Annotated in this window: 116 protein-coding genes and 17 pseudogenes; 65 read left to right on the top strand and 68 right to left on the bottom strand. The window is 69.6% G+C overall.

Annotated features, from left to right (window positions below; genetic code table 11):
• Positions 1-85: 85 nt before the first annotated feature.
• On the top strand, positions 86-301 hold the full coding sequence (locus ABZZ17_RS20605; protein ID WP_356877728.1) for a hypothetical protein: 216 nt from the start codon (positions 86-88) through the stop codon (positions 299-301).
• A gap of 340 nt (positions 302-641) precedes the next feature.
• On the opposite strand, the gene ABZZ17_RS20600 is transcribed toward ABZZ17_RS20605, so the two are convergent.
• The 4 genes from ABZZ17_RS20600 to ABZZ17_RS20585 all read right to left on the bottom strand — a co-directional run bounded on the left by ABZZ17_RS20600 (position 642) and on the right by ABZZ17_RS20585 (position 3,698).
• Entirely contained in the window at positions 642-821 is a 180-nt protein-coding gene (locus tag ABZZ17_RS20600) for a hypothetical protein (RefSeq protein WP_356877727.1), read from the bottom strand.
• Positions 822-952: 131 nt separating this feature from the next.
• Positions 953-1,603 (bottom strand): fasciclin domain-containing protein, encoded by a 651-nt coding sequence (locus ABZZ17_RS20595; RefSeq protein WP_356877726.1) that lies wholly within the window; start codon positions 1,601-1,603, stop codon positions 953-955.
• Between the two features lie 91 nt (positions 1,604-1,694).
• Entirely contained in the window at positions 1,695-3,278 is a 1,584-nt protein-coding gene (locus ABZZ17_RS20590) for a molybdopterin-dependent oxidoreductase (RefSeq protein ID WP_356877725.1), read from the bottom strand.
• Between the two features lie 147 nt (positions 3,279-3,425).
• On the bottom strand, positions 3,426-3,698 hold the full coding sequence (locus ABZZ17_RS20585) for an MMPL family transporter (protein WP_356877732.1): 273 nt from the start codon (positions 3,696-3,698) through the stop codon (positions 3,426-3,428).
• An 84-nt stretch (positions 3,699-3,782) separates the two neighbouring features.
• Here ABZZ17_RS20585 and ABZZ17_RS20580 point away from each other — a divergent pair, with 84 nt between their 5' ends.
• Positions 3,783-4,244 carry a hypothetical protein gene (locus ABZZ17_RS20580; protein ID WP_356877724.1) on the top strand — a complete coding sequence of 154 codons (462 nt, stop codon included), beginning with the start codon at positions 3,783-3,785 and terminating at the stop codon, positions 4,242-4,244.
• A gap of 36 nt (positions 4,245-4,280) precedes the next feature.
• Here ABZZ17_RS20580 and ABZZ17_RS20575 read toward each other — a convergent pair.
• A pseudogene (locus ABZZ17_RS20575) lies at positions 4,281-4,418 on the bottom strand (IS630 family transposase); the annotation flags it as partial.
• Between the two features lie 92 nt (positions 4,419-4,510).
• On the opposite strand from ABZZ17_RS20575, the gene ABZZ17_RS20570 reads away from it, so the two are divergent.
• The gene (locus ABZZ17_RS20570; protein WP_356877723.1) at positions 4,511-5,008 is read left to right on the top strand and encodes a MarR family transcriptional regulator; all 498 of its coding nucleotides are present in this window, start codon (positions 4,511-4,513) and stop codon (positions 5,006-5,008) included.
• A 150-nt stretch (positions 5,009-5,158) separates the two neighbouring features.
• Positions 5,159-7,288, top strand: a complete 2,130-nt coding sequence (locus ABZZ17_RS20565; RefSeq protein ID WP_356877722.1) for an MMPL family transporter — start codon at positions 5,159-5,161, stop codon at positions 7,286-7,288.
• A 345-nt stretch (positions 7,289-7,633) separates the two neighbouring features.
• On the opposite strand, the gene ABZZ17_RS20560 is transcribed toward ABZZ17_RS20565, so the two are convergent.
• Positions 7,634-7,873 (bottom strand): chaplin, encoded by a 240-nt coding sequence (locus ABZZ17_RS20560; protein WP_356877721.1) that lies wholly within the window; start codon positions 7,871-7,873, stop codon positions 7,634-7,636.
• 452 nt (positions 7,874-8,325) lie between these two features.
• Between ABZZ17_RS20560 and sigK the strand changes: the two are divergent.
• The 3 genes and pseudogenes from sigK to ABZZ17_RS20545 all read left to right on the top strand — a co-directional run.
• A pseudogene (gene sigK, locus ABZZ17_RS20555) lies at positions 8,326-8,850 on the top strand (ECF RNA polymerase sigma factor SigK).
• Positions 8,829-9,593, top strand: a complete 765-nt coding sequence (locus tag ABZZ17_RS20550; protein ID WP_356877731.1) for an anti-sigma factor — start codon at positions 8,829-8,831, stop codon at positions 9,591-9,593. Before sigK ends, ABZZ17_RS20550 begins: the two are co-directional and overlap by 22 nt.
• Positions 9,594-9,618: 25 nt before the next feature.
• Positions 9,619-9,900 (top strand): annotated as a pseudogene (locus tag ABZZ17_RS20545) (redoxin domain-containing protein); the annotation flags it as partial.
• A gap of 129 nt (positions 9,901-10,029) precedes the next feature.
• Here ABZZ17_RS20545 and ABZZ17_RS20540 read toward each other — a convergent pair.
• From ABZZ17_RS20540 to ABZZ17_RS20530, 3 genes and pseudogenes are all read right to left on the bottom strand, one after another.
• The gene (locus ABZZ17_RS20540) at positions 10,030-10,479 is read right to left on the bottom strand and encodes an SRPBCC family protein (protein WP_356877720.1); all 450 of its coding nucleotides are present in this window, start codon (positions 10,477-10,479) and stop codon (positions 10,030-10,032) included.
• Between the two features lie 356 nt (positions 10,480-10,835).
• A complete protein-coding gene (locus tag ABZZ17_RS20535; RefSeq protein WP_356877719.1) occupies positions 10,836-11,366 on the bottom strand; it encodes an RICIN domain-containing protein in 531 nt (176 codons plus the stop codon).
• Positions 11,367-11,624: 258 nt separating this feature from the next.
• A pseudogene (locus ABZZ17_RS20530) lies at positions 11,625-11,960 on the bottom strand (XRE family transcriptional regulator); the annotation flags it as partial.
• 59 nt (positions 11,961-12,019) lie between these two features.
• On the opposite strand from ABZZ17_RS20530, the gene ABZZ17_RS20525 reads away from it, so the two are divergent.
• The gene (locus ABZZ17_RS20525) at positions 12,020-12,283 is read left to right on the top strand and encodes a type II toxin-antitoxin system Phd/YefM family antitoxin (protein ID WP_266975791.1); all 264 of its coding nucleotides are present in this window, start codon (positions 12,020-12,022) and stop codon (positions 12,281-12,283) included.
• Positions 12,280-12,525, top strand: a complete 246-nt coding sequence (locus ABZZ17_RS20520; RefSeq protein WP_267829242.1) for a type II toxin-antitoxin system RelE/ParE family toxin — start codon at positions 12,280-12,282, stop codon at positions 12,523-12,525. Before ABZZ17_RS20525 ends, ABZZ17_RS20520 begins: the two co-directional genes overlap by 4 nt.
• A gap of 24 nt (positions 12,526-12,549) precedes the next feature.
• Here ABZZ17_RS20520 and ABZZ17_RS20515 read toward each other — a convergent pair whose 3' ends face one another.
• From ABZZ17_RS20515 to ABZZ17_RS20495, 5 genes are all read right to left on the bottom strand, one after another.
• Positions 12,550-13,041 carry a hypothetical protein gene (locus ABZZ17_RS20515; protein WP_356877718.1) on the bottom strand — a complete coding sequence of 164 codons (492 nt, stop codon included), beginning with the start codon at positions 13,039-13,041 and terminating at the stop codon, positions 12,550-12,552.
• Positions 13,042-13,132: 91 nt separating this feature from the next.
• A complete protein-coding gene (locus ABZZ17_RS20510; RefSeq protein ID WP_356877717.1) occupies positions 13,133-13,726 on the bottom strand; it encodes a hypothetical protein in 594 nt (197 codons plus the stop codon).
• Between the two features lie 17 nt (positions 13,727-13,743).
• Positions 13,744-14,187 (bottom strand): hypothetical protein, encoded by a 444-nt coding sequence (locus ABZZ17_RS20505; protein WP_356877716.1) that lies wholly within the window; start codon positions 14,185-14,187, stop codon positions 13,744-13,746.
• Positions 14,188-14,229: 42 nt separating this feature from the next.
• The gene (locus ABZZ17_RS20500) at positions 14,230-14,880 is read right to left on the bottom strand and encodes a hypothetical protein (RefSeq protein ID WP_356877715.1); all 651 of its coding nucleotides are present in this window, start codon (positions 14,878-14,880) and stop codon (positions 14,230-14,232) included.
• Positions 14,881-15,002: 122 nt separating this feature from the next.
• Positions 15,003-15,356 (bottom strand): PRC-barrel domain-containing protein, encoded by a 354-nt coding sequence (locus ABZZ17_RS20495; protein ID WP_356877714.1) that lies wholly within the window; start codon positions 15,354-15,356, stop codon positions 15,003-15,005.
• A 432-nt stretch (positions 15,357-15,788) separates the two neighbouring features.
• Here ABZZ17_RS20495 and ABZZ17_RS20490 point away from each other — a divergent pair, with 432 nt between their 5' ends.
• The 4 genes from ABZZ17_RS20490 (at position 15,789) to ABZZ17_RS20475 (ending at position 18,964) form a co-directional block, all read left to right on the top strand.
• The gene (locus ABZZ17_RS20490) at positions 15,789-16,205 is read left to right on the top strand and encodes a DUF4190 domain-containing protein (RefSeq protein WP_356877713.1); all 417 of its coding nucleotides are present in this window, start codon (positions 15,789-15,791) and stop codon (positions 16,203-16,205) included.
• 776 nt (positions 16,206-16,981) lie between these two features.
• Positions 16,982-17,587 carry a hypothetical protein gene (locus ABZZ17_RS20485; protein ID WP_356877712.1) on the top strand — a complete coding sequence of 202 codons (606 nt, stop codon included), beginning with the start codon at positions 16,982-16,984 and terminating at the stop codon, positions 17,585-17,587.
• Positions 17,588-17,999: 412 nt separating this feature from the next.
• Positions 18,000-18,569: an SMI1/KNR4 family protein gene (locus tag ABZZ17_RS20480; RefSeq protein WP_356877711.1), complete on the top strand. Its 570-nt coding sequence runs from the start codon at positions 18,000-18,002 to the stop codon at positions 18,567-18,569.
• Between the two features lie 269 nt (positions 18,570-18,838).
• On the top strand, positions 18,839-18,964 hold the full coding sequence (locus ABZZ17_RS20475; protein WP_356877710.1) for a hypothetical protein: 126 nt from the start codon (positions 18,839-18,841) through the stop codon (positions 18,962-18,964).
• A 104-nt stretch (positions 18,965-19,068) separates the two neighbouring features.
• Here the strand turns inward: ABZZ17_RS20475 and ABZZ17_RS20470 are convergent, their stop codons facing one another.
• The gene (locus ABZZ17_RS20470; RefSeq protein ID WP_356877709.1) at positions 19,069-20,349 is read right to left on the bottom strand and encodes a hypothetical protein; all 1,281 of its coding nucleotides are present in this window, start codon (positions 20,347-20,349) and stop codon (positions 19,069-19,071) included.
• A gap of 509 nt (positions 20,350-20,858) precedes the next feature.
• Entirely contained in the window at positions 20,859-21,284 is a 426-nt protein-coding gene (locus ABZZ17_RS20465; protein ID WP_356877708.1) for a hypothetical protein, read from the bottom strand.
• Positions 21,285-21,363: 79 nt separating this feature from the next.
• Here ABZZ17_RS20465 and ABZZ17_RS20460 point away from each other — a divergent pair, with 79 nt between their 5' ends.
• On the top strand, positions 21,364-21,759 hold the full coding sequence (locus ABZZ17_RS20460; RefSeq protein ID WP_356877707.1) for a transposase: 396 nt from the start codon (positions 21,364-21,366) through the stop codon (positions 21,757-21,759).
• A gap of 230 nt (positions 21,760-21,989) precedes the next feature.
• Here the strand turns inward: ABZZ17_RS20460 and ABZZ17_RS20455 are convergent, their stop codons facing one another.
• The 3 genes from ABZZ17_RS20455 to ABZZ17_RS20445 all read right to left on the bottom strand — a co-directional run bounded on the left by ABZZ17_RS20455 (position 21,990) and on the right by ABZZ17_RS20445 (position 23,568).
• Positions 21,990-22,607: an SHOCT domain-containing protein gene (locus tag ABZZ17_RS20455; RefSeq protein WP_356877706.1), complete on the bottom strand. Its 618-nt coding sequence runs from the start codon at positions 22,605-22,607 to the stop codon at positions 21,990-21,992.
• Positions 22,608-22,681: 74 nt separating this feature from the next.
• A complete protein-coding gene (locus tag ABZZ17_RS20450; RefSeq protein ID WP_356877705.1) occupies positions 22,682-22,831 on the bottom strand; it encodes a hypothetical protein in 150 nt (49 codons plus the stop codon).
• A 491-nt stretch (positions 22,832-23,322) separates the two neighbouring features.
• Entirely contained in the window at positions 23,323-23,568 is a 246-nt protein-coding gene (locus tag ABZZ17_RS20445; RefSeq protein WP_356877704.1) for a hypothetical protein, read from the bottom strand.
• Between the two features lie 423 nt (positions 23,569-23,991).
• Here ABZZ17_RS20445 and ABZZ17_RS20440 point away from each other — a divergent pair, with 423 nt between their 5' ends.
• Complete coding sequence (locus ABZZ17_RS20440) at positions 23,992-24,642, top strand: hypothetical protein (RefSeq protein ID WP_356877703.1); 651 nt, start codon at positions 23,992-23,994, stop codon at positions 24,640-24,642.
• 240 nt (positions 24,643-24,882) lie between these two features.
• Complete coding sequence (locus ABZZ17_RS20435; RefSeq protein WP_356877702.1) at positions 24,883-25,116, top strand: hypothetical protein; 234 nt, start codon at positions 24,883-24,885, stop codon at positions 25,114-25,116.
• Positions 25,117-25,125: 9 nt separating this feature from the next.
• On the opposite strand, the gene ABZZ17_RS20430 is transcribed toward ABZZ17_RS20435, so the two are convergent.
• From ABZZ17_RS20430 to ABZZ17_RS20420, 3 genes and pseudogenes are all read right to left on the bottom strand, one after another.
• Entirely contained in the window at positions 25,126-25,515 is a 390-nt protein-coding gene (locus ABZZ17_RS20430; protein ID WP_356877701.1) for a barstar family protein, read from the bottom strand.
• A 100-nt stretch (positions 25,516-25,615) separates the two neighbouring features.
• Positions 25,616-26,262: pseudogene (gene istB, locus ABZZ17_RS20425) on the bottom strand (IS21-like element helper ATPase IstB); the annotation flags it as partial.
• Positions 26,207-27,427 (bottom strand): hypothetical protein, encoded by a 1,221-nt coding sequence (locus ABZZ17_RS20420; protein ID WP_356877700.1) that lies wholly within the window; start codon positions 27,425-27,427, stop codon positions 26,207-26,209. The pseudogene istB and the gene ABZZ17_RS20420, both read right to left, overlap by 56 nt.
• Before the next feature lie 62 nt (positions 27,428-27,489).
• On the opposite strand from ABZZ17_RS20420, the gene ABZZ17_RS20415 reads away from it, so the two are divergent.
• Both ABZZ17_RS20415 and ABZZ17_RS20410 read left to right on the top strand, forming a co-directional pair.
• Complete coding sequence (locus tag ABZZ17_RS20415; RefSeq protein WP_356877699.1) at positions 27,490-27,786, top strand: hypothetical protein; 297 nt, start codon at positions 27,490-27,492, stop codon at positions 27,784-27,786.
• 247 nt (positions 27,787-28,033) lie between these two features.
• Positions 28,034-28,699, top strand: coding sequence for a hypothetical protein (locus ABZZ17_RS20410; protein ID WP_356877698.1), 666 nt, complete (start codon positions 28,034-28,036; stop codon positions 28,697-28,699).
• 67 nt (positions 28,700-28,766) lie between these two features.
• Here ABZZ17_RS20410 and ABZZ17_RS20405 read toward each other — a convergent pair whose 3' ends face one another.
• Positions 28,767-30,809 carry a hypothetical protein gene (locus ABZZ17_RS20405; protein WP_356877697.1) on the bottom strand — a complete coding sequence of 681 codons (2,043 nt, stop codon included), beginning with the start codon at positions 30,807-30,809 and terminating at the stop codon, positions 28,767-28,769.
• 548 nt (positions 30,810-31,357) lie between these two features.
• Between ABZZ17_RS20405 and ABZZ17_RS20400 the strand changes: the two genes are divergently transcribed.
• Positions 31,358-31,597 carry a hypothetical protein gene (locus tag ABZZ17_RS20400; RefSeq protein WP_356877696.1) on the top strand — a complete coding sequence of 80 codons (240 nt, stop codon included), beginning with the start codon at positions 31,358-31,360 and terminating at the stop codon, positions 31,595-31,597.
• Between the two features lie 223 nt (positions 31,598-31,820).
• Here the strand turns inward: ABZZ17_RS20400 and ABZZ17_RS20395 are convergent.
• Together ABZZ17_RS20395 and ABZZ17_RS20390 are read right to left on the bottom strand one after the other, a co-directional pair.
• Positions 31,821-32,128: pseudogene (locus ABZZ17_RS20395) on the bottom strand (hypothetical protein).
• Between the two features lie 302 nt (positions 32,129-32,430).
• Complete coding sequence (locus ABZZ17_RS20390) at positions 32,431-33,099, bottom strand: TetR/AcrR family transcriptional regulator (RefSeq protein WP_356877695.1); 669 nt, start codon at positions 33,097-33,099, stop codon at positions 32,431-32,433.
• Positions 33,100-33,214: 115 nt separating this feature from the next.
• On the opposite strand from ABZZ17_RS20390, the gene ABZZ17_RS20385 reads away from it, so the two are divergent.
• The 3 genes from ABZZ17_RS20385 (at position 33,215) to ABZZ17_RS20375 (ending at position 36,699) form a co-directional block, all read left to right on the top strand.
• Positions 33,215-34,894, top strand: a complete 1,680-nt coding sequence (locus tag ABZZ17_RS20385; RefSeq protein ID WP_356877694.1) for an ABC-F family ATP-binding cassette domain-containing protein — start codon at positions 33,215-33,217, stop codon at positions 34,892-34,894.
• A gap of 44 nt (positions 34,895-34,938) precedes the next feature.
• Entirely contained in the window at positions 34,939-35,880 is a 942-nt protein-coding gene (locus ABZZ17_RS20380; protein ID WP_356877693.1) for a virginiamycin B lyase, read from the top strand.
• A 339-nt stretch (positions 35,881-36,219) separates the two neighbouring features.
• Entirely contained in the window at positions 36,220-36,699 is a 480-nt protein-coding gene (locus ABZZ17_RS20375; RefSeq protein WP_356877692.1) for a hypothetical protein, read from the top strand.
• Positions 36,700-37,945: 1,246 nt separating this feature from the next.
• Here the strand turns inward: ABZZ17_RS20375 and ABZZ17_RS20370 are convergent.
• A pseudogene (locus ABZZ17_RS20370) lies at positions 37,946-38,126 on the bottom strand (hypothetical protein); the annotation flags it as partial.
• Between the two features lie 537 nt (positions 38,127-38,663).
• Here ABZZ17_RS20370 and ABZZ17_RS20365 point away from each other — a divergent pair.
• The 3 genes from ABZZ17_RS20365 to ABZZ17_RS20355 all read left to right on the top strand — a co-directional run bounded on the left by ABZZ17_RS20365 (position 38,664) and on the right by ABZZ17_RS20355 (position 40,595).
• The gene (locus tag ABZZ17_RS20365; protein ID WP_356877691.1) at positions 38,664-38,852 is read left to right on the top strand and encodes a hypothetical protein; all 189 of its coding nucleotides are present in this window, start codon (positions 38,664-38,666) and stop codon (positions 38,850-38,852) included.
• Positions 38,853-39,110: 258 nt separating this feature from the next.
• A complete protein-coding gene (locus tag ABZZ17_RS20360) occupies positions 39,111-39,509 on the top strand; it encodes a hypothetical protein (RefSeq protein ID WP_356877690.1) in 399 nt (132 codons plus the stop codon).
• A 420-nt stretch (positions 39,510-39,929) separates the two neighbouring features.
• Positions 39,930-40,595 (top strand): response regulator transcription factor, encoded by a 666-nt coding sequence (locus tag ABZZ17_RS20355; protein WP_356877689.1) that lies wholly within the window; start codon positions 39,930-39,932, stop codon positions 40,593-40,595.
• Positions 40,596-40,606: 11 nt separating this feature from the next.
• Here ABZZ17_RS20355 and ABZZ17_RS20350 read toward each other — a convergent pair whose 3' ends face one another.
• From ABZZ17_RS20350 to ABZZ17_RS20335, 4 genes are all read right to left on the bottom strand, one after another.
• A complete protein-coding gene (locus ABZZ17_RS20350; protein WP_356877688.1) occupies positions 40,607-41,908 on the bottom strand; it encodes a sensor domain-containing protein in 1,302 nt (433 codons plus the stop codon).
• Positions 41,901-43,271, bottom strand: coding sequence for an FtsX-like permease family protein (locus ABZZ17_RS20345; protein WP_356877687.1), 1,371 nt, complete (start codon positions 43,269-43,271; stop codon positions 41,901-41,903). The genes ABZZ17_RS20350 and ABZZ17_RS20345 overlap by 8 nt, the downstream gene beginning before the upstream one ends.
• Complete coding sequence (locus ABZZ17_RS20340; RefSeq protein ID WP_356877686.1) at positions 43,268-44,029, bottom strand: ABC transporter ATP-binding protein; 762 nt, start codon at positions 44,027-44,029, stop codon at positions 43,268-43,270. Before ABZZ17_RS20340 ends, ABZZ17_RS20345 begins: the two co-directional genes overlap by 4 nt.
• 108 nt (positions 44,030-44,137) lie before the next feature.
• Positions 44,138-44,296 (bottom strand): hypothetical protein, encoded by a 159-nt coding sequence (locus ABZZ17_RS20335; protein ID WP_356877685.1) that lies wholly within the window; start codon positions 44,294-44,296, stop codon positions 44,138-44,140.
• 406 nt (positions 44,297-44,702) lie between these two features.
• Here ABZZ17_RS20335 and ABZZ17_RS20330 point away from each other — a divergent pair, with 406 nt between their 5' ends.
• Positions 44,703-45,920 (top strand): acyltransferase, encoded by a 1,218-nt coding sequence (locus ABZZ17_RS20330; RefSeq protein WP_356877684.1) that lies wholly within the window; start codon positions 44,703-44,705, stop codon positions 45,918-45,920.
• Positions 45,921-46,015: 95 nt separating this feature from the next.
• Here ABZZ17_RS20330 and ABZZ17_RS20325 read toward each other — a convergent pair whose 3' ends face one another.
• Positions 46,016-46,174 carry a hypothetical protein gene (locus tag ABZZ17_RS20325; RefSeq protein WP_356877683.1) on the bottom strand — a complete coding sequence of 53 codons (159 nt, stop codon included), beginning with the start codon at positions 46,172-46,174 and terminating at the stop codon, positions 46,016-46,018.
• A gap of 282 nt (positions 46,175-46,456) precedes the next feature.
• On the opposite strand from ABZZ17_RS20325, the gene ABZZ17_RS20320 reads away from it, so the two are divergent.
• A complete protein-coding gene (locus ABZZ17_RS20320) occupies positions 46,457-46,633 on the top strand; it encodes a cold shock domain-containing protein (protein WP_356877682.1) in 177 nt (58 codons plus the stop codon).
• Here the strand turns inward: ABZZ17_RS20320 and ABZZ17_RS20315 are convergent.
• From ABZZ17_RS20315 to ABZZ17_RS20305, 3 genes are all read right to left on the bottom strand, one after another.
• Positions 46,599-47,120, bottom strand: a complete 522-nt coding sequence (locus ABZZ17_RS20315; RefSeq protein ID WP_356877681.1) for a hypothetical protein — start codon at positions 47,118-47,120, stop codon at positions 46,599-46,601. The genes ABZZ17_RS20320 and ABZZ17_RS20315 overlap by 35 nt on opposite strands.
• A 49-nt stretch (positions 47,121-47,169) precedes the next feature.
• Positions 47,170-47,700, bottom strand: a complete 531-nt coding sequence (locus ABZZ17_RS20310) for a hypothetical protein (protein WP_356877680.1) — start codon at positions 47,698-47,700, stop codon at positions 47,170-47,172.
• Positions 47,701-48,005: 305 nt separating this feature from the next.
• Positions 48,006-48,212, bottom strand: coding sequence for a cold-shock protein (locus ABZZ17_RS20305; protein WP_356877679.1), 207 nt, complete (start codon positions 48,210-48,212; stop codon positions 48,006-48,008).
• Between the two features lie 500 nt (positions 48,213-48,712).
• Here ABZZ17_RS20305 and ABZZ17_RS20300 point away from each other — a divergent pair, with 500 nt between their 5' ends.
• Entirely contained in the window at positions 48,713-48,970 is a 258-nt protein-coding gene (locus ABZZ17_RS20300) for a hypothetical protein (protein ID WP_356877678.1), read from the top strand.
• Positions 48,963-49,217 (top strand): hypothetical protein, encoded by a 255-nt coding sequence (locus ABZZ17_RS20295; protein ID WP_356877677.1) that lies wholly within the window; start codon positions 48,963-48,965, stop codon positions 49,215-49,217. The genes ABZZ17_RS20300 and ABZZ17_RS20295 overlap by 8 nt, the downstream gene beginning before the upstream one ends.
• Before the next feature lie 519 nt (positions 49,218-49,736).
• Here the strand turns inward: ABZZ17_RS20295 and ABZZ17_RS20290 are convergent.
• The 4 genes from ABZZ17_RS20290 to ABZZ17_RS20275 form a co-directional block, all read right to left on the bottom strand.
• A complete protein-coding gene (locus ABZZ17_RS20290) occupies positions 49,737-50,060 on the bottom strand; it encodes a hypothetical protein (protein ID WP_356877676.1) in 324 nt (107 codons plus the stop codon).
• Positions 50,057-50,425, bottom strand: coding sequence for a DUF6247 family protein (locus tag ABZZ17_RS20285; RefSeq protein ID WP_356877675.1), 369 nt, complete (start codon positions 50,423-50,425; stop codon positions 50,057-50,059). The genes ABZZ17_RS20290 and ABZZ17_RS20285 overlap by 4 nt, the downstream gene beginning before the upstream one ends.
• Positions 50,426-50,468: 43 nt before the next feature.
• On the bottom strand, positions 50,469-50,663 hold the full coding sequence (locus tag ABZZ17_RS20280) for a type II toxin-antitoxin system Phd/YefM family antitoxin (RefSeq protein WP_356877674.1): 195 nt from the start codon (positions 50,661-50,663) through the stop codon (positions 50,469-50,471).
• A 623-nt stretch (positions 50,664-51,286) separates the two neighbouring features.
• Positions 51,287-51,484 carry a hypothetical protein gene (locus ABZZ17_RS20275; RefSeq protein WP_356877673.1) on the bottom strand — a complete coding sequence of 66 codons (198 nt, stop codon included), beginning with the start codon at positions 51,482-51,484 and terminating at the stop codon, positions 51,287-51,289.
• Between the two features lie 462 nt (positions 51,485-51,946).
• Between ABZZ17_RS20275 and ABZZ17_RS20270 the strand changes: the two genes are divergently transcribed.
• Positions 51,947-52,579, top strand: coding sequence for an ABC transporter substrate-binding protein (locus ABZZ17_RS20270; protein ID WP_356877672.1), 633 nt, complete (start codon positions 51,947-51,949; stop codon positions 52,577-52,579).
• A 44-nt stretch (positions 52,580-52,623) separates the two neighbouring features.
• Here ABZZ17_RS20270 and ABZZ17_RS20265 read toward each other — a convergent pair.
• The 4 genes and pseudogenes from ABZZ17_RS20265 to ABZZ17_RS20250 form a co-directional block, all read right to left on the bottom strand.
• Positions 52,624-52,761, bottom strand: a pseudogene (locus ABZZ17_RS20265) (IS110 family transposase); the annotation flags it as partial.
• Between the two features lie 800 nt (positions 52,762-53,561).
• A pseudogene (locus ABZZ17_RS20260) lies at positions 53,562-53,736 on the bottom strand (transposase); the annotation flags it as partial.
• A gap of 308 nt (positions 53,737-54,044) precedes the next feature.
• Complete coding sequence (locus ABZZ17_RS20255) at positions 54,045-54,659, bottom strand: GNAT family protein (protein ID WP_356877671.1); 615 nt, start codon at positions 54,657-54,659, stop codon at positions 54,045-54,047.
• The gene (locus ABZZ17_RS20250; RefSeq protein WP_356877670.1) at positions 54,656-55,822 is read right to left on the bottom strand and encodes a ThiF family adenylyltransferase; all 1,167 of its coding nucleotides are present in this window, start codon (positions 55,820-55,822) and stop codon (positions 54,656-54,658) included. The genes ABZZ17_RS20255 and ABZZ17_RS20250 overlap by 4 nt, the downstream gene beginning before the upstream one ends.
• 133 nt (positions 55,823-55,955) lie before the next feature.
• On the opposite strand from ABZZ17_RS20250, the gene ABZZ17_RS20245 reads away from it, so the two are divergent.
• Together ABZZ17_RS20245 and ABZZ17_RS20240 are read left to right on the top strand one after the other, a co-directional pair.
• Entirely contained in the window at positions 55,956-56,135 is a 180-nt protein-coding gene (locus ABZZ17_RS20245; protein WP_356877669.1) for a hypothetical protein, read from the top strand.
• Between the two features lie 310 nt (positions 56,136-56,445).
• Positions 56,446-56,685, top strand: a complete 240-nt coding sequence (locus tag ABZZ17_RS20240; protein ID WP_356877735.1) for a hypothetical protein — start codon at positions 56,446-56,448, stop codon at positions 56,683-56,685.
• 10 nt (positions 56,686-56,695) lie between these two features.
• Here ABZZ17_RS20240 and ABZZ17_RS20235 read toward each other — a convergent pair.
• The 6 genes and pseudogenes from ABZZ17_RS20235 to ABZZ17_RS20210 all read right to left on the bottom strand — a co-directional run.
• A pseudogene (locus ABZZ17_RS20235) lies at positions 56,696-56,893 on the bottom strand (IS630 family transposase); the annotation flags it as partial.
• A 78-nt stretch (positions 56,894-56,971) separates the two neighbouring features.
• Positions 56,972-57,682, bottom strand: coding sequence for a hypothetical protein (locus ABZZ17_RS20230; protein ID WP_356877668.1), 711 nt, complete (start codon positions 57,680-57,682; stop codon positions 56,972-56,974).
• 12 nt (positions 57,683-57,694) lie between these two features.
• Positions 57,695-58,147, bottom strand: a complete 453-nt coding sequence (locus ABZZ17_RS20225) for a hypothetical protein (protein ID WP_356877667.1) — start codon at positions 58,145-58,147, stop codon at positions 57,695-57,697.
• A 398-nt stretch (positions 58,148-58,545) separates the two neighbouring features.
• Positions 58,546-58,708: pseudogene (locus tag ABZZ17_RS20220) on the bottom strand (amino acid permease); the annotation flags it as partial.
• Positions 58,654-58,845: a hypothetical protein gene (locus ABZZ17_RS20215; protein WP_356877734.1), complete on the bottom strand. Its 192-nt coding sequence runs from the start codon at positions 58,843-58,845 to the stop codon at positions 58,654-58,656. The pseudogene ABZZ17_RS20220 and the gene ABZZ17_RS20215, both read right to left, overlap by 55 nt.
• Before the next feature lie 45 nt (positions 58,846-58,890).
• Positions 58,891-60,102 carry a glutamate--cysteine ligase gene (locus tag ABZZ17_RS20210; RefSeq protein WP_356877666.1) on the bottom strand — a complete coding sequence of 404 codons (1,212 nt, stop codon included), beginning with the start codon at positions 60,100-60,102 and terminating at the stop codon, positions 58,891-58,893.
• Between ABZZ17_RS20210 and ABZZ17_RS20205 the strand changes: the two are divergent.
• The 5 genes and pseudogenes from ABZZ17_RS20205 to ABZZ17_RS20185 form a co-directional block, all read left to right on the top strand.
• A pseudogene (locus ABZZ17_RS20205) lies at positions 60,101-60,274 on the top strand (FAD-dependent monooxygenase); the annotation flags it as partial. The gene ABZZ17_RS20210 and the pseudogene ABZZ17_RS20205 sit on opposite strands and share 2 nt — an antisense overlap.
• Positions 60,275-60,339: 65 nt before the next feature.
• A complete protein-coding gene (locus tag ABZZ17_RS20200; RefSeq protein WP_356877665.1) occupies positions 60,340-61,566 on the top strand; it encodes a tryptophan 7-halogenase in 1,227 nt (408 codons plus the stop codon).
• A 228-nt stretch (positions 61,567-61,794) separates the two neighbouring features.
• Entirely contained in the window at positions 61,795-62,739 is a 945-nt protein-coding gene (locus ABZZ17_RS20195) for an AraC family transcriptional regulator (RefSeq protein WP_356877664.1), read from the top strand.
• A gap of 162 nt (positions 62,740-62,901) precedes the next feature.
• Complete coding sequence (locus ABZZ17_RS20190) at positions 62,902-63,744, top strand: carbohydrate-binding protein (protein WP_356877730.1); 843 nt, start codon at positions 62,902-62,904, stop codon at positions 63,742-63,744.
• Positions 63,745-64,029: 285 nt separating this feature from the next.
• A pseudogene (locus tag ABZZ17_RS20185) lies at positions 64,030-64,233 on the top strand (IS256 family transposase); the annotation flags it as partial.
• Positions 64,234-64,262: 29 nt separating this feature from the next.
• Here the strand turns inward: ABZZ17_RS20185 and ABZZ17_RS20180 are convergent.
• Together ABZZ17_RS20180 and ABZZ17_RS20175 are read right to left on the bottom strand one after the other, a co-directional pair.
• Positions 64,263-64,577 carry a hypothetical protein gene (locus tag ABZZ17_RS20180; protein WP_356877663.1) on the bottom strand — a complete coding sequence of 105 codons (315 nt, stop codon included), beginning with the start codon at positions 64,575-64,577 and terminating at the stop codon, positions 64,263-64,265.
• A gap of 580 nt (positions 64,578-65,157) precedes the next feature.
• The gene (locus ABZZ17_RS20175) at positions 65,158-65,547 is read right to left on the bottom strand and encodes a hypothetical protein (RefSeq protein ID WP_356877662.1); all 390 of its coding nucleotides are present in this window, start codon (positions 65,545-65,547) and stop codon (positions 65,158-65,160) included.
• A 1,011-nt stretch (positions 65,548-66,558) separates the two neighbouring features.
• Between ABZZ17_RS20175 and ABZZ17_RS20170 the strand changes: the two genes are divergently transcribed.
• The 7 genes from ABZZ17_RS20170 (at position 66,559) to ABZZ17_RS20140 (ending at position 72,154) form a co-directional block, all read left to right on the top strand.
• On the top strand, positions 66,559-67,317 hold the full coding sequence (locus tag ABZZ17_RS20170; protein WP_356877661.1) for a DUF6368 family protein: 759 nt from the start codon (positions 66,559-66,561) through the stop codon (positions 67,315-67,317).
• A 9-nt stretch (positions 67,318-67,326) separates the two neighbouring features.
• Entirely contained in the window at positions 67,327-67,929 is a 603-nt protein-coding gene (locus ABZZ17_RS20165; protein ID WP_356877660.1) for a TetR/AcrR family transcriptional regulator, read from the top strand.
• A gap of 73 nt (positions 67,930-68,002) precedes the next feature.
• Positions 68,003-69,181 (top strand): MFS transporter, encoded by a 1,179-nt coding sequence (locus ABZZ17_RS20160; RefSeq protein WP_356877659.1) that lies wholly within the window; start codon positions 68,003-68,005, stop codon positions 69,179-69,181.
• A gap of 312 nt (positions 69,182-69,493) precedes the next feature.
• Entirely contained in the window at positions 69,494-69,952 is a 459-nt protein-coding gene (locus tag ABZZ17_RS20155) for a hypothetical protein (RefSeq protein ID WP_356877658.1), read from the top strand.
• Between the two features lie 120 nt (positions 69,953-70,072).
• On the top strand, positions 70,073-71,011 hold the full coding sequence (locus ABZZ17_RS20150; protein ID WP_356877657.1) for an NADP-dependent oxidoreductase: 939 nt from the start codon (positions 70,073-70,075) through the stop codon (positions 71,009-71,011).
• A 160-nt stretch (positions 71,012-71,171) separates the two neighbouring features.
• Positions 71,172-72,005: a DUF3592 domain-containing protein gene (locus ABZZ17_RS20145; RefSeq protein WP_356877656.1), complete on the top strand. Its 834-nt coding sequence runs from the start codon at positions 71,172-71,174 to the stop codon at positions 72,003-72,005.
• A gap of 14 nt (positions 72,006-72,019) precedes the next feature.
• A complete protein-coding gene (locus tag ABZZ17_RS20140; RefSeq protein WP_356877733.1) occupies positions 72,020-72,154 on the top strand; it encodes a hypothetical protein in 135 nt (44 codons plus the stop codon).
• Between the two features lie 129 nt (positions 72,155-72,283).
• Here ABZZ17_RS20140 and ABZZ17_RS20135 read toward each other — a convergent pair.
• Positions 72,284-72,664, bottom strand: a pseudogene (locus ABZZ17_RS20135) (DUF6879 family protein); the annotation flags it as partial.
• Between the two features lie 748 nt (positions 72,665-73,412).
• Between ABZZ17_RS20135 and ABZZ17_RS20130 the strand changes: the two are divergent.
• Positions 73,413-73,805: a hypothetical protein gene (locus ABZZ17_RS20130; RefSeq protein WP_356877655.1), complete on the top strand. Its 393-nt coding sequence runs from the start codon at positions 73,413-73,415 to the stop codon at positions 73,803-73,805.
• A 312-nt stretch (positions 73,806-74,117) separates the two neighbouring features.
• Here the strand turns inward: ABZZ17_RS20130 and ABZZ17_RS20125 are convergent, their stop codons facing one another.
• Complete coding sequence (locus tag ABZZ17_RS20125) at positions 74,118-74,765, bottom strand: hypothetical protein (RefSeq protein WP_356877654.1); 648 nt, start codon at positions 74,763-74,765, stop codon at positions 74,118-74,120.
• A 1,086-nt stretch (positions 74,766-75,851) separates the two neighbouring features.
• Between ABZZ17_RS20125 and ABZZ17_RS20120 the strand changes: the two genes are divergently transcribed.
• On the top strand, positions 75,852-76,364 hold the full coding sequence (locus ABZZ17_RS20120) for an EF-hand domain-containing protein (protein ID WP_356877653.1): 513 nt from the start codon (positions 75,852-75,854) through the stop codon (positions 76,362-76,364).
• A 619-nt stretch (positions 76,365-76,983) separates the two neighbouring features.
• Positions 76,984-78,191: pseudogene (locus ABZZ17_RS20115) on the top strand (IS701 family transposase).
• 117 nt (positions 78,192-78,308) lie between these two features.
• Here ABZZ17_RS20115 and ABZZ17_RS20110 read toward each other — a convergent pair.
• On the bottom strand, positions 78,309-78,734 hold the full coding sequence (locus ABZZ17_RS20110; protein ID WP_356877652.1) for a helix-turn-helix domain-containing protein: 426 nt from the start codon (positions 78,732-78,734) through the stop codon (positions 78,309-78,311).
• A gap of 32 nt (positions 78,735-78,766) precedes the next feature.
• Here ABZZ17_RS20110 and ABZZ17_RS20105 point away from each other — a divergent pair, with 32 nt between their 5' ends.
• On the top strand, positions 78,767-79,501 hold the full coding sequence (locus ABZZ17_RS20105; protein ID WP_356877651.1) for an NAD(P)-binding domain-containing protein: 735 nt from the start codon (positions 78,767-78,769) through the stop codon (positions 79,499-79,501).
• Between the two features lie 722 nt (positions 79,502-80,223).
• Here ABZZ17_RS20105 and ABZZ17_RS20100 read toward each other — a convergent pair.
• Positions 80,224-80,460, bottom strand: a complete 237-nt coding sequence (locus tag ABZZ17_RS20100; protein ID WP_356877650.1) for a hypothetical protein — start codon at positions 80,458-80,460, stop codon at positions 80,224-80,226.
• Positions 80,461-80,667: 207 nt separating this feature from the next.
• Here ABZZ17_RS20100 and ABZZ17_RS20095 point away from each other — a divergent pair, with 207 nt between their 5' ends.
• The 3 genes from ABZZ17_RS20095 to ABZZ17_RS20085 are packed head-to-tail and all read left to right on the top strand — an operon-like array spanning position 80,668 to position 82,273.
• Positions 80,668-80,916 carry a hypothetical protein gene (locus ABZZ17_RS20095; RefSeq protein WP_356877729.1) on the top strand — a complete coding sequence of 83 codons (249 nt, stop codon included), beginning with the start codon at positions 80,668-80,670 and terminating at the stop codon, positions 80,914-80,916.
• Positions 80,891-81,409: a DUF6879 family protein gene (locus tag ABZZ17_RS20090; RefSeq protein WP_356877649.1), complete on the top strand. Its 519-nt coding sequence runs from the start codon at positions 80,891-80,893 to the stop codon at positions 81,407-81,409. Before ABZZ17_RS20095 ends, ABZZ17_RS20090 begins: the two co-directional genes overlap by 26 nt.
• A 15-nt stretch (positions 81,410-81,424) precedes the next feature.
• Entirely contained in the window at positions 81,425-82,273 is an 849-nt protein-coding gene (locus tag ABZZ17_RS20085) for a helix-turn-helix transcriptional regulator (protein ID WP_356877648.1), read from the top strand.
• Here ABZZ17_RS20085 and ABZZ17_RS20080 read toward each other — a convergent pair.
• Both ABZZ17_RS20080 and ABZZ17_RS20075 read right to left on the bottom strand, forming a co-directional pair.
• A complete protein-coding gene (locus ABZZ17_RS20080; RefSeq protein ID WP_356877647.1) occupies positions 82,219-82,926 on the bottom strand; it encodes a recombinase family protein in 708 nt (235 codons plus the stop codon). The genes ABZZ17_RS20085 and ABZZ17_RS20080 overlap by 55 nt on opposite strands.
• 824 nt (positions 82,927-83,750) lie before the next feature.
• Positions 83,751-84,193 (bottom strand): annotated as a pseudogene (locus ABZZ17_RS20075) (transposase); the annotation flags it as partial.
• Between the two features lie 536 nt (positions 84,194-84,729).
• On the opposite strand from ABZZ17_RS20075, the gene ABZZ17_RS20070 reads away from it, so the two are divergent.
• Positions 84,730-85,059: a hypothetical protein gene (locus tag ABZZ17_RS20070; protein WP_356877646.1), complete on the top strand. Its 330-nt coding sequence runs from the start codon at positions 84,730-84,732 to the stop codon at positions 85,057-85,059.
• A 512-nt stretch (positions 85,060-85,571) separates the two neighbouring features.
• Here the strand turns inward: ABZZ17_RS20070 and ABZZ17_RS20065 are convergent.
• The 4 genes from ABZZ17_RS20065 to ABZZ17_RS20050 form a co-directional block, all read right to left on the bottom strand.
• On the bottom strand, positions 85,572-85,850 hold the full coding sequence (locus ABZZ17_RS20065) for a hypothetical protein (protein WP_356877645.1): 279 nt from the start codon (positions 85,848-85,850) through the stop codon (positions 85,572-85,574).
• Between the two features lie 533 nt (positions 85,851-86,383).
• On the bottom strand, positions 86,384-86,938 hold the full coding sequence (locus ABZZ17_RS20060) for a hypothetical protein (protein WP_356877644.1): 555 nt from the start codon (positions 86,936-86,938) through the stop codon (positions 86,384-86,386).
• Between the two features lie 507 nt (positions 86,939-87,445).
• On the bottom strand, positions 87,446-89,089 hold the full coding sequence (locus tag ABZZ17_RS20055) for an ABC-F family ATP-binding cassette domain-containing protein (RefSeq protein WP_356877643.1): 1,644 nt from the start codon (positions 89,087-89,089) through the stop codon (positions 87,446-87,448).
• Positions 89,090-89,645: 556 nt separating this feature from the next.
• Positions 89,646-91,040, bottom strand: a complete 1,395-nt coding sequence (locus ABZZ17_RS20050; protein ID WP_356877642.1) for a sporulation protein — start codon at positions 91,038-91,040, stop codon at positions 89,646-89,648.
• 332 nt (positions 91,041-91,372) lie between these two features.
• Between ABZZ17_RS20050 and ABZZ17_RS20045 the strand changes: the two genes are divergently transcribed.
• The 6 genes from ABZZ17_RS20045 to ABZZ17_RS20020 all read left to right on the top strand — a co-directional run bounded on the left by ABZZ17_RS20045 (position 91,373) and on the right by ABZZ17_RS20020 (position 98,866).
• Positions 91,373-93,139, top strand: a complete 1,767-nt coding sequence (locus tag ABZZ17_RS20045) for an asparagine synthetase B (protein WP_356877641.1) — start codon at positions 91,373-91,375, stop codon at positions 93,137-93,139.
• Between the two features lie 28 nt (positions 93,140-93,167).
• Entirely contained in the window at positions 93,168-93,605 is a 438-nt protein-coding gene (locus ABZZ17_RS20040) for an NUDIX domain-containing protein (RefSeq protein WP_356877640.1), read from the top strand.
• A gap of 72 nt (positions 93,606-93,677) precedes the next feature.
• Positions 93,678-94,997: a UDP-glucose/GDP-mannose dehydrogenase family protein gene (locus tag ABZZ17_RS20035; protein ID WP_356877639.1), complete on the top strand. Its 1,320-nt coding sequence runs from the start codon at positions 93,678-93,680 to the stop codon at positions 94,995-94,997.
• Between the two features lie 1,320 nt (positions 94,998-96,317).
• Positions 96,318-97,022: a tRNA-dependent cyclodipeptide synthase gene (locus ABZZ17_RS20030; protein ID WP_356877638.1), complete on the top strand. Its 705-nt coding sequence runs from the start codon at positions 96,318-96,320 to the stop codon at positions 97,020-97,022.
• Positions 97,019-98,239, top strand: a complete 1,221-nt coding sequence (locus ABZZ17_RS20025; protein ID WP_356877637.1) for a cytochrome P450 — start codon at positions 97,019-97,021, stop codon at positions 98,237-98,239. The genes ABZZ17_RS20030 and ABZZ17_RS20025 overlap by 4 nt, the downstream gene beginning before the upstream one ends.
• Before the next feature lie 195 nt (positions 98,240-98,434).
• Positions 98,435-98,866 carry a hypothetical protein gene (locus ABZZ17_RS20020; RefSeq protein WP_356877636.1) on the top strand — a complete coding sequence of 144 codons (432 nt, stop codon included), beginning with the start codon at positions 98,435-98,437 and terminating at the stop codon, positions 98,864-98,866.
• A gap of 389 nt (positions 98,867-99,255) precedes the next feature.
• Here the strand turns inward: ABZZ17_RS20020 and ABZZ17_RS20015 are convergent.
• From ABZZ17_RS20015 to ABZZ17_RS20005, 3 genes and pseudogenes are all read right to left on the bottom strand, one after another.
• Positions 99,256-99,623 (bottom strand): annotated as a pseudogene (locus tag ABZZ17_RS20015) (transposase family protein); the annotation flags it as partial.
• Between the two features lie 46 nt (positions 99,624-99,669).
• Positions 99,670-100,095, bottom strand: a complete 426-nt coding sequence (locus tag ABZZ17_RS20010) for an SMI1/KNR4 family protein (protein ID WP_356877635.1) — start codon at positions 100,093-100,095, stop codon at positions 99,670-99,672.
• 164 nt (positions 100,096-100,259) lie between these two features.
• Entirely contained in the window at positions 100,260-100,610 is a 351-nt protein-coding gene (locus tag ABZZ17_RS20005; protein ID WP_356877634.1) for a hypothetical protein, read from the bottom strand.
• A 1,140-nt stretch (positions 100,611-101,750) separates the two neighbouring features.
• On the opposite strand from ABZZ17_RS20005, the gene ABZZ17_RS20000 reads away from it, so the two are divergent.
• Positions 101,751-102,227: a hypothetical protein gene (locus ABZZ17_RS20000; RefSeq protein ID WP_356877633.1), complete on the top strand. Its 477-nt coding sequence runs from the start codon at positions 101,751-101,753 to the stop codon at positions 102,225-102,227.
• A 79-nt stretch (positions 102,228-102,306) separates the two neighbouring features.
• Here ABZZ17_RS20000 and ABZZ17_RS19995 read toward each other — a convergent pair whose 3' ends face one another.
• On the bottom strand, positions 102,307-102,810 hold the full coding sequence (locus ABZZ17_RS19995; RefSeq protein ID WP_356877632.1) for a hypothetical protein: 504 nt from the start codon (positions 102,808-102,810) through the stop codon (positions 102,307-102,309).
• Positions 102,811-103,610: 800 nt separating this feature from the next.
• On the opposite strand from ABZZ17_RS19995, the gene ABZZ17_RS19990 reads away from it, so the two are divergent.
• Positions 103,611-103,784, top strand: a complete 174-nt coding sequence (locus tag ABZZ17_RS19990) for a CsbD family protein (RefSeq protein ID WP_356877631.1) — start codon at positions 103,611-103,613, stop codon at positions 103,782-103,784.
• A gap of 91 nt (positions 103,785-103,875) precedes the next feature.
• On the opposite strand, the gene ABZZ17_RS19985 is transcribed toward ABZZ17_RS19990, so the two are convergent.
• Positions 103,876-104,022, bottom strand: coding sequence for a hypothetical protein (locus tag ABZZ17_RS19985; protein WP_356877630.1), 147 nt, complete (start codon positions 104,020-104,022; stop codon positions 103,876-103,878).
• Positions 104,023-104,232, bottom strand: a complete 210-nt coding sequence (locus tag ABZZ17_RS19980) for a cold-shock protein (protein WP_356877629.1) — start codon at positions 104,230-104,232, stop codon at positions 104,023-104,025. It abuts the gene before it with no gap.
• A 169-nt stretch (positions 104,233-104,401) separates the two neighbouring features.
• Between ABZZ17_RS19980 and ABZZ17_RS19975 the strand changes: the two genes are divergently transcribed.
• Entirely contained in the window at positions 104,402-104,965 is a 564-nt protein-coding gene (locus ABZZ17_RS19975) for a DUF6886 family protein (protein ID WP_356877628.1), read from the top strand.
• Between the two features lie 47 nt (positions 104,966-105,012).
• On the opposite strand, the gene ABZZ17_RS19970 is transcribed toward ABZZ17_RS19975, so the two are convergent.
• A complete protein-coding gene (locus ABZZ17_RS19970; RefSeq protein ID WP_356877627.1) occupies positions 105,013-106,143 on the bottom strand; it encodes a GDSL-type esterase/lipase family protein in 1,131 nt (376 codons plus the stop codon).
• A 160-nt stretch (positions 106,144-106,303) separates the two neighbouring features.
• On the opposite strand from ABZZ17_RS19970, the gene ABZZ17_RS19965 reads away from it, so the two are divergent.
• The 4 genes from ABZZ17_RS19965 (at position 106,304) to ABZZ17_RS19950 (ending at position 108,827) form a co-directional block, all read left to right on the top strand.
• Positions 106,304-106,795, top strand: a complete 492-nt coding sequence (locus ABZZ17_RS19965) for a MarR family transcriptional regulator (protein WP_356877626.1) — start codon at positions 106,304-106,306, stop codon at positions 106,793-106,795.
• Between the two features lie 110 nt (positions 106,796-106,905).
• Positions 106,906-107,145, top strand: coding sequence for a hypothetical protein (locus tag ABZZ17_RS19960; RefSeq protein WP_356877625.1), 240 nt, complete (start codon positions 106,906-106,908; stop codon positions 107,143-107,145).
• Positions 107,146-107,444: 299 nt separating this feature from the next.
• Positions 107,445-107,894, top strand: coding sequence for an SRPBCC family protein (locus tag ABZZ17_RS19955; RefSeq protein ID WP_356877624.1), 450 nt, complete (start codon positions 107,445-107,447; stop codon positions 107,892-107,894).
• Positions 107,895-108,311: 417 nt separating this feature from the next.
• Positions 108,312-108,827 carry a hypothetical protein gene (locus ABZZ17_RS19950; protein ID WP_356877623.1) on the top strand — a complete coding sequence of 172 codons (516 nt, stop codon included), beginning with the start codon at positions 108,312-108,314 and terminating at the stop codon, positions 108,825-108,827.
• Positions 108,828-108,959: 132 nt separating this feature from the next.
• On the opposite strand, the gene ABZZ17_RS19945 is transcribed toward ABZZ17_RS19950, so the two are convergent.
• Entirely contained in the window at positions 108,960-109,328 is a 369-nt protein-coding gene (locus ABZZ17_RS19945) for a PRC-barrel domain-containing protein (protein WP_356877622.1), read from the bottom strand.
• Positions 109,329-109,735: the final 407 nt, after the last annotated feature.

The raw sequence follows: 109,735 nt of genomic DNA, 5'->3' as shown, positions 1-109,735 counted from the left end.
CGTAGGGACATGGCCGGTCGCAGGGCGCGCCAGCTATCGGTCAGGTCGCCGACCAACGGTCAGGGTCGCAACCAGGACAGGAGGAGTGGAGAGCGGTGCGGATCCCGGCCAGTTCGGTGCGCGCGGCGTAGTTCTCCTCGTGGCGGTGGAGCCGGCCGTACGGTCGCAGAAGGTCAGTGGGCTGCCGGCCGGGCAGCACTCCCTCCCCGTCGGCGCGCACGCGCAGACCGTCACCTTCGCGGCCGGGCTCGAAGCCGGCCTCGGCCAGAAGCCGCATGATCTCGCCGAGAAGATCATCTAGTTCGCTCCCGCGCGTCGCTGCTGGGGGTGCGTGCGACTCGGGGACTGCGGGCTCGGCTTCCCCGAGACCGGATCTTCCCTTGAAGGAAGGGCACTGGCTCGGGTTGTGCCTCCGGCATCTGCCTCCTCCCATCCGGGCCCCGCACAGCCGGGCGTCACCCGGGACAGTGAGATCGAGTTATGCGAGTAATTCCGGGGCGCGGACGGAGTTCTGGGGCACCGCCGTCCGGGTCGTTCTCTGGGCAAGGACCGTCGATGAGAGTCCGTCCCAGGGCCCCGGCGTCAAGCGGCCGGGGGCCCTGGGACGGACTCCGATCTACGGAAGTGGCTGTGCGGGCTGGCTACTTCTGCGTGCCGGCAGTGAGCCGGCCGCGGGTGAGAAGGGTGAAGCCGGTCAGGGCTCCAGCGGCCGCGAGGGCCTGGATCAGGGCCATCGGGGCGGCGCTGTCGGTGAGGCCGGCGAGGGGTGAGACGAGGGCGCCGATGAGGAAGCTGGTGGAGCCGAACCGGTCCCGCGTCACAGAGCTCCCTGTGGGTCGGGGCCGGGGCGTGCTTCTGGCATGGCCCGGCTGCTGGCCAAGCCGGTGGCCCTGCACGCCCCGGCAACAGGGGTGCAGGGCCACCTGGCATTCCTGGGCCGAGGCAGGGGGTGTTACTTCGGCATCAGGACGCTGTCGATGATGTAGACGTTGGCGTTGGCGGTCTTGACGTTGCCGCAGACCACGTTCGCGGTGTCATTTGCCTTGTAGGCCTCTCCGGAGCCGGTGGTGGTGACCATGCCCTTCTGGAGGGTCTCGAAGCTTCCCTTCTCCAGCTGCTTGGGAGTGAGCTTCTGGCCGACGACGTGGTAGGTAAGGATCTTGGTGAGCTGCTCCTTGTCGGCCAGGACCTTGTCGAGGTCGGCCTTCGGGATCTTCGCGAAGGCGTCGTTGGTGGGCGCGAAGACGGTGATGTCCTTGGCGTTGTTGAGGGTGTCGACCAGACCGGCCTGCTTGACGGCGGCGACCAGGGTCGACAGGGCCGGGTTGTTGGACGCGGCGGTGGCGACCGGGTCCTTGGCCATGCCGTCGAAGGAGCCCGCGCCGTCCTTCGGCACGCCGGCGCAGGCCGGGCCGAAGGGCTTGTCGCCAGTCATCCCCTCGCCTGCCGGGGTGCTGGCGTCGGTCTTGGCCTCATCTCCGGCGGCCGCGGTCGGGGCGGCCTTGGTGTCGCTGCCGGAGTCGGAGCAGGCGGCAAGGGAGAAGGGCAGCAGGGCGGCTGCGGCGACGGCGATCGCGGTACGGCGGATCTTCATGCTGTTCATTACGGTTTGCTCCTTGGGAAATCGTCTTCAGGGGTTTCGATGGATGCTGGTTGTGCTGCCGGATCCGGTCCTGAGCGGGCGTTCCGGTGGGTTAGGGGATGGTGACGAAGACGCTGTGCCAGCCGCTGGCTCCGTCGGGGATGGTCCGGGTGCGGTCTTCGGTCTGCACCGCTCCGGTGCCGTCGGTGGCGCGGACGGTGATGGTGTGTCCGCCCGGGGTGGGGTTCCAGCGGTAGGACCACTGGCGCCAGGTGTCGATGGTGTCCTGGGCAGCGAGGTCTGCGTCCTGCCACGGCTCGTCGTCGATCCGGACCTCGACGCGGGTGATGCCGCGGCGCTGGGCCCAGGCGACACCGGCGACCGTGACGGGGCCGGCGGCGGGACGTCCGAACGGCTTGGGGGTGTCGATGCGGGCCTGCGTCTTGATGGGCGCCTTGCGGGCCCACTTGCGCTTGACCCAGTAGGGGTCGTAGGCGTCGAACGTGGTCAGTTCGATGTCTTCGATCCACTTGCAGGCGGACACGTAGCCGTAGAGGCCAGGAACGAGCATGCGGACGGGGAAGCCGTGGTCGAAGGGCAGCGGTTCGCCATTCATGCCGATCGCGAGGATGGCGTCGCGGCCGTCCATGAGGTCCTCGACCGGGGAGCCGAGGGTCATGCCGTCCACGGAGCGGGCCACCAGCTGATCGGCTCTCCCGCCCTTCGAGGGAGGCCGGACGCCGGCCTCTTGCAGGAGGTCGGCTAGGGGGACTCCGAGCCAGCGGGCGTTGCCGATGTAGGGTCCGCCGACCTCGTTGGACACACACGTGAGGGTGATGTCGCGTTCGATGAGCCGGCGGGCCAGGAGCTGGTCGATGGTGTAGGTGCGGGGCCGGGTGACGCCTTTGCCGTGGATCCGCAGCCGCCAGGTACCCGCGTCGATCTTGGGAACGACGAGTGCGGTGTCGACACGGTAAAAGTCCCGGTTCGGTGTCGTGAAGGGGCTGATGTCAGGCACCTTCAACTGGGCGCCCGCCGGGACGGCAGGGGCCGGTGAGGCCGGCTGGGGAAGGGCGAGGGCATTGCGGGAAGCCACGACGCCCTCACCCCGCCGGCCGGCGAGGAACCGGCCAAGTGCACCGGCGGAGGCGGCAGCGCCGGCGGTCACGGCGGCAGCTGTCAAGAACCCCCTCCTGCTCCATCCCGAGCCGTCGCTTTCGCCGCCTGCCGGTGCGGGGGCTGATGCCTTGCCCGCCAGGAGATAGAGGATGCCGGCGCCGGCTACTGCTCCGGCGATCGAGGGAAGGGCGTCACCGATTCCGGCAGAGTCTGGCCGGCTCCAGGCCGCGGCCGCGCCGGCGATACCGAACAGCAGCACGCCGGCTGCGCCGCTCCGCCGGTGACGCAGGCTCAGCGTGCCCAGGCCGATGGCGAACAGCGCGAGGAGGGCAAGGATCCCGAGCTGCAGGACGGTCTTGTCGTTCTCTCCGAACGTGCGGATCGCGAAGTCCTTGACCGGTGCCGGCGTCCGGTCGATGACCGCGCCGCCCACCACGGTCACCGGTCCCGCAGCGGGCCGCACCAGAGCAGCGGACAGCTCAGCCACGGCCAGAGCCGTGAACGCGGCCAGGAGACCGGCCAGCGCGCCGAGCGCGGCGCGGAAGAGGGTGCTGCGGAAGCTGCTCACACCCGTCATTCGGCAGCACCCGCCCGGCAGATTGGTGCAACACCCAAAGGAGTGAACCGATCGCCTGTGTTGCCTTCGCAGCCGGTCGTCGCCGCCTTCGTGCGTCCCTGGTCACGGACGCGCGAGGGGGCGGCTGGGTCACGTCCAGGGGTGCGGTCAGCTCAGGCGGACGGGCCACCAGGTGCGGTGTCCGAGGCCGAGGATGAGCGCGGGGCCGAGGAACAGGCGTACCAGGAGGGTGCCGATGAGGACACCGTGGGCGACGATGCCCCAGATCTGTGCCAGGGAGAGCGGGGGCATGACTGCCAGCGCGGCGAAGGTGGCGGCCAGGATGAGTCCGGCGGCGCTGATGACGCCGCCGTGATCACCACCAGCGGCATCAGCAGGCTGCGGTACACCAGCAGCGCAATCACCAGCACGCCGCCGCAGCGACGGCTAGTGCTGTGACCGGATAGGTTCGCCGGGTCTGACGACGAGACGAGGAGCGGACGGTGGCGGGCGTGGGGGCGGGCGATGAGTGACAACTACCTGACGGTGATTCCGACCGATCCGTACTGGCAGCCCAGTAAGGATGCGGCGGACCGTGCTGCGGTTGTGTTGTCCGGGATGCTTTCTGACGACGACGCCCGACGTGGTCTGGAAGCCAGGTGGCACGACAGCGTCGAGGTGGTCCACTGCTTCGCCAACCTGGAGAGGATCTCCTGCCCGCAGTGCGGCACGGAGCTCGCACCCGGCTGGTGGGGTGATGCTGTCTCGCAGTGCTACGACGAGGGCTTTTCGACGCTCATGGTGACGGTTCCCTGCTGCGACGTTGAGACGTCGCTTAACGAGCTGGTGTACGACTGGCCGATGGGGTTCGCGCGGTTCAGGATCGAGGTTTTGTATCCCAACCGGGCTTGGCTGACCGACGGGGAGTTGGCCTCTCTCGCGGGTGCGCTCGGACATCCCCTGCGACAGATTCTCATCCATATCTAGGGCTGTGACCAGGCAGGTTCGGCGGCGTGGCCAGGCTGCGGTTTTGAGGGGGCGTCCGCCCCAGCGGATGCCCTTTTCGCTGCGGATGCGGGCGCGCTCGCGGCATTGGGCGGCCAGGACGTCGGGGTGGCGGGCGTTGGCATTGCGCCAGCGCAGGTGCCGGTGCAGTTCACGGGGAAGGACCGGATGACCGCACGGCTGCTTCCTGACGGCAAGCGCCGGCCCTCGGGCATGGGAAGCCGTGAATGCTTCTATACGCTGGGAAGATGGCGGCATCGGGAATGCGGGAAACCAGCGGAGGCATCCCTGACGGGGGCAGTGGAGCGAGCCTCCAGGAGTTCGCCGTGCAGTTGCGACGCCTGAACGGCGAGATCAATCGCCTCGTTCACGGATTCGCCCACGGTCAGGGGCTGCACCCCACGGACGTGCAGGCGCTGTCCGTCATCCTCGACAGCGCCGAGCCGCTTACACCCGGCCGCCTTCGCGAGCACCTCGGACTCACCTCGGGCGCTGTCACCGCCTGCCTGGACAGGCTGGAGCGCGCAGGTCACATCGCGCGCTCCAGAGAGAGCGAAGACCGCCGCGTGGTGCACATCCGTTACGCGGAAGGGGGCAGGGCCGCGGCCCGCTCGTCCTTCAGGCCGCTCGCCGCGGCCACCGACAGCGCCCGGCAGCGGTTCAGTGAGCAGGAGCTCGCCGTCGCCCTCAGATTCCTCGCGGCCGTCAACGAGGAGCTCGGCGACCTCCGCACGCCCGGGCGCTGAACCCTCGCCCGGGTGCATCCCGATCGGCCCCTCCTGGGGAAGACCGGGTGTGCGCCTGGGGCGACGGGGAGGCGTGGTCTCCACGTGATCTAATCTATTTCAATCATTGAGATTCTTCATCAGTGAGTTAGATCTGTTTCCGGGAGCGTCATGTCCGCAGGTTCATCACGGTTCGCCCGATGGCTGGTCCCTGTCTTCCTGGTCATCGTCTGGCTGCTCGTCGGCGGCGGGCTGGGCCCGTACGCCGGAAAACTCGGCGAGGTCGCCACCAACGACCAGGCCGCGTTCCTGCCGCGCAGTGCGGAGTCGACCCGGGTCGTCGAGGCGCAGAAGGCCTTCCGGCAGGACGAGAGCCTGCCCGCGGTCGTCGTGTGGACCACGAAGAAGGCGCCGGCCGAACTCTCGGTCCAGCAGCAGGAGGAAGCCACCAGGGCCCTGGAGGGCCTCACCGGCACCGACATGGTGGCCGCACCCTCCTCTCCCACGGTGCTCTCCACCGACGGCCAGGCCCTCCAGGGCGTCGTCCAGCTGAAACCCGACCTCGGCGAAGAACTGCCCGCCGCCCTGCAGGCCATCGCGGACGCCGCAGCTCAGGTGCCCGGTACGGTCGCGCAGGTAGCAGGCCCCGCCGCCAGCCAGGCTGATCTCGCGGACGCCTTCGCCGGCATCGACGGACTGCTGCTCGCCGTGGCGCTGACCACGGTCCTGCTGATCCTCCTCCTGGTCTACCGCAGCGTGCTGCTGCCCGTGGTGATCATCGTCGGCGCCGTGTTCTCCCTGGGGCTCGCCTGCGCCCTCGTCTACGCCCTCGCGGACCACGGCGTCGTACGCGTCGACGGACAGGTACAGGGGATCCTGTCGATCCTCGTGATCGGCGCCGCCACCGACTACGCCCTGCTGCTCACCGCACGCTTCCGCGAGGAACTCTCGCAGCGCGACGACCGCTACGCCGCCGTCCGGGCTGCCCTGCGCCGGTCGGCCGGCCCCATCACCGCGAGTGCCGCCACCGTCGCCCTCGGCCTGCTGGCCCTGCTCCTGAGCGACCTCACCAACAACCGCGCCCTCGGCCCCGTAGGAGCCATCGGGATCCTGTGCGCGGTCCTGAGCACCCTGACCTTCCTGCCGGCGGTCCTGCTCCTTCTCGGCCGCGCCGCCTACTGGCCCGCCAGGATCCGCCCCGCAGGCGAGAGGGGCACGGGCCACGGCATCTGGGAAAGCATCGCGGACCTCGTCGGCCGGGCCCCGCGCAAGGTCTGGGCCATCAGCCTCGCCGCACTCCTGGCGTGCGCGGCGTTCGCACCGACCCTCCATGCCAAGGGAGTGCCCCTGGACGAGATCTTCGTGAACGACGCACCCTCCGTAGCCGCTCAGCAGACCCTGAGCCGGCACTTCCCCGGAGGCTCCGGAAACCCCGCGGTCATCATCGCCGACAAGGCCCGCATCGCCCAGGTCACCGAAGCCGCCGAGAACACCGAGGGCGTCGCCACGGTCATCCCTGCCACCGCCGCCGGGCCCGCCGGCGGAGCTCCGCTCGTCGCGGACGGACGCGTCCGCCTCAACGCCACCCTGGACGCCCCCGCGGACAGCAGCGCCGCCCAGCAGACCGTCGCCCGGCTGCGCCAGGCCGTCCACGCCGTGCCGGACGCCAACGCCCTCGTGGGCGGCTACACCGCCCAGCAGTACGACACCCAGCGCACCGCGGAGCACGACCGCACCCTCATCATCCCGGTCGTCCTCGTGATCATCCTGGCCATCCTCATCGGCCTGCTCCGCTCCCTGGCGATGCCCCTGCTCCTGGTCGCCACCGTCGCCCTCAGCTTCGTCGCGACCCTGGGCGTCTCCGCCCTGGTGTTCCAGCAGCTCCTGGGATTCAGTGGAACCGACTCCTCCGTACCGCTGTACGGTTTTGTATTCCTCGTCGCGCTGGGCGTCGACTACAACATCTTCCTGATGTCCCGGGTGCGCGAGGAATCACTCCTGCACGGCACCCGCCGGGGAGTGCTGCGCGGGCTGATCGCAACCGGTGGTGTGATCACCTCCGCGGGCGTCGTCCTGGCCGCCACCTTCGCGGCGCTCGGCGTCATCCCCCTGGCGTTCATGCTCCAGATCGCCTTCATCGTCGCCTTCGGCGTCCTCCTCGACACCCTTGTCGTCCGCTCACTCCTGGTCCCCGCCCTCGTCCGGGACATCGGCCCGGCCGCATGGTGGCCCGGCAGACTCAGCCACATCGAAAACCAGGACCCGCAGGCCATGGCGGACGACTCCGCTGATTCGCCGTGAACCAGTGCGCACCGATGATTTACTCCGGAGCCGGTCGCCCGCGCCGCCGGTGTGGCGGTCGCCGCTGACCTCGCCAGAGCTGTGGTCGTGGCGCGACCGAAGGTGGGTGCCTCCGGTGCGGGATGAGCCATGCGAGCGAAAGTGCGGACGGGGGCTGGGACGTGTGACAGAGCCGACGGGCTGCGGGGGTGCTGTGGGTGGCTGTGCCGACAACCACCCACAGCTGACCTGCCAGTCGAGGCCTGGTCACGCCACAGCCGCGCCCCCCTCTGTGCGACCGGCAGGCCACCGGTCCGGGCCACCCCGTCTTCTCGGCCTCGGACCGGGGTCTTGAAGCGGTGCGGGTCAGGCGTTGATGCAGGTGTTGCCGAAGGAGGGGTTCAGCAGACCGATGACGCTGACGGTGTTGCCGCACGCGTTGACGGGAATGTGGATCGGCACCTGGATGAGGTTGCCCGATCCCACCCCCGGCGAATAGGCGGCAATTCCCCGCGCGCCCGCGTCTGCGGATGCAACCGACCCGCCTGCCACCACCACCGCGCTGGCCGCCAGGGCCACGGCCAGACCTCGTCGCACACGAACCATTTCTCTGTACCTCCGGTGAGAACACGCGGCCGCGCGGAGGTCCCGCGCGGCCGATGGAGAAGCCTCGAAAACCCTTCTCGGCTCCCGCACACGCCGTCTTCGCGGCCGCTTGCCCGCTGGCTTGGCGTAGTGCGCCGGCTCCCCTCCAAAGGGTTAGCCCCGGGCGGCGTGGCTGACGAACAGGCTCCCGTCCGCCGTGCGGTCCGCTACGACGAACCACTGACACACGCACAGGTTTCCAAAAGCCGGACCGTCCCGCGGGGGGGGGGGCGGTCCGGCCCGCACAGACGAGACTCAAGGACCGGCATGCGATGGACGCCCCGCCCCAGGAAGGCCGACCCAGGCCGCCTCTTCGCCTGCTCACCACGGCTGGAGCGCCGCAGGTGAATCAACCGATCCCCTTCAACAGCGGCCGCTCCGACGACCCCGCCCGCAGCGACCTGAGCGACGTCATGCAGAAGGTGGCCCACGGTGACAAACAGGCGTTCTCCGTCCTCTACAACGCCCTCGCATCTCTGGTCTTCGGGATCGTGGTCAAAGTGGTCCGCGACCGGGCTCAGTCCGAGGAGGTCGCCCAGGAGGTGATGATCGACCTGTGGCGGCAGGCGGCCCGCTACCGCAGCGACGCCGGCTCCGTTGCCACCTGGGCGGCGACGATCGCCCACCGGCGGGCCGTGGACCGGGTCCGCTCCGCCCAGGCATCCGCCGACCGCGAGCAGGCCCAGGCCGCCCGCGAGCACACCACCGCCTTCGACGAGGTCGCCGAACAGGTCGAGACCCGCCTGGAGTCCGAGCAGGTCCGCCGCTGCATGCGCGGCCTGACCGAAATCCAGCGCCAGGCCGTGACTATGGCCTACTACCAGGGCCTGACCTAGCGTGAAGTCGCCGAAGCCCTGCGCACACCGGTTCCCACGATCAAGACACGCATGCGCGACGGGCTGATCCGGCTCCGCGACTGCATGGGGGTGACCGCATAAAACACCACGCCACCGACGCCCTTACCCTCGTCGCCGCCTATGCCCTCGGTGCACTCGAGGACGGCGAACGCAAGGACTTCCACGCTCACCTGCAGGCCTGCGAGGCCTGCCGGCAGGAAGCCGCCGAGTTCGAGGCGACCGCAGCCCGACTGGCGGCAGCCGTCTCCCAGCCGCCGCCCGCCGCGGCCAAAGCGCAGGTCATGGCCGCTATCGACGGCGTACGCCAGCTCCCGCCGCGCATCCCGCCGCCCGCCGCGAAACCCGCCTCCGGCATGCTGCGCCGCAGGGCCGTGCCCCTGGCGCTGGCCGCCAGCGTGGCAGCCGCCGCCCTGGGCGGCATCGCGGCATGGCAGACGCAGAACGGACAGAACCTCAAGCAGCAGGCCCGCCAGGCCCAGCAGCAACTCGATGCGGTCAGCACCGTCCTGGCGGCCCCGGATGCGCGCACCGTCCACGGCCGGGCAGCCAACGGCGCCCTGACCACCGTCGTCGCCTCCGACCGGCAGAACAAGGCCGTCTTCACCGCCGCCAACCTGCCCGCACCCGCAGCAGGCAAGACCTACCAGCTGTGGCTGGACCACGACGGCACCATGCGCCCGGCCGGACTCATCGACGACGACGGCACCGTCGTCCTGACCGGCAACCCCGCCGACGCGGGCGCCGTCGGGCTCACACTGGAACCCGCCGGAGGCTCTCCCCAGCCCACCACCGAGCCTCTGCTTTTGATGACCCATCCCGCCTGACCGGGCGCCCACCGCTCTACCCGAGATGCCTGCACCCATCCCCAATCGAGGTTCTCTCGTGGCAAACACCCCGAAGATCGGGGACATCGTCGGTGACTCCCGCCTGCCCGGCGGGCGCCTGGACGGCGACACCTTCCACCGCACCGAATACACCCTGTGCAAGCAACGCGGTCAGCCCCTCGTCCTGGCCTTCTACCCCGGCGACGACACACCGGTGTGCACCGCACATCAGTACTCGTACTCTGACGGCCTGGCCCAGCTCCAGGCCGCCGGAGGCCTCGTGTGGGGCATCAGTCCGCAAGGGATCGACAGCCACCCCGCCGTCGAACCGTCCGGCAGTCGGGGCATCGGCCGTCATGGCGGCGACCCGATCGGCGACGGGCCCGAGGGTCCCCCGGCGGCGGGACTCCCCCGCCGGGGACCCGCGATACAGGCGTCAGACCTCGCCGCGCCAGGAGCCAGTCTCGCGGCCGCGCTCCTCGATGTATTCCTTGAACCGCTTCAGGTCACCGGTGATCTGCCGCTTGACGAAGCCGAGCTTGTCGCCGACGTTCTCCGCGAAGCCCTCCGGGTCGTAATCGAGCTGCAGCATCACCTTTGTCGTGTTCTCGTCCAGGCGGTGGAAGGTGACCACACCGGCCTGCTGCACGTCACCGCCCAGCGTCGTCCACGCGACCCGCTCGTCGGGGATCTGCTCGGTGATCTCCGCCTCGAACTCCTTGGTCACCCCGCCGACCTTCGTGACCCAGTGCGTCATGGTGTCGGTACGCTGCTCGATGCGCTCCACACCCTCCATGAAGTGCGGGAACGACTCGAACTGCGTCCATTGGTTGTACGCGGTACGCACGGGGACGTCGACCTCGACAGACTCTTCGACCTGCGACACAGGAGCATCCTTCCGCTCTGGCGGCCGGGCAGTGCCCGGCCGTACCCGGGGAGCCCTTCCCCTGCCCGCTCCTGTGCCCCCGTTCCCCACTCCCATGACCCCCGAACAGACGCACGGCACGATGGCGGTGCGATCAGGACAGCGCGGACGGCTTGCGGGGCGGGGGGATCTGGCGCAGCAGCTCCCAGAGGGGCGGGAGCCGGCGGCCCACTCGGCGAGGAGGTGGCGGTCCACCAGGTGCAGGCGACGTGCCCGACGTCCAGCAGGCGGCGAGACCGCCCACGGATACGCGATCGAGCCCCGGACAGCGTTGGTCCGGGGCTCGCGGGTAGTTCGGGCCGTCTACGGTTGCGGCTTTACAGCGACGGGAAGTTCCAGCGCTGGTTGTTTCCTCCGTGGCAGCGCCACTGTCCCGCGAGGTTTCCGCTCCCAGTTCCCCAGGAAAGAATTTCCAGGCACATGCCTGAGTTTTCGTTCCGGACCATGGGATTTATTTTCAGTTCTATTTCCCATTGCTGCGTGAGAGACCCGTTGCACGTCCACTGTCCTGCTACGGCACCCTCCATCGTGGAGTCTCCACGAATCTCTAGGCACTTCCCGGAATTCCTATTGCGGAAAAAGTACGACCACTGCTTTCCAGGCACCGCCTCGAGGGTCCACTGCTGCGTTGCGGAACCATTGCAGGACCACTGGTTCGCATACGCTCCGTTCGCGGTGGAGTCCCCCCGAATCTCCAAACACATATTCGAGTGCACGTTCTTGATGTTTCCCCAGACGGCCTGACTGTGGCGCTCATCGGCGACAGCGTCTCCGGGGGCGACAAGAGCAACTGTCGCGACAGCCGACGCCAGGAGGCAAACCAGACTTTTGGAAGTTCGGTTGGTCATTGGGAGCTCCGTTTTGTCTTCCGGAATGAGCGGTGGACTGAACCGAATTGCGGAGAAGTGACCCTATTGCTTGCAATCTCTCAGTGTGGGGGCGAGGCATAAAAAACCGAAAGCCTCGAACCGGCCAACGTGAGAATCTCAGCTGCAGTACCGGCGCTAGTTCGCACCGTGCTGCCGCCGACAACCGATCAAAGTCCCACGAGCCCCGGACCACATCATCGGTGTGGGGCTCGCTCGCTCGCAGGTGGGGTACGGCCTCTACAGCTGGAATCCCAGGTCGAGCACGTCGTTGATCTCGACTTCCCGGAGGGAGCCGGCGCGGCGGCCGCTGTCCTGGAAGTAGACCTCCTTGAGTGCTTCGGCGGTGAGTTCGCGCAGCCGGTCTTCGGTGGCGCCCTGCTCCTGGGCGTTGAAGAGGCGGGCCGCGTACTGGGGAGGCAGGGCGACGGTGATGTGCCGTTGGCGGTCCTCGTCGGTGGTGTCCATCGACGCTCCGGCGTAGCCGAGGCGGGCGTGGACGTCGATGACGATGCCGCCGGTCGCCGCCGCCTCCTCCTTCGCCTTGGCGCGGATCTGCGGCTGCCACCGGGCCTCATCGCGTACGTTGCTGGATCCGCCTGCGCGGAAGTGCACACTTCTGTAAGCTGGTGTGCATGACGACGGAGAGCAGTACCTATTCGATCGTGGAAGCACGCGCCCGGCTGGGCGCCATCGCGCGTGAGGTCAGCGCAACCCGGGAGCCGGTGGCCATCACCGACCACGGCCACACCATCGCGATGCTGGTCAGCCCCGCCGACGCCCTGGAGCTCCAGGAGCTGCGGGCGCTGGCCGCCTACCGCGCGCGCCAAGAGCGCGGCGAGAGCGCCGGCATTCCGCACGACGAGGCGTACCGCCGTCTGTTCGGCGCTGAGGCATGAGCTACGAAGTCATCTGGGAACCCGAAGCCCTCGCTCAGGCGGAGAAGTTCGCCAAGGACGACCCCACTGGAGTGCGGCAGGTGTTCACCGCGATCGACCACCTCGCCGACGACCCCCGGCCCGAAGGCGCCTTCGGCACCGCCGACGTGCTGCGCATTCACGTGGGGGCGTACCGGGTGATGTACGAGATCAGCGACCAGCAGGTCCGCGTGAGCGTGATCCACCTCGGTCGTCTGCGCTGAACGCCGACGGGCGGGCAGAACCCGCTATCCCGCGGTGTTCTTCGTGAAGTGCAGCCAGGCGCTCAGGGCGGCCTGCAGTTCGGTGACGGCTTGCCGGTCGAGGGTCTCCCCCGCCGCGCCGACGCGGAGGCGCACGTTCTCGCCGGTGACCGTCCAGCCCACTGGCAGGCGGTCCGGCGAAGCGATGGGCAAGCCGTGGGCGAGCGTCCGCAGCATCGCCTCGACTCGTGGTGGGAGTGCGCGGTCGCGGGGTGCCCAGGGGACGTTCACGGGGCGGGTGGGCAAGCCGAGGGCGGTCCGGAACTCTTTGATCGCCGAGTCGAGCGGCTGAGGTGTGTTCGGGGCCGCGCCAATGAATGCCTCGATCAGCTCCCGGTGCCAGGACTCGGTTCGCAGCGTGTGCTCTTCCAGGTCCAGGCCTACGGCGGCAGGCGGGATCAGGGCGCGGGTGAAGCCCTTCTTCGTGTAAGCGGCGTGGTGTGCCCGCAGGTTGGCTAGCGACCGCAGCCCCTCCACCGAGGCGAAATCTGCGGCTTTCCTCCGGAGACGGCAGACCGCCTGGCAATCGGCGCCACCTCCCGAGCGGATTCCGCGGCCGGCATCCGCCTCAGCGCGCGGACAACGGCGGGGTGGTCAGCCAGGACTTGATGACTTCGGCTGGCACCCGCACCGGTACGTACCGGATGAGGGTCTGGGCGATGGCCGCGGCGAGCTCGTCGATGTCGCGGACGATGTAGCTCGGCGGGGTGATCCAGATGCGGGGCTCGGCGTCGGGGTCGTCTTGGTTCGCGTAGAGCTGGGCGTACAGGTGACCCAGTCCTTCCTCGTAGCCCCAGATGCTCTGCTGGTCCCAGCCCGGCATCCAGAACGGGTGCGGCCCGCCCCGGGTCAGGTCCGGCTTCGCCGGCTTCGGCTTGGCGGGTCGGGTGTACGACGGGCCGTAGACGATCTCCCACAGGCCGTCGGAGTGCTCGCGGACGTCCATCCGCACGTGCTGCTTGAGGGAACGCAGCTGGCGGCGGAACTCATCTGCGGTGAGGCCGGCCCGTGGGGCGAGCGCCGGGATGTCGGCGTCCCACAGGTTCAGGCCGAGGATGTCGCCCTCCCCCTTGCTCCGCTCGGCGACGGCCAGGAACACCCGCCGGGCCGTCTCGTCGGTGATGTTCTGGCTGTGTACGTACGCGATGGCGTGCTGGCTCACGTGCGCTTCCCTCCTTGTCAGTGTTCGACGATGCGGCCGGCGGTGTCCCGGCTGCGCCCGTGCAAGGTGTCGAGAAGGTCCCCGAGTACCGACATGCTCTTGGGCTCGGCCCGAGCGATCTGGTCGGTTACTGCCAGCGCCTGGAGCGTTGGGGCCAGCTGGGTGAGCAGCTCCAGTGCATCGGGCAATGTCCGGGCGTAGAACTGCTGGGAGGCCACACTTCCCTCGAGGTCGAACAGGAAGCAAGGTTCCTGGGGCCGCACGGAGACGGCGAGGATCAGCGGCACGTTGTATATCCCTCCTGCCCCGGTCCAACGCTCGTAGTGAGCGGCCTGGACGGCGCCGTCGAAGCTCCCTCCCTCTACGTGCGTCAGCGGATCCGCGATGGTGCTCCAGTTCCCCGCGTGGAAGACCCAGCTGGACGGGGACTCCTCGGTGCTGTACGACGTGCCGTCTGTCATGGTCCTGCCTCTCTGGTGCCCTGTTCTGGTGTGCGGACTGTGTTACGCCTGCCGGGCAGCGACCAGAGCCCGCCGGGCGGTGCGTACGGGATCCTCGCCGTCGATCCACTGGGTGGTCGAAGTGCTGGGGCGCGGAAGGCCGGCCATGTAGGGGGCGATGTCGGTGAAGTACGCGAAGTCGCCGCTCGCGGTGAGCTGGTGCAGGCGGTCGATGGTGGCGGCCACGTGCTGCTCTTCGTCGCGGATCGCGTGGTGGAAGGCGCAGGCGAGTTCGATGAACCGGAGGAGGAAGGGCAGCCTGGCACCCTCGACCTCGTTGCGCAGGTTCTCGGCGCGGCCGATGACGCCGTCGGCTCCCGCGTCCTTGATCAGGCCGACGACGTCTGCGAGGAGCCGGTTGGAGCGCTGGTCGAGTCCTTCGAGGAGCTGGTGGGCGTAGGCGAGTTCGTCGTCGGCGCGGTCGGGGTCGGCGAACGACACCGCGAGGGCGAGGCGGACCTGCGTCATGGCCCGCTCGCCGGCGGCTCCGTGCTGTCCTGCTTCGGCGCGGCTGGCCTCGAACGCGGCGATGGCCTGGTCGGTGTTGGCGTGGGACCAGTGGATGTCGCCCAGGACGCGGTGGTGGCGGCCCTTCCAGCCCAGGGAGGGGACAGCCGCGAGGGCGGTGGGGAAGTCTCCGGACAGCCTCGACAAGTTGGCCAGGCCCCGGCGGGCCTTCGGAGCCAGACGCCCGCCCCCGTCTGCGACCTGCTGCTTCCCGGCGCGGGCGGCCTGGCCTCGCGCGTGGCGCGGGCCGCAGCGGTGGCACCGGTGGATCAGATGCCGATGTTGCGGCCGTAGTAGTTTCCGACCTCGCCGCGGTAGGCGGCGTCGCCCCGGTGCTTGTCCTTGTCGTACTCCGGGAAGTCCTTGATCTGGTCCTTGGTCAGGTTGACCTGGATCTTTTCCTCCTTCACATCGACACGGACGATGGTGCCGGCGGGCAGCAGGACTTCCTTGCCGAAGATCCACGGGCCGGTGTCGACGACGATGTAGGAGGAGCCGACCTCCTCGGTGGCCTCGTCGACCGTGCCGATGTGCCCGTCACTGGCCTCGACCTTGAAACCGACCAGGCTGGTACCGGGCGTGTGGTGCGACTCCGGGTTGTAGCTCCACATGTTCTCGGACACGAGAGAGTGCTCCTTCTCAGACAGGGATCGTCGTCAAAGCGCCGATCGCCGGCGCATGACCGGTCCATCCCTGCCCGCAGCGACAGCACCACCTACCGCGGCTTCGCCCATTCGCCGCGGCAGCAACCCGGACGGACCCCTCACCCGACAACAGGCCATGCCCGGTTCCAGCCGACGCACGGGACAGCGAGGCGAGGGCGTCCCTGAGGCCTCCGGGGCCATGGCGCGGGCGTACCGCGCCGAGGTTCGGATCATGACCCGGCCCGTGCCACGTGGTTCCCGTCCCGAGCCGGCGGGCCGTCGGTCTTCGCGTCGCACGGGGCCCGTGTCCCGGGAGGTTTGGGGGCTGGCCTCCGTGGCAGACGGCAGGAACCGCCGCGCTCCACAACGACGTTGGAGGAACGCGGGCCCGACCACCTCGGAGAGGACACCATGTCCGACACCTACAGAGTCCCGGACCACAGCGAGCCGGGCCACCAGGCACAGCACCCCCACACGCCCGCAGGCGGCGGCAAGGGCCCGGCTGTCGCCGCCCTCGTCACCGGCATCCTCTCGTTGTTGCTGCTCTGGCTGTGGTTCGTCGGCATTCCGCTGGCACTGGTCGCCATCGGCCTGGGCATAGCTGCCGTGCGCAAGGCACGACGCGGCGCGGATGGCCGAGGCATGGCCATCACGGGCATCGTCCTGGGATCCGTCAGCGTCCTCATCGCAGTGGCCCTGGTCGCCATCGGGGTGTCCATCCTCAACTCCGACGAGGGCAAGGACCTCACGTCGTGCCTCGACAAGGCCCAGACGCAAGCACAGAAGCAGGACTGCACGAACCGCTTCAGCAACGACATGAACAAGTAACCGCGCCGATCCCCCGGTACGACACGACCCCGGCACACCATCAACGTGCCGGGGTCGTGTCGTACGGTCGCACTGCTCCAGAACGCCTGGGCACCGGTCACGATCCGCCCACCCGTGCCGGCGCGGACTGGAGCCGGCCCCGCCCACGCCCACCGCCGGGGTGGGGGCGGCTGCACGGGGGCGTGCGGGCGGGATCCTCCGCAGCTCCGCCATGTCGACGGCTTCGCTGTCGTCGAAGCCGGAAGCGGCGAACGCGTCGACGGCCGGGGCGTGCGTGCCGCCGCCGGCCCGCTGCCACCTGGTGGCCCGGCCAGACCGCTGACCGTTCAGCGGTTGGTCAACACGACCGGTCGGGTAATGGGGGCCCGTCACCCGGATCAAGGCATGGCCGAGCCGTCAGTCACGCGAGCCGCGTCAAGAGAGTCCTGAGGACAGACCGTCAAGCAAGTCCTGAGCCCTCACACATCAGCGCCCGAGCAGTAGCGGTGGAGGGTGGACGCGCTGACGCTCAACCGCCGGCCCAGCGCCTCGTCACTCCTTCCTTCCGTTCCGCGCCTTCAACGCGCGCACGAGCCCCGCGAACTCCTCGACGGCGGCGTCCTTCGGCATTCCACCCCCCTCGACCCTGCGTCCCAACCTTCACGTCCTTGCACGTCAGCAGGGGTGGAATGATTCCGGGACGGCTGGTGGGCGCGTGATCGTTGCAGTCGGCGGGCGCCGGCCCCACGCTGGTTGAGCACTGACCGAACAAACGACCCGACGGGGGACCCACCACCATGAACAAGCTTCGCACCGCACTCGCCACCGCAGCCGCTGCCGCACTGGGCCTCGCGGCCCTCGCCACAGCCCCGGCGCAGGCCGCTGCCCAGCCCGCCTTCCTCGCCGCCTCCCAGATGCCGCCCTCGTCGACGCCGTGGACCGCCACCCAGGTCTTCACCGGCGTCCCGGAGAACGGCGGCGTCCTCTGCACCCCCTACAAGATCCCGGCGCAGAACACCCGCTACCGCGAGTTCAGCACCGAGCTCGACACCAACGGCGTCCAGGTCACCACCGTCGCCCGTACCGAGGCCGACGCCGTGAAGCTGGTCGACACCCTCCGCGGGGCCCTCGCCGGCTGCGGCCCCCTGCTGCAGCAGCAGAACCCGGGCCTGCAGGCCGTCAGCGCCTCCCACGGCAAGCTCGCCGTCGAGGAGGGCGCCTGGGTCTACAGCCTGGACACCGCCGACCCGCAGATCGGTATCTCCGACATCCACCTGTTCTCCGTCGGCCGCGACGGCCGCACCGTCACCCTCGTCCGCTGGGGCCAGATGGGCGACCTCGAGGACGCCCCGCTGACCGCCTTCCGCACCACGACCAAGACCGCCGTCAACAAGCTCCACTGACCCGGGGGCTCCCCCCGAGGGCTGACCACAGCTCGACAGCGGCGCGGCCGGAACCCGGGCGCGCCGCTGTCGCGCCCACCCGCTCCGCCGGCGGCCCGGGTGGGATTCCGCACCCGCCCCAGCGAGGCCGGAATCATTCCCGCGCCCGCACGAGCTGGGCCTCGACTGTCCTCTCGGTCACGCAGACTCGGCGCCGTCCGCCGGGTGCGACGGCCCCGGATCAGACCCCTCCACCATCCAGCCCAGCACCACACGTCACTCCTGGCAACCCACGGCAGTTTCTGACGTCGGCCCGCGGAGCCCCTGCGGGCTCAGTAGGCGCGATCCGCCCAGGCGTTGCCGACACCCCATCGTTGGTCGAGCCTGGGAGGTCTGTGAAGGCCCGTGATCCGTGCTCTGGCACGCTGTCCCGGTGGACGCTCTCATCGGCACTCAAGTACCCCGTCAGCGCCTGACTGATCCAGCCTCGGCGGTCGCGGCTCTGGAGCGGGCCGTCCCCGGCCTCGCCCTCCTTCGACGTACGGCTCCAGCCAGCATCGACTGGGCAACGGTCGAGGAGTGCTTGACCACGGAGCTGCCTTCAGACTTCAAGCTGCTTGCCGACAGCTACCCTTCCTTGGCTTTTGGGGACTTCCTTTGCGTCGGCTTCCCGAACCCCGAACAGGAAAAGGCCTGGTCAGAGAACTCCGAAGATCTTGAGATCCTCGCTGAGTGGTGTGCGGACGCAGAGATGTCCATTCCTCTGCACCCCTTTCCTGCCCCTGGAGGTTTGCTGCCCTGGGCCACCTCGAACCAGGGCGACTACTTCCTCTGGAACACCACAGGGCCTGGTCCCGACGACTGGACCGTCACAGTGGCCTCACGCAACGGCGGCTGGTGGCACTACACCGGAGGCGTGGTCCAGTTCCTCGCCGACCTGATCAGTGGAGCCTTGGAACTGTGGGAGCTGCCGTCGGTACGGCCTCAGGTCGAGGCCTTCTGAGCGAACGACGGCTCCACACGACTCGCTCGTGTTCACCGTGTCGTCGCACGCAAAGGCAGTCCCGCAGGAAGAACCAGCCGCCACCACGCCAAGCCCAGCGGGACAGACTGCCCAGGTCCCGGACTCCACAAAGGTTGACTCAGGCCCACTCTCCCACGGCTCCGGACGACCCGTCAGCCCATTCGTCCGCCCTGCGGGAGTCACCTGGCCGATGATGTCGTCGTCCGGGAACGGGGGTGAGCGGGCCGGGCCCGGGGGAGGGAGTGCGCATGGAGATGATCAGCGGCCATGACCTGCGCGGCAGGCAGCCGATGCCCGACCTCCGCCCCGTCATGGTCCTGCCCGCCGACCCTGGCCGCCTCCTGGTCATCGAAGAGGCTGGGCTGCGCCGGTAGTCCTCCCTCATCCGCTCGGGCCCGGTATCGGGGCCAGAGCCCGGGCCGGCGGCGATACCGGGGGCGGTCACAGCGGCGGTGTGGGTGGGTCGTTGCCCGGCTGCTCAGCGTGTGGGGTAGACGCTCAGCACGACGTGGTGGCTCAGGTCGGCCGCCGGGTCCTTCTCGTTCTGCGGCGCGCTGGTGTAGAGGGCGACGTCGCCAAAGACGTGGTCGGGGAGCCTGGCTCCGCCCAGATCGGTGGCCGTCCCCGTGGCGAGGTCGACTGAGACCGGCGTCCTGGCAGCCGGGCCGGACGTGCCGTACGCAACACCATTGTTGGCGACCCCCATGAAGTTCACCCCGCTGCGGTTGTCGGTCGCGCCGAAACAGTAGCCCTTCTTGGCCTGGAGGTCGAAGGCCACCGTGACGGCGACGAGGTAACGTCCGTTGTCGCTCAGCACAGTCGAGCCTCCCTGGCCGAGAATTCCCGTGCTCAGTCCCTCGCAGGCGAGGGTGAAGACAGGTTGCCCGCCGCGCTCGTCGTGCAGGGCCCAGACGTAGTTCATCGGCACGCCCAGTGCGGAGTAGGCCTGCTTCTTCGCCTGCCACGAGGCGACCACGTAGCCGCCCTTCACCGCCATGACCTGGCCCCCGCTGCCGGGCATCGCGTCGTCACGCGGGTCGGCCCCGTCTGGAATGGTCGCCTGCCCCGGCCACAGCTCCACCATCTTGCCGCCTCCCGCGGCCAGCTGGTACTCGCGGCTCCCCTGGGCCAGCGGGGCCTTGAGGTCGCCGGTGGTGACATCGGCGACGGTGAACGCCGAATCAGTCTTCAAGAGCAGCGTGCCGTCCCCCTGGTGCGCGCCGACGAGCTCTGCACCGGGAATCTTGACTGTGCGGGCCGGGGCCACTCCGGTGCCGGAGGAGGAGGCGGGAAACACTGCGGCGTTGACGACGCGCGTGCCGTGGTTGACCACGTCCGCGCCTTCGTTGACCGCTGCGGTGAGGACTGCGTGGTCCTTCCCATCCTTGCTCGTCACCACGAGCTTGACACCGCCGGCGTCGAACTCCTTGGGATTCTCGCTGGGCCTCCACGGCGCGCTCACCCAGCGGACGGCGCCGGTGGCGGCCTCGCGCGCTTCGACGCCGAACGCCTTCCCGTCCTCGAAGGTCTTGAGGAGCAGCACCAGTCGCGAGTTCGGGGCGACGGTCGGCTGCGTCAGGTGCTCCGACTGCATCACCGCCCAGCCCTTGCCGCCGTCGAAGGCCGGGGGGACCTGTGCCCGCGCGGCGGCCGGCGCGCTCGGCGCCGCAGACGAGGCCGAACCACCGGACGCCGCAGGCGCGTTGTTCTGCGGCTTGCTGCCTCCTCCCGACCCAGTGCATGCCGCCAGCAGCACCATCGCGGCACCCGCCAGTAATCCGTACCGTGACTTCCTCAACGTTCCTCCCCGTCGTCGGTCAAGACACCTCGCCCTGACGCTACCCGCCAACCACCGCGCCGTAGGCCGATCCGGCAGACCTTGTGAGATCTCTGTCCTGAACGGTGACATGAGCTGGGCACCGAGCCGTGCGGACCAGTGGCCTGCCGGTTCGGTGCGCACTGCTAGCGGCTTCGGTCAGGAGGGGGCCGCGGCGTCTCCGGGGTCGGTCACGAGTCCAGCGCGCCAATTCCTCGGCCCGCGCTCGGGTACGGCGAACTTGTCGTGAGCCAGGAGTCGGGCAGCCACCACGGATTGAAACTCGGGTGGTCATCGGTCCCGGCGGCCGGGCCGGGGAAGTCGGCGGTGGGCGCGCCGTGCCGCACGGCCGCCCATGACGGGGGGGCCTGCGATCCGGCCGCCTGCCGCTTCCGGATGATCCTCGCGGCCTGAATCAGCACCGAGGATCGCCGACGGGTCCGAGGCGTTGGTCAGCCGGGGCACTTCAGGCCGGTCCGGGCGGATTTCGCCGCGCTGTCCAGCATTTGCGCCTGCGGCTTCAGTCGGGTGGCCGCCGCTGCGCCGGTGGTGTCGTCCGGCAGGTCGTCCCAGGTCTTCTTCAACCCGTCCGCTGCGGACTTCACGGCTTCCTTCTGCGCCGCGTCCCATGTCGCCTTCGACTCCGCGACATCGTCCCAGCCGTCCCTGACGTCGTCGTACGCAACTTGGAGCCTGTTCAGGTCCGTGCACACCTGGGCGGCCGCCTCGTGGGAGGCGATGGCGACGCTGTTTCCTCGCGTTCGGTCAGGACCGCGCCGGGCCGTCAGCCCAAGGCGCTCCAGAAGGCTGCGCTGGTCATGGACACGCACACCGCACCCGGTCAGACCCGCACGACGCGATCGCTTGTGGTCCGCCAATCCGGCAGCTCTTCCAGGACGTCATCGCCGATCGCCTGCCGGACCGAACCGGTGTGATGATTCGGCCGTTCGTGAGTGTGTGAGCACTCGGCCGTGGATCGTGGACGACTTGTGGGTACTGATCGAGCCGCTGCTGCCGCCCTGGCCGACGAGGTCGCCAGGGCCACGGCCGGTGGCAGACCGGTTGTGTCTACAGGGCATCCTGTACGTCCTGCACAACGACATCGCCTGGCAACTCCTGCCACCTGAGCTGGAGTTCAGCTCCGGGCAGACCTGTGGGCGCCTGGAGCGGTGGCAGCAGGCCGGAGTCTGCGACCAGCTGCACCGGATCCTGCTCGCCGAGCTGAACGCGGCCGGCCGGCTGGACTGGTCCCGGGCCTGCGTGGACGGCTCCCACATCCGCGCGAAAAGGGCCTGCGCTTCACCATCCGCGAAGGCGACACGGTGGGCGTCGGCCGCGTGGACACGATCCTGAAGTAGCCGACCGCCCTCCCCGGCGGGCGACGGGAAGCACCCCGACCGGGCGCCCGCCGGGATCAGCCTCACAACTGCCCCCGCCGCCCGCACTTGGCCACCATGACAAGACCAGCGTCCACCTCGTAACGGAGGTCGGCGGAACCTGGAGCCGATACGCCCGGGTGACCACTGCGAGGGGTCGGGGCGCCGTGAACCAGGCGGCGCACCCGAGCCGGCTGCAGGCTGCTGCTAAAGCCGGTCCAGTAGCTGCTGCTTCTTCCAAGCGAACTCCGCGTCCGTGAGAACACCCTCCTTGTGGAGTTCTCCCAGCCTGGCGATCTGCCCCAGTACATCCTGCGTATCGACCGGCGCCGCCGTGGACACGGCCACATTCACCGTGACCGGATCGGGATCCGCCAAAGCACCCCGGACCTGACGCAATGCCAGCTCTATACGGGCCAGATCCTCCCAGTCACGGACAAGAAACTCTTCCGCTCCCTCATCGCTTTCCACAACCAGCCAATTGCGGAGGATTCCCTGCTTGATGTAGCTGGTCCGAACCTCATCCAGCGCCACTGCAAGGGCCGTCATCCCGCTCCAGCCCTGTCTGATCAGCATCAGACGCTGACTCGTCAGGACGACTGCGCCGTCTTCCTTGTTCAGGGACCCCGCTCCCAGTGCAAGCACCCGCTCACGGCCCAGCAGCACAACCGACAGATTCTTCAGGTGAGGACCGCACCGATCACTGGTGGCCGACTCCCGGCCCGCATCCAGAAGCCCCTCACAACCGGCAGCCGAACCGATGGCTCGGACGAACACATCGTGGCGCTGCTGCGCAGCCGCCCGCTCCGCCTCACTGGTCATCATCGTCCCCCGTCGATCAAGCGAACCCACAGTCTACGCGCAGCGTTGTGGAGGTGATCGGAGTTCAAAGACTGCGCCTACGCTGCTGATGAGGGCGCCCTGTGGCCGTCCTGGTCGATGTCGCGGGGGTCCAGGACGATGTCGCACCCGAGGCAGGCGAAGAGCCGGTCCGGGCGGACGAGGAACGGGTTCGTACCGTCACAGCGCGCGCAAACAATCATGGACATGGGAGTACCGATGCCTTTCAGAGGGGACTTTGGGGGCGTGTGTCCCAGGAGGCCGCACCGCGACCCGCCCGCTGGGTGGCACGGTGCGCGCCGAAGGCGCAGGCAAGGGCGGTCCGCACAGCGGACCGCATCGGTGGACCAGCCGGACAACGAGTCCTCGCCCTCGGCGTCATCGGCCAGGCTCAGCCACGGGTCATCAAGCCGGAACCGGTGCGTTGCACCCTTGGCGCCGGCCAGCACCAGCGAGGGGACCGTCGGCCCCGTGGGTACCCCGATCTTGTCGTGGGCGAGGAGCCAGGTCTTCCGCCACCCCCTGCGCTTCAAATGACTACGCCTGGACATCAGCGCGCAGGAGATCCCGAGGTTCGGAGCCGGGCCCTCCGAGGCCGCTGGATGACGCCGGCCGGATGACACCAGCTATGGCGCCCCACCCGGGGCCGGGGCCCGCAACTACTCGCTCCCGGACAACCGCAGTCCCGTTGATCCCTGCCTCATGTGATGGTGATGGGGTTGCAGAGAGAGGTGGTTTTGCCGACCGTGAATGTCACGGCGGTGTTCGCGGGCTGGGCATCGGGGGCGGCACTCACCCACGTCATCAGCCCCATTGCCTGACCGGGAAAATGGATCCGCAGGCCGATTTCTCCGAAGATCAGGTGCGCCGGGTTCTCGGCCCTCCCATAGTACTTCTCACTGCCGATCTCGAGGCAGGGGCCAGGATCATTGGGTGGGTCACCCACTGCAAGCCCAGGTTCGCAGGCAGCCTCACGGACACCCACTGCCGCCCTGCTCCGCATTGGCCCGGACTACCACCGACACACGTCCCTCCTTGCCGCCCGGAGTCAGTTTCGTCTCCGGCGGCATTCAGTGATCACCGGCGCTCTGGATGTTCATGGGAAATGACGGCAGCGTCGCCCTTCTCGGTGGACTCCTCGCTGACCTGCTTCGGGGAACGGTGCCGCGGAACGCCAGCGCCTTGCGGTCGATACCGAGGGCGGAGCAGCCGTCGCGATCGTCTCCGAGGCTGGGCACCGTTTGATCATCGTCGGGGTCAGCTGCCAGGATCATCTGACGATGCGACAGCCTGATGGGTTGGTCCGATGAGCCAGGGGGAACGGGGAATGCAGTTGAGGTCCGGCATTGGTTCGAGGGTGGCGGTTCTGATGGCGCTGGCGGCCTTCGCCACCGCCTGTGGTGGCGGCGGCTCCGATCCGATTGGGGAGAAGCCGCCGGCTAACGACAAGTCGGCATCAGGCGCGAATGCAGGCACGGGTGCGGGTTCGGGCAAGCCGAAGGGCGGCAAGGCGGACTTCGACACGGTGTTCAACACCGAGGACCGGTTCCGGCAGGCGCTCCCCGACCCGGGGGCGATGAAGGGTTGGAAGCCGAAGACCGGCCGCGCGAACATCGAGGATCAGCCCAAGTCCGCGGCGGAGTGCGGTCCGGACACGCATTGGGACTGCACCCGCATCGCGAACGGCTCGGTGAAGTTCGAGGCGGCCGGCGAGAACGCCTACTTCGACATCCAGGCCTACGCCGACAAAAAGGCCGCCGAGGCTGCGTGCAGCAAAGAGAAGGACTGGTCGGCCAAATACGCCAAGGCGAAGGTGGCGCCGGTCCCCGGCGTCGAGGGGCACGCGTACTACCGCAACGCCGGTAGTTTGGACGGCCTCGACCTCATCATGTGCCTGGGCACGGTCATCGCCGAGGTAAGGCTGGAGGATGGGGGAGGCAGCTCCCTGGACCCGGCCACCGTCCACTCCTTGGCCCAGCTCTTCGTCCCCCGTATCCAGAAGGCTGCCGCAGCCTCCTGAAACAGGCTGGGAGTGCACGAGAGGATCGGTGTCCGCCGCCACGTGCTGGCGGCGGACACGAACAAGCGGACCTCCTGGAGCGATGTCTGAGTCGGCCCCGAGTACGGGGTGGCCGATTGGTGTGGGGGGAGTCAGCTGACTGCAGCGTGCCCAGCACGTGCTCGAATGGATCCGGTCAGCTGGTCGGTGCTTCAACGATGCCTGGCCTACCCCGCGGACCAGCGCACCGACAACCCTCACGTGATCGTCACCAAGATCACCAAATCCGGCCGGGCAGCAGCCTCGACCGCCTATGTCAGCCATGTTCTCGACCCCTCCGGGGTTCCGGCTCGGACTCCGCGTTGCACCCGCCTTGCAGACCTGGTGAACACCCTCGATCCAAACCCCGTCGCTGCGGCCCTCGGCATGGACCCCGAAGGCGTCATGATCTACCTCGCCGACCATGTCGACGCAGGACGCCTTCCAGAGGTCTGACCACGTGAGCTAGCACAGCTGCAACACGCCGGGGGCACGGCTCTCGAAGATCTCGACCAGTTGGTCGAAGACGGTCGGTCCGCGCTGGTCACGGGCCTCATCCAGTCTCGCCGCGAAGGCGGCTCGGTTCGACGGGTGGCACCGAGCCTGACGAACTTCCAGCTGGCGCACCGTCTCCGGGTATCCGAGCTGATCACGCGACACATCGTGGTCACGCCATTCAACGACGTACTCGTCGACGTCAGGATGTCCGGGGCCGCCACTGAGGCAGTCAGTAAAGGCATCGAAGTTCCTGCCGAAGTACTGGCGCCCTGGACTGTCGAAGGCGTCCATGATGGCCTGCCAGAAGTCGTCCAACGTTCGAATTCGTGTTCCGTCCAGCACGTATACCGCAGCCATGATCCGCAGGATACGCCCACCTCTGTGGCTCGCTCATCCCCTTTGAACCTGTGCTGTTCAGGCGGTGCCTTGCACAGGTTCGTCGGAACATGTGCGCTTTGCCGAAGGACTCGTTCGAGGCGATGGCCACGCTGTTCTTCTCCTCGCGTTCGGTCAGGACCTGGAAGAGGAGTTCGACGCCGCGGCGGTCGAGTTCCATGTAGCCGAGTTCGTCAATGCAGAGCAGGTCGACGCGGCCGTAGCGGGCGATCGTCTTGGTCAGCTGCTTCTCGTCGGCGGCCTCGACGAGCTCGTTGACCAGCTTCGTCGCCAGCACGTACTTGACCCGGTAGCCGGCCATCGCGGCCTCGTTCCCAAGGCAATCAGCATGTGGGACTTGCCGGTTCCGGAGTCGCCGATCAGGCAGAGCGGCTGGCTCTTCCTGATCCATTCGCAGCTGGCGAGGGTGTGGATGGCGGCCGCGTCGATGTTCGGGTTCGCGTCGAAGTCGAAGGTCCGCAACGACTTGTCCCGGGGGAACCCGGCCGTCTTGATCCGCCGTTCCGACCGTCGCCGGGCCCGGTCGTCGCACTCGGCCATCAGCAGCTCGGCGAGGAAGCCGCGGTAGGTCATCTGGTCCTTCATCGCCCGGTCGGCGATGTCGGCGAACTCGTTCCTGATCGACGGAAGACGCAGTAGGCGGCAGGCGGTATCAATGGCCGTGGTGGCGGCCTGCTCGGTCAGTCCTCGCTGGCGGGGCAGGGTCACTGTGCTTCTCCCTCGCGGTGTTCACCGCCGCTGGCGCGACGGCGTCGGAGCAGTTGGTCGTAGTGGGCACCGAGGGCAGCGGCCTGGTGTCCGGGGGAAGATGCGCGAGTCGCCACTCGTGCAGAAACGTCACCGTCGCCTCACCCGCGGCGCCGGTCCGCGAAGGGTGTCCGGCCGGCTCGTCCTCGGCCTGGGCGACCTTGCGGGCCTCGAGCGCGACCGCGTCCGCGGTCAGGGCCCCAGCCCGCAGCGCGGTCGCCAGACCGGCTACCAGGTGCTCGTGAGAGACGCGGCGGGCCAGCAGCAGCACCTCGATCAGGGCCCTGGTGCCGACGGTGTCTCCGTGGGCCTTGACCGCCGCTGCCCACCAGGCGTCATGGACCGGGGTGAACTTGCCCGCGGAGCGGGCCTGCTCGAGCGCGGTGGCGCCGGGAAAGGCGCCCGGCTTGCGGATCAGGGCCTCGAGGTAGTGGTCCAGATCCAGGCGGCAGCCGCCTTTCGCGATCAGCCGCTCGTGCCGTGCCACCTCCACGTTCCTGTCGTAAACCACCAGGTGAGAGGCATGCAGCACCACCCGGACCCGCTTGCCGATCAGCCGGACCGGCACCGAGTAGCGGTTCGTGCGGACCGCGATCTGGCTGTAGCGGTCGACCCTCGGAGTGAACAGCCGGCCCGTCTCGAACGACTCCTCCGGCAACGGCATCAGCAGCGGGCGCTCGACCTGGAAGTACTCGTCGATGGTCCGCGGCTGCGAACCGATCCTGCGCCGCCCGTCGTGCAGATCCCACTGATCGACCAGCTCGTTCAGCTCGGCCAACGAGTCGACCTCGGGCACCGGCGTGAAGTGGTTGTGGCGGAAGTAGCCGATCTGCCCCTCCACTCCGCCCTTCTCATGGGCGCCCTCGATGCCGGGCCGGCAGTAGAAGCTCTCGATCCCAAAGTGCGACCTGAACGCGATCCACCGGTCGGCCTCCACCCTGGCCCGGCTCAGCCCCAGCACCCGGGCGACGGCGGCCTTCAGGTCGTCGTAGCGGACCTTGCTCCGCGGGACCCCGCCCAGCATCCGCAGCGCGTGAACGTGCCCTTCGAAGAAGGCCTCCTGCCCGCAGGACGCGAAGACACGATGGACGGCCTTGCCCGAGTAGGACAGGCGGAAGGAGAACAAATAGCACCAGCGACGGCCCGGACGGCGACGACGTCGTCTTCGAGCGGTCCGCCGAGCGGCCGATGGCGCAGTGGGCCGAGGCCGGGGAGTACCTCCTGCGGATCGTGCCACTGCTCGGCCCGGACACCCCGCCCGGTGACGAAGTAGATGACTGCCTGCCGTGCCCCGGCTGCTACCGGCCCGTCTACGACAGCTCCTCCTCGCACACCCTCATCGGCGCCATCCCGTTTCCTCTGGCCGCGTTGTGCCGGCTGTGCGCCGACGGGACCACACTGCGCTCGCTGCGCCGAGCCGACGGCGTCCCCGTCGACCCGGAGCAGCTCGTCGTTCTGGAGACCGTGGCCGCCGCGATGGCGTAATCGGCCCCTGGGCAAGCCACGGTCAGGAATGGCTTGCCCAGGTTCCCCTTGGGCTTGACCAGACTCCCTGGCTAGCTCTCGGAGGGTTTCGCGGAGGGCGGCAGGGCCATGTCGAGGAGAGCGTCGATGGTCTCCTCGTCCAGCTTGCTGTCGAGATGGAGGGATCGGCGGATGATCTTCCCGACTATCCGCCGGCACTCTGCTCCCCGCCCTGCCCCTGTCAGACCGGCCCGATAGTGTGGCCGCCATGAGCGACGGCATCGCGTGGATAGGCGCACAGCAGACCACCCCCACCCCGCCCGGTACCCGTGGCATGTACGCCGGGATCTCCCTCACCCTCGCCCGAGGTGTCGATCAGGACGAGTTCCTCATCAACCTCGGCGCTGACCTCGACGAGCTGAGCGAGCGCGTTCCCCTGTCCGAGCTGCGCACCCGGCCCCTCCCCGACTCGCCGCCCACCGCACAGTTCAGCTACGCCATGTACGGCACGTGCGGGGATTGGACGTACGTGCTGGAGAACGGGCACATGGCCACCTGGGCAGGCGGCTACCAAGGCAAGGTCAAGTCCATGACCCCCTGCCCGGATGAAGAGATCCTGTGCCTGACCGTCAACCGGTACAGCCCGCCCGCCGCGCTCATCCACGCCCCCGGTGACGGGCGCGCCTACCGGGCCGAGTTCGGCACCGCCACCGGCCGGGGCGGCTTCCTCGACCTGGCGCTGACCGCCGAGGGCGCCGTGTTCCCCTCGATCCCCGACGCCAGTGAGGCCGAGGTGGTGGCCTACCACGAGGAGCACGGGCCGCGCCTGCCGGAGCTGGTGTTCACCGCCGCCGGCAAGTACACCGACGTCGTCATTGACCAGACCGCCGTGATGGCCGGTGACCTCCCCGCCGTCCACCTCCTGATGTCCTGACCCCGCGCACACAGAAGCGGCCCCCACCCAGAACCCGGGTGGGGGCCGCTCGCTGTTGTGCCGGGTGTTAGTGCGCAGCGAGCTGGCAGATCACCGGCTGACCGCCGCCGACACCGTACGTGCAGGTAGCGCCGTCATCGATCCGGGTATCCAGCCAGTACGCATCCTTGTCCTTGATGCGCATCTGCTTCATGAAGTTCGCGAAGTGGCCGCCCATGGATTCCTGGTTGTGCATGCCCGAGATCGCCGCCCGGCCACACACCTCGTTGAAGGTGGGGTCAGCCCCGTTCTGCGAGAACAGGTGGATCATGCTGCCGTGCTGCTTCGCGTACATCGAAATGCACGCATCCCCGCTGGGGGTGGTCTTCCCCGGCGGGATCGCCGGGTTGATGCCGCCCTCGGTGGACGACATGCCGCCGCTGTTGTACGACGAGGCAAACGCGAACTCGTCACAGTTCAGGGTGTCGCCCGCGTCGACCAGGGCGGAGGCGTCACCGTTGCTCGCGGCCCACCCGGTGGGGCAGATCCGCCCACGGGAACGGTTGTTCTGCGCCCCGTCGCCCATGTAGTAGAGGGGCTTTTGATCCGTCATCGAACCCGGGTGCTTCGGCGTGGCCTTCTGGACCAGCCACGCGTGCGCGGCGGCCTGCGGGAACGCCTTCGCGTTGAACGTGTACGTCGGAGCGACATTCACGAACACGCAGCCCGGAACGGACCCGGCCGGAGCGTCCGCGGCAGGGGTGTCGCAGCGGATACGGTCGAGATCCTCGGTGCCGCCGTCGTAGTCAAGCGACCACTGGTAGCCGGTCTTGAACGGGCGGATCTTCCCATCGGCGGGGAGAATGTTCGCGTCGATCTGAATGTCCGGCTTGAACCGGTAGTCCGTACCGGCCAGCGACGTATCCCACGTGTACGGCGTCGTCAGCGTCGCCGAGTGCATCTCACCCGGCACCCACCACGGCTTACCCTTCCACGCCGTCGCCGGCTGCTCCTGCGGAGTACAGAAGTTCTCACACAGGTGGTTCCAGCCCACAAAGTTGATCTCACGGAACGCGGGCGGGATCTGCTGCGCGGGCTCGATCGTCAGGTGCTCGGTGAACGTGTTCTGTCCGTCAAGCTCGATCATCCGCAGGAACATGAACTTCGCCACAGCCTGCGGCACACCGTCCATGCTGATGATCACCGGCACCGACCGCACATCGCACTCAATGAACCGCGTCGCGAGGATCGATTCAAAGTCGGTGTTGCACCACTCCACCCCGGCCGTCGCCGCAGCCACACCCGCCTTCGCGGACGCGTGGGGCGCCTTGCCCTTGGGCTCTGGGGTCGACTTCCCGAAGCACACCTGACGGCCGGTCTCATCCGGCTCACTGCACTGCTCCACCGCATCCTTCGCCGCGTCCGTGGGCCGCGCCGACAGCGGCGTACCCGGCTGGCCGAGAGGCTTCGTCTGGTAGTAGTGAGGCTGCTGCGCGTCGAAATGGTTCGGGTTCGGGCTCGCATAGTTCGGTGCCGGCAGGGTGAGATCCACGGGCAGCTCCACACGGAACTTTGCCCACGGAGACCACACCGTCTCGTACAGCGAGCCGTCGTAGGCGTTGGTGCGGAACACGTAGTTCGTGTTCAGCGCCAGCCTGCCCGCCGGAATATCAACCTTCGCCGTGCCCCCCGATGCCACATACGGGGAGACGATGACCCCATACGTGGAGTCGTCCAGCTTGACCTTGGTGACCGGCTTCCCGGCGGCATCCGCCGTCCACACCTCGAACGTGAGGTTGACCTGATCCCCGTCGGGGTCGGTCACCGTGTTCGTGAGCTGCACCTTTTGCGAGGTCACCCGTTGGAAACCGCCAGGCGCCGCGTTCCGCGACAGCGGCGCAGCCTTGGGAGTCTTGCCCGAGGCAGGACGCGCGCCCGCCGTGGCGGCCCGCGTCGCCTTCTCCGGCCCGTGCACCTTGGGCGGTGCCGCATTGGGGTCGGGCTTCGCCGCCGCGGCCGGGGCCTCGGCTGCCTCGGCCACCCCGCCGGCACTGAACAGCAGCATCGCCGCCGTGCCTATGGCCACCCGGGAAAGAACGTTTTTCCTTCTGGATTTGGACGTGCCAAACAAGACATGTCCCTTCTGGCCCCACCCCCGCACCCCGGAGGCAGGACATTGCTGGTGTGTCGCGCCGCCCCTTTCCTACGCGGGTAGACGACCCATCAGCAATGCGCCCAACCTGGGCGGTTCGTCTTTATCTGCCGCTAACGGACGTGATCCACACCACGGTTGTACGCCCACGTGTAAGGGCCCTGCGGGGGAGTTGTGGAAAGCTGCGACCGTGGGCCCCTTCGTCACCGACCCCGACCACCCCGCGTGCGGCAACTGGCCCTCACGCCGCCTCGCCGTGAGGGGCTGGATGCCGCCGCCGGCACCCGCCTCATCTGGGCAGACATGGACGAGGACCTCGGCAACCCCGAAATGCTGGAGCCACTGGTCCACTGCGCACACAACCTGGACGGCTGAGAGGAGAGCTGGGGAGTCTCCTTCGAGGAACTCAGCAGGGAAGCAGCCGAAGTAGCGAAGCAGTTCTTGAACAAGCGCTCGGCAGCACAAGCAGGGAGCTGAGCGTCCGGTTCTTCCCCGCTGAGGATCGTCGGCCCTCTACGATCCGGTGCATGCTGGATCCCGAACTGCTGGAACGGATCACCGCGCGGCGTGCGGAACTGGACGAACTCGAAGACCAGCTGGCCAAACAGCTGGCGGAAGTGCGGACCGAACGGGACGAACCCGCCGTCGCCGAACGGGTCCTTGAACGGATGACCGAGCAGCTCGCCGAGGAACGTTGCTCAGCCCGTCCGGCGCCCGGGCAAGTGGGAGGCCGGGCGGTAGTGCTGATCCCGCAGACCACCCCTTGACCGTGCAGTGCGCTGTGCGCTGCGTCTGGGTCTTAGAGCAACGAGCGGCCCCGAGTGTGACATCCCCGCGAAAGATTTGCTCGACGGCGACCCACGGCTCTCATCCAATGCTCCACGTTCTCACTACGGGTGCCATCTTGGGCCTCAGCCACAGAAGGTGCGCCCACGCGTTGCGAGCTGCCGGACTCCGGGCGGTCCACTCGGTGGACGATGGCCAGCGTTGTCACCACAGCCAGGCGTTCGCGTGCCGCATCCGGGACAGGGCGCGGGCGTCGCGGCGGGCGGCGGCGCTGCCGATGCGGTTCTGCCGGGGCTGGGGCCGGCGCGCCTGGGCGCCGTAGAACCGTTGGACACCGGCCGCCTTGAGGCGCTTGCGCTGCTTGGCCAGCCCTCCTTCTTCGCCTTGATGGACTTCGGCTTCCGAGGACGCTTCCAGATCGGCTGCCAGTCCGTCGGCGGCGCATACGCCTCGGCGCGCTTCTGGGCGGCCTCCTTCCGAACTGATCTCCGCGGCCAGCGTCGTCTTGCCATGTCCGTCGGCACCGAGCATGCAGAGCCTCGCTGGGGTCTCAGCCTGCTGGGACAGCGGCCCGCCTCACCGCACACCCCGACCGGAGCCACTACCAAGCCCTGCTCGCCCGGGCCGCCACCATCGCTGCGGCGGCGGACCGGCTCCACCCCATTGAGGAACACTGACGACCATCCAGCTCCGTCCGCCGCCGCGCCGCGCCAATCGAAAACGTGAACTCCACCAGCGACTGGCAACCACCGCCCACCCCTTGGCACTTGTCGGCCACGACTGAGGCCGGCGTGCACCAACGGGTGGGCGGCGGTCACCGGTCGGGGCTGGGGTTCGCGCCTTCGAAGGCGCCGGCCCGGGCCGCCGCCGCGGAGGCCGCGGCGGCGCGGCGCGGCAGCGTCGGGTCCGGGGCGGTGCGGAGCAGCAGCAGTTCGTGGTAGAGCGGGGCGGTCGCGGCGACCAGCAGCGCCCGGCTGTCGGCCGGGCCGGGCAGCTCTCCCCGGTCGGCCGCGCGGGTGACGACCACCGCACAGCGCTCGTAGCGGTCCTCCCAGAACCGCGACAGTGCCGCTGCCGCTTCCGCCGACCGGAACCCGGCGGCGATCAGGGCCGTGGTCACGTTCGGCCCGCCACCCGCCAGCGCCTCGTACACCTCCTGGTTGAGGGCGGTCAGGTCGTTCTCCAGTGACCCGGTGTCCGGTGGGCTCCACGTGTCGTCGGACGCGGCGTCGAGTACGTCGGCCAGCAGGCGACCGACGTCGCCCCAGCGCCGGTAGACGGTCGTGCGGTGGACGCCGGCGCGTTCCGCGACCGCGTCGACCGTGAGCCCGTCGTACCCGGCCTCCAGGAGCAGCGCGCCCGCCGCCTCCAGCACCTGGACGCGGACGCGGGCGCTCCGGCCGCCGGTCCGGCGCCGTGTCGTGGCCAGTTCGGCCGGTTCCTGTTGGCCGGAACCTTCGCTTGCCTGCGCAGGGGAATCCATGTCAGCATTTTAACGCAACATTCGTCGCCTTAAAGGAGAACTCCCGTGCTCATCCACCACGCCACCGCCCACCACACCGCCGCCGCGACGACCCCCGAACCCCTGGAGCCGCCCCATGACTGCACAGCTCACCGCATCTGACCTCACCAAGTCCTACAACGGCCGCCTGGTCCTCGACTCCGTCGACTGCTCCGTCCCCGTCGGCGAACGCCTCGGCATCGTCGGCGAGAACGGCTCCGGCAAGTCCACCCTGCTCCGGCTGTTGGCCGGGTCCGAGCGCCCCGACCGCGGCGAGGTCGTCCTGCACGCCGAAGGCGGCGTCGGCTACCTCGCACAAGAAGAGGACCTCGCCCCGCATCTGACCGTCCAGCAGGTGGTCGACCGCGCCCTCGCCGAGCTGCGTGCCCTGGAGCGGGACCTGCGCCGGATGGAGGCCCGTATGGCCGACGGCGACGCCACCGCCAAGACCCTCAGCGCGTACGCCGACACCCTCACCGCCTTCGAACTGCGCGGCGGGTACGACGCCGACGCCCGCGTGGAGCGCTCCCTGCACGGCCTCGGCCTGCCGGCCCTGCCTCGCGAGTGCGCCGTCGGCGGCCTGTCCGGCGGCGAGGCCGTACGCCTACGCCTCGCCGTACTGCTGGCCGCCGCCCCGGAGGTGCTGCTCCTCGACGAGCCCACCAACCACCTCGACGGCGCCGCCCTGACCTGGCTGGAGGACCACCTGCGCGCCCGGCGCGGCATAACGGTCGCCGTCTCCCACGACCGGGCCTTCCTGGAACGCGTCGCCACCTCCCTCCTGGACGTCGATGGCGACCTGCACCGGACCGTGCGGTACGGCAACGGCTACGCCGGCTACCTCGCCGAGCGCGCCGCCGACCGGCGCCGCCGCGCCGAGGCCCACACCGCCTGGCGGGCCGAGGCGGCCCGGCTGCGCGCGGCCGCCGCCGTCACCGCCCGCCGGGTAGCGCCCGGCCGTGCCATGAAAGACGGCAACAAGATGGCATACGACCGCGCCGCCGGCCGGGTCCAGCAGTCCCTCGCGAGCCGGGTCCGCAACGCCGAGGAACGCCTCGCCCGGCTGTTGGCCCGGCCGGTGCCGGCCCCCGCGGACCCGCTGCGGTTCACCGCGGTACCGCGCAACGCTGCCACTGCTGCCGCCGACCCCGGAACGCCCGCCGGCTCCGGGGACGCGCGAGGGGTGCTGCTGGCCGCGGCGGGCGTCGCGGTCGAGGGGCGGCTCGCGCTGGTGGACGTGAACGTGCCGGTCGGCGGCCGACTGCTGGTCACGGGCCCGAACGGGGCGGGCAAGAGCACCCTGCTGCACGTACTGGCCGGCACCCTGGCCCCCGACCGCGGGCAGGTCGTACGGCACGGCCGGATCGGACTGCTGGCCCAGCACACCGATGCCGGCACGGGCCGCGGAACGCTGCTCGCGGCCTACGCCGAGGGCCGCCCCGGGACCCCCGAGGAGCACGCCGAACAACTCCTCTCACTGGGCCTGTTCGCCCGCGACCGGCTGTCCGCTCCCGTCGGCTCCCTGTCCGTCGGACAGCGGCAGCGGCTGGCCCTGGCCCGCCTGGTCACCGAACCGGTCGACGTCCTGCTGCTGGACGAGCCCACGAACCACCTCTCTCCCGCGCTGGCGGAGGAGCTGGAGGAGGCCTTGGCCCGGTTCGCCGGCGCGGTGGTCGTGGTCAGCCACGACCGACGGCTGTGCGCCCGCTGGTCGGGCGACCGGCTTGCCCTGCACGCCACGGCACCGGAACCAGCCGCAGCCGCCACCTGCCCGTGACAACGGGCCCGCCCCTCCCCGCCCTACCGATAGGACGCCCCCACTTGACCACCTCCGTAAGCCCGCTGGGCACCCTCGACCTCCCCACCCCGCACTCCGGCCCGTACGCGCTCGCCGTCGGACCGGACGGCCGGCTGTGGTGCACCCTCGTCCGCTCCGGGCGCATCGCCCGCCTCACCCCGTCGACCGGCTGCGTCGAGGAGTTCGTACTGGACTCCGCCGACTGCGGTCCCACCCTGATCACCGCCGGACCGGACGGCGCGCTGTGGTTCACCCGGTACCGCGACCACCGGATCGGCCGGATCACGGTGGACGGCGAGAGCCGCTCGTACGAGCTGCCCGGCGGCGCGGGCGGCCCGTACGGGATCGCGGCCGGACCCGACGGCGCCTTGTGGTTCACCTGCACGAACTCCGACCGCATCGGCCGGATCGGCATGGACGGCCGGATCGTGGAGTTCCCGCTGCCGTGCGAGGGCGGATTCCCGTCCTTCCTCACTGCGGGACACGACGGGGCCCTGTGGTTCACCCTCAACCAGGCGAACGCCATCGGCCGGATCACCGTCTCCGGCGAGGTCCGGCTCCACCCCCTGCCCACGCCCGGCGCCGCCCCGGTCGGGCTCGCGGTCGGCCCGGACGGGAGCCTGTGGTTCGCCCAGATCGGCACCGGCCGGATCGGGCGGTTCACGACCGGCGAGACAGCAGGCGTGGAGTTCGCCGAGTTCGCGCTGCCGGAGGCCGACTGCCGCCCCCACGCCGTCGCGGTCGCCCCGGACGGGACCTGCTGGTTCACCGAGTGGGGCACCGGCCGGATCGGCTCCGTCACCCCGGACGGCAAGCTCACCGAGCACCCCCTGGCGGCCCCCAACCGCGAACCCCACGGTCTGGCTTTCGCCCCGGACGGCACGCTGTACGTCGCCGAGGAGCACGGCGGCATCTCCCGCTGGGAGGTGCGCCGCCCTGGAAACGCGCCAGAAGAACCCGGTTGAGCTGGCCGGTTCAGCCAGGCACACCAGCCCGATGAGCCACAGCACGCAGCCGGGCCGCTGGGACCGGCCCCGGTGATGCTTCGCTGTTCCAGCTCGCGACCGAACTACCCGCCGCAGTCCTCGCCCACACCCTCGGCATCACCCGCATCGAACGGGTCCTCACCGACAACGCCTGGGCCTACCGCAAGGGACTGGCTTGGAAAGCCGTGCTGACCAAGCTCGGCGCGAGCGGCAAACTCCGCACTCTCCTGGACGAGTGGGTCTACCTGCGGCTAGCCCGGACGTCAAGAAGATGTTCTCGCATGCCTCTGACACTGTGATGCGCCGTCAGATCTGCTGGTGAGCAGCACCACCGAAATAACCCAACAGACATCAAGATCGTTTACTGGGGCAGCCTCTCCGGCCCCATTCTTCGCCGCCGGCGTACTGATGTACCTCATGCACCGTTTCGGCCCGACCCCGGCGACCTGGCTGCTGCTCGGCGTTTCCTGGCTGCTGGCCCGGGACCAGCTGCACGTGCAGGTGGCCGCGGCCGAGGGATCGGTGAAGGGTCCCCTCTCCTTCCTCGTCTCCCTCGGCATGGTGACCGTCTTCTACCTGGTCGTGCTGGCCTGGCGCTGGGAAGGCCTTCGTCCCGCCCTGGTGGCGGAAGGCCTGTACGGAACGGCGCTCGAAGAGGGCGTTCGACACCGGATGAGCGTGTGGAAGGCGGATCGGCGAAGGGAGGCACAGGCGGCAGACCTGGCAGCCGTAGCCTCCCGGATGACTGGGGCATGGCTCACGGCCGAACACACACAAGCCACGGATGCCCCGTTCTAAGCCCCCTGCACCCCACCAGGCGCCGATCAGAGCCTCCCTGGCGGGGGAAAAGTCCCTGGAGACTCTGATGGGGCTTCAGCCGCGCTTCTGGAGAGTCAGCTTCCCTGGTACACGGGACGGGGCAGGAGAGTGATCAATTGCCCGCCGTAACCCGCGGTTCCCGGGATCGTCTCGGCACGCAGCAGCGAGCCGACCTGGGGACGCGCGTGAGCACGTCGACCGGTGAGGACGGCCAGTGCTCACGCGCGGTTCTCTCGTCTCTGCCCAGGGCAGCGGCGATATCTTCCGCGCGCGTCTGAACGGTCCACTGGCCCTTCGCCAGCGTGGCCAGGACGAGCAACAGGCGGGAGCACATACGGCAGGGCAACCCAGCCCCCGCAACCCAGTCCAGGGGAGAGCCTGCCGCCCACCGAGAAAGGGCGACTTCCAGCGTGGTGGGCGTGCGACGGCCCTTCTCCAGTCGGCCGCACTCGGCCAAGTAGGAGACATGGAACACCGCGGCCCGCCGTGAGATGCCCGCAGCCGTAGCGATGGCTGCTCCGGTCAACACTTGCTCCGGGTGCTCCTGGTGGTGCTGAGTCAGGATGCGAAAGATCTTGGTACAGCTTCCGCACGGCTCCGGCGGGATCGGGGTATCTGGGCGGAAAATGCGGGACGCAGTGCGGCCCCGGCACACCATGGGTGTGCCGGGGCCGAAGTCGGTCCGGTCGTACTGCCCCAGAGCGCTCTGGGCACCGCTCCTGACCCGCGCACCCATGTCGGCACGGACTGAAGCCGACCCTACCCAGGCGCAACCGTCAGGGACCCGTACACGGCCGCCCGCGGGCAACCGCCAGGGACTCAGGGACTCAGGGACTCAGGGACTCAACACAGTCAAGGGATCACCTGCGGGCAGCAACGGCAGGGGCTTCAACACAGCCAGCAGGCATGACCGAACACCCAGCCGAGAACCAGACAACCGACCAACACCCACAAGCAACCCAGCAACCAATCAACTACCTACAAGCACCCACAAAGAGAAAGTCCGGAAAGTCACCACCCGCAGAAGGGCACCTGACCAGCCAAAACGCGGAACCTCCCCGAAACCGGCTTCCCCCCATGATTCCCCCCTTAGGTTCCCCCTCCAATTCCCCCTCTAGCTTCCCCCCATGGTTCCCCCCTTGTTTCCCCCGTCCGTCGAGGAAGGGGCCGGGGGTTCAGGACGTGCCGCCGCGCCACCGGAACGGGCCGCCCGCGGCATCGTCATCGGGGCGTAGCCGGCGCGGACGCCCGGCCCGTACAGGCCGAGATCAGCGAGCAGGAGCGCCTGCCGCCCGATCCGCAGCCGTCCAGCCGGTCACGTCGAGCAACTGACCATCGAGCCGGCCGCCGACCAGTTCGACGTACCCGTGCCCGGCCGTCGGCCCCGCCGGCTCCCACCCGTACACCCGCGGCTGCGTCCCACGTTCCCCGTTCCATCACGCCGCGTTCCCACCTCGCCCCGTTCCAGTGGGGCCCGTTGAGAACACCGGGGCGAGGACTGGTTCCTGAACGACTCCTGGCGGACGCGGGATGGGGACGGCTCCGCCGCCGGTCGCGCCGCCCCGGCCGACCCTGCCAGACCAGCCTCTTTGTCCGGCTGACGCGTACAAAGAGGTGTCGTTTTACGAAAGGGGCTTGCCCACCGCCCCTGACCTGCGGTTATGAAAGATCATCGACTTCGGGGGGTCCCACCTCCGGTCACACCCCCGGTACCCCGCCGGGAGCACCTCTGCAGGCAACTGTGGAGCCCCCTTCCGGTGCAACCCCGAACGGCGGCCGTCGGCGGGGCTTGCCCAGCCCCGCCGACGCGAGTTACCGGTTACGGCCGGGAGACCCCGCCCCTGCCCCGAGCAGCGCGACCCCGCACACACGGAGGGCTGTAACCGGCAACCGGTAACTCGCCCTCACCGCCGGTCGGAATGGTGAGCCGGGAGAATGGGGCGGTGAGCAACACGCGTCGCCGGCTCGGTACCGGCCCCGAGTCCGACGATCCGCAGCCGTCCCGCGCCCGGGAGGACGTTCCGCGAGCCTGGCTCGCCGCCGAGCGGCCGGCCGACGTCCAGGCCGTCACCGCTCCCGCCGCCCGCAGCACGGGCCGACGCGTCCTGGGCACCGGCCCGGCCCCGCGGTGACCCCACCGAGTGCCCGGTGACCTCACCGATAACGTCACCGGTAACCTCCCCGGTCGCAGGTCACCAGCCTCCGAGAACCCGCACTTCGCGAACGTCGACCGTGAACGCGGTCCGGCGGCCTGAACTCACCGACGCCCCCGAGCGCCCGGGCCGGCACCGCCTTCGGACGGCCTCGACTCGGCCTCGCGGTAGCCCCGCGGCGAAAATCAACCGGCGGCGGCATCGGGGCCGGCTCCGAACCGCGGTACGTCATCGCACGTGCGGCACGGAGTGGAGCTCGACGTCCGCGGTGCCCGCAAGCCGGAATGGGTCACTGCCAACGCCACCAACCCGCTCCGCGACTGGGACGGCCGTGAGCACATTCCCCGCACCCGGTACCGCAAGGCCCTTGCCCACTACACAGCAACCCGGGACGCCTTCCTCGCCGAAGTCACCAGCGGGGAGCAGCCTGCCAACATCACGGAGATCGGGCGCGCCTTCGGAGCCGCCCTCAACGCGTTGGACAGCCGCCCGCCCTTCATCGAGACCATCGAACGCGAGGAGCTGTTCGACGCTCTGGACTTCTTGGCAGACGAAGCGCAGACCGCTGTCGGCCGAGACCTGAGCACTGCTCGCGCGGCGTTGATCGAAGGCGTGGACTCCGTCCGCGACTGGTGACCGCGGCCCGTCTGCTGCCGCTCGCCGGCTACGACGGATGCCGTTCAGATCGGCTCGCCTTGACCAGTGCAGAGAAGCCATCCGCCCACCTGCCGCTACGGAGCGGGGCCCCGCTCTGCCCGGCCTGCCGCCAGCTGCTCCAGGCCGAGTACGCGGACTGACGGACGCGTCCGTCCTCCCCCCACACCGCTACGACCGTGTCGTCCGGCTCGAAGCACGCCACCACCTGCGCAAAACCCAGCGTGTCTGCTTCCGCCCTCCATGGCCATCGGGCAGGGTGGCGCCGCCCGGGCATGGGCGCGTCTGCGGCGCTCCGTCGCGGAGGGGCTGCGGCTGTTCTTCCGGCAGTTCCTCGCCCCCGTGCCCTTGTGCGTAGGTTCCGAGGGGCCTGCCGGTCCTGGCCGGCCGGATACTGGTGGCATGATCAACAGACAGCTGCGCGTGGTGCTGGCCGAGGACTCCGTCATCCTGCGCGAGGGCATGGTCGAATTGCTCGGGGCTCGCGGATGCGAGGTGGTGGCCACGGCCGGTACCGGTCCCGCCCTGCTGGAAGCCGTGGCCTCGCACCGGCCGGACGTGGCGGTGGTGGACGTCCGCATGCCGCCCACCCATACGGATGAGGGCATCCGCGCCGCCGTCGAGCTGCGTGTGCGGGCGCCCGGCACCGGCATCCTGGTCTTCTCCCAGCACGTGGAGGCCTCCTGGGCGTCCCGGCTGATGGCGGACGGTGCGGCGGGCGTCGGCTATCTGCTCAAGGAACGTGTGGCGCGGACCTCGGAGTTCGTGGAGGCGCTGCACCGGGTCGCCGACGGGGGTACGGCGCTCGACCCGGAGGTGGTCACCCTGTTGATGCGGGGTGGGCAGCGCGGCCGGGTGGACGCGCTGACGCCGCGTGAGCGCGAGGTGCTGGAGTTGATGGCCCAAGGTCACTCCAACCGGTCGGTCGCCGCTCTGCTCGTCGTGTCGGAGCGGGCGGTGGAGAAGCATGTGGCCGCCGTCTTCACCAAGTTCGGCCTGCGGGCCACGGATACCGACAACCGGCGGGTGAAGGCGGTGCTGGCCTACCTGTCCGAGACCGGGGGCTGATCCGTCCCGTGTCACGGACGCGCCGGAAGTTCCGCGGTGATGGTGGTGGGCCCCCCGGTCGGGCTGTCGACCCGCAGGGAGCCGTCGACCGCCGCGAGCCGTTCGGCCAGGCCCGCCAGACCGGTTCCCCCGCCGGCGCCGGGTGACGCGCCGCCGTGCCCGTCGTCGCGCACGGTCAGACGTACGCGCCCGCCCGCGGCCACCGCCGTGAGCTCGGCCGAGCGGGCACCGCTGTGTCTGGCCATGTTGGCGAGCAGCTCGGCGGCGCAGAAGTAGAGGGCCCGTTCGACCACGGGATGGGGGCGCTCCCGCAGTTCCAGCCGGATGGCGACGGGGACCGGTGAGACGGCGGTCAGTCCCGGCAGGGCCTGTTCGAGGCCTTCGTCCAGGGCCACCGGGTGGAGGCCCCGGGTCAGCCTGCGCAGCTCGGTGATCGTTTCGTCGGTCTGGCCGCGGGCCCGGCCCACCAGGGTGCGCAGCCGCTCAGGGTCGGGGGCTGAGGGCGCGAGCGCGTCCTCGGCCAGGGACAGGGTGATGGCCAGGGCGACGAGCCGGGCCTGTGTGCCGTCGTGGAGGTCGCGTTCCAGGCGGCGGAGCCGGTCGGTGTTCTCCATGAGCAGGACGGCCCGGGCGGCCTCCAGCTCCCGGACACGCCGCTGGATCCGGGCGGGGCCGAGCAGCTGGCGGGCGAGCCACCGGTCCGCCCCGCCGACCCCGCGAAGGGCAGCCGGTACCGCCGACAGCAGGGTCGCGCCCAGCAGCACGCAGCCGGGATCCAGCCACGCGACGGGCCGGGGGCCCGTTTCCAGCAGACGCCCCCAGAGCGGGAACCCGATCAGCCAGACACACCCGAGGGGCAGCAGCACGGCGCAGACGAAGCCGAGCACACCGAGCGGCAACCGCGCCACCAGGTAGAGCAGCGTCCGCCAGGCGACCGGATCGGCCAGCACCGTACGACCTCGGGCGACCACGCCCGCCCGGCGGCCCGGGGCGGGCGGCGCCTCGACGTACTCGCCGAGGAGGCGGCCGAGGAGCCACCGGTGCAGGGCGCCCCAGCGGCGTACGCCCAGCAGCGCCACCACCAGGAACGGGAGACCGAGCACGGTCAGGGAGAGCAGTACACCCGCGTACACGACGGCGATGGCGTACACCCCGCCGAGCAGTGCCAGTGGCAGCCCGACGGCGGCGAAGGCCCACTCGCCGGCCCGGAGGGAGAAGTACCCCCGCCGTCCGGCGACGGGCTGCCGGTCCTGGACATCCGGCGCCGCCTCCTTGCCCGGGGAGGGTACCGGGACAGCGGCGCGCTCAGGCACGGCCGCCGCCCACCAGTTCCGCCGCCGGACCGCGGACCGCCCACACGCCCGTGGCCAGGATGCTCGGAGCGGTCAGCAGGACCGCGCCCACGAGGATCCACCCGCAGTCGCCACCCGGGACCTGAGGCAGCGCCGAGCCGGTCACCGCCGTACTGAACGCCGCCGACGCCGCGCCCGCCACCACCGCGCCGAGCAGCACCCCCACCGCCGCGGTCAGACCCGCCTCCACGGCCAGCATGCGCAGCAGCTGCGCCCGCGTGGCGCCGACGAGCCGCAGCAGCGCGAACTCGCGGCGCCGCTCGGCGGTCACGGCGACCAGCGTGTTGACGGTGGAGACGGCCGCGAAGCCGGTCAGCAGCGCCAACTCCGCCTGGCGCAGCCAGACGTCCGTGGCCGAGGCGATCCCGGTGCCCGTGTCACCCGTGGCATGCGCGGCGGTACTCGTCATGACGATCATGGTCCCAGACAGTCCCACGAGCAGCGCCACGGGTACCACGGCGGAGGACAACCGGCGGGCGTAGCCGCGCAGGTTGGCGTCGGCGAGCCAGCCCGCACCGGGCGACAGCACCCGCACCGGCCCGCCCAGTACGGCTGCCAGGACGCGCGCCGCGAGCGGTCCGGCCAGGCCCACCGCGACGAGCAGCGTCAGGGCGGCCAGGAGCGCGGCCTGCCCCGCCTTGTCGATCTGATCCGGCGGGCGCGTCGCGGCGAGCCGCAGCAGCAGGACGCCCCCCGCCAGCGCGACCGCCCCGGCCAGCAGACGTGCGGCGCCGGTGCGTGCGTGATCGGTCGACGTCGCGGCCAGCGCCGCCGCGGGCGCGATCCGGGAGACGCGCCGTGCCGCGAGGGCCGAGGCCGTCAGACCCACGGCGAGTACGGCCGCCACCGCGACCAGCACCGGTACCGGTGTCCCCGGCACCCGCAGTCCCGGTGCCGCCATTCCTTGCTCCTGCAAGGCGGTGAGGGCGAGCCGGGCCCCTGCCGAGCCGGCGGCCCAGCCCGGCACGGCCACCAGCATGGTGGTCACCACCACCTGGCCGCGGACCAGCCGCCGCGCCTGGCGCGGTGTCGCCGCGACGGTCCGCAGCAGGGCCAGCTCCCGGGACTGCCGGCGTACGGCGAAACCCAACGCGTTCACCACCACGAAGAACGCCACCAGGACCGAGATCTCACCGAAGGCACCGGCGATCACCACCACCCCCGGTCCCACCACCTCCTTCCGGACGACTTCGGAGGCGGTCACCTCGGCTGCGAACAGCCCCCCGAACAACGTCAGGGTGGCGACGGCCAGGAACAGTGCGACAGCCAGGCCGGCGAATGCGGCCGGCCGCCGCGACATCTGTCCGAAGGCGATCGAGATCACCGGCCTCGCCCGCCCAGCCGGCTCAGGCACTCGCCGATGCGCGCCGCGTCCGGCCGCTCCAGCTCCTCCACGAGCACACCGTCGGCGAGCATCAGCACCCGGTCCGCGTAACCGGCGGCGACCGGATCGTGCGTCACCATCACACAGGTCCCGCCGTCCCGGTCCACCCCCTCACGCAGCAGGGCCAGGATCTCGTGGCCGGTGGCCCGGTCCAGCGCGCCGGTCGGCTCGTCGGCGAACAGCACCCGCGGCCGGGAAACCAGAGCCCGCGCGATGGCCACCCGCTGCTGCTGCCCGCCCGACAACTGCCCGGGCCGGTTCCCCGCCCGCCCCGCGAGCCCGACACGGTCGAGGGCCTCCAGGACCTGTCCCCGATCGGGGCGTTCACCGGCGAGCCGACCGGGCAGCTCGACGTTCTGCGCGACCGTCATCGCGGGCATCAGATTGAACGCCTGGAACACGAACCCCACCCGGCTCCGCCGCAGTGCGGCCAGCCGCCGCTCCGGAAGCCGGGACACGTCCGTAGCACCCCACCACACCGACCCCCGGGTGGGCCTGTCCATCCCCGCGAGACAGTGCAACAGGGTGGTCTTACCGGAACCCGAGGGCCCCATCACCGCCGTGAACGTCCCCGCCGCGAAGTCCACCGACACCCCGCGCAACGCCCGCACCACGCCGGCGCCGCGCCCGTGGTCACGGTGCAGGTCGTGCGCTCGGGCGGCGGGGCCCGCCCCGATCTCCGTCTTCGTTTCAGCCATGCCCTCATCCTGGGCGGACGGAGCTGGGGGGTCGATCGTGCCCGCCCCCGTCCTTGGGGTTCGGAAAACCGAACCCCAAAGGACGGGGCGGGGAGGAGTAGAGGCGGATCAGCGGGTCAGGGCCGCGCCGTGGGCGGCCGCCACGACGCCACCGCAGGCGTAACCGGCGTGGATTCGTGCGGCGGCGACGAGGGCGAGGGCGAGGGGCAGCGTCGAACAGCGCGGGTACCGGAAGGTCGGCCGGATCACCCTCAGTCGTTGCATCACGAAAGGAACGTAGTAAAGCCCCGAAATCAGGACAAACCTGGATTCGAGCAGGGGCCGTTCACCGACCGGGCATTCGCAGGACGCGTCGGCAGCCGATCGACCGCGCCATCGCGCCCGCGGCTCTTCGGACCACCTCGCGCGCCCTGGCCGACCACCCGGCCCCGGTTCACCCGAACGGCTGCGCCGAGACGCCGTCGAAGGACGGACTCCATCGGGATCCGTCCGCACAGCGGCCGGATTCGCGCCCGGGAAGTGAGTAGCATGCGCAACGCTTCCGTCCAAAGGCCCGCCGGTCACGAGGGACCCACGGCTGCACAGTTCCTCGCCCCCCACCGTCACGAGCATTGCCCGGCGGTTCTCCGTTGCCACTCCCGGGGATTGCGACCGCTCCACAGAACCCGGATCCATGACCAGCCCACGCGCTCTCGACAGTCCGCAGGACGGCCCGACGCCCCCTCCGGCACGTCCGGCCGGATCCACCGGCGGCGGTCGGCTCCACTCTCTCGACGGACTCCGTCTCATCGCGGCGCTCATGGTCACCGCGTTCCACTTCTGCGCGTTCGACAACTGGTCCTCACCGCGATGGGGCGTCGCCACCGCGGAGGTCTTCCCCGCATTCCAGCCGTTCGCCTCGTACGGCTGGCTCGGTGTCGAACTCTTCTTCCTGATAAGCGGATTCGTGATCTGCATGTCGTGCTGGGGCCGGAGCGTCCGGGACTTCGCCGTCTCACGGCTGATCCGCTTGTACCCCGCCTACTGGTTCGCCGTGCTGTTCACTACGACGGTGCTGTTCTTCACCCGGGACGGGAACACGGGATTCACCACCACCCGGATCCTGACGAACCTGACGATGCTCCAGGAGCCGCTGGGCGTACGGAACATCGACCCCTCGTACTGGACGCTCTGGGCCGAGCTGCGTTTCTACCTGCTCTTCGCCGTCGTCTGCGCGATGGGGCTCACCTACCGGCGGGTTCTCGCGTTCTGCGCCCTGTGGCTCCTGTCGGCCGCGATCGCCCCCCACTGCGGCAGCGCCCTGCTGACGTCGGTGGCCATGCCCGGCGCGGCTCCGTTCTTCGCCGCCGGCGTACTGATGTACCTCATGCACCGTTTCGGCCCGACCCCGTCGACCTGGCTGCTGCTCGGTGTTTCCTGGCTGCTGGCCCGGGACCAGCTGCACGTGCAGGTGGCCGCGGCCGAGGGATCGGTGAAGGGTCCCCTCTCCTTCCTCGTCTCCCTCGGCATGGTGACCGTCTTCTACCTGGTCGTGCTGGGCCTGGCGCTGGGAAGGCCTTCGTCCCGCCGGCGGCCGTGGCTGGTCTGGGCCGGCTCACTCACCTTTCCCCTGTACCTCCTGCACGAGAAGCCCGGCTGGGAAGCCATCCGGCTCCTCCACCACCTGATGGCGCCCTGGGCGCTGCTCGGCGTGCTCGTGCCCGTCCTGCTCGCGATCTCCTGGCTGGTGCACCGGTTCATCGAGCGCCCTGCCGCCAAGGCCTTCAGCAGATGGCTGGGGCCGCAGGCAGGCCGGTCCGGGCGGCTCGGCCCTCACGCCCCCGGCCCCGGATCACCCTCGCCGACGCGACCCTTCGCCCCCCGCACGACGGAACCGGAAGTCAGAGGGTGAGCAGCAGACCCTACGAAGGGCGTGCCCTTGCCATCCGGAAGGGCCGCCACCCGCGCGCGGGGTGACGGCCCTCAAACCTCTGTGGGACGGGCTGGCTACGGGGCCGGGGTGAACTCCACGTCCGTCCCGCCGCAGCCCGCCGCGATCCCGTACAGCCGGTCCCGCTCCAGCTCGGCCACCACCAGGCCCCAGCGCAGCTTCGTCGCGGTCCACTCCGAGCCGTAACGGCACAGCGCGTCCGCCGACGGCGGCAACCACGGTTGCCGGATCCTGATCAGTACCTGTTCCTAAACCACTTCCTGGCCTGGCCAGGAAGCTTCCCTACGCAAAGGGCGGTGAGGGAACCAGGGGCGACGGCCGGCCCGTCGTCGGCGTAGGCGACGGCGAGCGCGGCGTGGGTCGACGGTGGCCTTTGTACCTGCGGCTGCGCAGACCGGGGGCCGCGATCTTCGCCTGGCGTGAGCGTTCCCCGGCGGGGACATGATCCTTTCGAGGCGCCTGCCTCGCATGTGACTGTCGACCGGAAGGCAAGCGTCATGGCAAGGAGCAAGGTCAACCTGTTCGCTCACTACTCCGCCATCGAGACGAATGGGTACAAGACTCTGAAGGCGGGCCAAGCCCTGGAGTTCGAGATCATTGCGGGCCCCAGGGGCCGGCACGCGGCGGACTTCAGGAGCGCTAGTGCTGCCGGGGCACCGGACTCGCCTGCGTAGGGGCTGGTCTGCCCGCGCCGCGGAGAGCTTCCATTCGGGGCGCGGTCACTGTGACCGCCCGAACGCGGCCGTCGGGCAGTTTCCGCAGCCAGCCGCGATCGACGAGTCTGACCAGCTTGCTGCGCAGCGGTTCCAGCTTGGCCTTCACGCTGACGTCCACCCCCACCACCTCGCCGACCTCGCGGGCCATGACCGGTCCGGCGGCCTGCCGCACCGCGGTGATGATGCGCTGGTAGTCCCACGGAAGCGAGCCCTCCTCCACACCCGGTTCGCGGTGCGGAATCAGCATCACCGCTCGTCCGGCCACCTGCCCGGGCATGGGCGCGGCCGAGGCACGTTCCTCAGCAAGCTGCCCGGTCATCCGTTCAAGGACACGTTCGGCGACGGCGAGCTCGTCCCGCTCGGCCCGCACTTCCGCCAGCTCTTCGACTTCGTCCAGTTCCGCGCGCCGTGCGGTGATCTGTTCCGGCAGTTCGGGATCCGACATGCACCGGATCGTGGAAGACCGCCCAGCCACCGCGGGCAAGAACCGGCGGTCAGCTCCCGGCCTCTGCTGCCGGCCGCTTGATCAAGAACTGTTTCGCCGCCTCGACTGCTTCCCTGTTGAGCTCCTCGACGGAGACGCCCCAGCTCTCCTCCCATCCGTCCAGGTTGAAATGGCACGAGACGAGGGATTGCAGCTCCTCGGGGTAGCCGAGGTCCCAGGCGATGTCCGCCCAGATGAGGTGGGTGCCGGTGGCGGGGTCCAGGGTTCCGTCGGCTATCTGACCGGCGATCCAGTGAGCCATCGCCCACCTTGCGGCCCGAGGATCAGCGGGCGGGATGAAGAGCAGTTCCAGCTCCTCCAGCACCTGGTCGAAGAGCGCTGGGGCTTCGGGTTCCTCGCTGCGGAGGAGGCCGGCCAACCTTGCGAGGGAGGGGCTCTCGACCTGGGCCATGAGTGCGTCAAGCCCTGCCCGGATAAGCCGGTCGGACCCGACGTGCCTACCAAATGCCCGCTCGCGCGCGATGTGGCTGAGCTGCTTGAGGGCCTCATCGCGGGTCATCAGAGTCTTCTCGGTCGGCATCTGGGAAAGGAAGGCTCGCACATCCGCCGACGTCCCTCGCATCGTGTTTCTCTTCGACTCAACCGTGCTGACGAATGATCTTCTCCATCGACTCACGCCCGACCAGCACGACTACCCGGAGGACCGATCACACCAGCCCTTTGACCTGGCACTTCAAGTTGGCGGCAACTCAGTAGGGCCCACCCGCCGGTGCAGGCCATCGTCACCAGCGGGTGAAAATCCCGTGCCGCTCATCACGATCGGTGTCAGCCTCGACAGCGTGCGAGTCGGCCTGGGGCCCGCGTGCCGCGGGCCCCTACGAAGAGTCAGAGAACCCGCACCTGATCGGCCTGAGGACCCCTGGTGCCCTGGGTCACCTCGAACTCCACCCGCTGGTTCTCCTGCAACTCCTTGAAGCCGGCACCCTGGATCGACGAGTAGTGCACGAACACATCCGGCCCCCCGCCATCGACAGCGATGAACCCGAACCCCTTTTCGCCGTTGAACCACTTCACGACACCCTGCTGCGGCATTCCCACAACCTTCCCGTACGTCCGAGTCGATCACTCGGAACGGCAAAAACCTCCCCCTCTTGGAAACAGGGCAAACCGGCCCCAAGCATCGTGGCAGCCGGGATACAGAATGCGAAGCACCGCTTTCATGGCAGGGCCCAACCAGACAAGACACCACCTCATATCAGCGCCACAACCCCGGACACCACTCCCATGTCAGTCAGCGCACGGCCCCTGCACACCTCTCACCCGAAATCCGCGATCCCTCACCTGTGCTCGGGGAGTCCGAGGAAGCGCAGCGGGGCCGTTCCCCCGAGAACCCCACGCCCAAGCCCCCTGACCGACGCCGAGGTCGCCACTCGGCGCCGGCGACCAGGGCCAAGGCAGCCGAGGGCGACGGCCGCCCGGCGGCACCCGGCCCGGGAATCGGCAGACCTCAGGGCGGAAACGCTCAGGCGGTCGCGTAGTGGATCCGGGAGGCAAGCGCTAGAGGACGGGTTGATCCGTCCCGGCTGGAAGAGATGCAGCGCACAATGGACGAGGCCTTCGCCCAGGCCATCGACCACAAGTCGCTCGCTCCGATCCAGGCCTGGCTGCTGGTCTGGGCCCAGAACATCGAGATCGCCCGGCGTCTGGACCTGCGCTCGCGCTACCAGCACGCGCAGGACGTCCTGGCCACGTACGACAAGCACGGGCACGATGACGAAGAAGCCGTGAACAGGGCCCTCGCCGAGATCAGCGCCGTACTCGACGAAGCCCAGCAGGCGGTGCGTGGTTGACCTGGAATTGGGAATACGCCTTCAGCGCCGAAGCGGCGGCCAGGAGCGCACCCGCCGCTTCTTGCGGGAAGTGGAGAAGAAGGCGGACGAGCTGGTACGCGCGTGTGAGGTGACCTACCTCCATGCCGGCGACCACCAAGGGCTCAACCCCAAGGGAGACACGCTCCCCGGCGGGATGATCACCTACCAGGTCGTCGTCCGCCGCGAACGCGTGTACATCGTGCAGATCACCGCGCTGGAATGGTGAACACCCCGATCAACGGGCCGCATCCCTCCGCGGGAAGCGGTCGGACGGACACCACCAAGCGCAGGACCCTCCACTGAGCAACGCCAGCTGGCGGTCGCCATACCCGGCTTCACTGGAGCACCCAGGGGGCCTGACGTGCTTGAACACACATGAACGCACACGTGAGCGGAGCGTCGGGGTAGAGACTGCTGCGGGGTGCGGCCGTGGCCATCAGGGCAGCGGCGGAGGCCGCACCCCGGCCCGCCGTCCGTAGCAGGGTGAGGCTTGGCAGGCGCTCGCGGGTTCAGCGGGGCAGGTAGCCCGGACCACAAGGCCGCACGTCCCTACGCCGGCCGCGGGGTGGTTGGGCGGCCCGTGCTACTGCCACCAAAGCGCTCTGGCCACCGGGCCCTCATTCCCCTGGATCTGGCCGAGCCTCACCCACCCACCACACCACCGGCCCCAGCAGTAGCAGAACCCCGCCGCCCGACCAACAGGGACCACCGGCCGAAGGATCCGGCCACCGGCAGCGGCGTGGTGTCAGGCCCAGAAGGCGTCGGTGACCGTGATCTGGGGGTCGGCGTGGCGGCGGATGAAGGTGAAGACAATCCAGCCGCGGCCGCCGGCGAGGTCGGCGATGTGGGAGCCTCCCGGGCTGGTCGAGGCCAGGGGGCGGACGGTGATCCAGTGGGGCAGCGACGCATCGGCGTCGATACCGCGGTAGTAGGGATCCACGGCGGTGATCAGCTCGGCGCGAGCCGACAGCACCAGCTGTTTGCCGTCGTCCGGCATGTTCTCGAATTCCTGGAGCGCCTCGGCCGTCCAGTCCATCTGCCAGGGCGGGCGGGGGAGCTCATCGGTCACCGGCCGGGCTCCACGGCCGCTGCCTGGCGGCGCAGCCGGCTGTACTCGGCCAGGAGGTGCGCGGACTCTTCGGGGTTCTCGGACTCCGCGGCGCGGGCCTCGAGGTCGCGCAAGTGGGCTTCCAGGCCTGGGTCTCGGGCGATGGCGTACTGGGTCCACCACAGGCGCATGAACGCCGGCACCGGGGTGAGGTTGAAGGCGTCGCCGATCGCGCGACGCCAGTGCGCCTCGAAATCCGGCAGCAGATGCGGTGCGTGGTCCTGGATGGCCAGACGCAACGCTTGAGGGGTGCGCTCGGGCATCGGGGGCACCGGGCGGGGCCGGTCCCCGCCTGGGCCGTCGTAATGGATGGGCTGCGCTGTCATGAGACGGGACTCCTGGTCTGCTGCGGTCGGCCTGCGGTCGGCTTCAGGCCGCGTCCTGGTCCGCACCGACGGACGGCTGCCGTGCCATGTACTGCTCGAACCACTCGGCGGGCACGAGGTAGGCCAGTGTCTTGCCCTTACGGGTGATGGCGGCAGGCTCCCCCGCGATCCGGGTGCGGTCGAGGATCTCGCCCATCTGCTTGCGGAGGTCGATCGTCGTGTACGTCTTCGGCTCCATACCCCACACCCTACCCCGCAACTATCATAGTTGCGATAGTTGGGGGTGCGCAGAACCCTCCGACAAGCGGTGGGTGAGGCCCTTACGACCGTTGGCGGGCAGGAGGGGAGGGGCCGGCGCTGATCTCTGCGACCGTGTCCGGACGGACCAGGACGACGTCCAGCAGGTCACCTGACCCCCACGCGGCCGCGAAGCGGGCGCCCCCCATGGGTGTCCCGGGCCGGCGGGCGTGAGGCGGTCGGCGACCTGGCGGGCTTGGTCCGGGCGCAGGGGGACAGCGCGGCCGACCGTGCGCAGCCGGCCGGCGGGACAGGATGGCGGGGACGGCCCCGGGGTCCCGCTTCCGCGCGCCCGGGGAGCGGGACCGCCGTACCGGCGACCGGCGCGGGCCGACCACACCCTGCCCCCCGGCGGGAGCACAGAGGGGTTGTTCCTTCGCCCCGCAGGGGCGGGCCCCGGCGCGCAGCGCCCTGCCCGCAGGGCAGGTTCTGTCCGCCCGTGCCCGCAGGGCACTTCAGGGGCGGACCAGGCCGCAGGGCTGTCCATCAGCGATCATTGGTCTTACGGAAGGGCGGCACTTTGCCCGCCGCCCTTCCGTACCCGCACCGGTATCGCGCGCCCGGTCAGCAGGACCAGCCGTTGTCATAGCCGGTCAACTCGAACTCCATGCCACCCCACCGGCAGACCGTGCAGACCGCCCGCTGACGAACCTCCAACTCCACCTCGCGCGAGCCGCAGGACGGGCAGGAGAGCCCGCCCGGGCCGGTGCAGGCGAGGGACACCTCCTCCTGCACAGTCCGCTGCTCCTGGCCGCCATCCATGCCCGTGATCAGGCACATTGCGGTGCCTTTCCGTGTGGCACCCTGGGCCACGCCCCAGAAGCAAGGGCTTGAACGGGCCGCTCCCGGCCTTTGCTGCGCCCCGGCCGATCTACTGGCGGCCCGAGCGCAGCACCCGTTCACATCCGATGCAATACGCGGCATCAGGTGGCAACTTCCCAATCGCGGCGTCGAGCCGCCCCTGTGACTTGAGTGGAGCGATTCGGCGTCGGCAGATGGTCTGCCCGGACTTGGCCAGGCTGCCTTCATCTCACTTCCGACCATCCTCGCGCTTGCTCGTTCGAGTGAATGCTCTCGGTTCCCGGCATGGTGTCGAGCGGTCGGTTGATCATGGCGATGGACTGCGACCGGGTGCAATGACCGCCTTGCGAGGGTGCGTGGTTGCCCTTGCCTGACGCCCGGTTGCGGGCTCGTTGCCGACCATCTATTCCAGTGGGAGACGCAGTGGCTGACACGATCAAGATCGCAATCGCCGGCCCCGAGACCGGCACGGAGACCCAGTACGGCGACATGCAGTTCACCGGCGTCAAGCAGGCCATCAAGGACATCAACGCCAGGGGCGGCATCGACGGCAAGATGGTGGAGGCCAAGGAATATGACGACGGTGGAGACGCCCGGCAGGCCGTCGCCGTGGCCAACAAGATCGTCAATGACGGCGTGAAGTTCGTCATCGGTCACATGGCGTCGGTCACCACCCAGCCGGCCTCGGACATTTACGAGGACGAGGGCGTCATCATGATCACGCCTGGTGCCACCGACCCCGAGATCACCGCCCGCGGCTACCGGCTCATCTTCCGCACGGTCGCCGTCGACAGCACGCAGGATCCGGCTGCCGGCAACTCCTTCGCCAAGGACCCTCAGAACAAGGCGATCGTCGACGCGATCAAGGCCGACGGCAAGGACCCCAACGGGCTCCTGGTCTTCCCTGCCTACGCCGCAGTCGAGCTGATCGCCGAAGGCATCAAGGCGGCCAAGTCGGAGGACACCGACAAGGTCGCCAAGGAGCTCCACAGCGGCACCTTCAAGACCTCAATCGGCACCATCTCCTTTGACGAGAAGGGCGACCTGAAGGACTAGTTCGTTACGGACAAGCTCTCGGTCGGAGCTCCCGGGCAAGCGTTCTACGTCGTGGTGACCTGGAAGAGCGTGTGGTCGCGGATCATGGCCCAGAGGACGTTCACGCGGCGGCGGGCGAGGGTGATGACAGCTTGCTTGTGCCCCTTGCCCTCCTTCCCCTGCCGGTTGCGGTACGCCTTGGAGATTAGTCAGAAGAACACGCTGACGACGAAGGGCCGCCACCCCAGCAGGGTGACGGCCTTCAGCCAGCCGGCTGTCTACGAGGCGGGGGTGAACTCCACCTTCGTGTCGCCGCAGCCCGCCGCGATGTCCGGCAGCCGGGCGCGCTCCAGCTCATCGACGGCCAGGCCCCACCGCAGCTTCGTCGCCGTCCACTCCGCGCCGTACGAGTGCCCGCCGGCCCATGCGGGATTCGAGGTAGCAGGGCCCGCTGCGCCTAGCCAGTGATCACACCAGGCGGGGGCGGAGGAAGCGGTGGCGTGTTCGGGAAGGGCGGAACTCCCTCACCTGGCGAGCCCGTCCCCTGCCCGCCTGGGATGCTCCTGCAGAACGCGTCCGCGACCGCGGTCAGCGCAGGGGCAACCCCGGGAGGCATCTCGTTGACGGTGCCCGACGCCGGAAAACCGAACGAGACCATCAACTGCTTCAGGGCCCCCACCATGGGTGGAGGAAGCCTGTCCAGCGCGGCAATGATCTGCTCACCCGCGGAAATACCGTCCGGTGAGACATGTCCCGTCCGCGTGTCGTCTGCCATCGTCTATGCCCTCCAAGGCGGTAGGCGGCTCGCTCCGTGTCTTCTGCTCAGCCAGAGCGGATCAATGCGCAAATGCAGCCGGATCGGCCTGAAGGAGCGACCCGCCCACCAGCCCGACCCGTCCCGGTCACCCGACGCGTACCCACAGACCAACGGCCGTCTGGTCGCCCATGCACGTCTGGACGATGCCGCCCACTCCGGGGCGGGGGGCGTCTACGGTGCCGCTCTGGCCGCGGTGACCCAGACCGCGAGGAGGAGCCCGAGGGGTGTCGACGCCGATGTGGCGCTTGCGTACGGCGATCTTCTTGCCCGCGTCGATGCCCTGGCCGCCAGCCGGTACGTTGGCGGAGGTCTTGACGCTTTGTGCGTCCAGCAGGCACGCGCTCGGCTCGGCATCCCGGCCTGCGGCCTCCCGGACCAATCGGCGCAGCAGGCCGTTGGGATGGTCGAATACGCCGTCCTTCTGCCGGGCGGCGAGGTACGTCGAATTCACCCGACGCGACCCCAGCCAGAAGGCCTCATCACGACGAGGACACCATCCTCCCCCTCAAAGAGAACCAGTGGGGGCGCCTGGATGTGCGCATGTGCGCCGGCACGCCGGATACCTCGCCTGCCAGGGCCTGGACAAGCAGAACCTGGTCCTGTCCCCGCCTCCCGCGCGGTCGTGAACGTCGGGGCAATTCCCCGTCCGTTTCCGGCTCCGGCGCCCCGCTACCGCCCGGGCCCGGGAGATAGGGAGTCCACACCGTCGAGGATGGCAAGTTCTCGGGCAGTGGCCTGGCGCTTCCACTCGGGTGCGACGGCGGCGTAGGTGGTGACGTCGTGCCAGCAGCCTTGGGTGCGGAAGAGCTGGCGAAGGGTGGCCTCGGGGCAGAGTCCGGCGGCGTGCATGATCCGGGCCATGTGGTGGTGGTCGCTGCGGTGGCCGGCCCAGATGCGGTGCAGGCCCAGGTGCCCGAAGCCGTAGGCCATCAGCAAGCGTCCCGCCTCGTGCCCGTGGCCGCTCACCGGTGCGCCCGGCAGCAGGACCAGGCTGGTGAGCATTGCGTTGTTTCCGTAGTCCTCGACGAGCAGCCCCATGGTGCCGACGAAGGCGTCGTCGTCGGGGGTGCGGATGGCCAGGGTGTACTTGCGGCGGGGATGGATGTGGGGTTGTGCCAGGGCCCGGGCGAATGTGTCATGGGCCTGGCCGGCGTCCATGCGGTCGATGCCGAGGTAGCGGGTGAGCACACGGTGGGTGTGGATCCGTGTGAAGGGCTCGTGGTCGTCGGCGCGCAGCTCCCGCAGCCACAGGTGCTCGCCGCGCAGTTCGGGGACACGGTTCACCGGTCGGCTTCAGGTTTTGCTTGCCGGGCTGTGCCGGCGGCCACGAGGGTGTGAAGGTCGATGGAGTGCCGGCCTGACGGCAGGGGTTCGCCGAGCAGGATGCGGCGGGCGGTGTCGGTGATCAGTGCCGCACCGAGCATCACCCCGCTGGCCAGCTGGGGCCAGCTGGAGAGGGAACGTCCCACGCGGGTGAGGGCATCAGTCATGGCAGGGCTCAGACGCTCCTGGTCGACGATGGTGAGCAGGAAGCGGATGGCCTCGTCTCCGTCGAGGCTGCGTACGTCGTCGGCGCGCACGTCGCCGGCGCGGCCGTGGAAGAGCGGACGGTCCGGTTCGAGGTCGAAGCGCTCGATGTCGAGCAGGCCCCGGTCGTTGGTGTCCATCAGGACGGGTACCCGCCGACGGCGGGCATGCTCGCGGGCAGCGACCTTGACCCACGGGGTGTCGCACTCCTCGACCAACAGGTCCAGGCCGTCACCGCCCGCAGAACCGCTGAAGAAGAAGTCTCCGATGGTGTCCTCGGTGATACCGCCCCGGAAGACCTCGATGTCCAGGTAGGGGTCGAGCTCGTACATGCGGCGCGCGCACAGCACGCTCTTCTCCACCCCGAGCTCGTGGACGCCCGCCCGCAACCGGTTCAGGTTCGACAGGCCGAGCTGGTCGAAGTCCGCCAGCCGGAAGGCCCCGCCGACCCCCTCCATGGCGCAGGCCAGCGCCGCGCTGCTGCCGACCGACAGCCCGATGACGCCAACCCGGCGCCGCAGCAGGACCTGCTGCTGCTCACGGGTGATCTTGTCGCGGTTGCGATCGGTACGTACCAGCCGGAACTCCGCCTCCGGCAGCACATGCACCAGGCGCCCGGACCACGGGTACCAGACCCACCTGCCGTAGGCCTCGGGCCGGCCGTTCATGGCCTCGGCCATCGCGCGGGAGCGAGAACGGGAACCGAAGGGATCATGGGGCGCCCGGCAGCACAGAAGTTCCTCGACCTGCTCTTCGATACGGTCATGGACCTCACGCACGCCGGTCGATTCCCGCAGCCCGGCCAGGACAGCGGCGTCGGCAGACATCGCCGGGTCAAGCACCAGGGGACGAAACGATTCGCTCGCCTCACGCGCGGAGGGCAGCACGAAGTAGTCCGGCTCCTGGCCGGACTCCAGCAACTGAGTCATGACCAGAAAGCTAACAACCGGGCGATCTTGTAAAGCCGCGCGTTACCCCGGAGGGGCGCACTCGAATTGATCTTCTATGTGGAATGCGCCCTCCATGCCCCGACGCACGCCCCCTGAACGGCCTATGCCCCATACCAGCCAGCTCGGTGGCGACGAGCCGGTCCGCGAAATCCACCGGGTCGGCGTCGGCGCCGGGGACAAGGCGGAGGAGTTCGCCGAGCAGGGCGGCGTGTGCGAGGACCGGCGGGATCAGAAGACCGGCGGCGGCCTCGCGGCCGGCCGGGTCGCGGTAGTGCCGCGGTGAGCGGCCAGGGCGTGGGCGAGCCAGGCGTCGACACAGGCCTGGACGTGGGGCGTGGGCCGTGGGGCGTGGGCCGTGGGGCGTGGGGCGTGGGGCGTGGGGCGTGGGGCGTGGGGCGTGGGGCGTGGGGCGTGGGGCGTGGGGCGTGGGCAACGACCAACGGCTCTTCCACACCACCATCGACAGCACCGCCAACACCTGGCGGGCGGACAGGCCGCTGTCCCACAACAGCTCGACCGGACCCGCGCTCGCCGTCTAGTGCTGTGACCGGGACGGTTCACCGAGTTGGAGCGTGTGCTGGCAGGATCGGCTTGTGGATCTTTCCGGGGGCATGGCTGGCTGGACTGATTGGGACGGTGCTGCCTTCGTGGTGGGCCGTTCGCTGGGGATCTTTGACGAGTCTGTGACGTTCACGCAGGTCAAAGGCGTGTTCTGGACCGACAAACCGTTGGGGAACGCTCTTCATGAGGTGCTTCTTCAGCTGGTCGCCGCAGGGGTGCTGGAGCGACGGGAGGAACCGGAGGACGAGCAGTTCCGGTGGTCGGGGCGGTGATGTCAGGCTGCGGTCTGCCACCCCAGCGGACGCCTCGTTCGCTGCGGATGCGGGCGCGTTCGCGTCGCTGGGCGGCCAAGACGTCGGGGTGCGGGCGTTGTTGTGTCCGCAACGGCCCGAAGTGGGCCTCGATGGGGTTGGCTCAGGACGCGTAGGTGGGTGTGAAGCACAACTCGACCTTGTTCTTCACCGCCCACCTGCGGATCTTCCAGTTCAGATGCATCCCGACGGTGGGCAGCGCCCCCGCAAGATGAGGCGAGACACCGGGCCGGCGAGGCGTGGCTCCTCACACGGCGCGAATGGTGATCCGGGCCGGTGCCCGGACGTCGCTCGCGCGCAGGACTTCGAGGACGGTCGCGGTGGCCCAGGCGGCGGCGTCCGGCGTCCACTCGGGCATGTCCCCCGCCATGCTGGCCCCCGGGCCGTCGCCGGGGCTCGGGTGGAGGCGCAGCAGGCCGTGTCCGCTGCGGGCGACGGCGGCGGACAACTGCTCCGGGTTCGGCGTCGGGTCGGTACGGACGGTGAGCATGATGTTCGTGCGTGCGTCCGGTGAGGAGAGCGCGAACCAGTCGGCGGCCGCCCGTAGATCGAATCCCGCGTCCCGGGCCAGGGCGAGGGGTGCGTGGACGTGGAGTTGGGTGAAGCGCAGCCGTCCCACGCGGTGCAGGGCGTCGGTGAGGGTCCGGACCATGGGCAGGACCGGCAGGTGCTGGCCGCTCAGGCTCGCGGCGGGGTAGACCGTGAGCCAGGCCACCTGCCGTTCCTGCCCGTCCTGAGACCAGTCGCCCCCTGCATCGGCGTGCTCCCAGCGCTGCCCTTCCAGCGTGTTCTGCGCACCAAGGAGGGTGGTGCTCCACCCGTACGCCCCGGCTCGCTTCACGGCCAGACTGAACAGGTCTTCGTCAAGGTCGTGGTCGGCGCTGACTTGTCCAATCCACGGGTGCTGGGTGAGCACACCATAGATCTCGGTCGTCAGCACGGGGCTTTCCTCGGTCATCGCTCTCCTCCCTCAAACACCGCAGTTGAAGGTCTTGCCAGGAGTCTCGAGCTTGTTGGGCGAGTCGGCGACTCCGATGATGTCCACGTCGACTCGGCTGCGCCACGTCGTGGCCTTGGTACCCACGCACGCCTTCCGGGCGTTGGCCCTGCGGGAACTTCCGCCGCCCTGTTTGACGATCTTGGAGCCCGAGGCCACGGTGTGCCAGCGGCCGCCGGTCAGGATCTGGAGCTCCACCGTGACCTTGGCTTTGGCTCCGCCGCTGTCCTTGTCGAGCCACCAGCCGTGCGCGGAGATCGCAGGCGGCGGGGTGCTGGAGTAGTGGACAGCGTCTCCTCCGGTCTGGAACACGTCCACCGACTCCGCCGTGGCCCGGGTGGCGTCAGGCTCGGGTGCCGATGCCGCCGCCGCAGAGGGAAGCCCAGCGACGAACAGTACGGCGGATGCCAGGGTGATGAGAGACATCGCGCGCATGAGGATCGCTCCAGGGGAAGGGGTCCGGACCAGGAGTATCCGGCGATCGCTTCCAGCAGGTGACGTTTCTGCACCAATGGACGCGCCTGGACGCTTGCCCTAAGGGTGAGCAGCCTCGTCCTTGCCGGCTCCCGGAGCGCGGACCGGTTGACCCTAACGACGCAACCATGACTTGGCCGCACACTTTTGCGGTCAAGGTGCTCGCGGGCGAGGGCGAGGCGCCGCAGGAGGCGGGGGGTGTCCCCGCCAGTACCTCTTGGATGACCCTCCTTTGCTTCCCTCGGACTGGCTCATGGGTGACAAGCTGTGAGCCAGAGGAGTGCCCGCGGCCGAATAGTTCTGGGTGGTTCGGAGGGCTGATGCGGGGATCTCGGAAGTATTGGCGACGCGAGTTCGGCGCGGTGCGGTACCTGGAACCTCGGATGGACGGCGGCCAGGGCGTGCGGGGGGGTGGTGGTCGCGGGCCATCGCCAGGGTGGTGCGCGAGACCCCGAGGATCAGGGCGAGGAGCGAGCCGAGTGCGGCCACGGCGGCGCCCACCCGTACGACCGGCGGCGCCCGGCCGGCATCGTCAGGTCGAGCGACTGGTAGACGAGTTTCCAGCTCGTGCCTTCCTGGTTGCGGGTGGAGACGACGTCGACGACGCCGAATTTGCGGCCGAGGTCGGTACGTGTTTGGTGGCTGCCCATGAAGATGCGGGCCGCGCGACGCGCCCGGCAGAGGGCTTCGCTTCTTCAGCACAGATCCGCATCTGGCCAGGGCTGCGGGGCTGTGGTGGCGATCAGATGGTCGACGACGTCGGTGAGCCGGGCGCGGTGGCGATGGGCCGCGCGTTGCGCCTCCGGGCGGCTGCCTTGCGCACGCAGCCGGGACCAGAGCGTGTGGACGAGGTGGGTGTCGCCGTAGTGGTGGAGTGCGGGTTGCAAGTGGGCCAGGAGCTGGTCGATGTGCGTGGTGGCTGGTTTCAGGTGGCCGGTGAGGGGGTCGAGGCCGTGGCCGGTGATGCCGTCGCGGGCTGCTCGCCAGCTGGCGGCCCTCAGGAGCTCCGGGGCGGGTTGCGGGGCCTGTTCGCCCGCGTCGATGGCGGTCATGGCGGTCGCGGTCATCGCTCTGACGATGCCGGCGAGCAGCGCGGTGTCCTCGGGAGTGGCGGCGGCGTCAGCTGCACGGAACTCGAGGGTGGGCTGATGGTGGGAGGGGCGGATGTCCCAGTACAGGCCGCCGCGGTCCAGGACCGTGCCGCTGGTGAGGAAGTCCGCGATGAGGTCCTCGAAGTGTGAGGGGGATTCGAAGTACGGCGGGGGGCCGGCGACGGGCCAGCGTCCCCAGGTGGTGGTGCGCCAGCTGGCATAGCCGGTGTCCCGGCCTTGCCAGTACGGCGAGTTGGCCGACAGGGCGATCAGGACGTGAATCCAGGGGCGCAGGTGATTGCTGATCTTCAGGGCCGTGGCGAGGTCGGGTACCCCGATATGGATGTGGCAGGCGCAGGCGATCTGCTCGTCGTCCAGGGCCCGGAACATGGCGGCGCTGGCGGCGTAGCGAGGGCCGTCGGTCAGGGGTGCGGGGCCGGCCGGGGAGAGGACGGGGGTACCGGTGGAGATGATGCGCAGGTTCTGGCGGGCGGCGGCCTGGGCGAGCGAGCGGCGGGTGGCGCGGATCTGGTCGGCGAAGTCGGCGAGGCGGGTGTGGGGGTCGGTACGCGTCTCGACCTGGTAGCGGGTGAGCTCGGGGCCGACGCGGTCACCGAGGTCACGGGCGGCTTCGGCCACGACCTTCTCGGCGTGGGGGCGCAGCTCTCGGGTGAGCGGGTCGACCAGGAGGAACTCTTCTTCGGCGCCGACGGTGAGCGGGGGGAAGGGGGTCAGCCGTGCGGCAGGGGGCGGGGTTCGGCCATGGCCGGGGGCGGGTGATTGTGTGACGGCCGGCGTGTGCCCTGTACTCGTCATGGTGGCCATGCTGGCACGGGCAGCGAGCGTGAGGCAGAAGGCGAAATCAGCCGTTACCTCGAGTGGACGGGGGATGTGCGTGCGTGAGGACAGGCAGGTGATGGTAGCGGGCGGCGGACCGGCGGGGGCGACGGCCGCGGGGCTGCTGGCACGGCAGGGGTTCGACGTGGTGCTGCTGGAACGCGAACGCTTCCCGCGATATCACATCGGGGAGTCGTTGCTGCCCTCCTGCTGCCGGTGCTGGACATCCTGGGCGTCCGCGAGACGGTCGAGCAGCACGGATTCGTCCGCAAGATCGGGGCCTTCTACGGGTGGGGCGGCCAGGAGTGGGCGCTCGGCTTCGACGACCCTGGCAGAGAGGCCCAGTACAGCTTCCAGGTCATCCGCTCCGAATTCGACCAGCTGCTGCTTGACCACGCCCGCCGTCTCGGTGCGGACGTACGGGAGGCAACCCGCGTACGCCGCATCGCTTTGGAAGGGGGGCGGGCGGTGTCTGCAACGTGGCTGGACGAGAACGGCCGCGACGGAAGCATCGGCTTCACGCACCTGGTCGACGCCACAGGCCGGGCCGGAGTGCTGGGCGCCCGACAGCTGGGGATCCGCCGGATCCACGACGTCTTCCGCAACATCGCCGTGTGGAGCTACTGGCGCGACGCCACCGCGCTGCCGCAGGCCCCCGACGGCTCGATCGGCGTGTTCTCGCTGCCTGACCACGGCTGGCTGTGGGCCATTCCGCTCCACGACGGGACCCTCAGCGTCGGCCTGGTCACCGACAAACGCTCCTTCCAGCAGGCCCGCGACGCCCGTGGTTCCATCGACGCCGTCTACGAGGAAGCACTCGGCCGGTGCCCCCTGCTGGGGCGGATCCTCCACGGGGCGCGCCAGGACTCCGAGCTGAAGACCGAAAGCGACTACTCCTACACCGCCGAAGCGTTCTGCGGGCCGGGCTGGTACCTCGCCGGCGACGCCGCCTGCTTCCTGGACCCGCTGCTGTCCACCGGCGTGCACCTGGCCATGTACAGCGGGCTGCTCTCCGCTGCCGCGATCACCGCCGTCCTGCGCGGCGAAGTCGAAGACGGGGCCGCGCGGGCCTTTTACCAGACGGCCTACCGCAACGCCTACGAACGCCTGCTCATCCTCGTCGGCGCGTTCTACCGCATCCACGACGGCCGAGACGCCTACTTCCGGCAAGCCCAGCAACTCAGCCACCGCGACCAACGTCCCCTGCGGCTGCACGAATCGTTCCTCAACATCATCACCGGCACCGAAGACCTCCACGACGCCCGAGCCCTCTCCCCCGATCACCTCTACACCAAGCTCCGCAACCCCCTGGCCGGCCGGACCGGCCGGGGACTCGGCGGTCACGGAACCAGCCACATGCTCCCCCTGCCCACCACCCCAGCCCACGCAGCCGCAGGCCACTACCTCGCCCTCACCCCTTACCCCACCCTCCGCCCCGTCTGACACCCAGCCCGCCTTCGAACCCGGCTTGCACGCGGGCTGGCGCCCTTCCGGAACACCGCAGCGGCAACAGGAGCCACTGGCGGGAGTTGACCAGGAGACCCACCTGCGTCTCGGCCAGCACGTCCTCGCGCGTCTCGGCCCGCGGCCTACCCGGACGGCAACCTTTGGTCTGGACCAGCGGGCGAGCCGGTCGCAGACTGTTCCGATGAACCCGTTACGGATCACCTCGTGAGCACGCACCGGACCGGCAAGCTGCCGCTGCACCGGCTGGAGGTCCCGTTCCCGCACCTCCTGCCCTTCGCCATAGGATCCTTCGACTCCATCGGGCCGCTCTCCCGCGCGAACTTCCCGCACCGGCACGCGTTCTACGAGATCGTCCACGTCACCGGCGGTCGCGGTGCGCACGTGCTCGACCTCGCCCACCGGCCCCTGGACCCGCCGCACCTCTGCGTGATCACACCCGGCCAGGTCCACCACTGGGAGGACATCGAGGGACTCACCGGTCGGGTGATGCTCTTCAACGAGGACTTTCTCCTCTCCCACCCCGACGACGCCGCCGCCCTGGACCTGCTGGCCGACCGGCCATGGCTGCGCCTGAGGGACCGCCAGGACGGGATCCCGGATCTGCTGGCGGAGATGGAACACGAGTACCGGAACCTGCGCACGGGATACGCCGGGGTACTGCGCGCCTACCTGCACATCCTGATCGTCCGGGCCCTGCGCAACCGCGAGCCGGGTCCGGGGCGGGAAAGCGCGGCACCGGGACGTGCCGCCGAGCTGGCCGCCGCGTTCACCCGCCTGATCGCCTCCCCGGGCGGTACGGACTCCTCCGTGGCCTCCTGCGCGAAGGAGCTGGGCGTGTCCGCCGGGCACCTGCACGCGCTGGTGAAGGAGGCGACCGGCCAGACCCCCGGGCGGCTGATCCGCCGCCGGCAGACATTGGAGGCCAAACGGCTGCTTGCCCGTACCGACCTCACGATCCGGCAGGTGGCACGGGACACGGGCTTCGCCGACCCGGCGTACTTCTGCCGCTTCTTCCGGCGCGAAACCGGTCTGACTCCGGGGGACTACCGGGCGGCGATCGGCCCGGGGAGCAGCCCGCAAGGCGGAGGAATTCACCATGATCCCCGGGTCCCGTCCATCGCGGCCGCCGCGAAGCGAACCGTAGGTTGACGCCGAGGGGTCCGGGCGAGCGGTGCGCGCCCTCGTCTCCTGGCCGCGCCCCACCACGGCCCGGGGGCCCGGATCACTCCACCTTCCCCGCCCCACAAGTGAGAAGGAGTCCGACCCGTGCCCAGCCCCGGAGAGCACACCACCAACCCGTCACGGTCCGCACTGCCGAACGGCGCCCCCGCCCCCACCGGCCGGCCGAGCCGGCTGAGCCGCAAGAACTTCCTCAAGGCCGCCGCCCTCGCCACCGGCACACCGCTGCTCATCGGCGGTGGAGCGGCCCTGGCCCGTGAGCAGCGCGGGGCCGGCGCCGCGCCCGGACTGACCCCGGCCTGCGACGACGGCGACCACCCCACCGTGCCCCAGACGGAAGGCCCCTACTTCAAGCCGAACTCCCCGCTGCGCACCTCCCTGGTGACCGCGTCCACCCCGGGCACGCGGCTCACGGTCAGCGGATACGTCTTCGGTCGGGCCTGCCTGCCCGTTGCAGGGGCCCTGCTCGACTTCTGGCAGGCGGACGTGAACGGCGCGTACGACAACACCGGATTCGCGTTCCGGGGCCACCAGTTCACCGATGCCCAGGGGGCGTTCCGGCTGGCGACCATCGTGCCGGGGCTCTACCCGGGACGCACCCGGCACCTCCACGTCAAGGTGCAGGCCCCGGGCCGACCTGTGCTGACCACCCAGCTGTACTTCCCCGGGGAGCCGCGCAACAGCACGGACTCGATCTTCGACGTCCGGCTGCTCATGAACGTGCGTCAGAACGGCTCGGCGAGGGAGGGCACCTTCGACTTCGTCCTGGACATACCACAGACGCCGTCACCGTCCCCCACCGTCACGCCTCCCGGCCCGAGCACCCCGCCCGGGGGCACCTGGGCGCCGGGGACCGCATACCGGACCGGCGACCGGGTCACCTACGGAGGGGCGGCGCACACCTGCATCCAGGCCCACACCTCCGTTCCCGGCTGGGAGCCTCCGAACGTCCCCGCCCTGTGGCGCCGTAGTTGAACCACCCGCCGCCCTCGCTCCCGGGCAGGCCGGCGCGGAGGGAACGTCCTCCGCGCCGGCCCCACCCTCGGGGGTCGGGGGTCGGGGGTCGGGGGTCGCGGATCGCGGATCGCGGATCGCGGATCGCGTAAGCTTCCGTTTAACTTCAGGCGGCGGTTCCGTTGCCGGCAACCTGCCGCACCGAGCCAGGGCTAGACTTTTTCGAACCGCCACAGCTGATTTCTGGATTCATCCACCTGGCCCCACAGCACGACCTGCGGATCATGAACCCCATTGATTCGGCCCTTCGCCACCGTCCGGCTGCGGACCAAGGTCACCAAGGGCGCCGGATCCCGCGCCGCCGCCCTCGCCATGGTGTTCAAACTCGTCGAATCCGCCCAAGCCCGCCGGCGCTCGGTCAACGGCGCCCACCTCGTCACCCTGGGCCGCGCCGGAGCCCGCTTTCAACGTGGTCAGCTGGTCGAGCGGCCCGCGCCTGCCGCTGCCTGACCGAGCTCGACCGTCGACGAGCCGCTCGCTCACGCCGCGGGCGGCCAGGCGATCAGCCTCAGATTCGCAGGGGCCGGATTCCTGCCCAGACACCGCAACGTGAGCTGCCTGCCACGTAGCCGAGGTGTCCAACCGTGGTGAAGCAACGCGTCCCGGATGGCTCCGGCAACCAACCCCGGTGCGACCACCACGCCGTGCTCAACCCACGTCACCATGCGCTGTCCATCAACTTCCTCATGCAGGACGACGATCGCCACGCCGGACTCGTCGTCGGGCGCGACCACCCAGCGATAGCGCTCCCCGTCGACGACAACAACCCGCGTTCCCTTTTTTGCTATGGCCATGCAATGCAGCTTTTCAGGTCTCGTACCGCCGCACGAGCTCGCGCACAGATCGACGGTGTGCCTACTGTCGGGGCGTCGTGCAGCACGGCGGGGCCTCAACCGATCCGGCGCCAGACGTCGTCTGGATGTTGCCTCACACGCGCAAACTCCAGCCTCCATCTCGACGCGTTTCGCACCTCTGACCGAGGTCAACCAATCCTCAAGTATCGACAGCGCTCTCGCGTGGGCGTCAGCGGCTGGAGTCCACGCTGCGGCGCAGCAGCCTCGGATCAAGGAACTGCTGCGCGCGCAGGAGACCTTCGTGGAGGAGCTGTTCGACGCGCTGCTGGACGAGCTGGGCTTCCCTGAAACTGTCCGCTCCGCATCTCAGCCACTAGAAAATGACGTCTAAGGGCCGACCGCTAACCGGCTGGTCCACCGGCGCCAGCCCCGCCGAGGACATCGGGTGGCGCCCAGGCCCGCACCACGCTGCTCTAAGCCGTCGCACGCCACCACTACCCTCACCTGCTCGCCGCCATCGTCGAGGTCGGCGGTGAGCTGGAGCTCCCAACTGGCCGTAACGGGCGATTCAGGGGCGCGGTCAGCGCCGGCCGCCGCCGATGCGGCGGTCGTCGGCCAGTGCGGTCAGCGGGCCGAATTCGCAGGCCAGCTGGTTCCACGTCAGAACCTCGCCACAGCGGGCAGGGAACTCCTTCGGGTTGAACTCGGGCATGGTCCAGGTGCCAGTGCCCCTGTCCCGCAGCCACAGGTCCCCGTCACCGTCGACCACAGTCGGCGGGACCGGTACGGGCTCGGCCTGATCGGTGGGCTCCCAGGTGACCCGGCCCGGGTGGGAAGCGCGGCGCAGCTCGGTGGTGGCCAGCCGCGCCGCCAAGTCCCGGGTGGACTCTTCGGCCTCCTTGACCGACGTGAGTCGGAATGCGTCGTCAAGTACGGGCAGGGCTGGATTCTTGCTGCGCTTTGAACTCATACGCTGACTACCTCCGGTGGGGGGCGTCACATCCCTTATGGCACCCCGTAGAGGAACACGGTATCCGAGGCGGGAGCCGGGCCGGCTACGCCCACTGTCCAGGTGGAGGCGCTGACACACCGGACGGTGGGGCCAAGGCACGACGCGTCCGCTGTGGCCCCAGGTTCCGACCCGTGCCGGGAGCGGTGCGCTGTGCGGACCTCGAGTGGCCGCCGGCCTATGCGGGAGTCGAGGTAGCAGGGTCCGCTGCGCCTAGCCAGTGATCACACCGGGCGGGGGCGGAGCAAGCGGTGGCGTGTTCGGGAAGGGCGGAACTCCCTCACCCGGCGAGCCCGTCCCCTTGCCACGTCGTTCGGGATGGACGCCATGCCTGGTCTCCCCTTCGAATGCATGGAAGTGTCCCGGGATGCTTGGATCCTTTAACAGGTGATCTTGACCGATTGCCAGGCGAGCTTGACCGGTCAGCTGTTTCGGCACCAACGACGGGCGCACGTGCCGCGGCGGAGAGCTCATCACCGCACGAAGTCGCTGACGCAGTTGCCGGTGCAATCGCCGAACGAGCTCAAGATCATCCCTAAGACGAGGATCGCCAGGACAATCCACGCTACGTGGGCAAACGAATTGTCTTTTCCATTCGGGGGTTTCGGTGTTCCGCCCCGCGGAACCTCATTGTGGCTCTCGGGCTCGCCACCGGCGCCGTCGTGTCCCTCGTCCACCATCGTGTCATCCCCCGTCGCGGCGTGTCCTCCCATGGCACGGCGTCAGGTCTCGTCCGTCAAGGCATGCGGCGGATTGCATCCGAACTTGACGGCGCCCGGAGGCGTCGCGGTCCGTGCGGCCCTGGGCACCCGGTCGGGCGGCGCTTCACAGGTGGAGGGTGTGGCTTTGTTCACGGGAACGGGTTCTGGCTCTGGCTCTGGCTCTGGCTCTGGCTCTGGCTCAGGTTGTGTGGTGAGGGCACGCTGAGTAACCGGTTGAGGGATGGAAGCCTAGGCTGGCTAGGCTCTCGCCATGAGCGGTCCGGTGTTGGTGATTGAGTTGGCGGAGCCGGTCCCACCCGTAGCCGTCCAGCGGCTCCGGGAACTCCTTGTCCGTTCCTCGTCTCACTTCGAGGAGAAGCGGGTCGGCGAGTACGACCTGAACATTCACGCGGAAAGTCTCGGCATTGCCGAAACCGCGGGCATCGACGGACGCCGGCCTGTCATGGTCTCTCTCATGGGGCCCGGCGTCGGCGATGAGGGCATCTTCGAGGCCGAGCACGCCGACGAAGTCGACCAGGAACCCCTCATCGGCTTCACCCCGACCCACGCCGTCAACGTCATGGCGTTCTGCAACAGGCCGGTCGACCACGTCGTCACGGCCCTGCTGACCGCTGCTGTCATGGACGTGATCGGTGGCGTCGCCAATGCCGAACTTCTTGAGGATCAAGTCCCGATCGTGACCGGCCTTCCAGGCGTCATCGCGACGATGACGGATCCGTGGCCTGTCGCCTACGGTTCAGCGGAATTCCTCAGAGCGTGGGCTCGGCAGCCCGGGTTCCGGCTGAGCCGCACCTGGCCGACGCCCAGGACGACGCCGTCGACGTCGCCGAGCGGGTCGATCCCCGTCACCGCCCTGGCAAGTGCCGGCTCCCGCGTCTGTAGGGAGCTCCACCTCGTGGGCACCGCTGCGGCGGGAACATCGGAACGGCGTGTGGGGACCGGCGCGCAGCCATCGGCGTCAGGTGGCCCTGCCGACGCATTATGTATTTCAAGATACAGAACGTGGTAGCGTCCACGCATGGCCAGACCACGATCCTTTGACGAGACGACGGTGCTCGAAGCGGCGGCGGCTCAGTTCCGTGTCCACGGCTACGCCGATACGTCGACCGAGCAGCTCTGTGAGGCCGCTGATGTGCGGCGCAGCAGCCTGTACAACGCGTTCACGTCCAAGGATGAACTCTTCGTGCGGGCACTGGAGCACTATGCGACCACCATGCGAGAGCTTCAGGCGGGGATCCTGACCGACACTTCCCTCAGTGGTGGCGACCGGCTCCGGAAGCTCGTCGATGCGATCGTCGACGAGGAGCGCGTCGCTCGCGACCAGGGCCATGCCGCCGGCTGCATGGGCGTGCACACCCTGATGAATCCCGACTTGCGGGCGCGCGACGAGCGCATCGCACGGATCCTCGAGCGCGACCTGCGTGAGCGACTCGGCCTGCTCGAAGACGCCATCCGGGCCGGCCGCATGGACGGAAGCATTCCGGACGGCCCTGACGCCGGTGAAGGCGCGGTCCTGGTCAACACTCTCATCGCCGGCCTCCGGGTGACCGCGCAGACCGGAGTCACTCCCGCGATGCTGCGCCGGATCGCACTCGGCGGGCTTCGCTCCCTGCTGGTCTGAGCGAAGTGGGCGGCAAGCCCTCGTCTCGGCATGCCCAAATTTTGGACTTCAAAATACAGAAAGAGTTCCTGCTGTGAACAAACGACCTCTCCACTGGCTCATGCTCACCCTGCTCCTGGTAGCCATGAGCGAGTTGCAGACGATGGGCATGCTGCCCGACATGGCCCGTAGCCTCGGTGCCTCGACCGCCGCGATCGGCGCCTTCATCTCGATCTACTCGTTCGGCATGGCCATCGGCGGCCCGCTCATCGCCTGGGCCCTGCGCAAGGTCCCGCCCAAGACTGCGCTGTTGGGCGTCGTCACCGCCTACGCGGTGATGGAAGCCGCCGTCCCCCTGGTACACAGTTACTGGTGGATCGCCGCGCTTCGACTGCTGACAGGAACTCTCGGCGGCGCCGTGTTCGGTCTCACCCTGACCATGGCCGCCAGGCTCGCCCCCAGCCCCGACCGCATCGCGTCCTCGATCACCATCGTCCTCAATGGGCTCATGCTCGGTGCAGTCCTCGGCCTGCCCATCAGCCACGCCATCGCCAGCGCCTGGAACTGGCAGACGAGCTTCGTCGCCCTCGGCGGCGCCGGCCTGCTCATCGGCCTGCTCGACCTGCGTACCCTGCCCGTCCTGCCCGCGGCCTCCGCGCAGGCCACCGCCGACGAGCTCCAGCAGTTCCGCTCGCCCCGCCTGTGGAGCCGCTACCTCGTCAGCCTGCTCACCATCGGCGCGACCTACGGGGCGTTCTCCTACTTCACCCCCCTGCTGGAGCAGGACGCGGGCTTCTCCTCCCATGCGACGACCGCGATCCTCTTCGGCTACGGCCTGTGCACCGTCATCGGCAACAACCTGGTGGGCCGCTACGCGGACCGTCATGCGGTCACCCTGCTGCGCATCGGCCATCTCGTCCTGGCCGGCTCGCTGGTGCTCCTCGCCCTCTTCGCCCACCTGCCCTGGGCCGCTCTGCCCGGTGTACTCCTGGTCGGCCTCGTCGGCGTCACGATGAACCCCGCACTCGTTGTCCGGGTCGTCGCAGTCGCCGGAGCCGGAAACCTGGTCAACACCGTGCACACATCCGTCATCACCCTCGGCGTCGTGGCCGGCAGCGCCATCGGCGGCGTCGCCATCAGCGGCGCCGGCGACAGCGGTTCAGCCGCCGCCATGTGGACCGGCGCCGTCCTCGCGGTCCTCGCCACCTGTGTCCTGACCGCACAAACCGTCGAATACAAACGACGCGTCCGCCCGCAGCCGGTACAAGGCTGACTCAGCATCCCGCCCCGTCCGCGCCCGGCTCCAGGGCGCAGGCGGGCACCACCTGGGGCCGGGCGATCGACACCATGGCCGGGGCGCCCTGGAAGCGCAGCGCCGGCTCGACGACTTGATGTACGTGTACCCACCCGCGCTGATGGACCTCATGGGCCCTGTGGCCGCCGCCCGGGCATCAGGCGTGATCGCCGTGCACGGCTCTGACCAGGTACGCAGAGCCGACCAGGATAAGTAGGCGTACTCAGGTGGCGCGCCCCGGCAGCTTCGAGACTGGCACCAGGACGAACGAAGCGGAACAGGACGGGGAACGTGATGGTGCGGCGCTGGTCGAAGCCCGAGATGTGGGTGCCCGGGGGATACCTGGCGCTGGTGGTCGCGATGCTGGTCTACGTCGCGGTCGTCAGCCGGACCGGGGATGTCGGGTTCTTCGGAGTCTGGCCGATCCTGGCCACCGCGCCGGTCAGCCTCTTCCTGCTGAGCACCTTCGGACCCGCCGCGGCCGCCCTGGAGGAGCCGGCCCCAGTCGAGGGGCCCCTCTACGAAGGCTCGCAGCCGCCCACGAAGCTGCCCACGGACTACCCCTCGGAGTCGGACCCGCTCCCTGCGGACTGGGTGGCACCTGACACTTCCGTCGGCAAGCTCGACATGTGGTCCGAAGCCGGCTTCTACGGTGCGGTCCTGGTCGGCGCCCTCGTCAACGGCGCCGCGATCTGGGCCCTGCTCCGCTACGTGGCGCGACGGCGCTACGCCAGGAGTGCGCGGGTCTAGGCTGCCGTCAGTACTGCGGTGACCTGCGGGTTCACCGGGTCGTGATGCCGGGAACGCCAGAACACCGCCGGGCGGCGAAACCGCTTCCCCCTCATGATCATCTGGCGCAGAATGCTCGGCATGACGATGACACGCGTGATCACCCAGCAGACCATCGGCGGCTCCGACGTCCTGGAGCTCGCCGAGACACCCACTCCGTCCCCCGGCCCTGGGGAGGTGCTCGTGGGCGTACGGGCCACCGGTATGAACCCCGCGGACTGGAAGGTCCGCATCGGCAAGGTGGACTTCTTCGGCCCGCCGCCGTTCGTCCTGGGCCACGAGTTCAGCGGCACGGTGGAGGGCGTCGGCGAGGGCGTGACCCGCTTCGCGATGGGCGAGGAGGTCTACGGCTGGACCGTCCCGCCGCAGGGCAGTCATGCCGACCACGTGGTGGTGACCGAAGACCGCATCGCGCCCAAGCCGCGCACTCTCGACCACGTCGGCTCCGCCGCCCTGCCGATCTCCGGCTTCACCGCCTACCAGGCCCTGATCACCCTCTCCGACGTACAGCCGGGACAGCGGGTGTTGATCCACGGCGCGGCCGGCGGCGTCGGGCACCTCGCGGTACAGATCGCCAAGGCCCGCGGCGCGTACGTCATCGGCACCGCCCGCGCCACCAAGCACGAATACCTCCGCGGACTCGGCGTCGACGAGGCAATCGACTACACGGCCCGGGACTTCTCGACCCTGCGCGACATCGACGCCGTGCTCGACACCGTCAGCAACGACTACGGCCCGCGGTCCCTGCCCACCCTCAAGCCGGGGGGCATCCTGGTCGACGTTGTCGGCGTCGGCGTGGACCGCACGCTGGTCATGGCTCGCGCTGCCGAACTCGGCGTACGGTTCGTGGAGTTCTTCCTGGAACCCACCCCCGCCGTACTGACCGCCTTCGCCGAGCTCGTCGACGCGCACGGCATACGGCCCACGATCTCCGAGACCCTCCCGCTCACCGAGGCCGCGAAGGCCCACGAGCTGAGCGAAACCGGACGGGTCCAGGGCAAGATCGTGCTCGTACCCTAGGAACCGTGCGGGACCGAAGTCCGCGCGGCTTCGCCTCGTACTCGTGTCGATCCGGCGCTGGGGCGAGGTGAGCCTCCGGACAACCGGGGGCGGTGCCCGGGCCATCCCGATCACGGCGATACCGAAGCCGCGGGCTGCGCTGCGCCCTACGATCATGATCATGCCGATCACATCTCCCATACCTGTTCTGCAGGGAAGCAAGAAGACCGTTCTCCGCTCCGTCGGCGGGGCGCTGCTTCTGAGCCGCCCGCATGAGGAGCTGAGCATTCCGCTGGCGGCGATCGAACGGGTACGCGCCGCGGGCCGGTCCGTCGCCGTCGAGCTGACCGCCGCGGTGGGGGCGACGCCGGCCGTCCACCGGGTCGGCGGTGTGAGCGAGGCAGCCGCCAGGGCCTTCGCAGATGCCGTGAACCGTGCTCTGCCCGAGCGTGCCGAAGGGGACGTCGTGGTCGACGGCTCCGGCCTGGTCGTCACGCGCGTTCTGACCGAGTCCCAGGCAGAGAGGAGGCGGCGCGCCTTCAGGTGGGGAGCGCTTGCCGTTGCCCTGGTGCTCGTCGCTGTGGCCTTGGCCTTCGGAATCCGCGTAGGCGGGATCGACGGTTTCATGCTGGCGGTTGCCACTCTGCTCGGCGGGTTGTTCTCAGCAGTGGGAATCGCGGGCGGTGCTGCGGGGCTGTGGTCGGCGTGCAGGGGGTGGTACCTGACCCGGCGCGGCATCACCGTCGAGGCGGAGAACGCGGCTGAGACACCCGGCGAGCTCCGTGGGTCGGGGACGTACATCTACACGGACACGGCGGGCGTCAGCCGGAGCATGGCTCTGGGAAGAACCGGTGCCGAGACCATCCAAGTCGCCTATGACCCTCAGGACCCGGCAAGGGTGGTCACCCACCGCTCAGGGCGTCGGACGGCCGTGTACGTCCTCCTCTCCCTGGTCTGCTTGTGCTTCGGCCTCGGCTTCACGTTCGCCTTGATCATGATGCTCATCACGGCGTGAAGGTGCCCACGAGCGTGTCCGGTCGAACTGTCACGTCCGTCGCGCCTGCGCAATGCGACGTCGTCACCGACACCCCCGACGGCATCACCGGCCTGCTCCGAATCGGCAGCGGCAAGAACCGCGTCGGCCACCACCGGGCCACAGCTTGACCACGGCGGGATCCTCGGTGTGATCCGGTTCGAGTGCCTCGCCTTCGCCGGAGAAGACGTTCCACCGGGCACGACCCGGTCGTCGATGGGCCAGAAGTCGTTGCCGGGCAGCGCAAGGGCGGAGGCGTGGCGACGGCCGAGCCAGCGGACTTCCTCGCCGGCGCGGACGTCGGCGTCGGTGATGGCGTGCTCGAAGCGGATGTACTCGGTGACCGGCTCGGACACGATCCGGACCCGGGCCACCTTCAGGCCGCGGGCGACGGTCCGCTCCACCAGCGGCAGCCACCCGCTCCAGTACGCCGAGTCGTCCGCGGGAACGCTGCCGTCCCTCAGGAACGCGCTGTAGACCTCCCGTTCCTCACCGACGGCATAGACGTCGCGTAGCTCCAGGTGCAGTGCACGAACGCGGGCGGAGCCGAGCAGGGTCTCAAAGCCGGGTGCCGGCGGCTTCTGCGGGATCGCACGCCCTCCTGATCTGCTCCACCCTCCGGGCCGGCATGGTGACGCCACGATCTCGGGAGCCACCCCCTGCGGCCCGGACGCTGGGCAAGCCCTTCGTGCGGTGGGGCTTGCCCACCGGACCCGTGACCGGTCGGCAGGCCGGGCGTGACCGGTCCGTCTCCAGCAATCCGTCAAACGGCACGTCAGCGCTGTGACCGACCCGTATATCTCCCGACCGCGCCCACTCGCTTCCAGCCATCAGCACCGTGAGACCCGCCGGACGCTGACCGAGCAAGACCCCCTGCAGGCCTGAACAGCCGGGTCCCTGATCCGGAAGCAGGGGCCAGGCCGGCTGTGACGGCGCCACGGCCGTCCGCCTCGGGGTCTTGGGGGACCTCGCACTTCTCGGCCAGGTTCCCGCACGGCGGCCGATAACCGACGTTGCCGCGACCGCGGGGGCGAAGGTGCTGTACGCGCTGACCGAGGACCACACCGCCCCGGTACGGGTCATCGACCTCGCCACCTTCACCCAGACCGGCACGATCGCGATCCCCGGCCTGTTGGGCGAACCGAGCGCGATGACACTCACCCCCGACGGCAAGGCCCTGTTCGTCAGCCACCGCGCGGGCGTCGCCGTCATCGACACGGCCACCGGGATCGTCACCCGCACCCTGATCGCCGGCGACAAGGAGCACCGTTCCCCGCAGCTCTCCGCCGACGGCCGACTGCTCTACTGCGCCTGCGGGGAACGCGTGGTCCGCTTCGACCTGGCCACCGGCAGCGCCGAAAGCAGCAGCGAGCTCAAGGCGTGCTGTGGGTGCGGCTGTCCGCAGACGGCGCGCACCTGTACGCGACCGGGCACGACGGCGTGTTCCGCCTTGATGCCCGCACCCTGCAGGCCACCCATCACGAGACGGACTGGATCGGCATCTCCACGATGGCCGTGCACCCCGACGGGCAGCGGCTGTTCGGCACCGGCGGAGACATCCTCGACGCCGCCACCCTGAAGACCACCTCCATGTACCACGCCATCGGCGGCCAAAGCCACGCCCCGATCATGTTCTCCCCCGACAGCACCCTGGTGATCACCGCACGCGACCTCGCCGTCATCACCAAGACCACCCAGACCGGCGGGACCGGACGCCAGAGCAAACTCCCCGGCATCGCCACCGCCGTCACCACCGCAACACCCCCCACCCCCCGCACCTGACCACCCACCCCACACCCGCGCGCGACCGAGTGCCCGCCGCTTCCCTGCCGTTCCCCCCGGTCAAGCCGTGGGCCCGGTAGCCGCCTGGCGGGCCGCTCACCCGCACCACCGGGAACGGCGGCGCCTGCCCACGCCTACGTGGCGGGAGGCGTGCACGGCCCGGGACTCAGAGGCCGCAGGGGAGCACCCGGACCGGGTGGCGGGCGCGGCCGGGGTGGAGGGCGCCGCCGTCAGGGAACGTGGTGCCGGCTGCCGGTTCATCACCGGCGCAGCCTCCGCTCCGGCCGCCCACGCCAGCGGCGGCCGGCCGGGTCAGGCCCAGGACACGATCACGGCGCCGGGACGGCCGCTGGTACCGGGCCGGCCTTCGGCGCCGGGTTCGCCGCCGGTGCCGAGCTGCGTGCCGTGGACGTCATCGGCGCGCCCGCCGCGTCCACCGTCCCCGCCGGGAGCCCCGTGCCAGGCCTTCGCACTCGTGCCGCTCCCGCCCGGCCCGCCGGCCACACCGCGCTGTCCCGGATTGCGGGCCGTGATCCGGTCGGTGCCGGCGACCGCGCGCAGGACCTCGGAGAGGCCCTCCCCCGCCGTGCCGCCCTCGCTGGGGTGCCCGCCGCTCCCGCCGCTGCCGGGCTCGGAGTCCTCGAAGAGACCGGCGTGCCCGCCTCCCTGACCGGCCTGGCCGGCGCCGACCTGTGCGACGAAACCGGGCCGGCCGCCTGCGGCGCAGGCCGACCAGGCGCCGCCGGTGACCGAGCTCATGCCGCCCTCGCCGCCGCCGCTGTCGCTGTCGCTGTCGCACTGTCCGGCACTGCCGGGCCGGCCGGAGGTGACCGTGAACGTGTTGCCCCGCGCCCCCTTCACCCCACCCGAGCCGCCCGACGCACCGCTGCCTCCAGCACCGCCACCACCGACGGTGATCTTGAACCTGACCGGCCGCTTGGATCCGGAGAGGTCGAACACGCACGTCGTGAAACCGCCGCTGCTGCCTCCCGCCCCACCGGCACCACCACCGCCTCCCCCGCCGCCGGCACCGGTAGAGCTGCCGTTGTGGCCGCCGCCGCCTCCACCACCCCCGCAGCCCCCCGCACCCCCGCCTCCGCCACCCCACAGGGAAAACGTGACGCGCTTCGCCCCCACCGGCGCCGTCCAGTACACCGGCTCACCGGACCTGCCGAACACCTCGGTACCCGGGACCGCCTGCGCAGCGGGTGCCGGGGCCGTAGCGGACATCGCCCCAGGAACCACCGCCGCCCGCGCCGGTGCGGCAGACACCTCAGCAGACGCCTCCCGGGAACTCTCCTGCTGATCAACACCACGCGACATGGCCACTCCTTCGAACACCTCGACTTGGGCCCGGCCAACCACAAGCCGGACCGCCGACCGGCCGGCCGGGCTCACGCCCCGGCCAACACCACAAGCCGTCCAAAGGTGTTCCGGGGCCACCCACACGAGCATGCGCGCCTCGCCGCCGGCCGACGGCTCCCTGCTCGGCAGCGGCCGTCCTGTGCCCAGGCCGGGTACGACGTGGTGCTGGCCGCCCGCAGCCAGGAGGAGGCAGACGCGGCGAAGGCCACCATCGGCAAGTCCTTGGGCCGTGCGGTGTCCAAGGGCCGGCCGACGCAGGACGCCGCGGACCGGACGAGAAGGTGTCGGCGTACCTGCGGACGGGGCAGGCCGCGGACGCCACCTGCGCCGCCCGAGCAGCCCGAAGCCGGCCCGCGACGACGCGGTCCACTTCAGCGTTCCCCCGGTGACGGTGAGGGTCGGGACACCATCGGCGTACGTGAGCGCGAGCCTTCCGTGGACTGGGTCGCGGGTCTCGGCCGCCCGATCCAGGGGCACCTGGATGATTCCCGCGTACGTGTCGCCCTGGGGCTTCTTGTTGCTCATGCCGCCACGCCGTCAGACCACCCGCCCGGAAGCGACGCCGGACTCGCGCCCATCGGCCGGCGCGGCAGCGGTGGTGACCTGGCGCCAGGGTGATCGTTTCCGGGGTGGGAGCGGTGCCCGCTGCTTCTTCGGCTTCGCGTAGGAACGAGGGTCCGGGTGGACACCATCACGGCCAAGCGGCACATCTTCTCGATGCTGGATGTCGACGGCGACGGGGTCATCTCCCGCCCGGAGTACCTTGCCCGGCCCGAACGCGCGGCAGCGGCCCTGGGCCGGGCGGGCGACGACCCGCTCCTGTCCTTGGCGCGCACCGCGCACGAGCGGGTGTTCGCGTCGATGGACGCGAACCGGGACGGACGGGTGACCTTCGCGGAGTACGAGGCGTGGGCGGGCGGGGAGGCCTTCGACGAGGTGTGCAGGCAGGCTCTGGGATCGCTGTTCGACCTGGCCGACACCGACAGCGACGGACACCTCGACCGGGCGGAGTTCACCCGGCTGCGCCATGCCTTGGGCAACCCCGCCGACAACGCCCGTGCGGCCTTCGACGCGCTGGACGAGGACGGTGACGGCCAGATCGACCGCGACGCCTACCTGGCACAGATCCGCTCCTTCGTCACCGACGGGTCCTCGCCCATGGCGCGTGCTCTCCACGCGCAGAACCACAGCTGAGCAAGGGGCAAACGGGACGCACTCGTCGGTGTCTTCGTCGTCCGCCGGGACCGCGGGGTCCGTCGGGTCGCGCAGGGGCCGCATGCCCCCGCCGGCCGGGCCGGAGGGACGGAAGGCGTAGCGGCCGAGCACACCCCGGAGCATGACGAAGGGCCGCCGCCTCGATCCCGAACCCCCCTTCCGGCGAAAGTACGCAGGTCAGATCCTGCGCGTCGATCGGGTCGAAAGGGGCCCGGAAGGGGTTGTGTGCACGGTCCACGTGGTTCGCGAGGAAGCGAACGGCCATTGATCAGGACCCTGTTGAGGATCTTCCGCGCGGACTACTGCGAGACATGCGGTGGGTGGTCGAAGCCATCCTGCGGGCACTGAACCAACCGGCTCTGCAACGAGGTGTACGAGAGCCCCCGGCGCGTGCGGTTCACGTCGGGGGCTGCGTGCTGCTCGGGGAGTTCGGCCGCTACACGGGCGGACGGCCAGGGGTCGGGGTGGGCGGCGGCAACGGGAGCGGCGGGCCAGGGTCCGGCGGAAGCTGCGGGCCGCCCGGTAGTGAAACGTCCTGGCTAGTAGTGCCTTGTTAGCCGGTCTTGTCACGTCGGGTGTTCGGTAGTTCGCTGGCTGTATGAGGGCTGGGGAGCTTGCGGCGGTGCGGGTTCGGCTGGAGGAGTTCGCTTCCGAGGTGTTCGCACCGTTGGTGCGGCGGGACTGGCTGGAGAAGGGCCAGTTGTATCTGCGCGGGCTGTTGCTGGACGGCCGGCGCAAGTCGATGCAGCCGATGGCCGGGCGTCTGGGGGTGGATCATCAGCGGCTGCAGCAGTTCATGACGTCCTCGACCTGGCCGGTCGAGGAGGTTCGGGCCCGGCTGGCGTGGCGGGCGGTGGCCGTGGTCCGCCCTGAGGTGTGGGTCGTGGACGACACCGGTTTCCCCAAGGACGGCAAGCCCTCGCCCGGGGTGGCCCGCCAGTACTCCGGCACTCTGGGCAAGGTCGGCAACTGCCAGATCGGCGTCAGCGTCCACGCCGCCTCGGACACCGCCTCGTGCCCGCTGTCCTGGCGCCTGTTCCTGCCCGCCGCCTGGGACGGGCCCGACACCGAAGCCCGCCGACGGGCCTGCCGGATCCCCGACACCGTGCACCACCGTCCGAAGTGGCAGCTCGCCCTGGACATGCTCGATGAACTCGCCGCCACCGGTCTGCGGCCCGCGGTCCTGGTCGCGGACACCGGCTACGGCGCGAACGCCGACTTCCGTCACGGCCTGGACGAGCGGGGCCTGGCCTACGTCCTGCAGGTGAAGGGTGAGATGACCGCCCACCGCGAAGACGCGGTGCCGCACCGACCCGACTACGGCGGCCTCGGCCCCCGGCCGCTGCCCCGCTACCGCACCCGCCCCGTCTCCTTGCGCGGGCATGTGCTGGCCGCAGGCCGCGGCAGCGGCCGGACCGTGACCTGGCGCAAGGGCTCGAAAGCGGCCATGAGCTCGCACTTCGTACTGCTCAGGGTTCGGCTCGCCGGCCGTCGTCCCAAGCCGGCCGCCGACGGCACGATCCCGCCCTCCTGGCTGATCGCCCAGTGGCCTGAGGGCGAGAGCGAACCGGTGAAGTACTGGATCTCGAACCTGCCCGCCGACATCCCGCCAAGGACCTCGTCCGCCTGGCGAAAGCCCGCTGGCGGATCGAGCACGACTACCGCGAGCTGAAAACCGCTCTGGGCCTGGACCACTTCGAAGGCCGCTCGTTCACCGGCTGGCACCGCCACGTCACCCTCGTCACCGCCGCCCACCTGTTCCTCACCGAACAGCGGAGGAGCCCAAAAGCCCCTGCCAGGGCCTGACCCTCTACCAGGCCCTGGACCTCCTCCAACACCTCATCGCCACCTGGACCGGCACCTGCCCCACCTGCCAGCAAACCGTCCCATGACAGCCCTACGACACCACCTAACAAAGCACTACTAGCTCCTGTCCAGGCGATCTTCCCGGGGGGTGAAGCGGGCCTGGGCCGCCAGGACGGCTTCGGTGTAGCGTCCCGCCCACGCGCCCATCGCACGGATCGGGCCCAGCAGCGCGAGGCCCGCTTCGGTGAGGGAGTAGTCGACGCGTGGTGGGGCCTCGGCGTACGCCTGGCGTGCGACCAGGCCGTTGTACTCGAGGCGGCGCAGGGCGTCGTTGAGGACCTTGGGGCTGATCCCGCCGATGCGGGTGACCAGCGCGCGGGGCCTCATGGGCCCGCTCTCGCCGAGGATGTACACGATCACGCTGTCCCAGCGGTTCGACAGGACCTCGAAGGCCACTCTCGCCTGGCAGTCCGCGGCATACTCGGCGCCGCCCAGGTCCTCGCCCAGGTCTTGCTCGTCTGCCTCTGCCGCCGTGTCGCTCATGCGATCATCCTGCCCGGCCCGATGCACACCATGTGGTGTGCATCGGCGCGCTTAGCGTCCTTTCCGTCACACCTCGCACATCTCGCGACACGGACGACAGGAGCACGCACATGCGCATCGGCATTCTCGGTACAGGGGCCATGGCCACGGCCCTCGGCGCGGCCTGGGTACGGGCCGGCCATGACGTTCGCGTGGGCGGACGGGACACCGAAGCGGCCTCCCGCACCGCCCTGATCACCGGCGCCTCCGGGCACGGCAGCCTCGCCGAGGCCGCGGCTCACGGGGACGTGGCACTCCTCGCCGTGCCAGCAGACGCCGCCCCGCAGTTGGCCAAGGAACTGGCCCCCCTGCTGGCCGGTCGGACGGTGATCGACTGCACCGTTCCCATGGCGCCGGGCGGAGACGGACCGGCCCTGACCACGGGCGGCACCACCTCCGTCGCCCGCCTCATCGCGGACGCCGCCCCCGACGCCCATGTGGTGAAAGCGTTCGGGGTGTGCCACGAGAGCATCTGGACCCTGGACCGGCCAGCCTTCGAAGGGTCCCCACTGGCGGTCCCGTTCTGCACCGACCAGCCGGGCGCCGCCACACGGGTGACAGAGATCATCACCTCCATGGACTGCACGCCACTGCCCTGCGGCGGGCTCGATCGCGCCGCCCTGCTGGAGGCCACCGCCGTCTTCGCCATCGGCGTCTGGTGGTCAGGCGCCGAGGCCCGCTTCGCGTTCCCGGCCCCGGCCCTGGCTCCGGGGGCCGTGGACGACTAGCCAGGACTTGTCCGGCCGATCCCGGGCGGGGCTGTGGATCGAGCGGGTCCTGCCGAGGCCGTTGCGTTGCGCACGTGAGCACAACCACGGTCCCGAAACAAGCACCGAGGTTCCCGGAATGCGACGACATCACTTTCCGGATGAGGCGAGTGTTCCTGCAGCCGGACAACAGACGTTCTCGAAACCCGACTACAAAGCCAGACGAGGCGCCGTCAGCCCGTAGAGGCCCAGCGGCGGGAACAGAACCACCGGCGGGAGGTATCCGGCCTCGGCACACGGGATGCACAGCAGGTCCCGCCCGGGCGGTGTCCACCGGCTTCCGCCAGCAGGCCTCGCAGGTCGTGACGTCCGTCGCCGTCTCACAGAACACGGTAGTGATCACGTCCACAGCTCCCCGTCGACAACGAAGCCGGCCCGCTCGATCGCGGCGGCCGTCCGCTCCTCCCATCCAGGCGCGGGCACTACGCCGCCCACCACGGCCGGGTCGAGGGGGTGACGGTGTGGAAGGTGGTGGGGGACCCGGCCGCCGGGATACGGCGGAGCACCGGCGGCCGGGCGTCAGTAGCCGCGCTCGCGCTCGGCTTCGGTGAGCGGCCGGCACTTCGGGTCACCGCGGCGGTGCTGGTGCTGATCCGGTCGGGCCCCGGACATCGAGTGACCTGTGATCGTCTCGAAGTCGGAGCCGAGCGCGCGCTGACAGCGCGCGCAGATGCGGCCCGCGATCACAGCGGTTCCAGCGTCTGCGGGGCCGCAGTGACCTCCCGGCCGTCCGAGCCCCGGATGTACGCCGTGCGAGCCCACGTCTGCCTGCCTGCCACGAAGCCCACGGGCTCCCGGACGACAGCCATCAGCTCGCCCTGAGCCCCGGTCGCCGCGTCGCGGACCTGCTCGTGCAGAAGCGGATGGTCCTCGTGATCGAACCCCATGTTCATGCTGGTGCCGGTCTCGCGGACTTCCATGGCGGGTCTCCCTACCGTCGTCAGCTGGTGGTGGTGCACCGAGCGTGACGGAACCGGCGGTCGCCCAACCAGCCATGTGCAGATCTGTGCATCTAGCCATTCGGCGTCGGGAGTTGGCCACATCGGAGCCTTGACCGGCCTGCTCATTGCCCCAACGCTGGTGCACAGAAGTGCACAGGCCGACATCGGGAGGCTGGCACGCCACTACTGTTCGTAGGGATCGACCCCAACACCGGCGACAAGCAGAGCCCGACCGTCTGGGCCGACATCGAGCAAGGGGAGCTCGTGCTCCAGGGCTGGAAGCCCGGCCCGGAGCTGGAGGCCGAGTGCGCGGCCACCGAGGTACCGGGCCACGCGGTCGGAATCCCCGAAGGAGAAGCGGTGATCCGCATCCCGGCCCGCATGCTGCACATCGTCAGGGAGGAGTGCGATGTCCTGGAGTCCCACGTTCGATGAACTGATGGCCGGCTGCACCACGGCCTACCACCTGGAGATGCGCGACTCGTACGCCGTCGACTACGAGGCCGGACCGTTCGCAGAGTGGCGGGCAGGCTACCGCCATGATCCGGCCAACCGGGCCTCATGGTGGCGCCCGTGGCTCGACATGGTCGCCGGCGAAGTCGCCCGCGGCGTGGACATCCGACGGGCCCGGATCGTTTCCGAGCCGGTCAGCGAGTACACCCGCTTCCTGTACGACGGGACGTTCACGAACGTCGCGGCCGGCGAACAGGTCCGGTGGCTCGCACGCCGCCGGGCCTCGGACATCGCGCTGCCGGGGAACGACTTCTGGCTCTTCGATGGGAAGTGGGTCCACTGGAACCACTTCGCGGGCGACGGGTCGTCGCTCGGCGAGGAGATCACCAACGATCCGGTCTCGGCGAAGCTGTGCACCGAAGCCTTCGAGTCGGTATGGACCCGCGCCATCCCGCACGCCGAGTACAAGATCTGACGGACGGTCTCACCCATGCCCGCATCCTTCTCGTCCTCTGCGCAGGCCGCCCGCGTCGCCGTGGCGGCCCGGCTGCGCGAGCTCCGCAGGGGCGCGGGGCTGACCGTCGCCGAGCTGGCGACGCTCTGTGGCTGGCACCACTCGAAGACGTCGCGGATCGAGAACGCCCGTACGGCTCCTTCGGCCCGGGACATACGGCACTGGTGCCGGGCCTGCGGCCGCCCTGATGAGGCGCCGGATCTCGTCGTGCGGTCCATGAACGCCGAGTCGATGTACAGCGAGTGGCGTCACCAGGTGCAGGAGCTGAGCAAGCTCCAGAACTCGTGGCCGAAGATCTTCGCGGAGACGCGGCTGTTCCGGATCTACTCGTCCACACTCGTGCCCGGTCTGCTCCAGACGCACGGGTACGCGGGTGGCCTGTTGGACACGATCGCCCGGTTCCGGGGTTGCCCGGAGGCGGGCGAGGAGGCTGCGCAGGCGCGCGTTGACCGGTCCCGGATCATCCACGACCCGGGCCGCCGCGCCGTCCTCGTGGTCGAGGAATCCACCCTCTACTACCGCATGGGCAACGCGGACGCGATGGCCGCCCAGCTCGGGTACCTGCTCACGGCCGGCGCCCTGCCGGCGGTGTCCCTGGGGGTGATCCCCCGCTCTGTCGAGCCGCGCACGGTGTGGCCTCTGGAGACCTTCCACGTCTACGACGACAAGTTCGTCTCCGTGGAGTTGCTCTCCGCCGAGGTGAACATCACCCAGCCCTCGGAAGTGGGGCTCTACCTGAAAGCGTTCGAGCAGCTGCGCCGCATGGCGGTCTACGGGGCGGACGCCCGCGCGCTGGTCATGAACGCCGTTACCGCACTGCGCTGACCCGCACGCGACGGCTTCCGCGCGCGAGGTAACAGCGAGGAGCCCGGCCCCTGGTGCGGTACCGAGGTAGAGGTATTGGTCCCGGCCGACGTGCACCGTGAACGCTCCTGCCGCCTCCAGGCGGCACCAGGCACCGGCCTCGCGGAGCATGGCCCGGACGAGTTCCAGGCCGACGTCGATCGGCACCAGCGCGCCGTCGTGGAACCCGGCGTGGTCGGCGGGGAAGGGGCCGGCCAGGCCGTGGCCGTCGATCGGTGGTTCCAGGCCGAAGTGGACGAAGCCTGCGAGTTGCGGCTCGCGGATGGCCAGCTGATCGACGCCGGTGTCCTCGGCGAAGGCGGCGACGGCCTGCAGGTAGGCGGCTTCGACCGGCCCGTGATCACTGGTCGCGGGCCGGCGAGCGAGAGCTTGACGTTGCGGGCGGTAAGGGAGTCTCCGATGTCGCGGGCGTCGGGCACCGAGCGTGCGCGGCGGTCGAGCTCGGGGACGACAAGGGTGTCGCCGGCACGCACCGCCGCCAAGGCCTGGGCCAGGCCGGGCCGGCGCGTTCGGTTCCGGTCAATCCGTGGTCCACGTGGATCCGGTCCTCCGGGACGTCCAGGCTGAGGAGGATCTCGCGCTGGGCGGTGAGATCCTCCTTGTCCAGACTGCATCTCGCGTAGCCGAAGCGTTCACTCATGCCCGGAACGTACGGTGAGCCCCCGCTGACCGCACAGTTCACCGGACACCCTAAATGAGACGCCGTTACTCAGGTTGAACTCGTGATGTCGGCGGCAGGACGGGATGGAGGAGCGGCTGTGGCATGCTCGTCCGCGTGATCGAGGTCCCAAATGATGGCTGGTCGTTCGCAGCAGCACGGGAGCCGGCTCGCTTCGGTGCTTGCGAGGTGAACGGGGCCCCTGGTGTCGAGCACGCGGTAGGCGCGCGCGGGACGCTGTGTGGCATATCGGCACGGCGTACCACTCTCTACCTTTTCGTTCCCGACGCGCTGCAGTCGTGTCGACGGTGCCGTCAGCAGGCCGACGCGGCCCCGACCCAGCCATGTGCCCAGGAGCGCCTTCACGGCCGAGTCCTGGATTCGGCTCCGGGCACGATGCGCGATGAGCTACTCGCCGCCCTTCGTACGGGGGCGACGGTTCGCTCGTGGATCAACGGCCGCTCCGCAGATCTGGCACAGTTCTACGCGAGGATCGACGAGCTGACCGAGGGTGTCGGGCCCGCTGCCGAGGCTTTCGCGTCAGCGGCGACCATCGGATTGGCGAACGTTGACCACGAACTCTGGCGGTTCCTGGTCGTCCTGCCAGAGGGCGACGCTCCTCCGATCGTCGCTCGCGGACCACGCGGCCGCTGATGCGGCCACGACCTGCCAGTGTCGAACTCGATCACGGCAACGAAGTGGTCAGCCCGTCGCGTCCTGGCAGCCGCCGATGGGCTGCGGCCGGTACTGGATCTTCCGTAAGCCGCGTCTGACCGTCTACACGAGGTGGTCCGGGTCGGCGAAGGCAACGTTGGCCAGGAATCCGCGTCGCAGTAGCGACCAGATGCCCTCGACTGGATTGAGATCGGGCACGTACGAGGGCAACTGCTAGACGGTGAGCCAGTCCTGCGCGGCGATGAACTTCTTCATGCCGGCGGCCAGGTGGGTATTCAGGTTGTCCCAGATCGGGATGATCGGTCCGCCGAGCTGGTTGTGTGCCGCGATGATCAAGTCGCGGTAGTAGGTCCAGGCGAAGTTCTTGCGGTCCTTGCTCCTGCCCTGGCCGTCGTCCAGCCTGGGCCCGTAGATCAGCCGGGACCGCTCGCCGGGTTTGTAGCAGGTCAGGGCGGCGACCGAGACCCGCCGACGGGAGCGGCCACGCGCCCCGAACGATGGGTGTTCGGCCACGGGCGTCCCCCGGTGCGGGCCCGCGCCGACGTCATCGAGACCCCGGCCTCGTCCTCGAACATCAGCCAGGCTCCGCGCGCCGCCACTAGGCTTTTACCTGCGGCCACACCTGCTTCTTCCACATCTCGACCGCCCCGTCGTCGCGCTCGATCGCCCGACGAAACGGCTGCTGGCACGACCAGCCACTTCCCAACTCCCGCTCCAACAGGGCGAACTGTTGTTCGCTGAGCCGGGGCAACGGCTGCAGGCCCTTCGGCTCCAGGCAGCCGAACCTCCCTGGCGCCAGGTGTGGCGCCACCGCTCCACCGACGCACGGTGATCCGAAGGTCCGCCGCGATCACCCTGTTGCCGTCACCCCGCTCGAACCGCTCGGCGGCCTCCCGCCGTACCCGCCCCGAAGCCGTTCCTCCTGGACAGTGAACCCGCCCCCTGCGCGCATCGCACCCCGCCGTCATATCGCAGGAATCAAGGTCCGTCAGCACCTACGACAAGACGATTGCAACTTGATTAGAATTCCTAATGGGATGACCTCATGGCGCCTGTTGGTGAGCGCGGTTGGTACTGTCCGACCGTGACTTTGACTGACCTGCGGGATGGCTTTCGCGATGATGGGCAGCGGCAGTGCGTCCAAGCAGTGGTTCACAGTCGCCTCGCGGATGACCGGGAGCCGCAGGAGTGTCGCTACCTGATGCGCTTCTGGTGGCAGCTGAGCATGCCGTACCAGGAAGTTTCGCTTGAGGAGCTGCGCCTGAACGTCGGCAGGCAGAAGCTGGATGCCCTCATGGAGCTGATCTGTGCCATCCGGTCCGGCCACGACGAGATCGATGCATGGCTTGCCGCTGCGGAGAAGACGTTTCCGGTGATTCAGGACCGCGGCTTCAGCTCGGACCGCGGGGACTGAGGCACGAGCTTCGTCAGGCGCCGCCAGCAGACGATGCAGCAGGCGAGCTGGAGGAAGGCTTCATCGATGTCGTCGCGGATCTCCCGCCGGATCCGCAGGCGGCGGAACCAGTGCAGATGTGCGAAATGCGCGCTCCACGACCCAGCTGCGGGTACAGAGCCCGGAACCGTGCTCGGTCCCGTGGCAGACGACCCCCGGTTGCACCCCAAGCTCCCACACGCGACGGCTGACTTGTCGTGGTCGTACCCGCGGTCACCGAGCACGACGTCCGGGCGACGCCGGGGCCGGCCGCGTCTACCCCGCACCGACGGAACGGCTTCGAGTAGCGGCACGAACGTTCACACGCCCGGCCCGAACCTCGCCGCGAACCGCCACAGGACCCTACGCGGGGTGGTGAAGGGAGCCGCTCGTCACCGCTGCGCACCTGTGTTTCGGACCCGATCCGGCCAGGTCTGGAGGTCGGGCCCAGCCGACGGTGAGAGCTGTCCTGTCAGGGGAGCTTGCCGTGGCTGCTACCGGAGACCGCCGACGATGGCGGCCGGCACCACCGCGGAGTGGCCGGCGGGAAGGAAATGACCCTTGGCGTGGTTCTGGCCCCTGGCGTCGCCGAGAAGCTGGCCGCCGACGCCGAGGCCCAGACCGTGGAGGATGTGGCCGAAATTGATCCCGTCAGCCGGAACGGCCCTGCTGGTGCTGCCGGCCGTCGCGGCCCCGGCTTGGGCAGCTCCCGACATGGTCAGGACGGCTCCCGAAAGAGCGAGGGCGACAAGTACGCGCTTGGTGTTGTTCATACACCAGTGAACGATCTTGGGCCGTACTGGTCACCACCCGTTACGAGCCCTGGGCTTGCCGACAACCCCAGCCGGGGCAGCAACGGCATGCTCGGAGGTGTCCTCGGCGGCGGCAACAGCGGCTCGCTGGGCATCCTTGGCGGACCTGGGAAGTCTTAGCGGCGCCCAACCGGGGGAAACCCCTATGGCAACGGCTTCGGCACCGGCTTGAACGACGGCCATGGGCTGCCGGGGTACGAGCCGCCCAGGAGCCGTCACCGCTCACCCGTTCACGCAGGGGCGGTCGGCGACCCGGACGGCGCTGCCGCGGGCTGATCCGTAGTCACCACTACTGAACCGGTGAGTTCCGTGACCGCAGGCCAGGACACGTCAGGGGCGGCTGCTGCCCGGGCTCCGGTGGGTACGGGGTGCCCGGTCCGGTGCAGGTGATGGTGGTCCCGTCGCCCATCGTTCAGATCAACCGCCGGGCCCCACCGGAGCTTGGTCCTCAGGATCGAGGAATTCGGCCTGTCGGGGTGTCCGCTCCTCTTGCGTCAACTCGCCGGGTTGACGTTGAGGGTGTTGGGGATGGAGATCGTGCCGTACGTGCTGAAGCAGGCGATGCCCTGGGGGAAGTTGTTGTCAACGCAAGCCGCGCTGTTGTTGTTTCCGAAGTTCACTGTCACTTGGAACGTCGGGTTGTCCGTCTGTCGGTACACGGCGACACCGGTAGTTCCAGGGATGAGCGCGAAGGCGCCGCTGGTACCTCCTGCGGGGATCACCGAATTGACAGCGGGGGAGCCTGCGACACCGGATACCGACGCCAGGGTCAGAGACACATTGAGGTTGTTCCGCACGACCCAGTTGTGGCTCACTGCGGTCAGGCCCACCAGGTGTCCCGCACCCGCCACGTGTCCGCTTCCGACGAGGTTGTCCCGGCCCGCCGCGCTGTTCCCGTCACCGATGTTCGTAACGTTCCCGGAACCGTTGTTGAACACCACCGCACCGGGCTGATCCAGCGGAACCACCATGTCCGCCACCGCAGGCGACGACAACATCACAGCCGAAGCAAAAGCAACGGCAGCCGAAATGACACCCAGGCGTCGCATCCAGAACTCCGTGACTCGATGAACGAACCCCTCAAAACTGAGAGCGCGGCAAGACAAACACGCACCACCACACCCGGCCCAGCACCAACACGAAACAACAGCGAAACCGCCCAAAAACCAGAAAGCATGTTTATTCACCCTCTGGTCACGTCGGAGGCCCTCCCCCGCCTCTGACCCCAGCCGCCGGCATCGTGCGCCGCTCGTCCGGCACCGGCGACTCGGGCTCGCCGGGGGCTCCCCGACGACCAGCGCCGTCCGCGACGGGGGCGGCCTGCCTCGAGGCGGGGTTGGAGTTCCTGCTGCCGGGCGCCCGGGATGCGGTCATGGTCCGCAATGTTCGGCGGCCGGCCGGCTACCGCCGCCCGAGGAACGGGTGGAGTCGGCCGCCTGAGGGAGGAACAGGCCGCGAGGACGCGCCGAGCAGCCGACGGGCACGATCCCGGGCGTGAGTAGTCGCGGTACCCGAAGTGCCGCCGAGCAGGCCGGGACAGGCGTGCAGCGTGCGGATCACCCTGAGGTTTCGGCGAGGGTCCCGTCGTGCAGGTGGAAGCGTCGGGTGATCCGTACCGTTTCCAGCAGTCGGCGGTCGTGGGAGACCAGCAGCAGAGTGCCGGTGTAGGAGTCCAGGGCGGATTCGAGTTGTTCGATGGCCGGCAGGTCGAGGTGGTTGGTCGGCTCGTCCAGCACCAGCAGGTTCACCCCGCGGCCTTGCAACAGTGCGAGTGCGGCCCGTGTCCTTTCGCCTGGGGACAGGGTGTCCGCCGGGCGCAGGACGTGGTCGGCGCCCAAGCCGAATTTCGCCAGCAGGGTGCGGACTTCTGCGGGCTCCGTCTGCGGGACAGCCGTCCGGAAGGCGTCCTGGAGGGATTCGGCTCCGTGGAACAGGGCCCGGGCCTGGTCGATCTCGCCCATCACCACCCCTGAGCCGAGCGACTGACGGCCGGCGGCGAGCGGGACACGGCCCAGGAGGGCGCCCAGCAATGTCGACTTTCCGGTGCCGTTCGCACCGGTGATCGCGACACGGTCGGCCCAGTCGATCTGCAAGGTCAGGGGTCCCAGCGTGAACTCGCCGCGCTGGACGGTGGCCTCGTGCAGCGTGGCGACGACCGTCCCGGAACGGGGCGCGGCGGCGATCTGCATGCGCAGCTGCCACTCCTTGCGCGGCTCCTCCACTTTCTCCAGGCGCTCGATGAGCCGTTCGGCTTGCTTGGCCCGGGCGGCCAGGTTCTCGCTGTTCTCCATCCGGGTGCTGCGGGCGAACTTGTTGTTGTCCCGGCTACGGCGCTGCGCGGTGCGCACGCCCTTGTCCGCCCAGGAGCGGTGGATGGCCGCCCGCTCCTGAAGGGCGGCCTTGCGGTCGGCGTACTCCTCGTACTGCGCGCGGGCCTGGTGGCGGGCGCGCTCGGCTTCCTGCAGGTAGGCGGCGTAGCCGCCGCCGAAGTGGCGCACCTGCTGCTGGGCCTGGTCGAGTTCGAGGACCTGGGTGACGGTGCGGGCGAGGAACTCGCGGTCGTGGCTGACCACGGCCGCGCCCGCGCGCAGCCCGTTGACGAACTGCTCCAGCTGTTCCAGACCGGCCAGGTCGAGGTCGTTGGTGGGCTCGTCCAGCAGGAAGACGTCGAAGCGCGACAGCAGCAGCGAGGCCAGCTGCGCGCGGGCGGCCTGCCCGCCGGACAGCGACGTCATGGCCTGCTCCAGCCCGACGCCCAGGCCGAGTGTGGCGGTGACGTGCTCGGCGCGCTCCTCCAGGTCTGCCCCGCCCAGGCCGAGCCAGCGCTGCAGGCTCGTGTCGTACGCCTCTTCGGCCCCGGCGGCGCCGTCGGCCAGCGCCTGGGAGGCGGTGTCCAGGGCCAGCTGGGCCGCCGCGACACCGGTGCGGCGGGCGAGGAAGGCCGTGACGCTCTCGCCCGGGCGCCGGTCCGCCTCCTGGGGCAGGTATCCGACGCTCGCGCCGGCCGGGGCGAGGTGGACCCGGCCCTGTTCGGGGCGGTCGACTCCGGCGAGGAGGCGGAGCAGGGTGGACTTCCCGGCCCCGTTGGCGCCGACGAGGCCGATCACCTCGCCCGGTGGCACGACCAGGTCGAGGCCGGTGAAGAGGGGGAGGTCGCCGTGGCCTGCGGCGAGGTTCTTGGCGGTCAGGGTTGCGGTCATGCGGTCGCCTACCGGATGGGTCGGTCACCTGTGGTGACGAGTGTGCGGGGGAGGTACGCGCTCGGCATCGCGACGACAGGCGGAAGTGCACCGCATCCGAAGAGCGGATGTTCAGGGCCTGGGCGGACTCACACGGCACAGAGGGCGCCGGGAAGACTGCGCAGAGGCGTGCACGACCACCACCGTCGGCATGGCCGACCGCGGCGGGGCAGCACGGGGGGATGCCGTGCTGGCAACAGGGGCACGTACCTCAGATGCGCAAGATCCACCTCAATCGGAGACAACAAGACCGTCCACCACGGTACACATCGTGGTCAGCACAGCGCCACCTCGTTCCGCGCCGACGCGAGAGACAGAACCTGGTCCAGGTGCACAAGAGCCCCCGACGCATGCGGATCACGTCGGGGGCTCGATGCTGCCCGGGGAGTACGCCCGCTACACGGGCAGACGGCCAGGGGTCGGGGTGGGCGGCCACGATCGTCAAGCTGAAGAAGACGATCGCCAACAAGAACGTACTTCCCCCTTCGAGGAGGCGGGCGAGTACGGGCGAACGCGCTCAGGCGGCGATTCCGAGTTCGGTTCGGGTGCGGTGGATGAACTCGCGGACGGCCGGCTCGCGGCGCCAGGGGGTGAGGGCGGTGTTGAACTCGCGGACGTAGTCCTTGGCCCGGGAGGACTGGACGCGGGCGAGGATGTCCACGGACCGGTTGCCGAGGTCCAAGCCGTGGTCGAGGTCGCGGGCCTGGAGGTGGGCGGTCCCCACGATTGCCAGCCGCATACCGACGGAGCGGGTGAACACTCCGGACGGCATCGCCGCGGCCCGCTGGTTCCAGGCCAGGGCCGCCTTGGGGTTCTTCAGGTCCCGGAAGACCTCGGCGGCGTCCGCGGAGAGGCGGGCGTGGTGATAGAAGTCGATCCAGGCGGGTTCTGAACCGCTTGTGGCATCGGCCTGGCCCAAGAGGTCTTCGGAGGCGGCCAGGGCCCGTGCGGCGGCCCTGGCGTCCCTCTCCCGGGCGTGGGCACGGGCCTCGATCAGCTTGGTGAATGCCAGGACACGCGGGGCGGCCTGGCCCTTGGCCCGTTCGAAGGCTCCCTGGGCCATGTCGACGGCCTCGGAGCCGAAGCCCCGCAGCAGGGACTGCATGGCCATGGTGGTCAGGACATAGCAGCCGAGCTGCACGTCGCCGCCCGCGCGGGCCAGGCGGAGGGCTTGGATGAAGTGCCGTTGGGCGACGTCGTGCTGCCCGACGTCGAACGCGGTCCACCCGGCGAGGCGGGACAGCTCGCTGGTGACGGAGAACAGGTCGCGGCCGACTGCATCGGTGAAGGAGCCCCGCAGCAGCGGGGCGGCCCGTTCCTGGAGGCAGACGGTGACGGAGTTGGCCTTCCAGTTGCCGCCGCCGTATTTGGAGTCCCAGCGGCGGGCCTCGTCGGCAGCGTCACGGAGTTCTTCCAGGTCGGCCCGGCCGACCTGCTTCTTGCCGCCGGCTACATCGGCCGCCTCGTCGGCGGGGGTGACCAGCCAGCGGGTCACGGGGGTGGTGAACGCGGAGACGGCGAAGCCGGATCCGGTTAAGAAGTCGCGGCGGTTCACGAAGCTCCAGAACGAGGTGGCCACTCGGACCGCGTCAGCACGGTCCCGCGGGAAATCCAACCCCACATCCGCGTCCGGTGTCTCCGCATCGCCCATACCGATTTCGTCAAGTGCCACCGGACGGCCGAGCCGTTCGGAGATCGCCTGAGCCAGGAACATGGGCACCGGCCACTTGGGGATCATGCCCCGCTGGCACCAGTTCGCGATGGAGGTATGTGAGTAGTCCGTCGTGAGCCCGGCCTGCTGGGCGAGCTGGTTGACCCGCAGGGCCAGAGACTTGTGGCTCGCGCCTGAGGTCTCGATGAGCCGGTCCAGGTCCGCGTTGGGCGGACGCTTCCGGCGGCTGGTCGAAGCCACCCGAATCCCCTTTTCCACCAGGTCAGCAACATGGCTGCCGACGAGGAAACGCCACGAGTCCGGGCAGCGTCGACTGGGCATTTCCAGTCGTACGCATTCCGGCAGGGCACGGGGAGGCCGTTCGCCTCTCCGCGTCTGGAGCCACCGAGGGTATTGCCATCGGAACCCTGGGTGAACCTGCTTTGCGAGTTGTGAGCCCCCCTGCGAGCCCTGCCCGGCCTGCGGGCCGGGCAGGTGTGATGAGGGCACAGGCCGCCGCCGGGACACCAGGAAGGGGCTCCCGGAGGCGACCGCCGTCAAGCACCACGACTTCACGCTCGGGGGTGAACCAGATGTGCGGAATCGCAGGACTGGCCGGAGGCGACGCTCTCCGGCACGAGAAGACCGTCGCCGCGATGGGCGACTCGCAGCACTACCGCGGCCCGGACGGCACCATGCACGCCGCCGCCCGGGACGGACGGGCAGTGCTGGCCATGAACACCCTCCTGATCGTCGACCCGCAGGCCATGCCCGGCCCCTACCTCGACCGGGATACCGGCATCCTGCTGGCCTTCAACGGAGAGATCTACAACTGGCGACAGCAGGCCGCCGCCTGGGGTATCAAGGTGAGCGAGCGGGAGTCGGACGCCCACTTCCTGCTGCGGGCCTGGGCCAAGATCGGCCCGTCCTGCCTGGACGGACTGGACGGCATGTTCGCCATCTCCGTCTACGACCCGCGGACGGCGAAGCTGTTCCTGGCTCGCGACCGGCTCGGGGAGAAGCCGCTCTACTGGCGCCTGGACGGGGGCCGGCTCGCGTTCGCCTCCGAGGTCACCACGTTGACCGGCTACGGGCCGGCCCCGCTCGTCTTACGGCCGGAGGTCACCGCGATCGAGACGCCGACCGGCGTGGACACCCCGTTCCAGGGGATCCAGCTGCTGGCCCCGGCCACGCTGCTGGCCTTCGACGTCACCACCGGCTCGATCGACCAGATCACCTGGTGGCACCTGGAAGACAGGGCCGCATACGGCGGCACCTACGACCAAGCCCTGGCCAGGTTCTCCACGATCCTGGCCGAGCAGATCCCGCTGCGGTCCCCGGCCTGCGACTTCGCCCTCCTCCTCTCGGGAGGCCTGGACTCGGCGGTGTTGGCCTACCTGATGCGGCCCCCGGTCTGCGTCACGGTCCGCTACCCGGGCCAGGACCGCTTGGACGAGTCCTCCACGGCGGCCGTGATCGCCCGGGACATAAAGGCCGAGTTGGTCGTGGTCGAGCCGGGCCACGTCGACTTCACTCGGGCCCTGCCGCACATGATGCGGGCCCTGGACTACCCGATGGGCAACGCGTCCACGTTCTCCGAGCACATGGCCTACCGGAAGATCGCCGACCTCGGCCTGCGGGTCGTGATCGGCGGGCTCGGGCCGGATGAGTTCCTGATGGGCTACGTCCGCCAGGCCCTGGTCCTCTTCGGCCCCGACGCCGTCCTGAACGCCGGGCTCGACGCCTACCAGCCGCTGGCCTCCAAGCTCATGCACACCGCCGGCGAACTCCTCGACCCGGCGGAGGCGGTCACCCGGCTGATCCTTCGCGGCCCGGACCCCGACGGCCGCCTCCGTGATCTCGTCGCCGACGCGATGGCCCGCGCGGGCGGGGACCTGGCCCGCGGCCTGACCCTGGCGGACCTGGCGACGGCCTGGAGGCCACTGGTGATGACCAGCGACAAGCTCGCCTCCGCGTACGCGCTCGAGCGCCGGTCCCCCTACCTGGCCCGCGACCTGGTCGAGCTCTCCTACCGGCTGCCAGTCGACTACAAGATCACCGATCCGGCTCAGGGCAAGCGGATCCTGCGGGACGCTGCCAGGGCACTGGGCCTGCCGAAGGAGGTCTGGGCCACCCGGGACAAGCTCGGCTTCGCCTCCCCGGTCCCGTCCTGGCTCAACGACAGCCTCGCGGCCTGGGCCGACTCCCAGATCCGCATGGCCCTCACCGACGCCCCGCCCACGTTCCGCCCCCTCCTCGAGGGGGGTTTGCAGCCCGGCGGCCGGTTCGACCGCACTCGCATGCAGGCCCTCATGGCCGCCGCCTGGTTTTCGGACCAGACGGTGAAGGCTGCCGCATGACCCCCAACCCCCTTACTACGGTGAGGGGATGCACTCCGAGAACACCGCCACCGAGGAGCCGGCCGCCGCCCGCGGAGCCGTCGCGATCGTCACCAACCGCCGCGGCGAACTCCTCCTCCACCTCCGCGACGACCTCCCCGAGATCGCTTGGCCCGCCCACTGGTCCGTCCTGGGCGGCGGCTGCGACCCCGGGGAATCCCCCGCCGACGCCATCGTCCGCGAGCTCGACGAAGAAGCGGGTCTGACCGTCGAAAACCTGACCGAGCTGTTCGAGATCACCGACCACCGCGGCTCCGGTCAGATCATCACCTTCTTCTCCGGCTCCTGGAACGGCGACGAGACGGACCTGCTTCTCTCCGAGGGCGTCAAGCTCCAGTTCTTCGCCCCCGACTACCTCGACATCCTCACGATCCCGCCGTTCATCCGGGACGGGATCTACCGCTGCCTGGCCGCCAGGCCCTCCTGACGCACCGCCCTTCCGGGCGGGGCAACGGTGGGGCCGCCCACGACGGCCCCACCCGAAGGGACAACCCCGCTCATGAAGATGACCGTCATCGGATGCGGCTACCTCGGCGCCACCCATGCCGCCTGCATGGCCGAACTCGGCCACGAGGTCCTGGGCATGGACTCCGACATCGACAAGGTCCACACCCTCAACTCCGGCAAGGCCCCGTTCTTCGAACGCGACCTGGACGGGCTCCTCGCCAAGCACACCGCGACCGGCCGGCTCCGCTTCACCGCCTCCTATGCCGAGGCCGCCGACTTCGCAGACCTGCACTTCATCGGCGTCGGCACCCCGAACCAGCCCGGCACCGACGCCTACGACCTCACCCACCTCTTCGACGCCGTCCGCCGCCTCGCCCCCGGCCTGACAACCCCGGCTGTCGTCGCGGTCAAGTCCACCGTCCCCGTCGGCACCGCACCCCGCGTCGCCGACATCCTGCGCGAGTACGCCCCCGCCGGCGATCTCGTCGAGGTCGCCTGGAACCCCGAGTTCCTCCGCGAGTCCTTCGCGGTCGACGACACCCTCCGCCCCGACCGGCTCGTCCTCGGCTTCAACACCACCCACTCCTGGGCCGAAGCCCTCCTGCGTCAGGCGTTCGAGAAGATCATCGATTCGGGGACGCCCACGATCGTCACGGACTGGGCCACCGCCGAGCTCGCCAAGGGCGCCGCGAACTCCTTCCTCGGCACCAAGATCTCCTTCATCAACGCGATGGCCGAGGTCTGCGAAGCCTCCGGCGCCAACGTCGCCGAGCTCGCCGACATCCTCGGCCACGACCACCGCATCGGCCGCCATGGCATGCGGCCCGGCCTCGGCTTCGGCGGCGGCTGCCTGCCCAAGGACCTCGCGGGCTTCATCACCCGCGCCGACGAGCTCGATGCCTGCCAGGCGGTCGGCATGCTCCGCGAAGCCGCCGCCGTCAACGCCCGCCGCCGCCAGCGCGTCATCGGCCTCGCCTGCGGTGAGCTCGGAGGCGACGTGCGGGGCAAGCGGATCACCGTCTGGGGCGCCGCCTTCAAGCCCGAGACCGACGACGTCCGCGACTCGCCCGCCCTCGCCGTCGCTCAGGCCCTCCACGACCTCGGCGCCGCCGTCACCGTCACCGACCCCAAGGCGCTCGACAACGCCCGCAAGCTCCACCCCGAGCTCGACTACGTCGAAGACCCCATCGCCGCCGTCGACGACGCCGGCCTCCTCCTCCACCTCACCGAGTGGCACCACTTCACCACCATCGACCCCAAGCGCCTCGCCACCCGCACCACCACCCTCAAGGTCATCGACGCCCGCGGCACCCTCAACACCGACCAGTGGCGCGATGCCGGCTGGATCACCCGAACCCTCGGCCGTCCCTGACCAACACCCCCACATCCGGCATCGTCACAACCTTCGCGTAGCGAACGCCCGGCTCGCCGGTCCTCGGTGGGTCGGCCCGCGTGGCCGGCCCCCGGTCTCCCCAACTACTCGACAGCGGTGTGCGGAGGCAGCCCACACGTACTCCCGGAACCGGGCTGCCCGGCCCCACACGAGGCCCGGGCAGCCTCAAGTTGATCACGAACTGTTACGTCCTGATCAACGACTGTCGACGTCACAGGTCCCCATGGCCCGGTCTCGTAGACGACGGTCGTGCTCGGGCAGTCTTCCGCCAATCCAAGCAGAACCTGGCGTTCCGCATCGTCAGCCGGACGAGCCGCATGCGGCCTCAGCCTCACGCCGCGCGTGCCGCCCACCATCGAGCCCGTCACCGCACTCTGGTTCCACGGCGACCAGCTGCCGCCCGAGCCACCGGAACACATCGACCCCAACGGCCGAGCGGCCTCCAATAGGACTTCGCGGACCGGCAGGTCACCGAGCCCCTCGAAGACATCGCGCAGTGGTTCGCCAACGAGCGCAGCAGGCCGGGATCGCTCCTGCGCGGCACCTGACATCGTGCTCCCGGGTCAGGTGACGGTGACGCGCAGAATGTACGGCTCCCCGCGACTGACCGCGCGGACCTGCTCCCGCTGATCCGCGGGGGGCGAAGCCCAGCAGCGCCCGGTCCTCGGCCCGCACCAGGGCAGGACCTCGGCGGCGGGCCGGCCGCGGTGCGTGTACGCGAGCTCCGCGAAAGCCCCGCTGACAGGGGGCGCCGTAGGTGCCCATGCTGTCGGGGCACACCGGACCCCGACGCCGCAGCCCTGCACGGAGGTAGTGCCGGAGGCCGCGGCACGGGGTTGTCCCGGCATGGACAGTTACGACGAAGACGTCCTCGGCGTACGCATGGACCCAGCACCGACACCCACCTGTTGCGAGCGCGTCGCCCGCCGCGCGGCACGCGGGCCGACGGTGCAGGGCGGCGGCCTCCGCGCCCGGGCCGACGGTGCAGAGCCGCGGCCCGTCTGCCAGGTGGTCACCCGGGCGCGCCAGTCATCTCGGCGCTGACGAGGTGGAGGGCACAGGTTCGATTCTTCGGTGAATCCGGCCGCCCAGCATCGGCCGGCGACACCACCGCGGCCGGGGCCGGGCAGGGTGATCCTGTGCGGCCCCGCTGTCGCCTGATGGTGAGTCCGTACTCGGCCAAAGCCCTTCCGTTACCGTGTGTGTCAATGCCTTGCGGCTAGAGTGACGACTCCGCGGCGTTCACGCCGGCGGGCACGGGGCTCGTCCGGCAGCAGCACGCGGTGGAGGATCACGCGTGTGATCACAGCATCCCCGTCGATGGCCGACGCGTTCCGGGTGGAGCCCTACACGCGCCACTGCGAGGTCATCCGCGACGAGGGCGCGCACGTCGTGATCGGCGTCTCGCCCGGCAACAGCTACTTCTCCGCCCAGCGCCTGCACGACCTCGCCGCCTGGGGCCTGCACCACTACGACCAGGTGGACTTCGTCTACACCGACCTCCATGTGGCCGAGATGTACGAGGCGCACGGGTACGGCCCCGACGACGCCCGCAAGAAGGCGGCGAAGAACCTGCGGGGCCTGCGGGCGAAGTTGCGTGACGCCGCGTCGGCGGCGGGTCCGGCCCGGGCGCGGCTGCGCTGGCGTCCCGTGTCCGACTTCCGCACCAACACCGCCTACCGGGAGATCCACCGGCAGCTGAAGCACCGCCTGGAGACCGACGCCGACCTCGGCAGGGCCTGCGACGAGCTGGTGAGCCGGTTCCTCACCTCGGGAGGGCAGGGGGCGACCGACCGGCAGCGCGCGGTATGCCTGGAGTACGTGTGCGCCGAGGCACCGTTGTTCCTCGACACTCCCGCGATCATCGGCGTGCCGTCCTCGCTCAACTGCTACCACCGACTCCTACCGCTCGCGGAACTCCTCTACTCCCGGGGCGCCGGCCTGCGCGCCTCCCGCAACCAGGGCCACGCCATCGTCACCCCCGCCGAAGGAGCCCGCGCATGACCACGACCACCAACGGCCGGCCCCCGGCCGTCGGCAGCCACGACCTGCTCGACTTCCCGTTCTCCCGGGACGGCAGCCGGCTCCCCGATGAGCTGGCATCGCTGCGCGCGGCCACCCCGGTGCGACGGGTCCGCACGATCGCCGGGGACGAGGCGTGGCTGGTGTCCTCGTACCGGCTGTGCAAGCAGGTCCTCACGGACGACCGGTTCTCGCTGAAGGACACCTCAGCGCCGGGCGTGCCCCGGCAGTACGCCCTGACGATCCCGCCCGAGGTCGTCAACAACATGGGCAACATCACCGGTTCAGGGCTGCGCAGGGCGGTGCTGAAGGCGCTGAACCCGAAGGCGCCCGGACTGGTGCGGTGGCTGCGCCAGGAGGCGGGGCGGCTCGTCGACCGACTCGTCGAGGACGGCCCCACGGCCGACCTGCGCGGCGCGTTCTGCGAGCCGTACTCCGCCGGTCTACACTGCCGCATCCTCGGAATCCCGCAGAGCGAGGGCCCTGCGCTCCTGCGGAGCCTGGACATCGCGTTCATGAACTCCGCCTGCCCGATCGCCGGCGCGAAGATCAATTGGGACCGCGACATCGCCCGCATGACCGTCCTGCTGGACGATCCCGCCACCACCGGCCTCATGGGGGAACTCGCCGCCCTGCGTGACAACCCGGACTACGCGCACCTGACCGATGAGATGCTGGCCACCGTCGGCGTCACCATGTTCGGCGCCGGCACTGTCTCCACCTCCGGCTTCCTCACCATGGCTGTGGTGCACCTCCTCACCCACCGCACCACCTGGGACCTGCTGCGGGACCACCGCGACCTGATCGACGCGGGCGTGGAGGAACTGCTGCGGGTGAACCTTTCCATCGGTGACGCCCTTCCCCGGCTCGCACTCGCCGACGTGCGGCTCGGAGATGTCGACGTCAAACGGGGCGAGTTGATCCTGGTGCTGGTCGAGGGCGCGAACTTCGACCCGGAGACTTTCCCCGACCCCCACCGCTTCCGCCTGGACCGCGCCAATGCCGCCGACCACTTCTCCTTCGGCGGCGGCTCCCACTACTGTCCCGCCACCGCACTCGGACGCGTCCACGCCCGGATCGCCCTGGAGGCACTGCTGGACCGGCTGCCGGACCTCGAACTCGCCGTTCCAGTCAGCCAGTTGGTCTGGCGAACGGGCTTCATGAAGCGGATCCCCGAGCGGCTTCCGGTGATGTGGTAGCCGCTCGCCGCCCGCTGTGCAGGACTCCGGTGCGGGCGGCGATGCCTCGGCGCGCCGCTCCGTGGTGGGGAGGGCTTGCGGGGCGAGGGCGTCTGCTGCGGCGATGGCGGCCGAGGGATCTCCGGCGGTGTTCTCTGCCGAGATCAGGTGGAGCTGGACGGTGGCCCAGCTGAACCCGCCGTTGGTGTCCCTGAGGTGGGTGACGGCGCCGAGGCTGTCGGCGATGGCGGTGGCCTCGCTGGTCAGCTCACGCATGCCGGCCTGGTCGCGTTGGTGGGCGACGGTGTAGGCCGCGCACTGGACGAGCAGGCCGCGCTGGGCGATCCCGGCGTTTCCGAGTTCGCGCAGGGCCGGATCGTCGGCGGCGTTCAGGGCGAGAGCCAGGGCCTGGTCGTGCCGTCCCGCCTTTCGGGCGAGGACGGCCTGCTGGCGGGCCGCTTCGGCGACCGCGACGGGTACCCCGCCGGCGGCGGCGAACTGCCGGGCGCGGTCGGCTGCCGTCCAGCCGAGTTGCGGCTCGTCGAGCTTGACGAGGATGCGTGTCGCCAGGAGGTAGGCCTGTGCCAGCAGGGGGAAGTTGTCGCTGTGGGCCTGGTGCCCGGCGGAGATCAGGCGTGGAAGGCGTAGGGCGAGGCTGGAGTACGCGCAGTCGTTGAAGTCTGCCGTGGCGCGGTGCAGTTCTGCCGGGAGGCGGTCCGGGGGCGTGTCAGGGGGCGTGTCAGGGGCCGCGTGGCCGAGGCCCAGCATCGCGTCGCGCAGCCCCGCGACGAGCGTCTCGCCGAGTTGCGCCTCCTCGGTCTCGGCCGGGGTGGCGCCGGCGAGGGGGGCTCCCATCGCGGCCGCCGCGGTGACCGCCAGGTTCGCGAGCAGCTGCCTTCGCGTCCGCACCGGGTCCTCTCCGTCGTCGTGCCCTGAGGTTTTCAGGGTAGGGGCGGGCAGGCTGGGATACGGCCCGGTTCGCTGACTGCGTGGGTCCGGGTGGGCGCCCGTAGCTGGGGCGAGGCCGAGGTCCTGGGGGTGTCGGCGTCGATGACGACCTGGTGGTTGGCGGAGTACCGGTAGTTCTTGGACCGCTGGGCGATGGTGTGGTCGCGGGTGGGGGCCAGGGTGCCGTCCACGATGAGCACGGTGTCGTTGGCGAACCGCTTGCGGGGCTGGAGCGCGAGCATCGGACCGAGGTGGTCGATGGTCCGGTCCGCCGCCGAAGTGGACACATCGAACAGTGGAGCGAGCTGCCGCATGGTCAGGTTCGTGCGCCAGTAGGCCGCAAGCAGCAGGGCCCGATCCTTCAGCGGAAGGCTCCACGGCCGGCTCTGGCACGGGGGCTCAGCCCAGTGAACGGGGCTGTCCAGGACGGTTCCGACGCCGTGATCACACCAGCCACGCCGAGAGCATCTCATCGTTCCCCGGTGGCTCTACGAGCCGAGCTGTCAGAGCTTGATCTGCCCCGTCAGCCACCATTCAAGGTACTTGGCCAGGCTCGGTGCCACCCAGGTACGGCTGTCGTCCTCGTGGTTCCAGACGAAGACATCGGGCCGCCGCAGGCCAGGCAGAAGGGCGAACAGATCACCGTTGCCGGCGTCCGCGAAGAAGAGCAGCGGATCGAACGGCATGTAGAGGGTGGCGAGTTCACCGTCATCGCGAAGGGTCCGGTTCTCGGAGGCGATCCGCTCGGCGGACCAGATGAGCCCGTCTCCGTACTCACCCTCGATGCCGTCGCTCTCCCGGAGCACCGAAACCAGGTCCTCAGGCAGCGGATGCCCAAGGGACGAGGCGCAGCGGAGCAGCGCCGACTCTGACACCGGAGGCTGAAAGACCGCGGGCCCGGGAAGGGCCTCGACGAGTTCAATCCACACAGTTGATCCAACCTCTACGAGACGCGCCGGTGACCACGCCGGCTCAGCACTCCATCGGCGTGAGCCGACGCCGACCACTCGAGCGGCGCACCCGATCACCGGGTGAAGAGTATGACCCGGCTCGCCCTCCGCCTGATGCCGCACCGGACAAAACAGGACAGCCCCTAGCCCCTGGTACAGACCACCGTCACCAAGATGACGTCCTGGTTGGGTTGAAGATTCGGACGCTTGCTCTCGAAATCAGTGGGGCTCATCGCTGAACACCCACCCTTCTCCGAGTGCAGGAAGGTCTCCGAGCTTCGCTCTGAAGGCTTCCAGTCCCTAGCCGACAGCTCATCAAAGCCCCTCTTCAACGCGCCCAGAGAGGATTCCTTGTCATGCGGCGCAAACAGGGCGATCACCGTTTCCCCCTCCCTCTTCGGCTTCGGCTGATCCAGCTTGACTCCGGCGCCCAGCATCGCTTTCTTCACCTCCTCGGCCGCCTCCTGCGCCGAAGACCAACCCACAATCTGCACGGAAGGAGAACTCCCCGCACTGCCGCCACTGCCTCCACTGCCTCCACTGCCAGAAGTGGAAGGTGAAGTCTTAACGCCCTCACCACTGCCAGTACCGGATTCCGGCTTGTCGGACTCACCAGCACAACCGGCCACGAAGGCCGTAATCACGCAAAACGTCGCTATTGACCGAAGTCGCATAATTCCCCCACAGCCTCAACGGCCCATCTGTATTCAGTCAGAAGTTTCACACAACCCTCCAACCGAAAAACCACTGCCCCACACCGCACTCCGCACTCCGCACTCCACACCCGTTAACGCCTCTTCAACGAGCCGGCTCTACGAACCCGGCGCCCTGCGCTTCGTTCCGGACCAGTTCGGAGTTCCACTTCACTCCACCCCGAACAGCCCGCTCCGCAGGCCTGAGTGACCCCACTTCACGGGGTCCGGGCCTACAACCCACTGGGGCGGGTCCGCCCCGCTCCCCCACCCGGGCCCTTCCGGATCCGCCTCCAAGACCAGCACGGATGCCCTCGTCCGAGTGGCTTGATCAACTCCGCCGTGACACGCAAGGCATGCCCGTCGTACTCAAGTCCCCCACCGCAAACAGGAGACACACATGCTGCTGGCCCCCACCTTCCTCCCCGCCGCAGGCCTCATCGCTGACCTCCTCGCCTTCTTCCGCTAACGAAGACTCACCCCACGACAGCCGCAGAAAGGACGGCCGGTACCTCCACCGCAGGGGTACCGGCTGCCCTCATCTCCGCAGAGGCACGGTTGACAAGACACCCACCGGCGACGCGCACAAGACGAAGCTCTCAACGCTCACCCTGGCGGAGATCGACGGCGTTTCGGCCCTGACCCGCTCTTCTCAGGCGCACTGAACGCGCCTGAGTGAGTGACTGAGATCCGGGCTTGTCGCCGACGAGCGAGACCGCATGGTTCTACGCCCCGTGTACCACCAGCCGTACGGGTATTCCTGCGCGTGGAGTGAGGGGACGAGCCGGCCGGTGCGGGAACCTTTCCCCTCTTGGGGTGCCGGGGGGCGCCCGGCCCGCTCCGGATCGGGGCGAGGCTCACCCCCGGATGGCCGATATCGCAGGTCGGCGGGGGTTGGGAGGGTGCTCGCGTCAGTTCTCACCCGACCTCGGAGAGGTTCGCATGTCCCACCGTACGAAGCTGCGCGGAGCCATGATCGGCGCGTGCGCCGCGATGCTGCTGGCAGGTCCCAGCCTGCTGGTACTGCCCGCGCAGGCACACACCCACCAGCTGTCCGCCAGTACGGCCGCCCGGCCGTCGACCCGGGCGGAGACGTTCGTCAACGAGTTCGTCATCCACTACAAGGACGCGGTCCTGCAGCAGCAGAATGAGGGCAAGACTCCCGCCCAGGTACGGGAGGAGTACTTCACCAAGGAGTTCGACACCGCCCTCTACGCGTGGGAGGAGAAGAACCAGGACTCCAATGGCGTTTTCCGTCGGGGGGATACTCCGACGGGCTGGACGGTGAACCACGACAGTGCCACCGCGGAGAACGAGAAGGTCCTCGTGAAGTTCGTGTTCGAGGATGAAGGCACCAAGACGGTCATGTTCAACGTGCAACTCGCCACCCTGATGATCAGCGACATCCAGGACATGTAGCCCCGGCGAAACGCCCCCGACACGACTACGGGCAGCGTGGGTGGGCGGGCCGACCGGCCCGCCCACGCTGTTCCCGGTATCAGAGGGCGGGCCGGCTGATGGTGAAGTCGCCGAGCTTGTTCACGCCGGGCGTCGGGTCGGTCATCTTGCCGGTGATCTTGGTGACGCGGGTGCGAGATCCCAGCAGACTGGTGCTCTCACAGAGCACGCCCTTGCTGAACGCGATCCCGGTCGGCGAGCCGAACCGGATCGATCCCTTACCCAGGTTGTCGACGTCGAGGGTGAAGCTGGACGTGGTGGAGACGTCCTGGCCCGAGGGCAGGGTGACGTTGACCTGAAGGATGTTGCTGTTCGGCGCCTGCGAGGTGACGGTCACCGGGTACTTGCTGGTCACAGCGTCGACGGTGACCGACAGCTCGCCGGTGAACGGGACGGGCGGGGTCGTCGTGCCCGTGTAGTCGGAGATGGCACCGCCGCATGTGTTCGGCGTGACCAGGGCCACGGCCGGTGCTGCGGCACCGAGAGTCGTGACCGCCAGCGTGGTGGCGACGGCCGCCATGAAAGCGCGGGTGCGGTAGGTCATGGGAATCTCTCCTGGGTGAGTGGAGGCCAACCAGTTCGCCGTCCGGGCAGGAATTAGGTCTCCGCCGGATGCCAGTGACTGCCGGGGTGGCATGGGCGAGTTGCCTGCCGCCACAGAACGCGGGGCCGCCCGCACTACAGGCCCGGCAGATCCCCATGCGGCCCGTAAGACGAGAACGATCGAACACGACAGCGACGACTACCTGACCGACTAGAACATTTGCGCGGCAATCGCACAGACATGGCAACTTGAGCCGCGGCGTCATCCTGACAGCCCCCACAAGGCAATCCCGACCGCCACCCACAGCGTTCACTCGAACGCACATGCAGTATCGATTCTTCGCCTCACCCACCCCGCCGGCCCGCATGCCGCCTCGGCCAGCCCCGCCCATCGCGGGATGCACCGGCCACCTCCCGGCACCCACCCGTCCTCGAACTCGCAGCCGCCGCCCCCGGGCAGGCTCGCGCCCTTCTCACCCAAGCCCCGGGCGACGATGCGGCCGCCGATCCATCGTAGGGCGAGCACCGGATCCTCTGCCTGAGTGCCGGGGACTGCCCCGGACGACGGCCGCGGACAGATCCAGCCGCGCGAACAACCTCGCCCCGGCCACCGTCGTCCCGCCCGGGCCCGGAGGCGGCAAGACCGACCGCGCTCTCCTCCCCCGGTAGCAAGCTGGGCGAGAGAGAAGCCCCCCATGAGCCAAGGCGGGGCCTGTTGTTTCGCCGGCCCCGTTTACGAGGGCTTCCGGTGGTCATACGGGGTTGCGTAAGGCGTTTCCACCGAAGAGGGAGTGATCAGCTGTGTCTGGTGAGCAGAAGGCCGAGGCGAAGGGCGAGCAGGCTAAGGGCAAGCTCAAGGAGACCGCTGGCCGCCTGACGGGCAACGAGCGGCTGACCGCCGAGGGCCGCGCGGAGCAGGCCACGGGCGACGCCCGCGAGGCCAAGGAGAAGGTCAAGGACGTCTTCAAGCGCTGACCGGCATACGTCTGGGCCGGGACCGCAGGAGCGGTCCCGGCCCTTCAGCGCGAGAAGGCGGGTGGACGGTCGACCGGCAGCGACACCACGCCTACCTCGCCAGCTCCTCGCGGGCGGCGCCCGCCTTGAGGACGTCGTGCCCGGGGTCACCCTGCACGGCGAGGACGTCGGACGCCGGCTCGCCTCGCTCAGCCGGGGGCGGAGTGGGCGAGCGGTCCTCGGTGAGGGTGTTCAGCATCTATGCGAACTGAACCTCTTCGGCCTGCATGCCCTTCTGTCCCCGGGTGGCGACGAACGTGACGGCCTGCCCTTCCTTGAGGGTCTTGAAGCCGTCCGCCTGGATGGCCTTGAAGTGAACGAAGAGATCATCACCCGACTGGGGCGTGATGAACCCGTACCCCTTCTCGTCGTTGAACCACTTCACCGTTCCGCTCTGCCGATTGCTCACGCTTCCGCCGATCTTTCCGAGGAGGATCTACGCAGTCATCCCTGCCCACTCCCGGCCCCGGGGAAAACGCGCGTCCGTGCAGGGGCCGTCCGTCCCGGGATCGCACCCTGCGCTCCGCATTGATCGCGTACGGGTTGGGGGCATGCGGATCGGCTGGTAGAACCGGTTCATGCGTCCACAGGCCGGGGAAGTGCTGCACTTCTCGGAAGACCCGACGATCACCCTGTTCCGCCCGCACATCGCGGCCACCGCCCGGCATGCGGAGGCTGTCGTGTGGGCCGTTGACGCCGTGCAGGCTCCCGATTACTGGTTCCCCCGCGAGTGCCCCCGCGCCATGGCCTGGACCCTGCCCGCCACGGCCCCGGGCGACACGGAGCTCATCCTCGGCCCCGGCGGCGGCCGGCGGGTCCACGCGATCGAATACGGGTGGGTGGAGCGTCTCCTCAGTGTGGAGCTCTTCGCCTACCGCCTCCCCGCCGGCCCCTTCCGCCCCATCGGCGAACCCGTCCCCCACGCTTACGTGTGCACCAGCCCCGTCGAACCCCTGGGACCCGCCGAACCGGTCGGCGACCTGCTCCAACTACACCGGGACGCCGGGATCCAGCTCCGCGTCCTGGAAAACCTGTGGGACTTCTGGGACGCCGTCACCGCCAGCACCCTGGGCTTCGGAGGCATCCGCCTGCGCAACGCCCTCCCCCGCCGCGATCGAGCCGCAACCACCGGCCCGGAATGACTACGCCACACACGCAGGGGTCTAGCGGGGCGATGCGTGGCGTGGGTTCACAGGCGCAGGGTCGCGAGGTCGACGGCACCGGCCATGGCGTGTGCGCCCGCGTCGTTGAGGTGGAGGTGGTCACCGCTGTCGAGGTCAGCACGGATGAAGTCGGGCGCGTCGGGGTCCTGGACGGCGGCCGCGATGTCGGCCACGGAGTCGAATGCGGTGGAGGTGCGGATCCACGCGTTGACCTCGCGGCGTAGCTCCCGGCCTTCGGGGGTGTCGATGCCGGGGTAGATGGTGCCGGCGTAGGGGCCCATGGTCATGCCGATGGTGGCCAGGCGGGCCGAACGCGCGCGTTCGGCGAGTTCGGTGAAGCCCGCGATCAGGTCCGGCGCGCTGGCCGGGGGTTCGCCGGTCATGCCGGGCAGGCCCAAGTCGTTGAGGCCGAAGTGGAAGAGCACGTGGGTGGCGCCCGGCACCTGGAGTACATCGCGTTCAAGGCGGGCCAGGCCGCGCAGCCCGACCTCGTCGGTCAGCAGGCGGTTGCCGCCGATGCCCTGGTTGACGACCCAGCCCTTGCCGAGTCGACGGTTCAGTTGGTTGGGAAAGCGTTGGTTGGTACCGGTCGAGGTGCCGACCCCTTCGAACCATGAGTCGCCGAACGCGACGGCGACTGCCGTGCCCTCGGGAGCCAGGACGTCGACGCCGGTGACGTAGTAGCGGCCGTCGGCCTCTTCGGCCTGGGCGAAGTCCGCGGAGAGGGCGTTACCGGGCAGCACGTAGGCGTTCTGCGACGGGGTGTGGGAGTACGTCGCGAGACCGGTTTCCTCGGGCAGGTAGAGGGTCAACGCCAGATCGGTGCCGGCCGGCACCGCGAGGGCGATCGGGTCGCTGAGCAGGCGCTCGCCGGCGGGGATGGCCACCTCGGTTGCGCCGCCGAAGCGCAGTGCGGTGTCGGTGGTGGGATCGATGGCGCTGCCGCTGGTGCTGATGGCGAGCCGCGCCGCCTCGATGATCAGGGGTTTCTTGCCGTACTCGTTGCTGAACAGGATGCGCAGCGCTTCGCCGCCGCCGTCGAGGTGAAGGATCTGACGCAGCGTCTGGTCGTGGAACGCGCGGGAGGACTTGATCTGGATGCTCTCGTGGGGGCTGAGGACGGCGGAGCGGAAGGCGGCGGTCCATGTGAGCGTCATGGGAACTCCTGGTGCGGAACGGGGGTGGGAGGTGGGTGTCGGCGACACCCACGCTTTAGTTGCTGTGAGGAATATCCTCGCGGCAGGTAAAGATCTACCGTCTAGGTATTCCTCGCGTCAACTATCCGCGCGGCAAATGTTTTGAGCTAGGGTGAGCGCCATGCACCCCGACCTCTTCGACGACCCCCGACTGACGGCCGCCGGCCTCTTCTTCGAGGCTCACGACGGCCTGCTCACGCGTCTCGCGCCGACCCTGGAGAAGGCGGGCCTCTCGTCGTTGGACTTCGGCACGCTGACGCGGCTGAGCCGTTCCCCCGGGGGGCGGTTGCGGATGAGTGACCTGGCCACCCAGTCACTGTTGTCAACCAGTGGCGTCACGAGAGTGGTCGACCGCCTGGAACGCGGGGGCCTGGTACGCCGAGAGGCGAGTCCCGACGACCGACGCAGCACCTACGCCGTCCTCACCCCGGAAGGCGAGGGCCGGCTGCGCGGAGTGCTGTCCGACCACCTGGAGGAGATCGAGTACTGGTTCACGGGCCTCTTCACTTCCGAACAGCTGGATGAACTGGTCGCCCGCCTCCGGACGCTCCGCGACGCCGTGCATCCGAATGCCGCGACGAACACTGCCCCACCGCCCACTGCCGCACGGTGAGAAGCTCCCGGGGCGAGGCGGGAGGGGGACGCGGAGCGGGACGGGCATGGGCAACGGCAGTATCCGGGTGATCCCGGTGACCGACGCTCGCCCGCCTCGTTGCACCGGACATGAAGAAGATCATCACCATCGCCGCCGTCGCGCTCGCCGCGGCGGCCATGTCCGCGCCCGCCCACGCCGACAACGACGCCAACTTCGGCGGCGGCGTCAACGCCGCCAACAACTGGAACTTCACCGCAGCCGCCGTCTGCCTCCAGGAAGTCGCCGTCGTCCCCGTCCTCGGTGACTGGGTCGGAGACCACGCCAACAACTGCGCCAACGGCAACGTCATCGACCACAGCGGCCGATAGCCACAAGCCGCCCGTCGCGGAGACGGCCGCAGCCGGCAGGGCCCGCTGAGAGGTGAACTGCCAGCGGGCCCCTGCCGCGCTCGGCTGCACCCTCAGCAAGACCGTCAGGGTTTCGCCTGGTCCGCGACTGCTGGAGTCTGCCTGGTCCGGGAAGTGGGCTCGTTCGAGGAGTCACGAGCTGGTTGCCGGGGCAGGCGCGTGGTGAGCGGGCACGGATGCCGGTGCCTTTGCGGGAGCCGGACAGGCTTGAGAGCCCCCCGCTCCCGCCTCACCACAGCCCAGATCGAAGGAGACAGGCCATGTCACAGGTCAAGGAGTCCATCGAGGTCGACGTTCCCGTCCGTACGGCGTATGACCAGTGGACGCAGTTCGAGTCGTTCCCGGAGTTCATGGCCGGGGTAGAGCGGATCGAACAGCGCACGGACACGCTCACGCACTGGGTGACGAAGATCAGCGGTGTCGAGCGGGAGTTCGATGCGGAGATCACTGAGCAGATCCCGGATACCAAGGTGGCGTGGGTGACTGTCGGAGGCGACAGCGAGCAGTCCGGCCTGGTGACCTTCGAGCCCATCGACCCCACCCATACGCAGGTCACGCTGATGATGGACTTCGACCCCGAGGGGATGGCGGAGAACATCGGCGACAAGCTGGGCTTCGTCGACCGTCAGGTCAAGGGGGACCTGAAGCGCTTCAAGCACTTCATCGAGGACCGCGGTTCGGCCACCGGACAGTGGCGAGGCCAGGTCTGACAGCACTCGTCGTACCCCTTCGGCAGGGACCGGTTTTTTCCCGCTGGGGGGGGCGGCCGCCGCGCGGAACACCCGCGGGCGGCCGCCGGTGCGCTGGGCTTCCGCCATGGCTGTCAGCGTGAACGTTGCCCGATGCAGTCCGGCGCGTGGCCGCAGGCTCGGGCTCTCGGGCTCTCTTGCCGCCATTCGGAGCCCGTCCGTATCTCGCACGGGTGACCTGACGGACCGGCACCCCGCGCCGGAGGCACACATGTGCGATCTTCGTTCGTGCTTGCGAGGCAGTCGCGGCCCCCGTCCGCGCACCGGCTCGCGTGCCCTGGCTCGATGCCCCTCGTGGTCGCGTCGGGCCGGGGCTGTCACCCCGCATCACTCTCGAGCCGGACACTGCGGCCGGCCCTGACGGACGACGGAGCACACATGCGAACACTCACCTGGGCAGCACGAGGCGTGGCGGCGGTTTCGGGCGTGGTACTCGCCGGGACACTCCTTGTGCCCGCCGCGTCGGCGTACCAGGGCCCGGAGCCCAAGGCGCCGGTGACGGAGCCGGCCGCGGTTGAACAGAGCGTCGACGGCAAGTGCCAGACCTCCCGTGATGTCAGCTCGACGGTGGTGGACTTCGTTGCTTCCGGGCTCTTCGAGACGGTGTTCCGCTCGGCCACGGACAACCAGGGGCACGCGTTCCTCAACGACAGCCGCAACCCCGGTGTGTGGATCAACCTCGCACTGGTCCCCGGAGCCCCCCGCTGCGTGTACGACACCAGCGTTGCGGTCACTGAAGAGAATCCCGGGCACCTGTTCATCACGCTCCTCGCCAGCGACGGCACCCTCCACCAGGCCACCTGTGCCACCACCAGCGGCGCCCCCTTCACCCCGTCGAACCTGCCCACCGCCTGCGCACCCGGTTTCGCGGCCCTCCCTGACACCCCCGTATAGAAGCCCGCAGACGCCGGCCGTGACCGGGAGGCGGAGTACCCACGCACGGCCGGGCGAGCACGGGTCACGGTCAACGGTTTGGGCCCCGGCACCCTGTTGAGGGTGCCGGGGCCCAAACCGTTGGGGTGGGGGTCAGGCGGGGCGGCCGCCGAAGGGGGCGCCGGTGCCGTAGTAGGTGCCCAGTTCCTCGCGGTAGCCGGCGTCGCCGATGTGCTTGTCGCGGTGGAACTCGGGAGCGTCCTTGATCTGTTCCTTCGTCCGGTCGACGTAGACCTTCCGCTCGTCCGGGTCGATCCGCGCCACCGTGCTCGCCGGAAGCAGGACCTCCTTGCCGAAGATCCACACCCCGGTGTCCACGACGAGGTAGGCGTCACCGACCTCGTCGGAGTGCTTGTCGACCTTGCCGATGCTCCCGTCGGTCGCCTCGACCTTGTATCCGGTCAGGTCCGTACCGGCCAGGTGGCCCGCGGTCGACTTGTAACTCCACACATGCTCAGTCACGCGAAAACAACTCCTCCGGTAAATCGGGAGCAGCAAGGATACGAATATCCTCGCCGGCTCCCGTTCCTTCCGTACGACGTGTGCGGCGGGTGATGCGTTTTTGCGTTCCGCCTGGAACCCGCATGCCCCGCCCTTCCGGCTTCATTCATCCCGGATCTTTTTTCGGAGCCGGGACGGCCGTCGATCGTTGGAGGTGAGCAGGTCCCCTGCTGCGTCACGGCAGCCGTCCCGGTTACTCCCCCGGGTACCCCGGATATCCGATTTCACCCGGTACCGGAAACCCGTGTCCGTGCCCGGACATGGCGGTGGGGGGGTCCCCCCGAGGAGGGGAGGGGGGGGGGGGCCGGCCGGGAGGGGAGGAGGGAGTAGGGGGGGAGGGGGTGGGAGCAGTGTTTTTTGGTGAAGGA

It is taken from the genome of Streptomyces sp. NPDC006512 (assembly GCF_040611935.1).
Taxonomy (GTDB): domain Bacteria; phylum Actinomycetota; class Actinomycetes; order Streptomycetales; family Streptomycetaceae; genus Streptomyces.
Note: the sequence above shows the minus strand (reverse complement) of the source record. Positions and strands in the feature narration are given on the sequence as shown.

What these genes read in the sequence shown, in the direction of transcription:
- ABZZ17_RS20595 (WP_356877726.1), bottom strand. Translation starts at nt 1,603, where the DNA reads ATGAACAGCATGAAGATCCGCCGTACCGCGATCGCCGTCGCCGCAGCC.
- ABZZ17_RS20590 (WP_356877725.1), bottom strand. Translation starts at nt 3,278, where the DNA reads ATGACGGGTGTGAGCAGCTTCCGCAGCACCCTCTTCCGCGCCGCGCTC.
- ABZZ17_RS20580 (WP_356877724.1), top strand. Translation starts at nt 3,783, where the DNA reads ATGAGTGACAACTACCTGACGGTGATTCCGACCGATCCGTACTGGCAG.
- ABZZ17_RS20570 (WP_356877723.1), top strand. Translation starts at nt 4,511, where the DNA reads ATGGCGGCATCGGGAATGCGGGAAACCAGCGGAGGCATCCCTGACGGG.
- ABZZ17_RS20565 (WP_356877722.1), top strand. Translation starts at nt 5,159, where the DNA reads ATGTCCGCAGGTTCATCACGGTTCGCCCGATGGCTGGTCCCTGTCTTC.
- ABZZ17_RS20560 (WP_356877721.1), bottom strand. Translation starts at nt 7,873, where the DNA reads ATGGTTCGTGTGCGACGAGGTCTGGCCGTGGCCCTGGCGGCCAGCGCG.
- ABZZ17_RS20535 (WP_356877719.1), bottom strand. Translation starts at nt 11,366, where the DNA reads ATGACCAACCGAACTTCCAAAAGTCTGGTTTGCCTCCTGGCGTCGGCT.
- ABZZ17_RS20525 (WP_266975791.1), top strand. Translation starts at nt 12,020, where the DNA reads ATGACGACGGAGAGCAGTACCTATTCGATCGTGGAAGCACGCGCCCGG.
- ABZZ17_RS20520 (WP_267829242.1), top strand. Translation starts at nt 12,280, where the DNA reads ATGAGCTACGAAGTCATCTGGGAACCCGAAGCCCTCGCTCAGGCGGAG.
- ABZZ17_RS20505 (WP_356877716.1), bottom strand. Translation starts at nt 14,187, where the DNA reads ATGACAGACGGCACGTCGTACAGCACCGAGGAGTCCCCGTCCAGCTGG.
- ABZZ17_RS20490 (WP_356877713.1), top strand. Translation starts at nt 15,789, where the DNA reads ATGTCCGACACCTACAGAGTCCCGGACCACAGCGAGCCGGGCCACCAG.
- ABZZ17_RS20485 (WP_356877712.1), top strand. Translation starts at nt 16,982, where the DNA reads ATGAACAAGCTTCGCACCGCACTCGCCACCGCAGCCGCTGCCGCACTG.
- ABZZ17_RS20475 (WP_356877710.1), top strand. Translation starts at nt 18,839, where the DNA reads ATGGAGATGATCAGCGGCCATGACCTGCGCGGCAGGCAGCCGATGCCC.
- ABZZ17_RS20470 (WP_356877709.1), bottom strand. Translation starts at nt 20,349, where the DNA reads ATGGTGCTGCTGGCGGCATGCACTGGGTCGGGAGGAGGCAGCAAGCCG.
- ABZZ17_RS20455 (WP_356877706.1), bottom strand. Translation starts at nt 22,607, where the DNA reads ATGATGACCAGTGAGGCGGAGCGGGCGGCTGCGCAGCAGCGCCACGAT.
- ABZZ17_RS20450 (WP_356877705.1), bottom strand. Translation starts at nt 22,831, where the DNA reads ATGTCCATGATTGTTTGCGCGCGCTGTGACGGTACGAACCCGTTCCTC.
- ABZZ17_RS20440 (WP_356877703.1), top strand. Translation starts at nt 23,992, where the DNA reads ATGGCGCTGGCGGCCTTCGCCACCGCCTGTGGTGGCGGCGGCTCCGAT.
- ABZZ17_RS20430 (WP_356877701.1), bottom strand. Translation starts at nt 25,515, where the DNA reads ATGGCTGCGGTATACGTGCTGGACGGAACACGAATTCGAACGTTGGAC.
- ABZZ17_RS20415 (WP_356877699.1), top strand. Translation starts at nt 27,490, where the DNA reads ATGGCGCAGTGGGCCGAGGCCGGGGAGTACCTCCTGCGGATCGTGCCA.
- ABZZ17_RS20410 (WP_356877698.1), top strand. Translation starts at nt 28,034, where the DNA reads ATGAGCGACGGCATCGCGTGGATAGGCGCACAGCAGACCACCCCCACC.
- ABZZ17_RS20400 (WP_356877696.1), top strand. Translation starts at nt 31,358, where the DNA reads ATGCTGGATCCCGAACTGCTGGAACGGATCACCGCGCGGCGTGCGGAA.
- ABZZ17_RS20390 (WP_356877695.1), bottom strand. Translation starts at nt 33,099, where the DNA reads ATGGATTCCCCTGCGCAGGCAAGCGAAGGTTCCGGCCAACAGGAACCG.
- ABZZ17_RS20385 (WP_356877694.1), top strand. Translation starts at nt 33,215, where the DNA reads ATGACTGCACAGCTCACCGCATCTGACCTCACCAAGTCCTACAACGGC.
- ABZZ17_RS20355 (WP_356877689.1), top strand. Translation starts at nt 39,930, where the DNA reads ATGATCAACAGACAGCTGCGCGTGGTGCTGGCCGAGGACTCCGTCATC.
- ABZZ17_RS20340 (WP_356877686.1), bottom strand. Translation starts at nt 44,029, where the DNA reads ATGGCTGAAACGAAGACGGAGATCGGGGCGGGCCCCGCCGCCCGAGCG.
- ABZZ17_RS20330 (WP_356877684.1), top strand. Translation starts at nt 44,703, where the DNA reads ATGACCAGCCCACGCGCTCTCGACAGTCCGCAGGACGGCCCGACGCCC.
- ABZZ17_RS20320 (WP_356877682.1), top strand. Translation starts at nt 46,457, where the DNA reads ATGGCAAGGAGCAAGGTCAACCTGTTCGCTCACTACTCCGCCATCGAG.
- ABZZ17_RS20315 (WP_356877681.1), bottom strand. Translation starts at nt 47,120, where the DNA reads ATGTCGGATCCCGAACTGCCGGAACAGATCACCGCACGGCGCGCGGAA.
- ABZZ17_RS20310 (WP_356877680.1), bottom strand. Translation starts at nt 47,700, where the DNA reads ATGCCGACCGAGAAGACTCTGATGACCCGCGATGAGGCCCTCAAGCAG.
- ABZZ17_RS20305 (WP_356877679.1), bottom strand. Translation starts at nt 48,212, where the DNA reads ATGCCGCAGCAGGGTGTCGTGAAGTGGTTCAACGGCGAAAAGGGGTTC.
- ABZZ17_RS20300 (WP_356877678.1), top strand. Translation starts at nt 48,713, where the DNA reads ATGCAGCGCACAATGGACGAGGCCTTCGCCCAGGCCATCGACCACAAG.
- ABZZ17_RS20285 (WP_356877675.1), bottom strand. Translation starts at nt 50,425, where the DNA reads ATGACAGCGCAGCCCATCCATTACGACGGCCCAGGCGGGGACCGGCCC.
- ABZZ17_RS20280 (WP_356877674.1), bottom strand. Translation starts at nt 50,663, where the DNA reads ATGGAGCCGAAGACGTACACGACGATCGACCTCCGCAAGCAGATGGGC.
- ABZZ17_RS20275 (WP_356877673.1), bottom strand. Translation starts at nt 51,484, where the DNA reads ATGGATGGCGGCCAGGAGCAGCGGACTGTGCAGGAGGAGGTGTCCCTC.
- ABZZ17_RS20245 (WP_356877669.1), top strand. Translation starts at nt 55,956, where the DNA reads ATGCCCCATACCAGCCAGCTCGGTGGCGACGAGCCGGTCCGCGAAATC.
- ABZZ17_RS20230 (WP_356877668.1), bottom strand. Translation starts at nt 57,682, where the DNA reads ATGACCGAGGAAAGCCCCGTGCTGACGACCGAGATCTATGGTGTGCTC.
- ABZZ17_RS20225 (WP_356877667.1), bottom strand. Translation starts at nt 58,147, where the DNA reads ATGTCTCTCATCACCCTGGCATCCGCCGTACTGTTCGTCGCTGGGCTT.
- ABZZ17_RS20215 (WP_356877734.1), bottom strand. Translation starts at nt 58,845, where the DNA reads ATGGGCAGCCACCAAACACGTACCGACCTCGGCCGCAAATTCGGCGTC.
- ABZZ17_RS20210 (WP_356877666.1), bottom strand. Translation starts at nt 60,102, where the DNA reads ATGACGAGTACAGGGCACACGCCGGCCGTCACACAATCACCCGCCCCC.
- ABZZ17_RS20180 (WP_356877663.1), bottom strand. Translation starts at nt 64,577, where the DNA reads ATGGCCATAGCAAAAAAGGGAACGCGGGTTGTTGTCGTCGACGGGGAG.
- ABZZ17_RS20175 (WP_356877662.1), bottom strand. Translation starts at nt 65,547, where the DNA reads ATGAGTTCAAAGCGCAGCAAGAATCCAGCCCTGCCCGTACTTGACGAC.
- ABZZ17_RS20170 (WP_356877661.1), top strand. Translation starts at nt 66,559, where the DNA reads ATGAGCGGTCCGGTGTTGGTGATTGAGTTGGCGGAGCCGGTCCCACCC.
- ABZZ17_RS20165 (WP_356877660.1), top strand. Translation starts at nt 67,327, where the DNA reads ATGGCCAGACCACGATCCTTTGACGAGACGACGGTGCTCGAAGCGGCG.
- ABZZ17_RS20150 (WP_356877657.1), top strand. Translation starts at nt 70,073, where the DNA reads ATGACGATGACACGCGTGATCACCCAGCAGACCATCGGCGGCTCCGAC.
- ABZZ17_RS20145 (WP_356877656.1), top strand. Translation starts at nt 71,172, where the DNA reads ATGCCGATCACATCTCCCATACCTGTTCTGCAGGGAAGCAAGAAGACC.
- ABZZ17_RS20110 (WP_356877652.1), bottom strand. Translation starts at nt 78,734, where the DNA reads ATGAGCGACACGGCGGCAGAGGCAGACGAGCAAGACCTGGGCGAGGAC.
- ABZZ17_RS20100 (WP_356877650.1), bottom strand. Translation starts at nt 80,460, where the DNA reads ATGGAAGTCCGCGAGACCGGCACCAGCATGAACATGGGGTTCGATCAC.
- ABZZ17_RS20090 (WP_356877649.1), top strand. Translation starts at nt 80,891, where the DNA reads ATGTCCTGGAGTCCCACGTTCGATGAACTGATGGCCGGCTGCACCACG.
- ABZZ17_RS20085 (WP_356877648.1), top strand. Translation starts at nt 81,425, where the DNA reads ATGCCCGCATCCTTCTCGTCCTCTGCGCAGGCCGCCCGCGTCGCCGTG.
- ABZZ17_RS20080 (WP_356877647.1), bottom strand. Translation starts at nt 82,926, where the DNA reads ATGCAGTCTGGACAAGGAGGATCTCACCGCCCAGCGCGAGATCCTCCT.
- ABZZ17_RS20065 (WP_356877645.1), bottom strand. Translation starts at nt 85,850, where the DNA reads ATGAACAACACCAAGCGCGTACTTGTCGCCCTCGCTCTTTCGGGAGCC.
- ABZZ17_RS20060 (WP_356877644.1), bottom strand. Translation starts at nt 86,938, where the DNA reads ATGCGACGCCTGGGTGTCATTTCGGCTGCCGTTGCTTTTGCTTCGGCT.
- ABZZ17_RS20055 (WP_356877643.1), bottom strand. Translation starts at nt 89,089, where the DNA reads ATGACCGCAACCCTGACCGCCAAGAACCTCGCCGCAGGCCACGGCGAC.
- ABZZ17_RS20045 (WP_356877641.1), top strand. Translation starts at nt 91,373, where the DNA reads ATGTGCGGAATCGCAGGACTGGCCGGAGGCGACGCTCTCCGGCACGAG.
- ABZZ17_RS20040 (WP_356877640.1), top strand. Translation starts at nt 93,168, where the DNA reads ATGCACTCCGAGAACACCGCCACCGAGGAGCCGGCCGCCGCCCGCGGA.
- ABZZ17_RS20035 (WP_356877639.1), top strand. Translation starts at nt 93,678, where the DNA reads ATGAAGATGACCGTCATCGGATGCGGCTACCTCGGCGCCACCCATGCC.
- ABZZ17_RS20025 (WP_356877637.1), top strand. Translation starts at nt 97,019, where the DNA reads ATGACCACGACCACCAACGGCCGGCCCCCGGCCGTCGGCAGCCACGAC.
- ABZZ17_RS20000 (WP_356877633.1), top strand. Translation starts at nt 101,751, where the DNA reads ATGTCCCACCGTACGAAGCTGCGCGGAGCCATGATCGGCGCGTGCGCC.
- ABZZ17_RS19995 (WP_356877632.1), bottom strand. Translation starts at nt 102,810, where the DNA reads ATGACCTACCGCACCCGCGCTTTCATGGCGGCCGTCGCCACCACGCTG.
- ABZZ17_RS19985 (WP_356877630.1), bottom strand. Translation starts at nt 104,022, where the DNA reads ATGCTGAACACCCTCACCGAGGACCGCTCGCCCACTCCGCCCCCGGCT.
- ABZZ17_RS19975 (WP_356877628.1), top strand. Translation starts at nt 104,402, where the DNA reads ATGCGTCCACAGGCCGGGGAAGTGCTGCACTTCTCGGAAGACCCGACG.
- ABZZ17_RS19970 (WP_356877627.1), bottom strand. Translation starts at nt 106,143, where the DNA reads ATGACGCTCACATGGACCGCCGCCTTCCGCTCCGCCGTCCTCAGCCCC.
- ABZZ17_RS19965 (WP_356877626.1), top strand. Translation starts at nt 106,304, where the DNA reads ATGCACCCCGACCTCTTCGACGACCCCCGACTGACGGCCGCCGGCCTC.
- ABZZ17_RS19960 (WP_356877625.1), top strand. Translation starts at nt 106,906, where the DNA reads ATGAAGAAGATCATCACCATCGCCGCCGTCGCGCTCGCCGCGGCGGCC.
- ABZZ17_RS19955 (WP_356877624.1), top strand. Translation starts at nt 107,445, where the DNA reads ATGTCACAGGTCAAGGAGTCCATCGAGGTCGACGTTCCCGTCCGTACG.
- ABZZ17_RS19950 (WP_356877623.1), top strand. Translation starts at nt 108,312, where the DNA reads ATGCGAACACTCACCTGGGCAGCACGAGGCGTGGCGGCGGTTTCGGGC.